106 protein-coding genes and 1 other RNA gene (2 of these 107 only partly in view) are annotated in these 113,271 nt (G+C 68.5%); 59 read left to right on the top strand and 48 right to left on the bottom strand.

The window, feature by feature from the left end; genetic code table 11:
• The 9 genes from FN976_RS05415 to rnpB form a co-directional block, all read left to right on the top strand.
• On the top strand, positions 1-669 hold the 3' portion of the coding sequence (locus FN976_RS05415) for an amino acid ABC transporter substrate-binding protein (RefSeq protein ID WP_145891777.1). It extends 231 nt beyond the left edge of the window; only the last 669 of its 900 coding nucleotides appear in the window; its start codon lies off the left edge, out of view; the stop codon is at positions 667-669.
• A gap of 106 nt (positions 670-775) precedes the next feature.
• Positions 776-1,531, top strand: a complete 756-nt coding sequence (locus FN976_RS05410) for an amino acid ABC transporter permease (protein ID WP_145891775.1) — start codon at positions 776-778, stop codon at positions 1,529-1,531.
• A 1-nt stretch (position 1,532) separates the two neighbouring features.
• Positions 1,533-2,204, top strand: coding sequence for an amino acid ABC transporter permease (locus FN976_RS05405; protein ID WP_145891773.1), 672 nt, complete (start codon positions 1,533-1,535; stop codon positions 2,202-2,204).
• 13 nt (positions 2,205-2,217) lie between these two features.
• Complete coding sequence (locus FN976_RS05400) at positions 2,218-2,955, top strand: amino acid ABC transporter ATP-binding protein (protein WP_145891771.1); 738 nt, start codon at positions 2,218-2,220, stop codon at positions 2,953-2,955.
• Positions 2,956-3,026: 71 nt separating this feature from the next.
• Positions 3,027-4,064, top strand: a complete 1,038-nt coding sequence (pyrC, locus tag FN976_RS05395) for a dihydroorotase (RefSeq protein WP_145891769.1) — start codon at positions 3,027-3,029, stop codon at positions 4,062-4,064.
• Entirely contained in the window at positions 4,061-4,816 is a 756-nt protein-coding gene (locus FN976_RS05390) for an NYN domain-containing protein (RefSeq protein WP_145891767.1), read from the top strand. Before pyrC ends, FN976_RS05390 begins: the two co-directional genes overlap by 4 nt.
• Before the next feature lie 9 nt (positions 4,817-4,825).
• The gene (locus FN976_RS05385; RefSeq protein ID WP_255440146.1) at positions 4,826-5,602 is read left to right on the top strand and encodes a DUF3025 domain-containing protein; all 777 of its coding nucleotides are present in this window, start codon (positions 4,826-4,828) and stop codon (positions 5,600-5,602) included.
• A 69-nt stretch (positions 5,603-5,671) separates the two neighbouring features.
• Complete coding sequence (gene htpX, locus FN976_RS05380) at positions 5,672-6,541, top strand: protease HtpX (RefSeq protein ID WP_145891765.1); 870 nt, start codon at positions 5,672-5,674, stop codon at positions 6,539-6,541.
• 10 nt (positions 6,542-6,551) lie between these two features.
• An RNA gene (gene rnpB, locus FN976_RS05375) (RNase P RNA component class A) lies at positions 6,552-6,940 on the top strand.
• Between the two features lie 11 nt (positions 6,941-6,951).
• Here rnpB and FN976_RS05370 read toward each other — a convergent pair.
• Genes FN976_RS05370 through FN976_RS05355 form a run of 4 tightly spaced genes read right to left on the bottom strand, consistent with a single transcriptional unit; the run spans position 6,952 to position 11,491 of the window.
• The gene (locus tag FN976_RS05370; RefSeq protein WP_145891763.1) at positions 6,952-8,037 is read right to left on the bottom strand and encodes a M48 family metallopeptidase; all 1,086 of its coding nucleotides are present in this window, start codon (positions 8,035-8,037) and stop codon (positions 6,952-6,954) included.
• A gap of 3 nt (positions 8,038-8,040) precedes the next feature.
• Positions 8,041-9,237 carry a YjgN family protein gene (locus tag FN976_RS05365; protein WP_145891761.1) on the bottom strand — a complete coding sequence of 399 codons (1,197 nt, stop codon included), beginning with the start codon at positions 9,235-9,237 and terminating at the stop codon, positions 8,041-8,043.
• A 46-nt stretch (positions 9,238-9,283) separates the two neighbouring features.
• Positions 9,284-10,918 (bottom strand): MBL fold metallo-hydrolase, encoded by a 1,635-nt coding sequence (locus FN976_RS05360; RefSeq protein WP_145891759.1) that lies wholly within the window; start codon positions 10,916-10,918, stop codon positions 9,284-9,286.
• A 30-nt stretch (positions 10,919-10,948) separates the two neighbouring features.
• Positions 10,949-11,491: a carboxymuconolactone decarboxylase family protein gene (locus tag FN976_RS05355; protein ID WP_145891756.1), complete on the bottom strand. Its 543-nt coding sequence runs from the start codon at positions 11,489-11,491 to the stop codon at positions 10,949-10,951.
• 100 nt (positions 11,492-11,591) lie between these two features.
• Between FN976_RS05355 and FN976_RS05350 the strand changes: the two genes are divergently transcribed.
• The gene (locus FN976_RS05350; RefSeq protein ID WP_255440143.1) at positions 11,592-12,602 is read left to right on the top strand and encodes a Bug family tripartite tricarboxylate transporter substrate binding protein; all 1,011 of its coding nucleotides are present in this window, start codon (positions 11,592-11,594) and stop codon (positions 12,600-12,602) included.
• Positions 12,603-12,605: 3 nt separating this feature from the next.
• Here the strand turns inward: FN976_RS05350 and FN976_RS05345 are convergent, their stop codons facing one another.
• The gene (locus tag FN976_RS05345; RefSeq protein WP_186510751.1) at positions 12,606-14,099 is read right to left on the bottom strand and encodes an NAD(P)-binding domain-containing protein; all 1,494 of its coding nucleotides are present in this window, start codon (positions 14,097-14,099) and stop codon (positions 12,606-12,608) included.
• Positions 14,100-14,113: 14 nt separating this feature from the next.
• On the opposite strand from FN976_RS05345, the gene FN976_RS05340 reads away from it, so the two are divergent.
• The 4 genes from FN976_RS05340 to FN976_RS05325 are packed head-to-tail and all read left to right on the top strand — an operon-like array spanning position 14,114 to position 17,260.
• A complete protein-coding gene (locus FN976_RS05340; RefSeq protein ID WP_145891752.1) occupies positions 14,114-14,740 on the top strand; it encodes a 2-hydroxychromene-2-carboxylate isomerase in 627 nt (208 codons plus the stop codon).
• Positions 14,741-14,748: 8 nt separating this feature from the next.
• On the top strand, positions 14,749-15,624 hold the full coding sequence (dapF, locus tag FN976_RS05335; RefSeq protein WP_145891750.1) for a diaminopimelate epimerase: 876 nt from the start codon (positions 14,749-14,751) through the stop codon (positions 15,622-15,624).
• 17 nt (positions 15,625-15,641) lie between these two features.
• Entirely contained in the window at positions 15,642-16,319 is a 678-nt protein-coding gene (locus FN976_RS05330) for a DUF484 family protein (RefSeq protein WP_255440142.1), read from the top strand.
• Between the two features lie 8 nt (positions 16,320-16,327).
• Positions 16,328-17,260: a tyrosine recombinase XerC gene (locus FN976_RS05325; protein ID WP_145891746.1), complete on the top strand. Its 933-nt coding sequence runs from the start codon at positions 16,328-16,330 to the stop codon at positions 17,258-17,260.
• Here FN976_RS05325 and FN976_RS05320 read toward each other — a convergent pair.
• On the bottom strand, positions 17,250-19,010 hold the full coding sequence (locus FN976_RS05320) for a sensor domain-containing diguanylate cyclase (RefSeq protein ID WP_145891744.1): 1,761 nt from the start codon (positions 19,008-19,010) through the stop codon (positions 17,250-17,252). The genes FN976_RS05325 and FN976_RS05320 overlap by 11 nt on opposite strands.
• Before the next feature lie 74 nt (positions 19,011-19,084).
• Between FN976_RS05320 and FN976_RS05315 the strand changes: the two genes are divergently transcribed.
• The 24 genes from FN976_RS05315 to FN976_RS05200 all read left to right on the top strand — a co-directional run bounded on the left by FN976_RS05315 (position 19,085) and on the right by FN976_RS05200 (position 45,588).
• Entirely contained in the window at positions 19,085-20,266 is a 1,182-nt protein-coding gene (locus FN976_RS05315) for a class I SAM-dependent rRNA methyltransferase (protein ID WP_145891742.1), read from the top strand.
• Between the two features lie 46 nt (positions 20,267-20,312).
• Positions 20,313-21,383 (top strand): CobW family GTP-binding protein, encoded by a 1,071-nt coding sequence (locus FN976_RS05310; RefSeq protein WP_145891740.1) that lies wholly within the window; start codon positions 20,313-20,315, stop codon positions 21,381-21,383.
• A 299-nt stretch (positions 21,384-21,682) separates the two neighbouring features.
• Positions 21,683-22,639, top strand: coding sequence for an RNA polymerase-binding protein DksA (gene dksA / locus FN976_RS05305; protein ID WP_255440141.1), 957 nt, complete (start codon positions 21,683-21,685; stop codon positions 22,637-22,639).
• Positions 22,640-22,661: 22 nt separating this feature from the next.
• Positions 22,662-24,539 carry an STAS domain-containing protein gene (locus FN976_RS05300; protein WP_145891735.1) on the top strand — a complete coding sequence of 626 codons (1,878 nt, stop codon included), beginning with the start codon at positions 22,662-22,664 and terminating at the stop codon, positions 24,537-24,539.
• Between the two features lie 172 nt (positions 24,540-24,711).
• Positions 24,712-25,263, top strand: coding sequence for an ATP-dependent protease subunit HslV (gene hslV, locus FN976_RS05295; protein WP_145891733.1), 552 nt, complete (start codon positions 24,712-24,714; stop codon positions 25,261-25,263).
• Positions 25,264-25,274: 11 nt separating this feature from the next.
• Positions 25,275-26,585 carry an ATP-dependent protease ATPase subunit HslU gene (gene hslU, locus FN976_RS05290; RefSeq protein ID WP_145892342.1) on the top strand — a complete coding sequence of 437 codons (1,311 nt, stop codon included), beginning with the start codon at positions 25,275-25,277 and terminating at the stop codon, positions 26,583-26,585.
• Positions 26,586-26,879: 294 nt separating this feature from the next.
• Positions 26,880-27,308 (top strand): division/cell wall cluster transcriptional repressor MraZ, encoded by a 429-nt coding sequence (gene mraZ, locus FN976_RS05285; protein ID WP_145891731.1) that lies wholly within the window; start codon positions 26,880-26,882, stop codon positions 27,306-27,308.
• A gap of 9 nt (positions 27,309-27,317) precedes the next feature.
• Entirely contained in the window at positions 27,318-28,235 is a 918-nt protein-coding gene (rsmH, locus tag FN976_RS05280) for a 16S rRNA (cytosine(1402)-N(4))-methyltransferase RsmH (protein WP_145891729.1), read from the top strand.
• Positions 28,232-28,519 carry a cell division protein FtsL gene (ftsL, locus tag FN976_RS05275; RefSeq protein ID WP_145891727.1) on the top strand — a complete coding sequence of 96 codons (288 nt, stop codon included), beginning with the start codon at positions 28,232-28,234 and terminating at the stop codon, positions 28,517-28,519. The genes rsmH and ftsL overlap by 4 nt, the downstream gene beginning before the upstream one ends.
• Positions 28,516-30,255, top strand: a complete 1,740-nt coding sequence (locus tag FN976_RS05270) for a peptidoglycan D,D-transpeptidase FtsI family protein (protein ID WP_145891725.1) — start codon at positions 28,516-28,518, stop codon at positions 30,253-30,255. Before ftsL ends, FN976_RS05270 begins: the two co-directional genes overlap by 4 nt.
• Positions 30,255-31,739 (top strand): UDP-N-acetylmuramoyl-L-alanyl-D-glutamate--2,6-diaminopimelate ligase, encoded by a 1,485-nt coding sequence (locus tag FN976_RS05265; RefSeq protein WP_145891723.1) that lies wholly within the window; start codon positions 30,255-30,257, stop codon positions 31,737-31,739. Before FN976_RS05270 ends, FN976_RS05265 begins: the two co-directional genes overlap by 1 nt.
• Before the next feature lie 5 nt (positions 31,740-31,744).
• A complete protein-coding gene (locus FN976_RS05260) occupies positions 31,745-33,121 on the top strand; it encodes a UDP-N-acetylmuramoyl-tripeptide--D-alanyl-D-alanine ligase (RefSeq protein ID WP_145892341.1) in 1,377 nt (458 codons plus the stop codon).
• On the top strand, positions 33,111-34,289 hold the full coding sequence (mraY, locus tag FN976_RS05255) for a phospho-N-acetylmuramoyl-pentapeptide-transferase (RefSeq protein WP_145891722.1): 1,179 nt from the start codon (positions 33,111-33,113) through the stop codon (positions 34,287-34,289). Before FN976_RS05260 ends, mraY begins: the two co-directional genes overlap by 11 nt.
• 2 nt (positions 34,290-34,291) lie before the next feature.
• A complete protein-coding gene (gene murD, locus FN976_RS05250) occupies positions 34,292-35,806 on the top strand; it encodes a UDP-N-acetylmuramoyl-L-alanine--D-glutamate ligase (RefSeq protein ID WP_145891720.1) in 1,515 nt (504 codons plus the stop codon).
• Positions 35,797-37,011 carry a putative lipid II flippase FtsW gene (gene ftsW, locus FN976_RS05245; protein WP_432417847.1) on the top strand — a complete coding sequence of 405 codons (1,215 nt, stop codon included), beginning with the start codon at positions 35,797-35,799 and terminating at the stop codon, positions 37,009-37,011. The genes murD and ftsW overlap by 10 nt, the downstream gene beginning before the upstream one ends.
• Positions 37,008-38,078 (top strand): undecaprenyldiphospho-muramoylpentapeptide beta-N-acetylglucosaminyltransferase, encoded by a 1,071-nt coding sequence (gene murG, locus FN976_RS05240; RefSeq protein WP_145891718.1) that lies wholly within the window; start codon positions 37,008-37,010, stop codon positions 38,076-38,078. The genes ftsW and murG overlap by 4 nt, the downstream gene beginning before the upstream one ends.
• Entirely contained in the window at positions 38,075-39,487 is a 1,413-nt protein-coding gene (gene murC / locus FN976_RS05235; RefSeq protein WP_145891716.1) for a UDP-N-acetylmuramate--L-alanine ligase, read from the top strand. The genes murG and murC overlap by 4 nt, the downstream gene beginning before the upstream one ends.
• A complete protein-coding gene (locus FN976_RS05230) occupies positions 39,484-40,458 on the top strand; it encodes a D-alanine--D-alanine ligase (protein ID WP_145891714.1) in 975 nt (324 codons plus the stop codon). Before murC ends, FN976_RS05230 begins: the two co-directional genes overlap by 4 nt.
• Complete coding sequence (locus FN976_RS05225) at positions 40,455-41,243, top strand: cell division protein FtsQ/DivIB (RefSeq protein ID WP_145891712.1); 789 nt, start codon at positions 40,455-40,457, stop codon at positions 41,241-41,243. The genes FN976_RS05230 and FN976_RS05225 overlap by 4 nt, the downstream gene beginning before the upstream one ends.
• Before the next feature lie 5 nt (positions 41,244-41,248).
• Entirely contained in the window at positions 41,249-42,478 is a 1,230-nt protein-coding gene (ftsA, locus tag FN976_RS05220) for a cell division protein FtsA (RefSeq protein ID WP_145891710.1), read from the top strand.
• 231 nt (positions 42,479-42,709) lie between these two features.
• The gene (gene ftsZ, locus FN976_RS05215) at positions 42,710-43,960 is read left to right on the top strand and encodes a cell division protein FtsZ (RefSeq protein ID WP_145891708.1); all 1,251 of its coding nucleotides are present in this window, start codon (positions 42,710-42,712) and stop codon (positions 43,958-43,960) included.
• Between the two features lie 142 nt (positions 43,961-44,102).
• Positions 44,103-45,026, top strand: coding sequence for a UDP-3-O-acyl-N-acetylglucosamine deacetylase (gene lpxC / locus FN976_RS05210; RefSeq protein ID WP_145891707.1), 924 nt, complete (start codon positions 44,103-44,105; stop codon positions 45,024-45,026).
• Positions 45,027-45,039: 13 nt separating this feature from the next.
• Positions 45,040-45,222, top strand: a complete 183-nt coding sequence (locus FN976_RS05205) for a hypothetical protein (RefSeq protein WP_145891704.1) — start codon at positions 45,040-45,042, stop codon at positions 45,220-45,222.
• A gap of 12 nt (positions 45,223-45,234) precedes the next feature.
• A complete protein-coding gene (locus FN976_RS05200) occupies positions 45,235-45,588 on the top strand; it encodes a DUF2304 domain-containing protein (protein ID WP_145891702.1) in 354 nt (117 codons plus the stop codon).
• Here FN976_RS05200 and FN976_RS05195 read toward each other — a convergent pair.
• The 26 genes from FN976_RS05195 to FN976_RS05070 all read right to left on the bottom strand — a co-directional run bounded on the left by FN976_RS05195 (position 45,581) and on the right by FN976_RS05070 (position 75,282).
• Complete coding sequence (locus FN976_RS05195) at positions 45,581-47,359, bottom strand: glycosyltransferase (RefSeq protein ID WP_145891698.1); 1,779 nt, start codon at positions 47,357-47,359, stop codon at positions 45,581-45,583. The genes FN976_RS05200 and FN976_RS05195 overlap by 8 nt on opposite strands.
• 129 nt (positions 47,360-47,488) lie before the next feature.
• A complete protein-coding gene (ruvC, locus tag FN976_RS05190; protein ID WP_145891696.1) occupies positions 47,489-48,037 on the bottom strand; it encodes a crossover junction endodeoxyribonuclease RuvC in 549 nt (182 codons plus the stop codon).
• A 19-nt stretch (positions 48,038-48,056) separates the two neighbouring features.
• Positions 48,057-49,049 carry a phosphatidate cytidylyltransferase gene (locus tag FN976_RS05185; RefSeq protein WP_145891694.1) on the bottom strand — a complete coding sequence of 331 codons (993 nt, stop codon included), beginning with the start codon at positions 49,047-49,049 and terminating at the stop codon, positions 48,057-48,059.
• A 9-nt stretch (positions 49,050-49,058) separates the two neighbouring features.
• Positions 49,059-49,670, bottom strand: a complete 612-nt coding sequence (locus FN976_RS05180) for a lysophospholipid acyltransferase family protein (RefSeq protein ID WP_145891692.1) — start codon at positions 49,668-49,670, stop codon at positions 49,059-49,061.
• A gap of 18 nt (positions 49,671-49,688) precedes the next feature.
• Positions 49,689-50,807 (bottom strand): glycosyltransferase family 4 protein, encoded by a 1,119-nt coding sequence (locus tag FN976_RS05175; RefSeq protein WP_145891690.1) that lies wholly within the window; start codon positions 50,805-50,807, stop codon positions 49,689-49,691.
• Positions 50,807-51,997, bottom strand: a complete 1,191-nt coding sequence (locus tag FN976_RS05170; RefSeq protein ID WP_145891688.1) for a glycosyltransferase — start codon at positions 51,995-51,997, stop codon at positions 50,807-50,809. The genes FN976_RS05175 and FN976_RS05170 overlap by 1 nt, the downstream gene beginning before the upstream one ends.
• Positions 51,990-53,138 carry a glycosyltransferase gene (locus FN976_RS05165; RefSeq protein ID WP_186510750.1) on the bottom strand — a complete coding sequence of 383 codons (1,149 nt, stop codon included), beginning with the start codon at positions 53,136-53,138 and terminating at the stop codon, positions 51,990-51,992. The genes FN976_RS05170 and FN976_RS05165 overlap by 8 nt, the downstream gene beginning before the upstream one ends.
• Complete coding sequence (locus FN976_RS05160) at positions 53,135-54,598, bottom strand: glycosyltransferase family 4 protein (RefSeq protein ID WP_145891683.1); 1,464 nt, start codon at positions 54,596-54,598, stop codon at positions 53,135-53,137. The genes FN976_RS05165 and FN976_RS05160 overlap by 4 nt, the downstream gene beginning before the upstream one ends.
• A 57-nt stretch (positions 54,599-54,655) precedes the next feature.
• Entirely contained in the window at positions 54,656-57,232 is a 2,577-nt protein-coding gene (locus FN976_RS05155) for an acyltransferase (RefSeq protein ID WP_145891681.1), read from the bottom strand.
• Positions 57,233-57,263: 31 nt separating this feature from the next.
• Positions 57,264-58,643 carry a polysaccharide deacetylase family protein gene (locus tag FN976_RS05150; RefSeq protein ID WP_145891679.1) on the bottom strand — a complete coding sequence of 460 codons (1,380 nt, stop codon included), beginning with the start codon at positions 58,641-58,643 and terminating at the stop codon, positions 57,264-57,266.
• Position 58,644: 1 nt separating this feature from the next.
• Complete coding sequence (locus FN976_RS05145; protein ID WP_145891678.1) at positions 58,645-59,886, bottom strand: class I SAM-dependent methyltransferase; 1,242 nt, start codon at positions 59,884-59,886, stop codon at positions 58,645-58,647.
• Positions 59,883-61,139 carry a class I SAM-dependent methyltransferase gene (locus FN976_RS05140; protein ID WP_145891676.1) on the bottom strand — a complete coding sequence of 419 codons (1,257 nt, stop codon included), beginning with the start codon at positions 61,137-61,139 and terminating at the stop codon, positions 59,883-59,885. The genes FN976_RS05145 and FN976_RS05140 overlap by 4 nt, the downstream gene beginning before the upstream one ends.
• Before the next feature lie 16 nt (positions 61,140-61,155).
• The gene (locus tag FN976_RS05135) at positions 61,156-62,691 is read right to left on the bottom strand and encodes a polysaccharide deacetylase family protein (protein ID WP_145891674.1); all 1,536 of its coding nucleotides are present in this window, start codon (positions 62,689-62,691) and stop codon (positions 61,156-61,158) included.
• A gap of 1 nt (position 62,692) precedes the next feature.
• On the bottom strand, positions 62,693-63,493 hold the full coding sequence (locus FN976_RS05130) for an ABC transporter ATP-binding protein (RefSeq protein ID WP_145891672.1): 801 nt from the start codon (positions 63,491-63,493) through the stop codon (positions 62,693-62,695).
• Between the two features lies 1 nt (position 63,494).
• Complete coding sequence (locus FN976_RS05125; protein WP_145891670.1) at positions 63,495-64,292, bottom strand: ABC transporter permease; 798 nt, start codon at positions 64,290-64,292, stop codon at positions 63,495-63,497.
• A complete protein-coding gene (locus FN976_RS05120) occupies positions 64,274-65,056 on the bottom strand; it encodes a class I SAM-dependent methyltransferase (protein ID WP_145891668.1) in 783 nt (260 codons plus the stop codon). Before FN976_RS05120 ends, FN976_RS05125 begins: the two co-directional genes overlap by 19 nt.
• Positions 65,053-66,150 carry a non-hydrolyzing UDP-N-acetylglucosamine 2-epimerase gene (wecB, locus tag FN976_RS05115; RefSeq protein ID WP_145891666.1) on the bottom strand — a complete coding sequence of 366 codons (1,098 nt, stop codon included), beginning with the start codon at positions 66,148-66,150 and terminating at the stop codon, positions 65,053-65,055. Before wecB ends, FN976_RS05120 begins: the two co-directional genes overlap by 4 nt.
• Entirely contained in the window at positions 66,147-67,247 is a 1,101-nt protein-coding gene (locus FN976_RS05110) for a DegT/DnrJ/EryC1/StrS family aminotransferase (RefSeq protein WP_145892339.1), read from the bottom strand. Before FN976_RS05110 ends, wecB begins: the two co-directional genes overlap by 4 nt.
• Positions 67,247-67,846 carry an acyltransferase gene (locus tag FN976_RS05105; protein ID WP_145891664.1) on the bottom strand — a complete coding sequence of 200 codons (600 nt, stop codon included), beginning with the start codon at positions 67,844-67,846 and terminating at the stop codon, positions 67,247-67,249. The genes FN976_RS05110 and FN976_RS05105 overlap by 1 nt, the downstream gene beginning before the upstream one ends.
• Positions 67,843-68,790 (bottom strand): Gfo/Idh/MocA family oxidoreductase, encoded by a 948-nt coding sequence (locus tag FN976_RS05100; protein WP_145891662.1) that lies wholly within the window; start codon positions 68,788-68,790, stop codon positions 67,843-67,845. Before FN976_RS05100 ends, FN976_RS05105 begins: the two co-directional genes overlap by 4 nt.
• Positions 68,791-68,806: 16 nt before the next feature.
• On the bottom strand, positions 68,807-70,099 hold the full coding sequence (locus FN976_RS05095; RefSeq protein WP_145891660.1) for a nucleotide sugar dehydrogenase: 1,293 nt from the start codon (positions 70,097-70,099) through the stop codon (positions 68,807-68,809).
• A 77-nt stretch (positions 70,100-70,176) separates the two neighbouring features.
• The gene (locus FN976_RS05090; RefSeq protein WP_145891659.1) at positions 70,177-70,932 is read right to left on the bottom strand and encodes a transglycosylase domain-containing protein; all 756 of its coding nucleotides are present in this window, start codon (positions 70,930-70,932) and stop codon (positions 70,177-70,179) included.
• Entirely contained in the window at positions 70,929-71,771 is an 843-nt protein-coding gene (aroE, locus tag FN976_RS05085; protein ID WP_145891658.1) for a shikimate dehydrogenase, read from the bottom strand. The genes FN976_RS05090 and aroE overlap by 4 nt, the downstream gene beginning before the upstream one ends.
• Positions 71,768-72,616 carry an energy transducer TonB gene (locus tag FN976_RS05080; RefSeq protein WP_145892338.1) on the bottom strand — a complete coding sequence of 283 codons (849 nt, stop codon included), beginning with the start codon at positions 72,614-72,616 and terminating at the stop codon, positions 71,768-71,770. The genes aroE and FN976_RS05080 overlap by 4 nt, the downstream gene beginning before the upstream one ends.
• 2 nt (positions 72,617-72,618) lie before the next feature.
• Positions 72,619-74,646: a ribonuclease catalytic domain-containing protein gene (locus FN976_RS05075; RefSeq protein ID WP_145891656.1), complete on the bottom strand. Its 2,028-nt coding sequence runs from the start codon at positions 74,644-74,646 to the stop codon at positions 72,619-72,621.
• 39 nt (positions 74,647-74,685) lie between these two features.
• The gene (locus tag FN976_RS05070; protein WP_145891654.1) at positions 74,686-75,282 is read right to left on the bottom strand and encodes a YqiA/YcfP family alpha/beta fold hydrolase; all 597 of its coding nucleotides are present in this window, start codon (positions 75,280-75,282) and stop codon (positions 74,686-74,688) included.
• Positions 75,283-75,319: 37 nt separating this feature from the next.
• Between FN976_RS05070 and rodA the strand changes: the two genes are divergently transcribed.
• From rodA to tldD, 6 genes are all read left to right on the top strand, one after another.
• Positions 75,320-76,474 carry a rod shape-determining protein RodA gene (gene rodA, locus FN976_RS05065; RefSeq protein ID WP_145891652.1) on the top strand — a complete coding sequence of 385 codons (1,155 nt, stop codon included), beginning with the start codon at positions 75,320-75,322 and terminating at the stop codon, positions 76,472-76,474.
• Positions 76,471-77,373: an NAD(P)-dependent oxidoreductase gene (locus tag FN976_RS05060; RefSeq protein WP_145891650.1), complete on the top strand. Its 903-nt coding sequence runs from the start codon at positions 76,471-76,473 to the stop codon at positions 77,371-77,373. Before rodA ends, FN976_RS05060 begins: the two co-directional genes overlap by 4 nt.
• 66 nt (positions 77,374-77,439) lie before the next feature.
• Complete coding sequence (locus FN976_RS05055; protein WP_145891648.1) at positions 77,440-79,014, top strand: ABC transporter substrate-binding protein; 1,575 nt, start codon at positions 77,440-77,442, stop codon at positions 79,012-79,014.
• Entirely contained in the window at positions 78,984-80,510 is a 1,527-nt protein-coding gene (locus FN976_RS05050) for a sensor histidine kinase (RefSeq protein ID WP_145891646.1), read from the top strand. Before FN976_RS05055 ends, FN976_RS05050 begins: the two co-directional genes overlap by 31 nt.
• Positions 80,507-82,591, top strand: a complete 2,085-nt coding sequence (locus tag FN976_RS05045) for a protein kinase domain-containing protein (protein WP_145891644.1) — start codon at positions 80,507-80,509, stop codon at positions 82,589-82,591. The genes FN976_RS05050 and FN976_RS05045 overlap by 4 nt, the downstream gene beginning before the upstream one ends.
• A gap of 46 nt (positions 82,592-82,637) precedes the next feature.
• Entirely contained in the window at positions 82,638-84,098 is a 1,461-nt protein-coding gene (gene tldD / locus FN976_RS05040; RefSeq protein WP_145891642.1) for a metalloprotease TldD, read from the top strand.
• Between the two features lie 277 nt (positions 84,099-84,375).
• Here the strand turns inward: tldD and FN976_RS05035 are convergent, their stop codons facing one another.
• The 6 genes from FN976_RS05035 to aroC form a co-directional block, all read right to left on the bottom strand.
• The gene (locus tag FN976_RS05035) at positions 84,376-85,032 is read right to left on the bottom strand and encodes a DsbA family oxidoreductase (RefSeq protein ID WP_145891640.1); all 657 of its coding nucleotides are present in this window, start codon (positions 85,030-85,032) and stop codon (positions 84,376-84,378) included.
• A gap of 35 nt (positions 85,033-85,067) precedes the next feature.
• Positions 85,068-86,069 (bottom strand): SDR family oxidoreductase, encoded by a 1,002-nt coding sequence (locus FN976_RS05030; RefSeq protein ID WP_145891638.1) that lies wholly within the window; start codon positions 86,067-86,069, stop codon positions 85,068-85,070.
• 87 nt (positions 86,070-86,156) lie between these two features.
• Positions 86,157-87,182, bottom strand: coding sequence for an aldo/keto reductase (locus FN976_RS05025; protein WP_145891636.1), 1,026 nt, complete (start codon positions 87,180-87,182; stop codon positions 86,157-86,159).
• Between the two features lie 4 nt (positions 87,183-87,186).
• Positions 87,187-87,633 (bottom strand): signal peptide prediction, encoded by a 447-nt coding sequence (locus FN976_RS05020; RefSeq protein ID WP_255440137.1) that lies wholly within the window; start codon positions 87,631-87,633, stop codon positions 87,187-87,189.
• A gap of 60 nt (positions 87,634-87,693) precedes the next feature.
• On the bottom strand, positions 87,694-88,893 hold the full coding sequence (locus FN976_RS05015; protein WP_145891634.1) for an MFS transporter: 1,200 nt from the start codon (positions 88,891-88,893) through the stop codon (positions 87,694-87,696).
• Between the two features lie 3 nt (positions 88,894-88,896).
• Positions 88,897-89,994 carry a chorismate synthase gene (gene aroC, locus FN976_RS05010; protein ID WP_145891632.1) on the bottom strand — a complete coding sequence of 366 codons (1,098 nt, stop codon included), beginning with the start codon at positions 89,992-89,994 and terminating at the stop codon, positions 88,897-88,899.
• 85 nt (positions 89,995-90,079) lie between these two features.
• Here aroC and FN976_RS05005 point away from each other — a divergent pair, with 85 nt between their 5' ends.
• Entirely contained in the window at positions 90,080-90,502 is a 423-nt protein-coding gene (locus FN976_RS05005; protein ID WP_145891630.1) for a cupin domain-containing protein, read from the top strand.
• A gap of 3 nt (positions 90,503-90,505) precedes the next feature.
• On the opposite strand, the gene FN976_RS05000 is transcribed toward FN976_RS05005, so the two are convergent.
• Positions 90,506-91,162 (bottom strand): glutathione S-transferase, encoded by a 657-nt coding sequence (locus FN976_RS05000; RefSeq protein WP_145891628.1) that lies wholly within the window; start codon positions 91,160-91,162, stop codon positions 90,506-90,508.
• A gap of 139 nt (positions 91,163-91,301) precedes the next feature.
• Here FN976_RS05000 and FN976_RS04995 point away from each other — a divergent pair, with 139 nt between their 5' ends.
• Positions 91,302-92,513 (top strand): polyhydroxyalkanoate depolymerase, encoded by a 1,212-nt coding sequence (locus FN976_RS04995; RefSeq protein ID WP_145891625.1) that lies wholly within the window; start codon positions 91,302-91,304, stop codon positions 92,511-92,513.
• Here FN976_RS04995 and FN976_RS04990 read toward each other — a convergent pair.
• From FN976_RS04990 to FN976_RS04975, 4 genes are all read right to left on the bottom strand, one after another.
• Positions 92,510-93,580 (bottom strand): hypothetical protein, encoded by a 1,071-nt coding sequence (locus FN976_RS04990; protein ID WP_145891623.1) that lies wholly within the window; start codon positions 93,578-93,580, stop codon positions 92,510-92,512. The two genes, FN976_RS04995 and FN976_RS04990, sit on opposite strands and share 4 nt — an antisense overlap.
• 82 nt (positions 93,581-93,662) lie before the next feature.
• Positions 93,663-94,148, bottom strand: a complete 486-nt coding sequence (locus tag FN976_RS04985; protein WP_145891621.1) for a glycine zipper domain-containing protein — start codon at positions 94,146-94,148, stop codon at positions 93,663-93,665.
• Positions 94,149-94,267: 119 nt separating this feature from the next.
• Positions 94,268-95,227 (bottom strand): Bug family tripartite tricarboxylate transporter substrate binding protein, encoded by a 960-nt coding sequence (locus FN976_RS04980; protein ID WP_186510749.1) that lies wholly within the window; start codon positions 95,225-95,227, stop codon positions 94,268-94,270.
• Between the two features lie 17 nt (positions 95,228-95,244).
• The gene (locus FN976_RS04975; RefSeq protein ID WP_145891617.1) at positions 95,245-95,709 is read right to left on the bottom strand and encodes a CBS domain-containing protein; all 465 of its coding nucleotides are present in this window, start codon (positions 95,707-95,709) and stop codon (positions 95,245-95,247) included.
• A gap of 103 nt (positions 95,710-95,812) precedes the next feature.
• Here FN976_RS04975 and FN976_RS04970 point away from each other — a divergent pair, with 103 nt between their 5' ends.
• The 6 genes from FN976_RS04970 to FN976_RS04945 all read left to right on the top strand — a co-directional run bounded on the left by FN976_RS04970 (position 95,813) and on the right by FN976_RS04945 (position 102,275).
• Complete coding sequence (locus tag FN976_RS04970; protein WP_145891615.1) at positions 95,813-97,114, top strand: O-acetylhomoserine aminocarboxypropyltransferase; 1,302 nt, start codon at positions 95,813-95,815, stop codon at positions 97,112-97,114.
• Between the two features lie 2 nt (positions 97,115-97,116).
• Complete coding sequence (locus FN976_RS04965; protein ID WP_145891613.1) at positions 97,117-97,920, top strand: alpha/beta fold hydrolase; 804 nt, start codon at positions 97,117-97,119, stop codon at positions 97,918-97,920.
• A 115-nt stretch (positions 97,921-98,035) separates the two neighbouring features.
• A complete protein-coding gene (locus tag FN976_RS04960) occupies positions 98,036-99,007 on the top strand; it encodes a DUF2157 domain-containing protein (RefSeq protein ID WP_145891611.1) in 972 nt (323 codons plus the stop codon).
• Between the two features lie 8 nt (positions 99,008-99,015).
• Positions 99,016-100,617, top strand: coding sequence for a GDYXXLXY domain-containing protein (locus FN976_RS04955; protein WP_255440134.1), 1,602 nt, complete (start codon positions 99,016-99,018; stop codon positions 100,615-100,617).
• Between the two features lie 23 nt (positions 100,618-100,640).
• Positions 100,641-101,915, top strand: a complete 1,275-nt coding sequence (locus FN976_RS04950; RefSeq protein WP_145891607.1) for a cytochrome P450 — start codon at positions 100,641-100,643, stop codon at positions 101,913-101,915.
• Positions 101,916-101,945: 30 nt separating this feature from the next.
• The gene (locus tag FN976_RS04945) at positions 101,946-102,275 is read left to right on the top strand and encodes an Mpo1-like protein (RefSeq protein ID WP_145891604.1); all 330 of its coding nucleotides are present in this window, start codon (positions 101,946-101,948) and stop codon (positions 102,273-102,275) included.
• Here FN976_RS04945 and FN976_RS04940 read toward each other — a convergent pair.
• Together FN976_RS04940 and FN976_RS04935 are read right to left on the bottom strand one after the other, a co-directional pair.
• Complete coding sequence (locus tag FN976_RS04940) at positions 102,272-103,702, bottom strand: class I adenylate-forming enzyme family protein (protein WP_145891602.1); 1,431 nt, start codon at positions 103,700-103,702, stop codon at positions 102,272-102,274. The two genes, FN976_RS04945 and FN976_RS04940, sit on opposite strands and share 4 nt — an antisense overlap.
• Entirely contained in the window at positions 103,699-104,901 is a 1,203-nt protein-coding gene (locus tag FN976_RS04935; protein ID WP_145891600.1) for a YihY family inner membrane protein, read from the bottom strand. Before FN976_RS04935 ends, FN976_RS04940 begins: the two co-directional genes overlap by 4 nt.
• 26 nt (positions 104,902-104,927) lie before the next feature.
• Between FN976_RS04935 and FN976_RS04930 the strand changes: the two genes are divergently transcribed.
• Genes FN976_RS04930 through xth form a run of 7 tightly spaced genes read left to right on the top strand, consistent with a single transcriptional unit; the run spans position 104,928 to position 110,533 of the window.
• Complete coding sequence (locus FN976_RS04930) at positions 104,928-105,308, top strand: DUF2069 domain-containing protein (protein WP_145891598.1); 381 nt, start codon at positions 104,928-104,930, stop codon at positions 105,306-105,308.
• Positions 105,305-106,723: an FAD-binding oxidoreductase gene (locus FN976_RS04925; protein WP_145891596.1), complete on the top strand. Its 1,419-nt coding sequence runs from the start codon at positions 105,305-105,307 to the stop codon at positions 106,721-106,723. The genes FN976_RS04930 and FN976_RS04925 overlap by 4 nt, the downstream gene beginning before the upstream one ends.
• Before the next feature lie 6 nt (positions 106,724-106,729).
• Positions 106,730-107,545, top strand: a complete 816-nt coding sequence (locus FN976_RS04920) for a thymidylate synthase (protein WP_145891594.1) — start codon at positions 106,730-106,732, stop codon at positions 107,543-107,545.
• Between the two features lie 19 nt (positions 107,546-107,564).
• A complete protein-coding gene (locus tag FN976_RS04915) occupies positions 107,565-108,653 on the top strand; it encodes an acyltransferase family protein (RefSeq protein WP_145891593.1) in 1,089 nt (362 codons plus the stop codon).
• Positions 108,650-109,150 (top strand): dihydrofolate reductase, encoded by a 501-nt coding sequence (locus tag FN976_RS04910; RefSeq protein ID WP_145891591.1) that lies wholly within the window; start codon positions 108,650-108,652, stop codon positions 109,148-109,150. The genes FN976_RS04915 and FN976_RS04910 overlap by 4 nt, the downstream gene beginning before the upstream one ends.
• Before the next feature lies 1 nt (position 109,151).
• Positions 109,152-109,760, top strand: coding sequence for a DUF4337 domain-containing protein (locus tag FN976_RS04905; protein ID WP_145891589.1), 609 nt, complete (start codon positions 109,152-109,154; stop codon positions 109,758-109,760).
• Positions 109,757-110,533 (top strand): exodeoxyribonuclease III, encoded by a 777-nt coding sequence (gene xth / locus FN976_RS04900; protein WP_145891587.1) that lies wholly within the window; start codon positions 109,757-109,759, stop codon positions 110,531-110,533. Before FN976_RS04905 ends, xth begins: the two co-directional genes overlap by 4 nt.
• Before the next feature lie 100 nt (positions 110,534-110,633).
• Here xth and ntrC read toward each other — a convergent pair whose 3' ends face one another.
• The 3 genes in view from ntrC to FN976_RS04885 are tightly spaced (at most 37 nt apart) and all read right to left on the bottom strand, a layout consistent with a single transcriptional unit that may run on beyond the window.
• Positions 110,634-112,130 (bottom strand): nitrogen regulation protein NR(I), encoded by a 1,497-nt coding sequence (gene ntrC, locus FN976_RS04895; RefSeq protein WP_145891584.1) that lies wholly within the window; start codon positions 112,128-112,130, stop codon positions 110,634-110,636.
• A 37-nt stretch (positions 112,131-112,167) separates the two neighbouring features.
• Positions 112,168-113,244 (bottom strand): nitrogen regulation protein NR(II), encoded by a 1,077-nt coding sequence (gene glnL / locus FN976_RS04890; RefSeq protein ID WP_145891582.1) that lies wholly within the window; start codon positions 113,242-113,244, stop codon positions 112,168-112,170.
• Between the two features lie 4 nt (positions 113,245-113,248).
• Positions 113,249-113,271 carry the 3' portion of a hypothetical protein gene (locus FN976_RS04885; protein ID WP_145891580.1) on the bottom strand. Its footprint extends 475 nt past the window's final position, so the window shows 23 of its 498 coding nt (coding positions 476-498); its start codon lies beyond the right edge, outside the window; the stop codon is at positions 113,249-113,251.

The following is a 113,271-nucleotide window of genomic DNA, read 5'->3' as shown; positions in this document are numbered from 1 at the left end:
CTGGAAGTCAAGTACCAGCCGGTCACCTCGCAGAACCGCATCCCGCTGGTGCAGAACGGCACCGTCGACATCGAGTGCGGCTCCACCACCAACAACGCCACCCGTGCCAAGGACGTCTCGTTCCTGAACACCACCTACGTGGAAGAAGTGCGCGTCGCGGTCAAGGCCAACTCCGGCATCACCACCATCGCCCAGCTGAACGGCAAGAACGTGGCCACCACCACGGGCACCACCTCCGTGCAGCACCTGCGCAAGCACGAGCGCGGCGCCGGCATCGACTTCAAGGAAGTCTTCGGCAAGGACCACGCCGACAGCTTCCTGCTGCTCGAAACCGGTCGCGCCGACGCCTTCGTGATGGACGGTTCGATCCTGGCCGGCAACATCGCCAACGCCAAGACCCCGGCCGACTTCCGCATCGTCGGCGAAGTGCTGTCGGTGGAACCCATCGCCATCATGATCCGCAAGGACGACAACGGCCTGAAGAAGGTCGGCAACGACGCCATCGCCTCGATGATCAAGAGCGGCGACATGGCCAAGCTGTGGGACAAGTGGTTCGTGGCCCCGATCCCGCCGAAGAACACCAAAGTGGGCCTGCCCCTGTCGGACAGCACCAAGGCCGCGTGGGCCAACCCGAACGACAAGCCGATGGAAGACTACGCCAAGAAGTGATCACCGCGTGATCCTTCGCAAGACCCCTTCCCGGGGCAACCCGGGCAGGGGTCTTGCTTTTACGGGCTGGGCCCTTCAAGATCGACGCAAGAACGAGGAGTGATTCATGGCTTGGGACTGGCAGGTTTTCTGCAAGGAAACCACCACGGGAGAGCAGATCGCCAGTTGTTTCGGCAAGACGGGCGATCAAACCTACCTGAACTGGATTCTGTCGGCCTGGGGCTGGACGCTCACGGTGGCGCTCTCGGCGCTCGTGGTGGCGCTCGTGTGCGGGCTGGTCGTCGGCACCTTCCGCACCTTGCCTTCCAGTCCGTGGCTCACGCGCCTGGCCAACGCCTGGGTCGAGCTGTTCCGCAACATCCCGCTGCTGGTGCAGTTGTTCCTCTGGTATTTCGTGATTCCCGGGATCTTCCCCGCGCTGCAGGCGGTGCCTTCGGTCGTGCTGGTGATCATGGCGCTGGGCCTCTTCACCTCGGCGCGGGTCGCCGAGCAGGTGCGCGCCGGCATCCAGGCGCTGCCCAAGGGCCAGCGCTACGCCGGCATGGCCATGGGTTTCTCGACCACCCAGACCTACCGCTACGTGCTGCTGCCGATGGCCCTGCGCATCGTCATCCCGCCGCTCACCAGCGAATCAATGAACATCATCAAGAATTCCTCGGTGGCCTTCGCCGTGTCGATCGCGGAACTGACGTTCTTCGCGCGGCAATCGGGTGAGGAGACCTCGCAGCCGGTGACCATGTACCTGGCTGTCACCGTGCTGTATGCCATTTCGGCCTTCGCGATCAACCGCATCATGTCGTTCATCGAGAAGAAGGCCCGCGTGCCCGGCTTCGTCGTGGCCGGCGGCATGGGAGGCCACTGAAATGCTCGGCAACCTCGACCTCTCGTTCTTCAGCTGGCAGGTGCTGGCGCCCTTCGTCATCAAGGGCTTCATCTTCTCCATCTGGCTCACCGTGGTGGCCACCATCGGCGGCATCGTGCTCGGCACCATCCTGGCGCTGATGCGCCTGTCGGGCAAGAAGGCGCTGGACATCCCCGCCGCCGCCTACGTGAACACGATGCGCTCCATCCCGCTGGTGATGGTGCTGCTCTGGTTCTTCCTGCTGATCCCTTTCGCGATCGGCCGGCCGATCGGTGCCGAGCTCTCCGCGATCATCACTTTCATCGCCTTCGAGGCCGCCTACTTCTCGGAGATCGTGCGGGCCGGCATCCAGTCCATCCCGCGCGGCCAGGTGAACGCGGGCTATGCGGTCGGCATGACGTACGGCCAAAACATGAAGCTGGTGATCCTGCCGCAGGCCTTCCGCAACATGCTGCCGGTGTTCCTGACGCAGACCATCATCCTGTTCCAGGACACGTCCCTGGTCTATGCCATCGGCGCCTACGACATGCTCAAGGGCTTCGAGACGGCGGGCAAGAACCTGGGCCGGCCGGTCGAGGCTTACCTGCTGGCCGCCGTCCTGTATTTCCTGATGTGCCTGTCGCTCTCGTGGGTGGTGCGGCGCATCCAGCTCAAGGTCCAGATCATTCGCTGAGGGTGCAAGAAACATGATCGAAATCAACAACGTCTCCAAGTGGTACGGGCCGGTGCAGGTCCTGCAGGACTGCTCGGTCAAGATCAACAAGGGCGACGTCGTCGTGGTCTGCGGGCCGTCCGGCTCGGGCAAGTCCACCCTCATCAAGACGGTGAATGCATTGGAGCCGGTGCAGAAGGGCACGATCACGGTGGACGGCATCGCGGTGACCGATCCGAAGACGGATCTGCCCAAGCTGCGCAGCCGCGTCGGCATGGTGTTCCAGCACTTCGAGCTGTTTCCGCACCTGTCGGTGACGGAAAACCTCACCATCGCGCAGATCAAGGTGCTGAACCGCTCCGAAGACGAAGCGCGCACCCGCGGCCTGAAGATGCTCGACCGCGTGGGCCTGATGGCGCACAAGGACAAATTCCCAGGTCAGCTTTCCGGCGGCCAGCAGCAGCGCGTGGCGATCGCCCGCGCGCTGTCGATGGACCCGATCGTGATGCTGTTCGACGAGCCCACGTCCGCGCTCGACCCCGAGATGGTGGGCGAAGTGCTGGACGTGATGGTGACGCTGGCCAAGGAAGGCATGACCATGATGGTGGTCACGCACGAGATGGGTTTCGCCCGCAAGGTGGCCAACCGCGTGATCTTCATCGACGTGGGCGGACGCATCCTGGAAGACTGCTCCAAGGAAGACTTCTTCGGCAATCCGGACGCCCGGCAGGCGCGGACGAAGGATTTCCTCAACAAGATCCTGGCCCACTGAAGGGTTTTGCTCCCTCTCCCTCTGGGAGAGGGCTGGGGTGAGGGCATCCGGCGGAGTGGGACAATCCCCCCATGTCCCCGCAGACCCTCACCATCACCCGCCCCGACGACTGGCACCTGCACGTCCGTGACGGGGCCGCCATGGCGTCCGTCGTGCCGCACTCGGCTGCGCAGTTCGCGCGCGCGCTGATCATGCCGAATCTGAAGCCGCCCGTCACCACGGCGGCGCAGGCGCAGGCCTATCGCGGCCGCATCCTCGAAGCCGTGCCCCAGGGGACGAAGTTCGAGCCCTTGATGTCGCTCTACCTCACCGACAACCTGCCGCCGGAGGAGATCACCAAAGCCAAGGCGGCCGGCGTGGTCGCGCTCAAGCTCTACCCCGCCGGCGCCACCACCAACAGCGATGCCGGGGTGACCGACCTGCGCAAGACCTACCGCACGCTGGAAGCCATGCAGCGCGAAGGGCTGCTGCTGCTGGTACACGGTGAAGTCACCGATCCCACCGTCGACATCTTCGACCGTGAAGCGGCCTTCCTCGAGCGGCAGCTCATTCCGCTGCGCAAGGATTTTCCCGAACTCAAGATCGTGGTGGAGCACATCACCACGAAAGACGCGGCGCACTACGTGCGCGACGCCGACCGATTCACTGGAGCCACCATCACCGCCCACCACCTGCTGTACAACCGCAACGCCATCTTCACCGGTGGCATCCGGCCGCACTACTACTGCCTTCCGGTGCTGAAGCGCGAGACGCATCGCGTCGCCCTGGTCGAGGCCGCCACCAGCGGCAACCCGCGTTTCTTCCTCGGGACGGACAGCGCGCCGCACCCCGCCGTGCTGAAGGAGCACGCCCTCGGTTGCGCGGGCTGCTACACCGCGCTGACGGCTGTCGAGTTGTATGCGGAAGCCTTCGACCAGGCCGGTGCGCTTGACAAGCTCGAAGGCTTCGCAAGCTTCCATGGCGCGGACTTCTACGGTCTCCCGCGCAACCAGGAAACGATCACCCTGCGTAAGGAAACCTGGACCCTGCCCGAGAAAGTGCCGTTCGGCGAGGCCGAACTGAAACCCTTGCGCGGCGGCGAGACCCTCTCCTGGAAGGTGGTTGCATGACCGAGTCCAAGCCCCGCGTCGCCTTGCTGATCGACGCCGACAACTCGCCCGCCGCCAAGATCGGCGTGATCCTGAACGAGCTGTCGACCTTCGGCGAATCCAACATCCGCCGGGCCTACGGCAACTGGAAGAAGAACGAGTTGCGCGGCTGGGAGGAACTCCTGCATGAACACGCCATCCGCCCGATGCAGCAGTTCGACTACACCAAGGGCAAGAACGCGAGCGACATGGCGATGGTGATCGATGCGCTGGACCTGCTCTACACCGATCGTCCGGACGCCTTCGGCATTGTTTCCTCCGACGCCGACTTCACGCCGCTCGTGATGCACCTGCGCGCCAAGGGAGCCGCGGTCTATGGATTCGGTGCGCGCAAGACGCCGGAACCCTTTGTCAACGCCTGTTCGCGTTTCCTGTTCCTCGACGACCTGCGTCCCGCGGCCGGTGAGCCCGAGGCGGACGCCGCGCCGGCGCAGCGCCTCAAGCTGACCCCCACGCAGCTGCGCCAGGACAAGAAGCTGGTGAACCTGCTGCTGAATGCCGTGGAAGCCGCGGAAGACGACGACGGCTGGGCACGCGTCAACCACGTGGGCAACCAGATTTCCAACCAGGCCTCCTTCGACTCACGCAACTACGGCTACTCGACGCTCACCAAGCTGCTGGCCGCGACCGGGCTGTTCGAGATGATCGACGAGGGCCGCTCGAGCGTGTCGGTGCGGGAGAAACTGCCGCCCAAGAGCGCGCCGCGCAGCTGATTTCTTGCCGTGCAGGAGGCGATCGATTGGGCGCAGCCGTGGTACGCCGCGTGGCGGGCGACCGGGGAAGCGGTTGCCGCGCGCACCGGCGCAGGCATGACCCTGCCTGATGCCTTGAACGTGCAGGGCGGGGCGCCCGTCCGGTTCGTGCCGCAGGGAGCGCTGCCCACCGGCAAGGCTTACGAGCAACATGTTTTCGAGAGCCGGTGCTGCCCGGTGCGTCCCGGCGCGCATGACTTCTTCAACGGCCTGGTCTGGCTGCATTTCCCGCGCACCAAGCTGGCCCTGAATCGCTTGCAAGCCGAGGCCATCGCGCAGGGTGGCGTGGCTGGTCGGCGCGGCCCGGTGCGCGATGCCGTGACGGTGTTCGACGAGAACGGGGCCTTGCTGCAGGCGCCGCAGCCGTTGTGGGAGGCGTTGCGCGCACGGGAATGGCGCCGCCTTTTCGTGGAGCTCCGGCCGCTCTGGACCGGTGCGCGCCTGCTCGTCTTCGGCCACGCCTTGCTGGAACAGCTGGCGTCGCCGCGCAAAGGCTTGACCGCCCATGTCTGGTGCGCGCAGGCGCCGCTCGAATCGCCGGAGGCGGCCGACGCCTGGCTGGCGGGGCGGTGCAGCGCGACAACGCTTGCCGCCAAGCCCTTCACCCCCTTGCCGGTGCTCGGCATCCCCGGCTGGCACCCTGAAAACGCGAACTTTTCCTTCTATGATGACTCCCACGTTTTCCGGCCAAGCAAGACGACACAACAACAGACAGGCACGGCGGCGACAGCATCCACGCGCTCTTGAAACGGCCTGAGAGCAACCACATCTGTGGCGCGGGGGTGCCATTCATCCACCCTTCGGAGCCTTGAATCCATGAAACGTGTCTTTCTGTTCGTCCTGACCAACCTCGCGGTGGTGGTGGTGCTCGGCATCGTCGCCAGCCTGCTGGGCGTCAACCGTTACCTGACGGCGAATGGGCTGAACCTGACTTCGCTGCTCATCTTCGCGGCCATCATGGGCTTCGGCGGCGCCATCATTTCGTTGCTGATCTCCAAGCCGCTCGCCAAGTGGAGCTCGGGCGTCCAGGTCATCACCGGCAACGAAGGCGCCGATGAAGCCTGGATCGTCAACACGGTGCGCAAATTCGCCGAGCAGGCCGGCATCGGCATGCCGGAAGTCGGCGTGTTCCAGGGCGAGCCCAATGCGTTCGCCACCGGCGCCTTCAAGAACAACGCGCTGGTCGCCGTTTCCACCGGGCTGCTGCAGGGCATGACCCGTGAGGAAGTGGAGGCCGTGATCGGCCATGAGGTGGCGCACATCGCCAACGGTGACATGGTCACGATGACCCTGATCCAGGGCGTGATGAACACCTTCGTCGTGTTCCTCTCGCGCGTGGTCGGCTACGTGATCGACGGCTGGCTGTCGCGCGGCGAGCAACGCTCCGGCCCCGGCATCGGCTACTACGTCACGACCATCGTGCTCGACATCCTGTTCGGCTTCGTGGCCGCGATCATCGTGGCGTGGTTCTCGCGGCAGCGCGAGTTCCGGGCCGACGCGGGCGCCGCGCAGCTGATGGGCCGCAAGCAGCCGATGATCAACGCGCTGGCCCGTCTGGGCGGCATGGTGCCCGGCGAGCTGCCGAAGGGCCTGCAGTCGATGGGCATCACCTCGGGCGTGGGCAAGCTGTTCTCCACGCACCCGCCGATCGAGGAGCGCATCGCCGCGCTGCAAAGCGCGGGATAATCCGGTTCGTGAAGTCGGCCAGACCGCCGCTGGTGCAATTGCCGAAAGGCAGCACTGGAGGAACGTCCGGACTGCACAGGGCAGCGTAGGAGGTAACACCTCTCCACCGCGAGGTGAGGATCAGAGCAACAGAGACGAGTCGGCGCGTGTCCCAGTAACGGCCCTTCGAAAGAAGGGCCGGGGCCGCGCCGGGTGAAACGGGCAATCTCTACGCGCAGCAATACCAAATAGGCCAGCACGCGGCGGCAACGCCGCACCCTGTGACCCGCAGGGCGCTGGCGGGTAGGTAGCACCGAGCCGGGTGGGCGACCCCCGGCCCAGAGGAATGGCGGTCACGCCCGGGCTTTCCTTCGGGAAGGCACGGGTGCACAAGATCCGGCGTACCGGCGGACTTCACACTTTTTTCGAGGTCACGCGCAGCCCTGCACGTGGCCCGCTTTCAGCTCCCGTGCCCGCTGCGGGGTTTCGGGGTGGCTGCTCAGCATGCTCCACCAGCTGTTGCCGGCGGCTTCGGGCGGGACGTCCTCGATCTTCAGCAGCAGGTCGGCCATCGGTTGCGCCGGCAGCCCGGCCTTGCGCATCAGGGCGAGCGCGAAGCAATCCGATTCGGTCTCGTGGCTGCGGCGGTAGGCCAGTCCCGTCAGCAGCGAACCGCCGAAGGAGACGAGGGTGGACACGTCGCCCATCGCCAGGCCGAAGCCGATGTTGAGCACGCCTTGCTCCACCACCATGCGCGTGGTGTGCCGGTGCAGCACATGGCCGATCTCGTGCGCCAGGACGCCGACGAGCGCATCGTCGGGCAACTTGTTCTTCTCCGCCACTTCCACCATGCCGTCGGTCATGACGACCATGCCGCCCGGCAGCGCGAACGCATTGGCGCCCATGCCGTCGCGGAACTGCAGCCGCACCGTTGGCCGGTAGGCAGGGTACCGGCGCAGGCCGGGATCGATCTGCGCCGCCAGTGCGTCGAAGCGTGCGCGCAGGGCCTCCTGGCGGGCCGCGGGCAGCTTGCTCGGTTTCAGCAGCCGCGCGTCGAGGTCTTGCAGGACCCTGTCGGAGAGGCTGGTCTCCCATTCCAGAGGCACCTGACGTGTGAGCTGCGTCGCGGCCCAGGGCGTGCCCCAGCGGTAGAAGGCGAACAGCGCCGCCACGGCGACCAGCAGCACGCCCAGGAACACGGGCCAGCGGGTCTGCATGCGCTCGGCCAGGCGTGGCCGCTCGCCGGCCGCGGCCAGGGCTGCCTGCCACGCTCCAACATCCGCGACCTCCAGGCTGCCGTGCTCGCGCAAGTCGACCGCGACCTTGCGCGGAGCGCGGCCGCTGCTCCAGCGTTCGGGCCAGCCAACCGCCCGGTGATCAAGCTCCAGCAGATCCGCGCCGGATCCCGCTTCCTTCAGCAGCAAGCTGGGCCCGCGCGGACCCGGAAGCAAGTGCACGGTGACGCCGCGCGCCTGGCTGGTGCGCCCGTCGAACCAGTGCGCGGCGAGCGGCTGCACGCCTCAGCCCACGAGGTCGAGGCCGACCGCGTCGGCCATGGCGTCGCCCAGCCCTTCCTCCTCGCGCGAGAGCTGTCCGGCGAGCTGGTCCAGGCCGCCCTTCACGTGCAACGTGACGGACTCGGTCTTCATGCGGTATTCGCTCACGAGCGCGAACGGCCGGAAGAACCCCATCGTGAGCAGTGTCAGAAGGAGATTGCGGATCCGCAGCCACACATACCGGCTCGCCCGCAGGTCGCACTTGAAACGTGCCACATTGCTCACGCCGATGTTGTTCCAGACCAGCTGGAAGATCCGCGCCTCGCGGTAGGCCCGTGCCGGCGCCGAAGCGAAGATGAGTCCGAAGAGGAAAAGCATGACGCCTGCCACGATGGCGAGAAACACCCCGAAGCCGCCCGTGGCCTGGGACTTCAAGGCGGCGATGGAGCCGCCGACCACCGCCGCCCCCAGTGCGCCCAGCAGCAACGCGGAACCGACGAACAGACCCAGGGTGGCCAGCCAGATGCGCACGAAGTCGCCGAACACGGGCTTCCAGCGTCCGGCCTGGCCGCCGATGCGCCCGCGTGCCACCAGCAGGCTCTTGGAATTGAATTCCAGCCGCACCACGCACAGCAGCGTGACGAGCAGTGCGCTGAGAAGCGCCACGATGATCACCGAGACGGCCAGCATGCTGGGCGGCGCCGGCTTCGCCTTGTCGGACTCGAACATGCCGATGACCGCCAGCGCCGCGATCCAGGCCAGTGCGATCACGAAGACCGGCCAGGCGGCGCGGTAGACCTCGCCCCAGGTGGCCACGAATTGCAGGCGCACGCCGCGCCAGCGGGTCGCATTCAGCCGGAAGCGCATGGCGCTGGCCCACAGGTAGGGCGCCAGCGCGGCCCCGGCCAGCATCATCACGGCGACCACCGTGTCCTGGCCGGTGTCCGAAGCGACGTTGAATGCGAGGTAGAGACCGACGAAGATCAGGAAGCCCAGCACCATCTTCTTCTGCTGCACGCTGAATTCGAGCGGGCTGTCGGCCACCAGGGTGTGGCTCCAGAAATACTGCGCGGTGCGGCGGCGCGCGAATGGCGTGTAGAAGCCGAACGTGACGATCGTCAGCAGGATGTTGACGATCCACACGCGGAAATATTCGCCGCCCGACCCGGAAAACTCCAGCGGGTACGCCTCGATGCCCCCCGGCTGCTGATTCATCGCCATGCCCGTCCTCCCTGACAGTGCACAACAGTTTAGCCGCGTGCATGTCCTAGCTGATGAGCTGGAGCGCCTCGATCCGCTGGACGTGCGCCAGCAGCGACCGCTTCGCCACCGGCCACATGCGCGGCGGGACATCGGCGTAGGCGAGCTCGACCCAGTCTTCCAGCGATCCGCCGGGCCGCTCGCGCATGGCGGCCACGATTCGGCTCTCGCGTTGCAGGCGATGCGCCTTCAGCATGGCAATGGCCTGGGGCGCGAAGCCCAGCACGTGGCCATGGGCCGGCAGGATGAATTCGATGCCGTGCTCCACGCACGCGGCGGCCAGGGCGTCCAGCGAGTCCAGGTAGGCGGTCATGTCGCCGTCCGGCGGATCCACCACGGTGGTGCTGCCGTTCAGGATGTGGTCCCCGGAGAGCAGCAGGCCGTCTTCCAGCAACACCAGGCAGAGGTGATTGGCCGCGTGCCCGGGTGTGTGAATGACCTTCAGGCTGTGCGTCTCGGGCCCGCCGCGCAGGACCAGGACTTCACCGTGCGCCAGCGCGCGGTCCGGCGTGAACTCGCTGGCGGGACGTGCGGTGGGTGCCGACGGCAGGCCGAGGATGGGCGGGCTGTTCCGGCACAGCGCCTGCAAGGGCTTCGCGCCCGGCGAATGGTCCGCGTGTGAATGCGTGCAGACGATCATGCGGATGTCACCGCCGGCGGCGCGCCAGATGCGTTGCTGGTGTTCCGGTTCGTCCGGGCCCGGATCGATGGCGATGTAGCCGGTGTCGGGGTCGCCGATCAGGTAGCTGTTGGTGCCTGGACCCGTCATCACGCCGGGATTGGGTGCGGTGACGCGCACGACGTTCTTCAGCAGCGGCACCGGCTGGTCGGTGCGCCAGTCGAGATGGTGTTGCAGCTGGCCGTCCGGGCAGACCAGCGCCAGTTCGCCATAGGCCATCTCGTGTTCCATGAAGCGCACTTCCGCGCCATGCTGCATGCCGCCGCGCGGGCAACTGGTCCACAGCGGCTGTTCGGTCGCGCAGGCCTGCAGGATCTCGTCGACCCGCTTGAACTTCTCCAGCCGTTCCAGCGTGCGGATGGTGGGAAAGATCATGAAGAACTGGCCGGCCTTGTGGCGGGCCAGCGCATCGCCGGGCCGCACCCAGACCGGCTCGAACTGCTCGGCTTCGTCGGCCACGGGCGACTGGCCTTCCGGCATGCGTGCGACCAGGAAGGGCACGTCGAAGCGGCGCGGCAAGTCGCGGTCGGTGATCCAGTGCGCGAGCACGAAGACCTGGTCGGCCGCGAGCGTGAGTCCGCGCGCGCGGCATTGCGCGGCGAACGGCGCGTGCCGGTCCAGGCCGGCGACGTCCTCCGCCGATGCCGGGCGGCCGTCCGCATGGCGCGCGAGGAGGATCCCCAGTTCCTCGAAGCTTTCGCGAATGGCGGCGATGGCCTGCGTGAGATGCAGGTCCTTCTGGGTCGGCCGGCGGGCGGCCAGGCCGTGCGCCTCGGCATCCGCGGCATCGATCCCGCCGCCCGGGAACACGTAAGCGCCCGGCGCGAAACTGGCGGTGGCCGAGCGGCGCGTCATCAGCACTTCGGCACCCTCAGTGCCGTCGCGCAGCAGCAGCACGGTGGCCGCGGGGCGGGGGACGGCGGGTTCGCGCTGCGCGTGCAGGAGCTGGTTGGGACGGACCATGGGGGAATTACAGCATGGTGGCCCGGGCCATCACTCCTCCGGGGTCACCCCGAGCGCCACCAGGAAGCGGGCGACCATGTTGTAGGTGGCGATGGCGGCGGTGATTTCGACCAGCTCGGTGGGATCGAAACGCTCGCGCAGCTGCGCGAACAAGGCGTCATCCACCGTCACGTCCAGTGTCATCTGCGTGGCGTAGCGCACCACCAGCGATTCATCGGAACCGAGCGCGTCCAGCGGCACCAGGGAACGCGGGGCGGTCGCGAACAGTTCCAGCGTGTCCAGCTCCGGCCGGGTGCCGCCGGCGGCAAGGAAGTCCGGCGCGTGGTGGTGGTATTCGTAGCTGGCGCCCGTGAGCAGCGCGACCGTGCAGATGCCCAGCTCGCGCAGCTTGCGGCTGGCCCCCAGGCCGGTTCGCACGTTCTTCAGGTAGACATTCCAGCCGCGCGCCAGGGGTTCGCTCCACAGCAGCGCACGGTCCAGGTTGAGCAGGGCGCCGCCGCGCCGCTCGAGGATGGCTTGCACCAGGTCGTGGGGCTGGGGCTTGCCCTCGGGCGTCCAGTCGGGAATGCGCATGGAAATCTCCTCGTTGCCGGTGGGCCAGCATAAGCTCATGGTGGCGCGCCGGCGCGGCGCTTGCCACAATGCACACAGTCACGTCAACGCCGGAGCCACCGTGTTCAACCTTCCGCAAATCCTCCCCAGCTTTCCTCGCCGCGCGCTGCTGGGCGCGTTGGCCGCCTTGTGCATCGCCCCAATCGCCCACGCGCAGGCGGACTGGCCCCAGCACCCCATCACCTTCATCATGACTTTCCCGGCGGGCTCCGGCGTGGACGTGGTCGCGCGGACCATCCAGGAGCCGCTCGGCAAGGTGCTGGGCCAGCCCATCGTCATCGACTACAAGGTCGGCGCGGCCGGCAACATCGCCAGCGACTTCGTGGCGCGGGCCAAGCCGGACGGCTACACCGTTGTTTTCGGCACCGCGGCCACGCACGGCAGCAATGCCGCTCTGTACAAGAAGCTGAGCTTCGACGTGGAAGCCGACTTCGTGCCGGTGGCGCCCATCCTCGACGTCTCCAACGTGCTCACCATCAATCCCGAGGTGATCAACGTCAAGACCCTCAAGGAGTTCGTCGACCTGGTGAAGGCGAATCCCGGCAAGTACAACTACGCGTCCACCGGCAACGGCACGGGCACGCACATGGCCTTCGCCGAGTTCAACGCCAAGGCCGGGCTGAACATGACCCATGTGCCCTACAAGGGCGGCCCGGAGGCCATGCAGGCGATCCTGAAGGGCGAGACCTGCTGCATCATGAACCAGGTGCAGACCGTGCTGACGCAGTACAAGGCGGGCAAGGTGCGGCTGCTCGGCGTGACCACGGCCAAGCGCGTGGCGGCCGTGCAGGAGGTGCCGACCATCGGCGAGAGCGGCATCCCGGGCACGCAGGGCTTCGACAGCTCCACCTGGTTCGCGCTGTTCGCGCCCAAGGGCACGGACCCGCGCATCGTCGCCAAGTTCAACGCCGGCGTCCGCACGGTGCTCGAAATGCCGGAGATCCGCGCCAAGCTGGAAGGTGCCGGCAACACCGTGCGCATCGAGAACCCCGAGCAGTTCCGGGCGACGGTCAGGGCGAACCGGCAGAAATGGGCCGACGTCGTCAAGGCCGCCAACATCACCATCGAATAGCCGTCAGCGGGATTCAGGCGGCACGTACCAGCGGGTCGCCAGCAGCTCGGGTTCCTGGTGCGCCTGCAAGCGCGCCCAATGCGCGTCGGCGTCTTCGGTGAACAGGTCGCTGCCGATGGCCTGCGCCAGCCGCGTGGCGCCGACGCCCAGGCCCGGAATGTCCCCGGCCAGCGCGCCGTGGCTCATGGTGCTGCCCCAGTTGAACAAGCGGATGCGGGCCAGCGCGCCGCCGTGCGCCGTGCCGGCCGGGCGCAATTCGAAGCCCGCACCCAGGTAGGGGAAGCGCGCCGGCTCCGGATTCGCTGCGGCCTGTTGCGGCGTGACGTGCCGCGCCCAGGTGTCGATGTGTGGCGTGTAGCGCGCGATCTCGGGGCGGTCGAGCAGATCGACGTCGAAGCCGGTGCCGAAGATGACGGCGTCGAAGCGCTCGTCGCCGGCCGGTGTGGTCACGGTCACGCCGCCCGTGTCCGGTTGCACGTCGAGCCAGGGCGCGCCCAGTCGCAGCGTGAACCCCGCGTGCGCATCGCAGCGCCGCACCGTCTCCCAGGGCGGCGGCACCTGCTCGTCGAAGATGTAGGTGTAGAAGCGCCACTTGCGCGCGTCATCGAGCGCTTCGTAGCCGCGGAAGAAGCCGGTGAACGCGGTCCACTTGCTCTTGTTCACCTGCGGCAGCAGGGGCCTGCGTGCGAACAGCGTGACCGCGGCGCCCGCCTCCAGCGCGCAGGCCGCGTTGTCGAAGGCGGAGGCGCCGGCGCCCAGCACGGCGACGCGCCGGCCCCGCCAGGCGTCGAAATCGATGGCGTCGGCGGAATGGAAGACGCGCGCGCGTGCCAAGGGGTCGTCCCGGCGCAGCGATGGAAAGACGGGCCAGCGCGCGGCGCCGCTGCCGTCGCGTCCCATGGCCAGCACGAGCTGGCGCGTCCAGACGGTTTGCTCGCCGTCCGCCGTGCCCAGCCTGGCCTTCAGCAGCCCGCCCTCGTCCTCGACCGCCAGCAGCCGCGTCCCGTTCTCGACCGGCAGCCCGACCGTGTCGCGCACCCACAGGAGGTAGTCGCGCCAGTCGATGCGGCCGACCTTGTGCAGGGCGGCCCATCCCGCCTCCCCGTGCTGGGCTTCGTACCAGGCGCGCAAGGTGAGGCTGGGCACGCCGAGGTCCGGCCCCGTGAGGTGCTTGGGGCTGCGCAGCGTCAGCATGCGCGCGTAGGTGCCCCAGGGACCTTCGGCGCCGCGCGCCGCGGCATCGATGACGCGGAGGTTGGCGACGCCTTCGCGCAGCAGGGCGTAGGCGGCGGTCTGGCCGCACATGCCGGCGCCCGCCACCAGCGCGTCGAGCACCGGCGCACCGCCGGGCGCCGTGCGCGGCAGCACCCAGTTGGGCGGCGGGAAGTTCAGCCGCGCGAGGTCCGCCCGGGCCTGCCTGGCCAGGCGGGCCAGGGCGGCTTCGTCACGCGGGCTGGCGATGGACTGCGCTGGGACAGGTGGGAGATCGGTGTTCACAAGATAATCCGCGGATGACGATCCAATTGGACTGCTTTTACAGCCTGTCATCGCCGTGGGCCTATTTTGCCGGGCCGCAGCTGCAGGACATCGTCCGGCGCCATCAGGTCCAGCTGGTGCTCAAGCCGTACGATTTCCAGGCGGTCGTTGCCAAGACCGGGGGCATCCCGATCCGCACCCGGCCGGAGCCGCGCCGCGCGTACCACGACGAGGAGCTGGCGCGCTGGGGCCAGTACCTCGGCATGCCGGTCACCGTGCAGCCCAAGCACTATCCCCGGTACAGCGTCGCCGACCCGGACTGGAACAAGTACGCCGGCTGGATGGTGATCGCGGCCCAGCAGCAGGGCCTCGACGCCTTCGTGCTGTCGCACGCCCTGCTACGCGCCCTGTGGGCCGAGGAGCGGGACACCTCGCAGCCGGACGTCCGCATCGCCATCGCCAACGACAACGGTTACGACGGCGCCGCGCTGCACGCGCTGGAGCGCGCGCCCGCCACGCTGAACCAGTACGCCGAATACAGCGCCGAGGCCGAGCGGCTCGGCGTGTTCGGCGCGCCGACCTTCGTGCTGGACGGGGTGCGCTACTGGGGGCAGGACCGCTTGGCATTCGTCGACCGCGCCCTGGAACGCCTGAGAACATAATCCCGCCCATGCGAGTCCGGTTCACCAAGATGCAGGGCGCGGGCAACGACTTCGTCGTGCTCGACGAGACCCGCGCGCGCCTGAACCTCTCGGCGGCGCAGTACCAGCAATTGGCGGACCGGCATTTCGGCGTTGGCGCTGACCAGATCCTGTCCGTGCGGCCATCGCCCGCCGCCGGCATCGACTTCGAATACGTGATCCACAACGCCGACGGCGGCGAGGTCGAGCAATGCGGCAACGGCGCGCGCTGCTTCGCGCGCTACGTGCTCGACAAGGGCCTCGCCTCCAGCCCCCGCATCAAGGTGCAGACGCTCTCGGGCCTGATCGAGCCGCGCGTCAACGAAGACGGCCGGGTCACGGTCGACATGGGGCCGCCGGTGTTCGAGCCGGCGCGCATCCCGTTCGACGACGCCGGCCTGGATCCGCAGCCCACGGGGGGCTGGCACCGCTGGCACCTGGCGCTGGGCACCTCGGCGGACTCGACTATCCTCCCGCTGGCGGTGCTCTCCATGGGCAATCCCCATGCCGTGCAGGAAGTCGAAGACGTGGACAGTGCGCCCGTGGCGACACAGGGCCCGAAGATCGAGCATCACCCGCGCTTCCCGAACCGCGTGAACGCCGGCTTCCTGCAGATCGTGGATCGCGCCCATGTTCGCTTGCGCGTCTGGGAGCGCGGTGCCGGGGAGACGCTGGCTTGCGGCACCGGTGCCTGCGCGGCCGTGGTCGCGGGCATCCGGCTCGGCCGCCTCGACAGCCGCGTCGACGTCGAGACGCGCGGCGGGCTGCTGACCATCGAATGGGCCGGCGGCGCGGCCCCGGTCCTCATGACCGGACCCGCCGTCACCGTTTTCGAAGGCGAGATCGAACTGCCGGACGCTTCCTGAACATGAACCATGACGCCATGAACCCCATCACCGAAGAAGACATCGCCAACTACCTGGCGAACAGCCCGGATTTCTTCGAGCGCAACGCGGAACTGCTCGCGGCCGTGCAGCTGACCAGCCCGCACGGCAACCGTGCGGTCAGCCTGCAGGAGCGGCAGGCCGAGATGCTGCGTGAAAAGATCAAGATGCTGGAGCACCGCATCATGGACATGGTGCGGCACGGCAACGAGAACATGATCATCTCCGACCGCATCCACCGCTGGGCGCGCGCGATGCTGCTGGTGCAATCCAGCCGGGCGTTGCCGGCGACGCTGGTGGCCGAGTTGCAGAACCAGTTCATGGTGCCGCAGGTCGCCCTGAAGATCTGGGATGTCGACGAGCGCTACGCGCAGGATCCGTTCGCGCAGGGGGTGAGCGAGGACGCCAAGACCTTCGCGTCCTCGCTGACGCAGCCGTATTGCGGCGTCCACTCGGGCTTCGAAGCGGTGAACTGGCTCGACGACCCCGCCACGGCGATGTCCGTGGCGTTGATCGCGCTCCGGCCCGGCGCGGTGAACAGCCCAGGGCCGGCCTTCGGCATGCTGGTGCTCTCGTCGCCCGATCCGCAGCGCTTCCAGGCCGGCCTGGCCACTGACTTCCTGGAGCGCATCGCCGAACTGGCGAGCGCCGCGCTCTCGCGGCTGCGCCCGCGTTAGGACGGCTCGTGACGGACGACGAACTCGGCCTCGTCGACAAATATCTCGAACACGTGCGCGTGCAGAAGCGCCTGGCCGACCGCACGGTGGAGCTCTACTCGCTGGATCTGCAGAAGCTCTGCGCGAACGCCGCCCACGCCGACGTCAGCCTGCTCAAGGTGCAGAACACCCACATCCGCCGCTGGGTCGCCCAGATGCACTCGGGCGGGCGCAGCGGCCGCGGCATCGCGCTCATCCTCTCCGGCTGGCGCGGGTTCTACACCTGGCTGGGACGCGAGGGCCTGGTGCCCAGCAACCCGGTGCAGGATGTGCGCGCCCCCAAGGCGGCCAAGCCGCTGCCCAAGGCCCTGAGCGTCGACGACGCGGTCCAGCTGGCCGAGTTCAGCGACGAAGAGGCCGACCCGTGGCTCGAGGCGCGCGACAACGCCATCGTCGAGCTGCTCTATGGATGCGGGTTGCGGGTGGGCGAGCTGGTCGGCCTCGACGCAAAGGCGAGCACGGCGGCCAAGGGCTGGATCGACGCGCAGGCCGGTGAGGCCCACGTGCTGGGCAAGGGCGGCAAGCGCCGCACGGTGCCCGTGGGCCGCAAGGCGCTGGAAGCCTTGCAGCGGTGGCTGGAGGCGCGCGCCTTGGCGCAAGGCGCGGGCGAGCCCGCGCTCTTCATCGTCCCGCAGGGCCGGCGCCTCAGTGCCAAGACCGTCTGGGCCCGCCTGAAGCGCCGCGGCCTGCAGGCCGGCGTGGCGACGCCGGTGCATCCGCACATGCTCCGGCACTCCTTCGCCAGCCACGTGCTGCAGTCGAGCAGCGACCTGCGCGCGGTGCAGGAGCTGCTGGGCCACGCGAACATCGCCACGACGCAGGTCTACACGCGGCTCGATTTCCAGCATCTCGCCAAGGCTTACGACGCCGCCCATCCGCGGGCGCACCGGCTCAAGAAGTAACCGGGGAAGTCGCGGGCACGAGGCCGGTGGGCAAGTGGGGGCGCGACAGCAGGAAGACCGCGCTCTTGCCGTCCATGGGCGCGCCGGCCAGCAGCGCCTCCAGCCGGGCGATGAGGTCAACGGCATCGGTGCCGTCCATGGGGATCAGCGCTTGCGCCACATGGACTTGCGCCGCCCAGTCGATGGGCCGGTTCTTGAACGGCAGCAGGCACTGGGCCACCACCCGCGGGGCCGCTTCGGCCACCTCGTCTGCCTTCAGGGGGCCTTCCAGCAGGATGCCGAAGCGGTGGTCCGAGAGCCGCGCGACGCTGTCGATCTCGCGCGAAGCCTTCAGCAAGCGCCCGGCGACGCGCAAGGGGAGCTCCTGCGCCGCCTCGCCGTCGTAGTCGCGGCGGATCTGCTCCAGGTTGACGATGTCCACCAGCAGGATGGCGCTGCGCAGCTTGAGGCGCACGGAGCGCGCGATCAGGCGCACCAATCTTTCGTGGAAGACATGGGCATTCAACACGCCGGTCGCGGGGTCGATCCGGTCGAGGCCCTGGACGCGGCGGCGTTGCTCGCGCCGGGCCTGGCTGCGCAGCATCAGCATGACCAGCAGCAACGGGAGTTCGACGGCGATGCCGATCTGCATGCCGTACATCGTGAGGAAGCTCACGGGGATGTATCCGGCGGTCCGGGCCAGCGGGAAGATGGCGCCGATGGCGACCGGCAGCGAGCCCGCCAGCAGCCACCACGCATAGCGGTCGCCCCGGCGCGCCGCCCAGATGACCGCCCCCAGGCCCACATGGCTCGCCACCACGATGTACGGCACCATCCATTTGATGCGCTGGGACGGTTCGACCCACAGGATCGCCAGCGCCACCGGAATGCTCAGCAGGCCGGTCGCGGTGACCAGCAGGTTCAGCCGCCGTGAACGATCCGCGAGCGAAACCACGGCGGCAAAGAACAGCTGCACCACGCCCACGCCGAGTACCGGCAACACGATGGGCGACACGTCGGCCCACCAGGGTGAACGCGGCCACAAGTGCAGGCCCGCCAGGCCCGTCATGGCGGCCTGGGTGAGCGCGAGCAGGGCGACGCTGCCGGCGTACAGCCAGTACGCGCGATCGCGCAGCGACGCGGCGCCCAGCACGGAGAGGACGAGCGCCAGCGCCGCCAGCCCGAAGTACATGCCCAGCACGAACGAGGTGCGTTGCTCGGTGCGGCCCAGGTAGCTTTCGCTCACGAAAGTGAGGGGCGCGCTGAAGCTGTGCGGGTTTTCCACCCGCAGCATGTAGTGGCGTGGATGCACGGCGGAAACCGCGAGCGGCAGCAGCGGGTGCCGGTGCGGGACCGGCCAGTCCGCCACGGGCAGGGTATCTCCGGCGTGTTGCGGCTGCCATCGGTCGAGCGGGTCGCGCGAGTACAGGGTCGCCCGGTTCACCGACGGGTAGGGCACCTCGAGGTACCAGCGTTCCCGGTCGGGCGCCGGTGGGACGGTGAATCGGATCCACAGCACCTTGCCGGTGGTGAGCGGGTAGATCGCGTCCTGCGCGGTCGGCTGCCATGGGATGGCAGGGTCGCTGGAGACGTGGTCGATCTGTGTTTCGCCAGTGGCGTCCAGCCACGCGTCGCCCCAGTCGGCCAGCGGGATGGGCTGGCGCGTGAGGTCGAGCTCGAGCACGGTCCGGCCGTGGGCCAGGCCCGCGGCGGCGAGCAACAGCGCCAGTGCCAGCGTCAGCACCCGGCGACTCCACGCCTGCAACCCCATTTGATTCAGGTCTCCTTGCCCGCATTGTCGGGGCGGCGCGCACCTCCGATTGGCGCCCGGTTGACAATACGGGGATGAAAGTGATCCGCCTGCGCGAAGGCCGCGAGCGTTCGTTGTTGCGGCGCCACCCCTGGATCTTCGATTCGGCGGTGGCCAAGGGCGGCGCCGACCCGGGCGAAACCGTCCGGGTGGAGGCGCTCGACGGCCGCTTCCTGGCCTGGGCCGCCTTCAGCCCGGCCTCGCGGATGCGGGCACGCGCCTGGAGCTTCGACGAAGCCGACCGCATCGACGCGGGCTTTTTCGCGGCGCGCTGCAGGGCCGCCATCGCGCTGCGCGCCCGGCTGGCGGTGGCCAGCGACGGCGTGCGCCTGGTCCATGGCGAGTCCGACGGCCTGCCGGGCCTGATCGTGGATCGCTATGGCGACACGCTGGTGGCCCAGTTCCTGTCGGCGGGAGCCGAGCGCTGGAAGCCCGTGCTGGCGGACGCATTGCTGCAGGCGACTGGGTTGCAGCGGCTGTACGAGCGTTCGGATGCCAGTTCGCGCGGCCTGGAAGGCCTGCCCGAGACCACCGGCTGGCTGCGCGGCGAGGGCGCGACCGAAATCACGCTGCAGGAGCACGGCTGGCGCTTCGGCATCGACATCGCCACCGGCCACAAGACGGGCTTCTACCTGGACCAGCGGGACAGCCGTGCGCGCTTCGCCGACTGGGTGCGGCGGCTGGGGGCCCGGCAGGTCCTCAACTGCTATTGCTACACGGGTGGCTTCACCGTGGCCGCCCTGGCTGGCGGCGCAGCCCATGTCACGTCCATCGACTCGTCGGGCCCGGCGCTGGAGCGGGCGCGGGCCAACGTGGCGCTCAACGGGTTCGACGCTGCCCGCACCGAATTCGTCGATGCCGACGTGAACGTGAGCCTGCGCCGCTTCGGCGAGGCCGGCCGGCAATTCGACGCCATCGTGCTCGACCCGCCCAAGCTCGCGCCGACGGTGGCGCATGCCGAGCGCGCCGCCCGGGCCTACAAGGACATCAACCGGCTGGCCCTGAAACTGCTGGCGCCCGGCGGGCTGCTGTTCACCTACTCGTGCTCCGGCGGCATCCCGGGCGACCTGTTCCACAAGATCGTGGCTTCCGCGGGCACGGATGCGGGCGTGGACGGCTACATCGCCGAGCGCCTGGGGGCCGCGCCGGACCACCCCATGACGCTGGCTTTTCCGGAAGGCGAGTACTTGAAGGGCCTCGTGATCGTGCGCAAGTAGGAAATCCGCCCGCGACTTAAACTCGCGGGTCCCCTGGAGTACCCCCATGAGCCTCATCCCCGCCACCATCCTCACCGGCTTCCTCGGCTCCGGCAAGACCACCCTGCTCAAGCGCGTGCTGAACGAGGCGCACGGCCAGAAGATCGCCATCATCGAGAACGAGTTCGGTGAAGAGAACATCGACAACGACATCCTGGTGACAGAGACCAAGGAGCAGATCGTCCAGATGAGCAATGGCTGCATCTGCTGCACCATCCGCGAGGACTTGCGCGAGACCCTGCAACTGCTGGCCGCCAAGAAGCGCAAGGGCCTGCTGGATTTCGACCGGGTGGTGATCGAGACGACTGGCCTGGCCGATCCCGGTCCGGTCGCCCAGACCTTCTTCATGGACGACGAGATCGCCGAAAGCTACCTGCTGGATTCCATCCTGACCCTGGTCGACGCCAAGCATGCCGACCAGCAACTCGACGACCGCCAGGAAGCGCGGCGCCAGGTGGGTTTCGCCGACCAGATCTTCATCAGCAAGACCGACCTGGTGGGCAAGGACGAGGTCGATGCGCTGATGCACCGCCTGAAGCACATGAACCCGCGCGCCCCCCAGCAGGCGGTGCATTTCGGGGAAGTGCCGATCAAGGACGTGTTCGACTTGCGCGGCTTCAACCTGAACGCCAAGCTCGAGATCGACCCGGACTTCCTGAAGGAGGACGGCCACGACCACGCCCATGCGCATGGCCACGATCACGACCATGACCATGGCCACGAGGGCCACGACCACGCGCCCGGCGAGCACTGCGACCACCCGCACCACCACGCCCACGACGACGACGTGAAGAGCTTCGTCTTCCGCTCGGAGCGGCCATTCGATGCGGCCAAGCTGGAAGACTTCCTCGGCGCCATCGTCAACATCTACGGCCCGCGGATGCTGCGCTACAAGGGCGTGCTCCACATGCAGGGGACCGAGCGCAAGGTCATCTTCCAGGGCGTCCACCAGTTGATGGGCAGCGACCTGGGGCCGGCCTGGGCCGAGGGCGAGCAGCGCCTCAGCAAGATGGTCTTCATCGGCATCGAGCTGCCGAAGGACATCCTGCTGCAGGGCCTGGAGCAGTGCCTGGTCTGACCTTGGGCGCGGCCGGAAGCGTGCTGACGGAACCGCCTGCGCGGTTCGGTTAGGCTAGCGCCCTTCGCCGCCACCTCCACCCCGCCGCTTCCATGTTTGTCTCGCTTCTGCAACTGATGGGCTTTCCCCTTGGGAGTGACAGGCCGGACCGCGGTCGCGAAAAGGGTGCGCCGGGCCGCGCGCTGCCCGACAATCAGGGTATAAATCGCGTTGATGATGGCGCTGCATCCCCCACAAGAGGCGGGCCGGCGGGCAACATGCCCGCGGCCGCCGGCGCCGACAACGCGAGGAGACGGGAATTGAAGGCTCAGCCCAAGGCCGCTGCCAAGGCCAAGAAACCCGCCGCAAAAGCCAAACCGGCCGCGAAGCCGGCGGCGAAGCCCGTGGCCAAGAAGCCGGCGGCCAAGGCCGCGAAGCCGGTCGCGAAAGCGCCGGCCAAGAAGGCGGCGCCCGTGAAGACAACGAAGCCGGCCGCGAAAGCGGCCGTCAAGGCCCCGGCACCACCGGCGGCCAGGAAGGCGGCGCCCGCGCCCGCCAAGACGGAAAAGCCGGCCGCCAAAGCGGTTCCGGCCCCCGTCAAGACCACCCCGCCCGCCAAGGCGAGCGATGCAGCCGTGAAGGCCGCGCCGCCCGCCAAGGCGTCTTCTCCCATCGCGCCTGCCGCCGCGCGCCCCGTTTCCGCGACCACGCGGCCGGGCCCCGCATCGGCTGCCACCGTCGCCGCGTTCGGCACGGTGAAGGCAACCTACACCCCCATGGCAAACCAATCCGTTTTGAACCCTCCGCCCGTCGTGGCGGTCAAGAAAGACCCGAAGCTGGCCAACAACTGGAAGACCAAGAGCGCGGAGGAACTCTCCGACGCCGAAGTGCTGGCCATGCCTGACACCGAATACATGAACGACAAGCAGATGTCGTTCTTCCGCATCAAGCTGCAGCAGCTGAAGACCGAAATCCTGAACAGCGCCGGCGAAACCACCGAGCACCTGCGCGAAGACACGGTGATCGTCCCCGATCCGGCCGATCGCGCCACCATCGAGGAAGAGCACGCGCTCGAGCTGCGCACCCGCGACCGCGAACGCAAGCTCCTGAAGAAGATCGAGCAGTCCATCGCCCGCATCGACGCCGGCGACTACGGCTACTGCGACGAAACCGGCGAGCCCATCGGCGTCGGCCGCCTGCTCGCGCGGCCCACGGCGACGCTGTCGCTGGAGGCGCAGCAACGCCGGGAGCTGAAACAGAAGATGTTCGGGGACTGATCCCCGCAGCGGACTGAACGCCATGGCAACCAAGGACGATACCTCTCCCGGATTGCTGTCCAAGGTCGTGCGGTTCGTGAAGAACCCCGCGACCAACTGGGGCGACCTCGAGCCGGAGGCCGAGCGGGAGAGCTCGTACTCCAAGCAGATGCTCAAGGAGATGATCGAGCGCAAGCGGCGCAACGACTTCGTGCGCAAGCGTGAGTTCGACATGCTGCGCAAGATGCGGCGCAGCGAGGTGCTGGCCGGGCAGGACCCGGCGGCGCGCCCCTCGTTCTTCCAGAGCTCCATGCCGTCCAAGCCGGACGACCGCGCGACCACGCTGAAGAAGATCGACGAGATCGAGGCGCAGATGTCCATGCAGTGGTGGAAGACCAAGCATGGCGACAACTCGTCGCGAATGGGCGCCAACAGCACCGGCAGCTTCATGGCGTCGTCGCACATCCCGCCCGAGGCCATGGCTTCGCGCGCCGCGGCGCCCGTGAGCGCCACCGCCTACACCCGCACGGAGCCGACGCCGCTGAAGGCGGAGCCGCCGACCATGGCCGCCGACCTGCGGCCGATGATGGAGGACGAGCCGGCGGTTGCGCCGCCGCCGGTCGAGGAACGCCGGCCGCTGGCATCGCGCAGTGTCAGCCCTGGCGCAAGCCCGGCGCAGCAGCCGCCCGCCGCGCCGGCCCGGCCGGCGCCGGCCCAGGAGCCCCCGGTTTCTCGAGGCGGGCCCTCGTCGGAGGGCAACAACGCCAGCGCCTTCACCGCCTCCAAGCTGTTCGCGATCGACGTCGACGAGTTCGCGCACGATCCCGAACTGGAAGAGGCCTCGATCCGGTTCGCCAACGGCGACGACGACGGCGCCGAGGCCGGACTGATGGAAGTGCTGGCCCCGGACGGCACCCGCGTGGACCACGACGAAACCTGGCTCACGCTGTTCGACTTGTACCGCGCGACCGGCCGGCAGGATCGCTACGAGACGGCGGCGATCGAATTCGCGAGCCGTTTCGGGCGTTCGGCTCCGCAGTGGTTTTCCCTGCCGGAGATCGTGGGCCGCATGAGCGCGCCCGCCACGCCGGCGGCCAGCGGCAACCAGCAGCTCGCCGACTGGTCCAGCCCCGCCATCTTCGGCACGCAGTCGCTCGCCGCCATGAACGCGGGGTTGGCGAAAGCCACGGCGCCCTGGCGGTTGAACTGGAGCAAGCTGGTTTCCATCGTCGAGTCCGCCGTCGAGCCCCTCACGAAAGCGTTCACCCAGTGGGCGGGCCAGACGGTGCAGCTGCGCTTCATCGGCGCCGACAACCTGGAGAAAGTGCTGAAGGAAGCCACGCCGTCGGGTGACCGCAGTGTCAACCCGGCCTGGTGGAAGCTGCGCATGGAAGTGCTGCGCGTGATGCACCGGCCCGATGAATTCGAACTGGTCGCGCTCGACTACTGCGTGACCTATGAAGTCTCCCCGCCTTCGTGGGACAGCGCCCGCTGCGAATACAAGCCGCTGCAGTCCGACGGGACCTATGCCGCCGGCCACACGATCATCGGTGAAGCCTTCCGCGACTCTCTGGCTTCGGGCCTGACCACCGGCTACGGCGACACGCAGCTGCCCTCGGTGATGAACTCGCAGATGTCCAACGTCTCCACGGTGGAGCTGGCCGGCCAGGTGCTCGGCGATGCGACGGAAGCGCTGGAATTGCTCGAAGCCAAGATGATGGGTGCCGACGTCATGGTCGTTTCCTGCGCGCGGCTCATGCGCATCGATTTCACCGCCGCGGGGACGCTGCTGAACTGGGTCACTGCGCGCCAGGCCGAAGGCCGGCAGGTGCAGTTCGTCGAAGTGCATCGCCTGGTTGCCGCGTTCTTCAACGTGATCGGCATCAGCGAGCATGCACGGGTCATCGCGCGTCACGACTGAGCTCTTCACTCGAAAAAGTGCTGCGCACTTTTTCGAGTGGTTCTGATCAGTGCGACGAGGACCGGCGAAGCCGGATCCTCGCCACCATGGAGACCGCGCTGCATGTTATTCCGCGCGGTCTGGTGCCGCTAGCGGTTGCAAAATCCCCGGCAGGCCTCAATCTTCTCTTTCTATGGAACAGTTTCACGGCACCACCATCGTCAGCGTGCGGCGCAAGAACGCGGCCGGCGCCTGGGAAGTGGCGATCGGCGGCGACGGGCAGGTGACCCTGGGCCACATCGTCGTCAAGGGCTCGGCCCGCAAGGTGCGCAAGCTGCATCACGACAAGGTCCTGGCGGGGTTCGCGGGCGCGACGGCCGACGCCTTCACGCTGTTCGAACGCTTCGAAGGCAAGCTCGAGAAGCACCAGGGTCACCTGGTGCGTGCGGCCATCGAACTCACCAAGGACTGGCGCACCGACCGTGTGCTGCGCAAGCTCGAAGCCATGCTGGCGGTGGCCGACAAGGACGCCTCGCTCATCATCACCGGCAATGGCGACGTGCTGGAGCCCGAGCACGGCATCATCGCCATCGGATCCGGCGGAGCCTACGCGCAGGCCTCGGCCAAGGCCTTGCTGGACAACACCGAGCTGAGTGCGCGCGACATCGTGAAGAAGTCGCTCGAGATCGCGGGCGAGCTGTGCATCTATACGAACATGCACCACACGATCGAGGTGCTCGAGTGACCGCAGGCAGCATGACCCCGCAGGAGATCGTCTCCGAACTCGACCGTCACATCGTCGGCCAGAAGGACGCCAAGCGCGCCGTGGCCATTGCGCTGCGCAACCGCTGGCGCCGGATGCAGGTCGACGAGAAGCTGCGGCCCGAGATCACGCCCAAGAACATCCTGATGATCGGCCCCACCGGCGTGGGCAAGACCGAGATCGCCCGGCGTCTCGCCAAACTGGCCGATGCACCCTTCATCAAGGTGGAGGCGACCAAGTTCACCGAGGTCGGCTATGTCGGCAAGGACGTCGACTCCATCATCCGGGACCTGGCCGAGATGGCCGTGAAGCAGACCCGCGTGGCCGAGATGCGCAAGGTGCGCACACGGGCCGAGGATGCGGCGGAAGAACGCATCCTGAACGCGTTGGTGCCGGCGGCGCGCGGCGACGAAGTCGCGGCGGACAGCACGGCGCGGCAGGTGTTCCGCAAGAAGCTGCGGGAAGGCTCGCTCAACGACAAGGACATCGAGATCGACCTGGCCGAACCCAAACCGTCCATGGAGATCATGACGCCGCCTGGCATGGAAGAGATGACCGAGCAGCTGCGCGGCATGTTCAGCCAGTTCGGCCAGGGCCGGCGCAAGGCACGCAAGCTGAAGATCGGCGAGGCGATGAAGCTGCTGGTCGAGGAGGAAGCCGCGGGCCTGGTGAACGAGGATGAGATCCGTGCGCAGGCCATCGCCAATGCCGAACAGAACGGCATCGTGTTCATCGATGAAATCGACAAGGTCGCGTCACGCGGCGATGGCGCCAGCGGCGCCGAAGTGTCGCGCCAGGGCGTGCAACGCGACTTGCTCCCGTTGGTGGAGGGCACGACGGTTTCGACGAAGTACGGCCCCATCAAGACCGATCACATCCTCTTCATCGCGAGCGGCGCCTTCCACCTTTCCAAGCCCAGTGACCTGATCCCTGAACTGCAGGGCCGTTTGCCGATCCGCGTGGAACTGCAATCGCTTACCGTGCAGGATTTCGAGGCCATCCTCACGCAGACCCATGCGTCGCTGGTGAAGCAGTACCAGGCTTTGCTGCAGACCGAGGGTGTGACCCTCGCGTTCCAGCCCGACGGCATCACCCGGCTGGCCCAGATCGCCTACGAGGTCAACGAGCGGACCGAAAACATCGGGGCACGCAGGCTGTCGACGGTGATGGAGCGGCTGCTAGACGAAGTCAGTTTCGATGCCGCCAAGCTCGACGGTCAGACCGTCACCATCGACGCCGCCATGGTCGATTCCCGCCTCGCCGAGCTCAGCCGCGACGAAGACCTGTCGCGCTACATCCTCTGAGCTCCAACTGCTGAGTGGCGCCCGCCCCGCAGGGCGAACAGCTCCTTACATCGCGCCTGAGTTTCACGCACTACTTTCAGAGCGCGGCGTAAGTGCTTGCTTTAGAACACCTTTTCCTTCGCATACTGTGTGAAAAAACAGCGCTAAGTTGTTGATTCCATTGTGAAAAGCTCCGCAGCTCCACGCTTGCGCGGCTGAGTTTTCCTGCTACAGTGCAAAAAAGTGCAATTAAGTGGCGGAAAGTGGGCTGGCTTTCCGCCTGTTGCCGATTCAACGTAGCAAGGGCTTACACAGGTGTTCCAGGGCGCATCATCGCTGAGTCTCGATGGGAAGGGGCGGCTCTCCATGCCGACCCGGCATCGTGACGTGCTGAGCGCCACGGCCGCCAACCTGCTGACCATCACGCGCCATCCCCATGGCTGCCTGATGATTTTTCCGCGGCCGGAGTGGGAAACATTTCGTCAACGGCTCTCCGAGCTCCCCATGGCCGCGCAGTGGTGGAAGAGAATCTTCCTGGGCAACGCGATGGACGTCGAACTCGACGGCACCGGACGCGTCCTGGTCTCACCGGAATTGCGGGCCGCCGCGGGCATCGAGCGCGACACGATGCTGCTGGGGATGGGCAACCACTTCGAGCTCTGGGACAAGGCGATGTACGAGGCCAAGGAGGCCGAGGCCTTGCGCGGGGACATGCCCGATGTCTTCAAGGAATTTTCTTTTTGAGAGCAGGCGGTGGAACCCACATGGCAACACACCACCGTCTTGTTGAACGAAGCAGTCACCGCTCTCCTCACCAAGCCGGATGCAACCTACGTCGACGCCACCTTCGGGCGCGGCGGGCACTCGCGCCTGATCCTCTCGCGCCTGGCGCCTGCGGGCCGCCTGATCGCCTTCGACAAGGACCTGGAAGCTGTCGCCGCGGCGGCGCAGATCGCCGATGCACGCTTCTCGATCCGGCACGCGGCCTTTCGCGACCTGGGCGAGCTGCCGCCGGCCAGCGCCGCGGGCGTGCTGATGGACATCGGGGTGAGCTCGCCGCAGATCGACAACCCGGCGCGCGGCTTCTCCTTTCGCAACGACGGACCGCTCGACATGCGCATGGACACCACGCGCGGCCAGAGCGCGGCGCAATGGCTGGCCACCGCCCCGGTGGAGCAAATGAGGGAGGTGATTCGTGACTATGGCGAAGAACGGTTTGCTCTTCAGATTGCAAAGGCGATTGATGCTCGCCGACAGGAACGGGGCCCTCTTGCATCCACCCGGGAACTGGCCGAACTCGTGGCTCGTACGGTCAAAACCCGCGAGCCGGGCCAGGACCCTGCAACGCGCACATTTCAGGCTCTTCGGATTTTCGTCAACGCCGAGCTTGAAGAGCTGCAAGAGGCGCTAGAGGCCAGCTTGGACGTGCTCGCACCCACCGGCCGGCTTGTCGTGATCAGCTTCCATTCGCTGGAAGACCGGATCGTCAAGCAATTCATCGCGAAGCACTCGCGCGATGAGGTGGACCGGCGCGCGCCGTTCGCGCCGCCGAAGCCGATGAGGCTGAAATCGCTGGGCCGTGTGAAGCCGTCCGACGATGAGGTGCGGGCCAACCCGCGGGCCCGCAGCGCGGTCATGCGGGTCGCCGAGCGGACGGAGGTGGCGGCATGACGCGCCTGAACCTCGTCCTTCTTGCAGCGGTCATCGCCAGCGCGCTCTACCTTGTCCGCGTGCAATACGAATCACGCCGCCTCTACACCGAGATCGAGAAGGTGCAGAACGAGGTCCGCAAGCTCGAGGTGGAACACGAGCGGTTGCAGGTGGAAAAGCGCGCGCAGGCCACGGCCGGCCGGGTGGAGAAGCTTGCGCGCGAGCAGCTGCACATGCGCGCCGCCACGCCGGCGATCACGCAGTACGTCACGCTCAAGGGCACGCCCGCCGGAGTGGCGCAATGAGGCACAACAAGGCACTGGCCTACGCGTCCAGCCCGTTGCTGGCCAGCCGCACGCCGGTCTGGCGCAGCAAGCTCATCGTCGCGGGCATCGCCCTCGCTTTCCTGGGGCTGGCTGGCCGCGCGGCCTGGGTCCAGGTGTTCGGCAACGACTTCTACCGCAAGCAGGGCGAGGTGCGCTTCGCCCGCACGCTGGAGCTGCCGGCCAACCGCGGCCGCATCTTCGACCGCAATGGGCTGCTGCTGGCCACCAGCGTGCCGGTGCCCAGCATCTGGGCCATTCCGGAAGACGTGGAGCGCGACAAGACCAAGCTGGCCGCGCTGGCCAAGCTGCTGCAGATGCCGCTGCCAGAGCTGATGAAGAAGCTGGAGGACGAGGACCGCAACTTCGTGTGGCTCAAGCGCCAGGTCGACGAATCGGTGGCGCGGCAGATCACATCGCTGGACATCAAGGGCGTCTACCAGCGCAAGGAATACCGGCGCCAGTATCCGGAAGGCGAGGCGGCCGCGCACGTCGTCGGCTTCACCAGCGTCGAGGACCACGGCCAGGAAGGCGTGGAGCTCGCGTTCGACAAGGACCTGGCGGGCCGCGCCGGCTCGCGCCGCGTCATCAAGGACCGTCTCGGCCGCATCGTCGAGGACGTGGGCGAGCAGGTGCCGCCGGTGGACGGCAAGGACCTGCAGCTGTCCATCGACAGCAAGGTGCAGTTCTTCGCGTACCAGAAGCTGCGCGATGCCGTGCTGGAGAACAAGGCCAAGGCGGGCAGTGTCGTCGTGCTGGACGTCCAGAGCGGCGAGGTGCTGGCGCTCGCCAACTACCCGAGCTACACGCCGGGCAACCGGCAGAACCTGAGCGGGGCGCAGCTGCGCAACCGCGCCCTGACGGACACCTTCGAGCCGGGCTCCACCATGAAGCCCTTCATCGCCGCGCTCGCGCTGGAAAAAGGCATGGTCCAGCCGCAGACGCCGATCCAGACCGCGCCCGGCCGCCTGACCATCGGCGGCTCCACCATCAGCGATGCGCATCCGCATGGCGTGCTCACGGTGGCGCAGATCATCCAGAAGTCCAGCAACGTCGGCACCGTCAAGCTGGCGATGCAGATGCAGCCGCGCGAGATGTGGGAGATGTACAGCCAGGTGGGCTTCGGCCAGCGGCCGCAGCTGCCCTTCCCCGGCACGGTCAGCGGCAAGCTGCGCGCGCACAAGACCTGGCGGCCGATCGAGCAGGCGACCATGAGTTATGGGTATGGCCTGTCGGCCAGCCTGTTCCAGCTGGCGCGGGCCTACAGCGTGTTCGCGCGCGACGGCGAACTGGTCCCGGTCACCTTGCTCAAATCGGACGGCCAGGCCGCCGGCTTGCGCGTCCTGCAGGCGGGCACCGCGCAGGAAGTCCGCCAGATGCTGCACATGGCCACGCAGTCGGGTGGGACGGCGCCCAAGGCGCAGACCATGGGCTACTCGGTGGGCGGCAAGACCGGCACGGCGCACAAGCAGGAAGGCAAGGGCTACGCCGACAAGAAGTACCGCGGCTTCTTCGTGGGCCTGGCGCCGGTCGAAAAGCCGCGCATCGTCGTCGCCGTGATGATCGATGAACCCAGCGCGGGCCGCTATTTCGGCGGGGACGTGGCCGCGCCGGTCTTCAGTGCAACGGTGCAGCAGAGCCTGCGCATGCTGGGCGTGCAGCCGGACATGAACGTGAAGCCGCAGATCGTCGTGCGGGCCGTGGAGGAATCGTTCTGATGCGCGCGCTCCACACGCCCGAGGAAGCGTCGCAATGGCTGCGCAGCCGGGTCACCGGCACGATCTCCTGCGACAGCCGCAAGGTGGGCGCGGGCGACGGCTTCATCGCCTGGCCGGGCGCGGCCACGGATGGCCGCAAGTTCGTGCAGGCCGCGCTTCAGCAGGGCGCCCAGGCCTGCCTGGTGGAGCAGTCCGGTGTGGAGGCTTTCGACTTCGACGGCGACGCCATCGCGACCTATGCCGGCCTCAAAGCCGCGACCGGCCCGATCGCCGCGCTGTACTTCGATCAGCCGACCACGCAGCTGGACGTGCTCGCCGCGACGGGGACCAACGGCAAGACCTCCACCGCCTGGTGGCTGGCGCAGGCGCTTTCGCAGTTGCCCGGCGCGCAGGCGATCCCCTGCGGGCTGATCGGCACGCTGGGCACGGGCCGGCCGCCGCACGTCGTCTCCACCGGGCTCACCACGCCGGACCCGGTCCTGCTGCAAGGCCAGTTCCGCCGCTTCGTCGACGAAGGCGTGAAGGCCTGCGCCATCGAGGCTTCGTCGGTCGGCATCGTCGAGCGGCGCATGGACGGCACCCAGGTGCACGTGGCCCTGTTCACCAACTTCACGCAGGACCACCTGGACTATCACGGTTCGATGGAAGCCTACTGGCAGGCGAAGGCGGAGCTGTTCCGCTGGCCCGGCCTGCGGGCGGCCGTGATCAACCTCGACGATGAGAAGGGGCGTGACCTGCAGGCGCAGCTGGAAGGCTCGCCGATCGCGCTGTGGACCTATTCCTGCGTGCGCGAGGCCCGGCTGGTCGCGCACGACATCGGCTACAGCGATGAAGGCCTGCGCTTCGAAGTGGTCGAAGGCGGCGAGCGCCATGTGCTGCAGACGCAGTTGATCGGCCAGTACAACGTCTCCAACCTGCTCGGCGTGCTGGGCGGGATGCGGGCCCTGGGCGTGGCGCTGGCCGATGCCGTCACGGCCTGCCGTGACCTGCTGCCGGTGCCCGGCCGCATGGAGCGCCTGAACGTGCCCGGCAAGCCGCTGGTGGCCGTCGACTACGCCCACACACCCGATGCGCTGGACAAGGGCTTGCAGGCGCTGCGTCCGCTCGCCCAGCAGCGGGGCGGCAAGCTCTGGTGCATCTTCGGCTGCGGCGGCGACCGGGATCCGATGAAGCGGCCACTGATGGCGGCCGTGGCCGAGAAGAACGCCGACCGTGTCGTGGTGACCAGCGACAACCCGCGCACCGAAAAGGCCGAGGCGATCATCAGCCAGGTGCTGCTCGGTCTCTCGCACGCGGAGTGCGTGGAAGTGCAGACCGACCGGGCCCGGGCGATCGCCGAGACGGTGGCCGTGGCCGATGCGCGGGACGTGGTGCTCATTGCGGGCAAGGGCCACGAGGACTACCAGGAGATCGCTGGGGTGAAGCACCCGTTCTCCGACCAGGCGCATGCCCTGGAAGCCTTGCAGCGGAGGGCCGCCGCATGAACAGCATGTTCACGCTGCACGAAGCCGCCGCCTGGCTGGGCGGGCGCCTCGTCGGCGATGGCGGTCTCGCCGTGCAACGCGTGCACTCCGACACACGCACCCTGGCGCCGGGCGATCTCTTCGTCGCGCTGAAGGGTGAGCGCTTCGACGCCAACGACTTCATCGCCGATGCGCAATCCAAAGGCGCCGCCGCGGCGCTCGCGCACCCGGGGCGCATCCCGGCCGGCTTCCACGGCATCGAGGTCGATGACAGCAAGGCCGCCCTCGGCCAGCTGGCGCACGCCTGGCGCCAGCAGTTCCAGCTGCCGCTGGTGGCCGTCACCGGCAGCAACGGCAAGACAACGGTGACGCAGATGGTCGCCGCGATCCTGCGCGCCTGGCAGCCAGACGCCCATCTCGCCACTGTCGGCAACCTGAACAACGACATCGGGCTGCCGCTCACGCTGCTGCGCCTGCGTGCGGCGCATCGTGTCGCGGTGCTCGAGCTGGGCATGAACCATCCGGGCGAGATCGGCTACCTCGCGGGCATCTCGCGGCCAACGGTGGCGCTCGTCAACAACGCGCAGCGCGAGCACCAGGAATTCATGGCCACCGTGGAAGCGGTGGCGCGCGAGAACGGCAGCGTGTTCGCGGCCCTGGGCCCGACGGGCGTAGCGGTGTTTCCCGCGAATGACGAATTCACGGGCTTGTGGACCGGCCTCGCCGGGGCCCGGCCCTGCATGACTTTCAGCGACGCGGCCCGGCCCGGCAGCGCCGACATCGTTCTGGCCGGGTCTGAATGGCGAGAGGGGCACTGGGACGTGCGGGCGGAAACGCCCGCCGGCGCAGTGGCTTTCCGACTCCATATCGCCGGCCGCCACAACGTGCGCAACGCGCTCGCCGCCACCGCCTGCGCGGTGGCCGCCGGCGCGCCGCTGGACGCGGTGGCGCGCGGCCTCGAGGCGTTCGAGCCGGTCAAGGGCCGGTCGCGCGCCCTGGCCGTCACGCTGGCCGGACGCACGCTGACGCTGGTCGACGACACCTACAACGCCAATCCCGACTCGGCTCGCGCCGCCATCGACGTGCTGGCCGAGCTGCCGGGGCCGCGCCTGCTGGTCCTGGGAGACATGGGCGAGGTCGGCGACCAGGGGCCGCAGTTCCACGCCGAGGTGGGCGACTACGCCCGCGAGCGCGGCATCGAACAGCTCTACACGCTGGGGGAGCAGGCGGCCGGGATGGGTGGCCGCCACTTCGCCGGCATCGACGAATTGAACGCCGCGGTGCTCGCGGCGCTGCCGGCCACGCACAGCGTGCTGGTGAAGGGATCGCGGTTCATGAAGATGGAAAGGGTGGTCGAGGCCATCACGTCGCACACGAAGCAGGGGGCCACGCATGCTGGTTAGCCTTGCCGCCTGGCTGCAGACACTTGGCCCCGAGTGGGGCTTCCTGCGCGTGGTGCAGTACCTCACGTTTCGCGCCGTCATGGCCGCGATGACCGCGCTCCTGATCGGCCTGCTGGCCGGGCCCTGGGTGATCCGGCGCCTGGCCGAACTCAAGATCGGCCAGCCGGTGCGCGGCTACGGCTTGCAGACGCACCTGAAGAAAAGCGGCACGCCCACCATGGGGGGCGTGCTCATCCTCCTGTCGATCGCCGCGGCGACCCTGCTGTGGTTCGACTGGAGCAACCGCTTTGTCTGGATCGTTCTCGTCGTGACCATCGGGTTCGGCGCCATCGGCTGGGTCGACGACTGGCGCAAGGTGGTCCGCAAGGACCCGGAAGGCATGCGCTCGCGCGAGAAGTACTTCTGGCAATCGGTGATCGGCCTGGTCGCCGCGCTCTACCTGGTGTTCAGCATCTCGGAGAGTTCCAACCTGCGCGTGCTGGACCTGTTCTTTCGATGGGCCATGTCCGGCTTCGACGTGAACCTGCCGCCCAAGGCGGGACTCTGGCTTCCCTTCTTCAAGGAAGTCGCGTACCCGGTCGGTGTGTTCGGCTTCGTCATCATGACCTACCTGGTCATCGTGGGCGCGAGCAATGCCGTGAACCTCACCGACGGCCTGGACGGCCTGGCCATCATGCCGGTGGTGATGGTGGGCTCGGCGCTGGGTGTGTTCGCCTATGTGACGGGCAGCGCCGTCTACTCCAAGTACCTGCTGTTCCCCTACATCCCGGGTGCCGGTGAACTGCTGATCTTCTGCGCCGCGATGGCCGGAGCCGGGCTGGCGTTCCTGTGGTTCAACACGCATCCGGCCCAGGTCTTCATGGGCGACGTCGGCGCGCTGGCGCTGGGCGGCGCGCTGGGGACCATCGCCGTGATCGTGCGCCAGGAGATCGTGCTGGCCATCATGGGCGGGATCTTCGTGGTGGAGGCGCTTTCCGTCATGGCGCAGGTCGTGTACTTCAAGTACACCAAGAAGAAGTACGGCGAGGGCCGGCGCATCCTGAAGATGGCGCCGCTGCACCACCACTTCGAAAAGTCCGGCTGGACCGAGACGCAGGTGGTGGTGCGCTTCTGGATCATCACCATGCTCTTGTGCCTGGTCGGTCTGTCTACCTTGAAGCTGCGGTGAGCATGGAATCACTGCACGATCAGAACGTCCTGGTGCTCGGCTGCGGCGCCTCGGGCCTGGCCATGGCGCGCTGGTGCGCGCGGCAGGGCGCGCGTGTCACCGTGGCGGATACGCGCGAGGAGCCGCCGCAGTTGGCGACCCTGCGGGAGCAGGTGCCTGAGGCGCGCTTCGTGGGAGGCGCGTTCGACGACGCCTTGCTGGAAGGCCAGCAACTGGTGTTGCGCAGCCCCGGCTTGTCCCCTGCACAAACGGCCGCGGTGGATGGCCCCGCGCGCGAACGAGGCATCCGTGTCGCCGCCGAGCTCGATCTGTTCTCGGCTGCGCTCGCTTCCCTGCGTGAAAGCCAGGCCTACCACCCCGCCGTGCTCGCCGTCACCGGCACCAACGGCAAGACCACCGTCACCGCGCTCACCGGCCAGCTGGTCGAGCGCAGCGGCAAGTCCGTGGCGGTGGCCGGCAACATCGGTCCCAGCCTGCTCGCCACGTTGATGGAGAAGATCGACGTCGAGGCGCTGCCGCAGGTGTGGGTGCTGGAGTTGTCCAGCTTCCAGCTGGAGGGCGTCACCGGCTTCGAACCGACGGCGGCGACCGTGCTGAACCTGACGCAGGATCACCTGGACTGGCACGGGACCATGGAGGCTTACGCGGCCGCCAAGGCGCGCGTGTTCGGCGAACGTGGCCTGATGGTGCTGAACCGGGACGACCCCTTGGTGATGAAGATGCTGCCGGAGCCGGTGCGCGTCAAGGGCGGCAAGTACGAGCAGCGCGACCACGTGACCTTCGGTGCCGAGCTGCCCAAGCGCCCGGGCGATTACGGCCTGGAAGTCACGCACGGCATGGCCTGGCTGGTCCGGGCGCACGATGCCGACGAGACCGAGCGCAAGCGCAAAGACGTCGAGGTGGAGATCACCTTGCAGCGCTTCATGCCGGCCGACGCGCTGCGCATCCGCGGCCGGCACAACGCGGTCAACGCGCTGGCGGCTTTGGCGCTGGCCACGGCCGCCGGTTGCCAGCTCGCGCCCATGCTCTACGGCCTGCGCGAATACCGTGGCGAACCGCACCGCGTCGAGCCCATCGGCATGGTGCATGACGTCGAATATTTCGACGACAGCAAGGGCACGAACGTGGGTGCGACGGTAGCCGCCCTGCACGGCCTGGGTGCCGAGCGCAAGCTGGTCGTCATCCTCGGCGGCGACGGCAAGGGCCAGGATTTCAGCCCGCTGGCCGACCCGGTGGCGCGGTTCGCGCGCGCCGTGGTGCTGATCGGGCGCGACGCGCCCGCCATTCGCGCCGTGCTGGAATCGTCTGGCGTGCCGCTGCTCGACGCCGCGACGATGGAAGAGGCGGTGCGCAGCGCCACCGCGCGTGCCCACGCTGGCGACGCCGTGCTGCTGTCGCCGGCCTGCGCCAGCTTCGACATGTTCCGCAACTATCCGCACCGCGCCGAAGTGTTCCGCGCGGCCGTGCAGGAAGTCGCCAACGAAGCCGGCGCCGTGCTGGAAGGGGATTGCCGGTGAACGCCTCCACCGCCTCCTTCGGCGGCTGGCTGCGGCGCCGCACCGGGGCCGGGCCGGGGCAGGTCACGCGTGTGCATGGATTCGACCAGGCGCTGATGTGGGTCATGGTCGGCCTGCTCGCCTGGGGCCTGGTCATGGTCTATTCGGCCTCGATCGCGCTGCCGGACAACCCCAAATTCGCCCGCTACGCGCACACGTTCTTCCTTCAGCGCCACGCGATGTTCCTGGTGCTCGCCTTCGTGGTGGGCCTGCTCACCTTCCAGGTGCCGGTGGCGGCCTGGGAGCGCTGGGCGCCCTGGCTGTTCGTGCTGGCCCTGCTGCTGCTGGTGGTCGTGCTGATCCCGCAGATCGGCAAGGGCGTGAACGGCGCGCGCCGCTGGATCGTCTTCGGGCCGTTGTCGTTCCAGCCGTCGGAGCTGGCCAAGTTCGCGGTGCTGCTCTACGCCGCGGACTACATGGTCCGCAAGATGGAGGTGAAGGAGAAGTTCTTCCGCGCCGTGCTGCCGATGGCCGTCGCGGTCGCGGTCGTGGGCCTCCTGCTGCTGGCCGAGCCGGACATGGGCGCCTTCCTGGTGATCGCCGTCATCGCCATGGGCATCCTGTTCCTGGGCGGCGTCAATGCGCGCATGTTCTTCCTGATCGCCGCGGTGATGACGGTGGCCTTCGTGCTGATGATCGCGTTGTCCGAATGGCGGCGCGAACGCATCTTTGCCTACCTGGACCCGTGGAGCGAGAAGCACGCCCTGGGCAAGGGCTATCAGTTGTCGCATTCGCTCATCGCCATCGGGCGCGGCGAGATCTTCGGCGTCGGCCTGGGCGGCAGTGTCGAGAAGCTGCACTGGCTGCCGGAGGCGCACACCGACTTCCTGCTGGCCGTGATCGGCGAGGAATTCGGCCTGGTCGGCGTCATCACCGTCATCGCGCTCTTTCTCTGGATGACGCGCCGCATCATGCACATCGGCCGCCAGGCGATCGCGCTGGACCGCGTGTTCGCGGGCTTGGTCGCGCAGGGCGTCGGCATCTGGATCGGCTTCCAGGCGTTCATCAACATGGGCGTCAACCTGGGCGCCCTGCCGACCAAAGGGCTCACGCTGCCGCTCATGAGTTACGGCGGCTCGGCGGTGCTGATGAACGTGGTCGCGATCGCGGTGGTCTTGCGTATCGACCACGAGAACCGCACTCTCATGAAGGGAGGCCGGGCATGAGTGCACGTTGCGCCCTCGTGATGGCTGGTGGTACTGGCGGCCATATCTTTCCGGGCCTCGCCATCGCGGAAGCCCTGCGCGGCCGCGGCTGGCGGGTGCACTGGCTGGGCGCGCCCGGGAGCATGGAGAGCCAACTGGTGCCGCCGCGTGGCTTCGCGCTGGAGACCATCGACTTCAGCGGTGTGCGCGGCAAGGGCGTCGTGACGCTGGCCTTGCTGCCGCTGCGCCTGTTGCGCGCTTTCTGGCAGAGCATCCAGGTGGTGCGGCGTGTGCGGCCGCAAGTGGTGGTCGGCCTGGGCGGCTACATCACGTTTCCCGGCGGGATGATGGGCGTGCTGCTCGGCAAGGCGCTGGTGCTGCATGAACAGAACTCCAAGGCCGGCATGGCCAACAAGGTCCTGGCGGGTGTGGCCGACAAGGTCTACACCGCGTTCCCGGATGTCCTGTCCAAGGGCGAGTGGGTCGGCAATCCGCTGCGCGAAGCCTTCCTGCATCAGCCGCCGCCGGAGCAGCGCTTCGCCGGACGCGCTGGACCGCTGAAGTTGCTGGTCGTCGGTGGCAGCCTCGGTGCCAAGGCGCTCAACGACATCGTGCCGCAAGCGGTGGCACTGCTGCCCGCTGCCGAACGCCCGCACGTCATCCACCAGAGCGGCGCCAAACAGATCGACGAGCTGCGCTCCAACTATGCGGCGGCTGATGTCGAGGCCGAACTCACGCCCTTCATTGACGACACCGCGACGGCGTTCGCCGAAGCCGACCTTGTGATCTGCCGCGCCGGTGCCAGCACCGTGACCGAGCTGGCGGCGATCGGCGTGCCCGCGGTCTTCGTGCCTTTCCCTTTCGCGGTGGACGACCACCAGACGACAAACGCGAAATTCCTGGTCGACGCCGGAGGCGGGTGGCTGGTGCAGCAACGGGAGCTCACGGCCGAGGGGTTGGCCGCGATGCTGAAGAACATGAACCGGCAGGACCTGCTCGCGCGGGCCATGGCGGCGAAGAAGATGGAAAAGACGCAGGCCACCGAGCAGATGGTGGCGGCCTGCGAAGCACTGGCGGGGACGCCATGAAACACGCGATCAAGCACATTCACTTCGTAGGCGTGGGCGGCGCCGGCATGTCCGGCATCGCCGAGATCCTGCGCAACCTCGGTTACCTGATCTCCGGCTCGGACCTCGCGGACACCGCGACGCTGCGCCGCTTGCAGTCGCTCGGCATCCAGACCTTCGTGGGCCACGCCGCGGCGAACGTCATTGGCGCCGATGCCGTCGTCACGTCGACCGCGGTGCAGCCGGACAACCCTGAAGTGCTGGCTGCGCGCAAACGCAAGATCCCGGTTGTGCCGCGCGCCATGATGCTGGCGGAGTTGATGCGCCTGAAGCAGGGCATCGCCATCGCCGGCACCCACGGCAAAACGACGACGACCAGCCTGGTCGCCAGCGTGCTGGCGGAGGGCGGCCTGGACCCGACCTTCGTGATCGGCGGCCGCCTGAACAGCGCCGGAGCCAATGCCAAGCTGGGCAGCGGCGACTACATCGTTGTGGAAGCCGACGAGTCGGATGCGTCCTTCCTGAACCTCATGCCGGTCATGGCCGTCGTCACCAACATCGACGCCGACCACATGGAGACCTACGGCCACGACTTCAACAAGCTGAAGGGGGCCTTCCTCGATTTCCTGCACCGCATGCCGTTCTACGGCACGGCCATCCTGTGCACCGACGATGCCGCGGTGCGAAGCATCGTGGCGGACGTGCAGTGCCCGGTCACCAGCTACGGCTTGAACGAGGAAGCCCAGGTCCGCGCGGTGAACGTGAAGGCGGTGGGCGCGCAGATGCACTTCACGGTGCAGCGGCGCAACGGCGTGACGCTGCCGGACCTGCATGTGAAGCTCAACCTGGCTGGCATGCACAACGTGCTGAACGCGCTGTCGGCCATCGCCATCGCGGTGGAGCTCAACATCCCCGACGACGCGGTGGCCAAGGCGCTGGAGGAGTTCAACGGCGTGGGCCGTCGCTTCCAGAGCTACGGCGATGTCGCGGTGCCGGCCGCCCAGGGTGGCGGCAAGTTCCGCGTGATCGAGGACTACGGCCACCATCCGGTGGAGGTGGCCGCGACACTGGCGGCCGCGCGCGGGGCGTTCCCCGGCCAGCGCCTGGTGCTGGCATTTCAGCCGCACCGCTACACCCGCACGCGGGACTGCTTCGAGGATTTCGTCAAGGTGCTGGGCCAGGCCGACACCGTGCTGCTCTCCGAGGTGTATTCGGCCGGCGAGGAACCCATCGTGGCGGCCGACGGCCGCTCGCTGGCGCGCGCGATGCGCGTGGCCGGCAAGGTCGAACCGCACTTCGTGGATGACATCGGCGCCATGCCGGGTGCCGTGCTCGACATCGTGCGCGATGGCGATGTCGTGATGTGCATGGGTGCCGGCTCCATCGGCGGCGTGCCGGCCAAGCTGGTGGAACTCGGAGGCGCAGCATGAACGCCGCCGTCGACGTGAAGAGCTTCGGCAAGACAGCCGTGCTCATGGGCGGCAAGTCCGCCGAGCGCGAGGTCTCGCTCATGTCCGGCGCCGGCGTGCTGAAGGCGCTGCAGTCCAAGGGCGTGGACGCGCATGCCTTCGATCCGGCCGAACGCGACCTGTCCGAACTCAAGAAGAAGGGCTTCAAGCGCTGCTTCATCGCGTTGCACGGCCGCTTCGGCGAGGACGGAACCGTGCAGGGTGCGCTGGAACTGCTGGGCATCCCGTACACCGGGTCCGGCGTGATGGCATCGGCGATCTCCATCGACAAGGTCATGACCAAGCGCGTCTGGCTCGCCGAGGGCATCCCGACGCCGCGCTTCTTGCTGCTGCGGCGCGGCGCCTACGAGCAGAAGCAGGTGATCGCGGTGCCCGACGACCTGGGCCTGCCCGTCATCGTCAAGCCAGCTCGCGAAGGCTCTTCCATCGGCGTCGCCAAGGTCAAGGGCTACTCGGAGATGAAGGAAGCCGTCGACGCCGCCGCGGCACTGGACGCCGATGTCCTGTGCGAGCAATTCATCGCGGGCGACGAAGTCACCTGCCCGGTCCTGGGCACGGGTGACCAGGCCCGCGCGCTGCCCGTGATCCGCATCGTCGCGCCCGAGGGCAACTACGACTACCAGAACAAGTACTTCACCGACGACACCAAGTACCTGGTGCCTTGCGGCCTGCCGGAAGGCGAGGAAGCCGCCATCCAGGAGATCGTGCTCAAGGCCTACCGGGTGCTCGGTTGCCGCGGCTGGGGCCGCATCGACGTGATGATCGATGGCACCACCCGCAAGCCGTCGCTCCTCGAGATCAACACCTCCCCGGGCATGACCGGCCACTCGCTGGTGCCGATGTCCGCACGGGCAGCCGGTATCGGGTACGAAGAGCTGTGCCTGCAGCTGCTGGCCTCGGCCAGCCTGGACCAGGAGACCGCGCGCCCATGAACGCCGCCCTGCCGCTGGATGTCAAGCTGATGAACGTGACCGCTTCACTGCTGTTCACGGTCTTCGGCTTGCTGCTGGCGGCGGCGCTGGGCTGGTGGGCGCTGCGGCACCCGCTGTTCGCCATCGGGGGCATCACGGTGCAGGGCGATGTCACGCACAACAGCGCGCCGACCCTGCGGGCCAACGTGGCGCCGCGGCTGGCGGGCAACTTCTTCACGGTGGACCTGCAGCGCGCCCGCGCGGCTTTCGAGGCCGTGCCCTGGGTCCGGCAGGCGGTCGTGCGGCGCGAATTCCCGAACCGCCTGCGCGTGGTCCTGCAGGAGCACCGGGCCGAAGCGCTGTGGGGCGCCGAAGCGGAATCCCGCCTGGTCAACAACTTCGGCGAGGTCTTCGAGGCCAATGCCGGCGACGCGGAGCAGGACGACCTGCCCCGGCTGGCCGGGCCGGACGGCGAATCGGCCCAGGTGCTGGCGATGTACCGGGCTCTTCATCCGTTGTTCACCCCGCTGGATCTGTCCGTGTCGCAGCTCACGCTCACCGGGCGGGGCAGCTGGGTCATGGTGCTGGACACCGGCGCCACGGTGGAACTGGGGCGCGGCTCGCAGGAAGAGGTGCTGGCGCGCAGCCAGCGCTTCGCGCAGACGCTGACCCAGGTGACGGCGAAATACAGCCGGCGGCCGGAGGCATTGCTCTCCGCCGACCTGCGGCACGGGGATGGCTACGCGGTGAAGTTGAGGGGCGTCGGCACGACGGACGTGCAGGCGCAGAAGGAACCGAGGAAATAACGAAGATGGCAAAGGACTACAAGGACCTGGTCGTCGGCCTCGACATCGGCACCGCCAAGGTGATGGTGGTGGTGGCCGAGGTCATGCCCGGCGGCGAACTCAAGCTCGCCGGGCTGGGGGTCGCGCCGTCCAACGGCCTGAAGCGCGGGGTGGTCGTGAACATCGACGCCACCGTGCAGAGCATCCAGCAGGCCCTGAAAGAGGCCGAGCTGATGGCCGACTGCAAGATCACGCGCGTCTACACCGGCATCACCGGCAGCCACATCCGCGGCATCAATTCCAGCGGCATGGTGGCGGTGAAGGACCGGGAGGTGACGCCGGCGGACGTGGCCCGCGTGGTGGAGACCGCTCGTGCCATCAACATCTCGACCGACCAGCGACTGCTGCTGGTCGAGCCGCAGGAATTCGTGATCGACGGCCAGGACGTGAAGGAGCCGATCGGCATGAGCGGCATCCGGCTCGAGGCCAAGGTGCACATCGTCACCGGCGCCCAGAGCGCGGCCGAGAACATCATCAAGTGCGTGCGCCGCTGCGGCCTGGAAGTGGAGCAGCTGATGCTGAACCCGCTGGCCTCCAGCCACGCCATCCTGACCGATGACGAGAAAGAGCTGGGCGTGGCAATGGTGGACATCGGCGCCGGCACCACCGACGTGGCGATCTTCACCGGCGGCGCCATCCGGCACACCGCCGTCATTCCAATCGCCGGCGACCTGATCACGAGTGACATCGCGATGGCGCTGCGCACGCCCACCAAGGACGCCGAGGACATCAAGGTGGAGTCGGGTTACGCCAAGCAGTTGCTGGCCGACCCCGAGCAGCAGGTGGAAGTGCCCGGCCTCGGCGATCGCGGCCCGCGCATGCTGAGCAAGCAGGCGCTGGCCGGCGTGATCGAGCCGCGGGTCGAGGAGATCTTCTCGCTGGTGCAGCAGGTCGTGCGCGAGTCGGGCTACGAGGAGGTGCTCTCTTCGGGCATCGTCATCACCGGCGGCAGCGCGATCATGCCGGGCATGGTGGAACTGGGCGAGGACATCTTCCTGAAGCCCGTGCGCCGCGGAGTGCCGCGCTACACCGGCGCCCTCTCCGACATGGTGGCGCAACCCCGGGCGGCGACTGTGATGGGGCTGCTCGAGGAAGCGCGCCTCGCCCGCATGCGCGGCATCAAGGTGGCGCAAAAGAATGGCTCGATGAAGACCGCCTTCGGACGATTCCGCGACTTCATCGTGGGGAACTTTTGACCCCCCCCGAAGCGTCCTTCGGCCGCCTCCCCCCCAGGGGGGCGCCACCCGCGGCCCGGCAAAGCCGGTTCCGCGGTGGCACTCGCATTGTCAGTCTGTGGCAAGCCCGCGCCTCGCCTCCGGGCGAGAGAAAGGAGCGATGTCGGTGCACCGATCCACCGCTCTCGCGTTGATGACACACAAAGAACAGCAAAGCATTTGGCAACTGCAAACGTATTTCAGGAGATTGCAATGAGCATCGAAATGATCGAAGTCGAGGAGTTTCACCAGGGCACCATGATCAAGGTGATCGGTGTCGGCGGTGGCGGCGGCAATGCCGTGGCGCACATGATCGAGCGCAACGTGCAGGGCGTGGAATTCGTCTGCGCCAACACCGACGCACAGGCGCTGGCACGCAGCTCCGCCCACAAGCACATCCAGCTGGGCCACAGCGGGCTGGGTGCCGGCAGCAAGCCGGACAAGGGCCGCGAGGCCGCCGAGGCGGCCGTCGAAAGCATCCGCGAGGCGATTGAAGGGGCGAACATGCTCTTCATCACCGCCGGCATGGGTGGCGGCACCGGCACCGGCGCCGCGCCGGTGATCGCGCGCGTGGCCAAGGAAATGGGCATCCTGACGGTCGGCGTGGTCACCAAGCCCTTCGACTGGGAAGGCGGGCGCCGCATGACCAACGCCGACAACGGCCTGGCCGAGCTCGAAGCCAACGTCGATTCGCTGATCGTGGTGCTGAACGAGAAGCTGCTCGAAGTGCTGGGCGACGACATCTCGCAGGACGAGGCGTTCGCGCACGCCAACGACGTGCTGAAGAACGCCGTCGGCGGCATCGCGGAGATCATCAACGTGCCCGGCCATGTGAACGTCGACTTCGAGGACGTGCGCACGGTGATGGGCGAGCCCGGCAAGGCGATGATGGGCACGGCCCTGGCCAACGGCCCGGACCGCGCGCGCATCGCCGCGGAACAGGCGGTGGCCTGCCCGCTGCTGGAAGGCATCGACCTGTCCGGCGCCAAGGGCGTGCTGGTGCTGATCACCGCGGCCAAGGGTTCGCTCAAGCTGAGCGAGTCGAAGCTGGCGATGAACACCATCCGCGCTTACGCCTCGCCGGACGCGCACGTGATCTACGGCACGGCCTACGACGACGAGCTGCTGGATCAGGTGCGCGTGACGGTGGTCGCCACCGGCCTGTCGCGCCAGGGCCAGGGCCAGCGCCGCACGGCTCCGCCGCTGCAGGTGCTGCGCACCGGCACCGACAACGTGCCGTTCAACGTGCCGACCATCCACAACGCCATCGGTGGCCCCGGTGCCATCCAGACGCGTGAAAGCCAGGCGGCCGCGGCGGCGACCCAGCCGGACTACAACGGCCTGGCCGTGCCCAGCGTGTGGCGCACCAACCGCACCCAGGCGGCAGCCAAAGTCGATGCCCTCTCCAGCGGCGGCATGGACGATTTCGAGATCCCGGCCTTCCTGCGCAAGCAGGCAGACTGAGCGGAAGCAGTAGAAGTTCTCCAGTTGGGAGGTTTGGGAGGTGGGCGCAGGCAGCCCACCTCTTTTTTCTTTCTGGAGCCCGCATCGGGGCCATCGCGCCGCTTTACCGCGCCTTTGCGGCCCGCGGCCTAGAATCGCGCCCATGCTGCGCCAACGCACCCTCAAGTCGCTGACCAAGGCCGTCGGCGTGGGCCTGCACGGCGGGCAGCGGGTGGAACTGACGCTGCGCCCCGCCCAACCGGACACCGGCATCGTGTTCCGCCGGGTTGATCTGCCGGTGCCGGTCGACATCCCGGTGTCGGCCCAGGCCGTGACGGACACCCGCCTGGCTTCGACCATCTCCAGCGGCGGCGCCAAGGTGCACACCGTCGAACACCTGATGTCCGCCTGCGCGGGCCTGGGGCTCGACAACCTGGTGGTGGACATCACGAGCGAGGAAGTGCCCATCCTCGATGGCTCTTCGGCCTCGTTCGTCTTCCTGCTGCAAAGCGCCGGCATCGAACAGCAGAACGCGCCGCGCCGCTTCATCCGCGTGCTGCGGACGGTGGAGGTCCGCGAAGGCGAGGGTGCCAACCTCAAGTGGGCGCGACTCGACCCGTACCACGGCTACAAGCTGAGTTTCGAGATCGAGTTCGCGCATCGCGTCGTCAATTCGACCGGCCAGCGCTACGAATTCGACCTGAGCTCGGGCCACTATTCGCGCGACATCGCGCGGGCCCGCACCTTCGGCTTCACCAAGGACGTCGAGATGATGCGTGCCAACGGGCTGAGCCTGGGCGGCGGGCTGGACAACGCCATCGTCATGGACGACTACCGCGTCCTCAACTCCGAGGGCTTGCGCTACGACGACGAGATCGTGAAACACAAGATCCTGGACGCGATGGGTGACCTGTACCTGGTGGGCAAGCCCTTGCTGGCCGCCTACAGCGCTTTCCGTTCGGGCCATGCGCTGAACAACAAGCTGCTGCGCGCCCTGCTGGCGGACCAGGACGCCTTCGAAGTCGTGAGCTTCGCTGACGAGCGCGAGGCGCCCGCGGGCTTCGCGGTGCCGGCGCGGGCCTGGTAGCTTCGTTCCTCCGATGCTGTTGTTCCGCTGGATCGTCATGCTGCTGCTGCTGGCCGCGGGCGTCAGCTTCGCGTTCTATGCGGGGACGGGGCAGCCGAAGTACAAGAAGTTCGGGCTGATCGTCCTGAAGTGGACGCTGATCGCGGCGTTCGGCTTCCTGCTGGTGCTGTTTGTCGAGCGCCTGGCCACCACTTAGTAAAATTCGGCCATGGCCAGCCTCCAACTCACAACTACCCTCCTGGGCGTCGGCCTGTCCGCGGCCATCGTGGTCCTGCTGAGGCGCGATCACCTGCACCCGCTCTACGGTGTTTTCTGGCTGTCCGTGGCCGGGGTCGCGGCATTGCTGGGCCTGTGGCCGGGATCCATCGACTTCATCGCCAGGACCGCGGGGATCGCCTATTCACCGGCGCTGCTGCTCCTGCTGGCCGTGATCGTGCTGCTGATCAAGTCACTGCACGGCGACATCGTCAACACGCGCATCGAACGGCAGGTCCGGCGGCTGAACCAGCGGGTGGCCCTGTTCGAGCTCGAGCACAACCGCGCGGCCGGTCCGCTCAGTTGACGCGGTTCGCGCTGCGGACCTTCCACTGCGACATGCACAGGAGTGTCGTGACGGCCATGTAGCGGCCGACGCTGAACCAGGAATGGAAGATGCGTGACTTTCCGGCGGTTCGCAGTTTCATCGAGACCGGAACCTCCACCAGGCGCATGCCGGCCTCCCGCAGCAGCAGCAGCGTGCCCACGTCCTGGTAGTCCAGCAGGGTGGCCTCCTCCGCCGCCAGCAGCCGCATGGCGGCGCGGTTGTAGTAGCGGAAGCCGGAGGTCAGGTCCTCGAGCCCCAGGCCCGTCAGGCGCTGGAACCAGTTCCAGGCGAATCGCCGCAGCGAGCTGGCGCGCTCCGGGAACGCGCCGATGACGACATCCGCCGCGCGGGCCGCCTCCACGAGCCTGACGATCTCGCCGGCTTCGTGCTGCCCGTCGGCATCCATGGTGACGACCGCGGCATAGCCTTTGGCGAGCCCATAGCGGATGCCAGCCTGCATCGCGCCCCAGGCCCCCAAGGGCAGCACGGGCCGCACGACCGTGGCGCCGGCTTCCCGCGCCACGTCCCCGGACCCGTCGCTGCTGTGGTCATCGACCACGAGCACATCGCGCCAGCCGGCCTCGATCAGCCGGGCGACCACGGAAGGCAGCGTGGTCGCCTCGTTCCGTGCGGGAATCACCACCAGGGTGCCAACCCCCCCGGTCCGGCCTTCGCCGACCAGGCGGGCGTAGTACCCGACGATCTCCGCCGTGCAGGCCTCGATGGAAAAGCGGGCCCGCAGGCTGGCATGCCCGGCGGCGCCGAGGCGCGCCCTTTCCGCGGGCTGCGCCGCCAGGCGGGCGATCGCGGCGCTCCAGGCCGGGGCGTTCCCTGGAGGGACGACTTCACCGCACCCGGCGCTGCGGACCAGCCAGGGCAGACCGGATCCAGCCAGGTCCGAAACCAGGCAGGGCTTCGCATGCAGCATCGCTTCCAGCACGACCACCCCGAAGGCCTCCGTGCGCTCGAGCGAGGCGAGGCAGAACAGGTCGCACGTCGCCAGCAAGCCATGCTTCACGTCCTCATCGACCTCCCCGAGCAGGCGAACGCGCGGCAGCTCGCCCGGCGGGGTCAGGGCCCGGATGCGGGCGTCCAGCCGGGCATGCAACTCGCCCGCGCCCGCGATCAGCAATTCGACGTCCGGCATGGCGGCGACCGCCTCCACCAGCGTCTCGAACCCCTTGTAGTACGTGAGCCGGCCCACCGAGAGGAGGCGCAGGACCCCCGGGCGCCATGTGGATGCTTCGCCAGCGACCCGGGGGGCGGGCGTGACGGCCAGCCCCAGGGGCACGACGACGCAGCGGTCGTGCCAGCGGGCGAGCGGCTCGCTGGCGTCCAGGTAGGGTGGCGACGTCACCAGGACGCGTTCCGCGTGCTCCAGCACCGCCTGCTCGAACGGGCGGTAGAGGCGGTAGGCCGCGCCCAGGTGGCCGCGGATCGCCGACGGCACGACATCCGAATGCCAGTGGACCATCCACGGGATGGCGCGCGCCGATTCCAGCGTCAGGCACCACAGAGCGCTGTTGTTCGGCAGGTGCAGGTGCAGCATCTGCGGCCGGAATCGCTCGATGGCCCGGGCGACCGCTGCCCGGAAGCCGAGTGCGAATGGTGCATAGCCGAGGTGGAACTGGACGGGGACGCGCACCAGCCAGGCCGGGTCGCCCGGCCGCGGCTCGCCATGCACCACGGCGAACGCTTCGACGCCGGCCGCGCGCTGCGCCGTGACCAGATCCGAAAGGAAGGTTTCCATGCCCCCGCGATGCGGAGGGAAGAACTTGCCGATGTGAAGTACTCGCAGCGTCACCGCAGGACCATGTTCCGCGGCACCACCGGCCCCGCCCAGAGCCCTCCATCATACTTTGGCCGGCATCCGGCCCGCTCAGTACGTCCGGCCCGCCTTGTACATGGCTGAAGTCCGCCTGGAGGTGGCCGCGGCCTGGTTCAGGCGTGCCAGGGTGGCGCCGGCATGCGCATGCGTGATCGCGATGCCCAGCGCGTCGGCGGCGTCCTTGCCCGGCAAGCCCGGCAACTGGAGCAGCCGCTTCACCATTTCCTGCACCTCCGCCTTGCCCGCCTTGCCGTAGCCCGCCACCGCCTGCTTCATCTGCAGCGCGGTGTATTCCGCGACCTCCAGCTGGCCCACCACCAGCGCGGTGACGCAGGCACCGCGCGCCTGGCCCAGCAGGAGCGTCGCCTGCGGGTTGACGTTGACGAAGACGATCTCGACGGCGGCGATGTCGGGCTGGTAGCGGGTGCGAACCTCCTCGATGCCTTCGTACAGCACTTTCAGCCGGGCCGGCAAATTGCCGCGGTCCAGGTGCGTGGTGGTGATGGTGCCGCTGGCGACGTAGCGCAACCCGCCGCCGTCGGATTCGATCACGCCGAAGCCGGTCGTCTGCAGGCCGGGATCGATGCCGAGGATGCGCATGGGGCGATGGTAAGCGGCTTCAGACGCCGAAGTACCAGCGCACGGAATGAAAAAAGATCGGCGCGGCGAAACAGAGCGCGTCCACCCGGTCCAGCAAGCCATTGGCGCCGGTGACCGCGACCCCGCGCTGCCCCCAGGCGGGCACGCCGCGGTCGCGCTTGAGCGCCTTCATCACGAGGTGCCCCATCGACCCGGCGACGCAGGCGATGAACGCCATGGCCAACGCTTGGCCCGGTTTGAACGGCGTGATGAAGGAGAGCACGCCGCCGGCAAAACAGCCCACCGACAGGCCGATGCTCCAGCTGTACCAGTTGAAGCTCTTGCTCACCTCCGGCAGGCTCGGCGGGCGCTTCAGCTTGCGCGTGACCAGGTGCTGCACCAGCATGCAGGTCTGCACCACGGAGACCAGGAAGAACACGAGGAACGCTTCCTTGCCCTCGTAGTTGCGGCCCGGAAACTCCAGCAGCAGCAGCGCCGGCACGTGGCTCATGCCGTAGATGCAGACCATGATGCCCCACTGCAGCTTGGCGTTGCGCTCCAGGAAGCGCTGCGAGTCGCCCGAAATGGCGCTGGCCACCGGGATCAGCAGGAACACATAGACCGGGATGAAGACGGTGAACAGGTCGAAGTGCCGCGTGCCGACCAGGACGAACTGGATGGGGAGCACCACGAAGAAGGCCAGGACCAGGCTGCGGTGGTCGCCGCGCCGCGTCGGCGACAAGGTGATGAACTCGCGCAGCGCGAAGAAGGCGATCAGCGAGAACAGGATCGTCGCCATCGTGTCGCCGGTGGCCCAGGCCAGCCAGAACGCCACCACCATGAACCAGGAGGTCGCCAGCAGCGAGCGGAAGTTGCGCAGCTCCTCGTGCCAGGCATCGTCATGCGGGTTGCGCTGTTCGCGCAGCGTCAGCAGGAATGCGGTCACGCTGGCGATCACCAGGATGCCGAACACGATGAGGAACAGCGCCGCCACCTGCTGGGTGGGCGTGAGGCTGCGCAGGAACTGGTTCATGGTGCCGGCTCAGACATCGCGCAGGGCGATCACCGCCAGCCGTGCGCGGTCCAGGAACGCGCGCCGTTCTTCGTCGGCGCCCAGCACGATGGGCGCGCCGAAGGTCACGGAGCAGAGGATCGGGACCGGCACCACTTCGCCCTTGGGCATCACACGCTGGATGTTGTCGATCCAGGCCGGCACCAGGACCACCTGGGGAAATTTCCGGGCCAGGCTGTAGAGGCCTGATTTGAAGGGCTGCGGCTCTTCGGCGTGGCCGCGTGTCCCTTCCGGAAAGATGATGATGGAGTCGCCGCTGGTCAGCGCGTCGACCAGGGGCTGCAACGGATCTTCATCGCCCTTGCGCTCGCGGTCCACATAGACCGCGTTGAAGACCGACGTGGTGATCCACTGCTTGAACGGCGTCTTGGTCCAGTAGTCCCTGGCCGCGATCGGGCGGGTGATGCTGCGCAGTTCCTCCGGCAGGGCCGCCCAGATCATCACCAGGTCCGCATGGCTCTGGTGGTTGGCGAAATAGATGCGCTGTTCGGCCTTGGGCGGGCAGCCGTACCAGCGCGCCTGGGCCCCTGTCAGCGCGCGGATCAGTCCCAGCAGGAACAGGCTCATGAGCTTCGCGAGCATGGGCGCGATGATACGGGCTCAGGACCGGGCGGCGCGTGCCTGGCGGGCCTGCGCGAAGACCTCGAGGGTGTCGCGCGCCGCCTGTTCCCAGCGGAACCGGCCCGCCTGCGCCTGCGCGTGCGCGGCGAGTCCGTCCCGGTACCCAGGTTCGCCGGCCAGCTTGCGCAGCCCCTGGGCAATCGAAGCGACGGACAGCGGATCGACGTAGTGGCCGGCCGGCCCGGCGACCTCGGGCATCGACGAGGTGTCCGAAGCAAGGACGGGTGTACCGAAGGACATGGCCTCCAGCAGCGGCAGGCCGAACCCTTCGTAGAGCGACGGCATGGCGAGGCACAACGCGTGCCGGTACAGGGTGGCCAGCGTGGCGTCGGAGACGCGGCCGAGGACGACCACCTGGTCCGCGCCGTGGCGGTGCGCCGATTCCGCGATGTCGGCGCCCCAGCCGGCGGCACCCACGACCGCCAGTTGCAGCGGCGCTGTGCTGCTCCCCCGCACCGCGCCGAACGCCTCGATCAGCCGCTGCAGGTTCTTGCGCGGCTCGATCGTCCCGACGAACAGGACGTACGGTAGCCGCAGCCCCAGGGCCGCCAGGGCATCGGCGCCGGCCGGCTCAGGCAGGGGAGACAGTCCTTCGTGGACCACCACCGTCCGCGCCGCCGCGGCGGGAAACCCCGCCGCGATGTCTCTCGCCGTGGATTGCGAGACCGCGAGGATCCGGTCGGCCCGCGCGATGCTGCGCGGCATGAAGAGGGCGTCGAGGGCCCGGCTGGAGCGCCGCATGGTTTCCGGCGCGCGCTGCCAGCAAAGGTCGTGCACGGTCAGGACACCCGCGCAATCCCGCGGCAGCCACAGTGGCAGGCGATGGGCCGGCGCCCAGAACACGTCGGGCCGGTCGCGGGCCGTCCACAGCGGCAGGCTGGCCGCCAGCGCCAGGATCCGGCCAGGCGCATCGGGCAGGCCGTCCTGCCGTCCGCCCACCCGCGAGCTCCCCGTCGCCAGCGCAGGGACGCGGCGTCCGTAGAGCAGCCATTCGTGCCCGTCGTCCAGCGCCAGCATGGCTTCGAGGAGGCTGCGCAGGTAGCGCGAGATGCCCGCGCCATCCGCTGCCAGCATGCTGGCGTCGACGGCGATGCGCATCACGCGCGCTCCCGCCGCGACACAGGCCCGCGCTCGCGCCGCAGCAATGCTTCCACCCGGGCATGCGCCTGGTCCACGATGCTTTCCCACGAATGCTGGGCGAGGAAGGCCTCGATCACGTCGCGGCCGCGGGCGGCACCTGCCGCCCGCGCTTCCATGACGGCCGCCGCAAATGCGGCAGGAGAACTGCCATAGCTGGCGAATGCGCCCATCCCGAGGCGCAGGCCGCCGATGTCGGTGCTGGCGATCCCCAGGCCCGCCGCCACGTATTCGTAGAACTTCAGCGGGCGTTCGATGTGCCGTGTGAGATCTCCGGTTTCACGGAACGGGATCAGGCCGACTTCGCAGCCCGCCAGCATCCCGGGGATGGCCTCGGGCGCCAGCGCACCGTGAAACCGGACGTTGGGCGCACCGCCGCCGGGGAGCGGCCGGCTGACCGGCCCGTGGATGTCGAACGTCCACTCCGGCAACAACCGCGCGGCCGCATGGAGCAGCTCCACGTCCACCCATTCGCTGACGGAGCCCAGGAAAACCGCGCTGTTCGGGCGGCGCGCGACCGGATGACGCTGGCGGAACGGCCCGGCCTCGACACCGTTCGGCAGCAGGACCGCGGGACTCGGGCCGAGCGACATCGCATGGTCCCGCAGGGACGCGGACACCGCCCACACCTCGTCGTAGTCGCCCTCCCTCAGCCCGTGCTCCAGCTGGCGGATCAGCACCGGATGCAGGTCATGCGAGAAGCCGGCGGGCAGGTCGCTCAGGCGGAAGATCGAAGTGCGCGCGCGCACCCAGGGCCGGTAGATCACGTTCGGCGAGGTCTCGTGCATGCACAACGCATAGTCGCGCTCCCGCACCCAGGCCGGCAGCAGCCAGGCGAAGCTGGGCAACTGCCACTCGCCCCGCAGGAACAGCTTGTGCGCCGGGATCAGCGCCTTGAAAGCGTACTCGTCGAGGCCGGGTGCGATGGGCGTGCCCCGCCGGTCCTGCCCGCCGCCCCACACGCGCTTCAAGCGTGGACGGCGCTGCGCGCCCCAGAGATCGAAGACCGAGGAAGCGGTGGCGACGTAGTCGACTTGCCAGCCGCGTGCGGCGAACCCTTCGGCCAGGTGCTGGATCCCGACCTTCAGGCCACCATCCACGAACGAGTGGGTGCCGAGAAAGAGCGCGCGGCGTGGCCGGTCTTCAGCCACCGAGCAATTCCTCGACGATGGCGCGCAGGCGCTGCTGGTTGCGGTCCGCGGAAAGTTCGGGCGCCGCGCGGTCGGCGTTGCGTTTGAAGGCGCGCAGTTCGTCCGCCGTGATCGCGTTGAGCTGCGCGGCGAGACCGCCCACCGAGAAGTCGGAGCCGACGAGACCGAGGTCGTGCCGCTGCACGATGCGCGCCATCTCGGGCGAGGGCCAGATCGCGATGGCCAGGCGTGCCTGCACGAATTCGAACAGCTTGTTCGGCAGTGCCATGCGGCAATTGAAGGTGTCCGGTGCCAGCAGGTACAGGCCGATGTCGTAGCCGCTCAAGGCCGGGACGATGTCGGCGAGCGGGACCGGGTCGCGGAAGCGGACGTTCGGCAGTCCGGCCGCCAGGCGCTTCAACCGGCGCAGGTAGCGTGCGTTGTCCGGCATGAGCATCAGGTCGAGGCTGAAGCGCCGGTCGAGGCCGCGCATCAGGTCCAGCATGGCCTCGAGCTTGCGCGACGGGCTGCTGCTGCCGTGGTGGACCATGCGGATGCGCTGCGGGTCCACCGGCCCGGGCGCGACGAGCGCATGCGGCGCGGCGTTGGTCATCACCTCGGGCATGACGCCGAAGCGGCTGGCGTATTGCTGCGCGATGCCGTCGCTCACCGTGAGCATGCGGTCGGCCTGCGGGAGGTATTCGCGCGCCACGTGGACCCAGAAATCGCGGAAGAAGGTGTTGAAGTACCAGCTGTCCTCGTGCTGGCCGGGTTCGTACTCGTGCGCATCCAGCAGCAGTTTGCAGCCGCTCTGGCGCGCGAGGCGCAGTCCCAGCGGCAGGCTGAGCAGGTCATTGGCCAGGATCAGGTCGTACCTGGGCCCTTCGAGGGCCCGCAGTGCGTGGCGAATGTGGGCGGATCCCCAGTAGTAGGCTTCGAATTGTCCCCGCTTCAGGCGCAGCGCCTGCATCGCCTGGTGCAGCACATTGGCGGCCGGCCGGCGCAACGGCACGTGGCCCTCGGCCTCCGGATGCGGAGGGGTGAAGCCCGCCGTGGTGAGCTGGAAGCCGCCTTGCAGCGCCGCCAGCTGCCGCTGGACGCGCGGGTCCCGGTGCAATGGCGAGAAGGAGACGACGAGGACCCGCCGCCCAGGATGGCTCACGGCTTCGGGATTGCCGAAAGAGGGGTCGCCGGAACCGGCACCTCCGTGCCGGCGGGAACCGCACGCCGGGCCGCCAGGTCCTGGTAAAGCCGCACCAGGCGCGCTTCGTAAACCTGCCAGTTGTCCTGTGCGATGTAGGTGGCGCAGGCGGCCCGCGCGGCGGACAGTTCGGCCTCCGTCAGCGCGTTGATCGTCCGGGCGATCAGGCGCGGCGTGGCGGGCTCGGGCAGCAGCCAGCCCACGCCGTGCCGCGCGATCACGAGCGACATCTCCGTGAGCGGGCTGCACAGGATGGGCACCCCCGCCGCGGGGTACTCCCACAGCTTGTTGGGCGTGCAGAACAGGTGGTTCAGCCCGGCGCGTTCGTAAGGAATGAGTCCGACGCGCGCCCCCGCCGTCCAGAGCGCAAGCTCGGCATGCGGCGCGGGGGGAAGGAAGCAGATGGCCGGCTGCTGGCGCCCCACCGTGCGCCCCAGCACACCCTGCGCGATCTCGCGCAGCTGCGGCTCCAGGTTGCCCCACCCCATCATGACGAGCGTCCAGTCCGGATCCAGGAATTCGGCAGCGGCGACGAGGTCGCGCAGGCCGCGCTTCTCGGCGAAACCTCCCTGGTACAGCACGATCTTCTGGGTTTCCGGCAGCTGGGCCGCCCGCCGCATGCGGCCGTCGTCCTCGACGGACCCGAGCGGAAGCGTCGCGTTCTTGACGATCACGGAGGGCGGCAACGCAGGATAGCGCCCGGCGTAGAACCCGGCGATGCTGTCATTGATGGTGATGAAAGCATCGACCCGGCCATGCAGGCGCTTCAGGAGCCGGCCGTAATACAGCTGCTGCTGCGGCGTGGCCTGGGCGATCTCCTCATAGATCTCATGGGCGTCCCAGACGAGCTGCGCACCCATGGCGGCGGCCGCGGCCGCGCCAGCTGGCAGCGTGTACATGTCGTGGCAGTGCACGATGTCGGCCCCGGATGCGTTCGCGGCATTCTCCAGCAGGCGGATCCTGGCGCTGTGCGTGGAACGCACCATGATGTCCTGCATCCAGCCGACCGGAAACCACTTCGGCGAACGCGCCAGGACGCCGGCGATGATGCCCTTCAGGAACGGGAAGACGAGGTGCACCTTGAGCTTCGGGAATCCCAGCGCGATCACGGCCCCGCTGGCCGCGAGCAGGACGTAGGGCAGCAGCGGAAAGTGAGCGAACAGGTCGACATACCATGCCGTGCCGAGTGCGAGACCGCCTGCCACGGGCACGATCAACTTGCGCGATTTAGAGGGGGGCTGTTTCGGCGGCACCAGCAGCGTGACTCTGGCGCCGCTGGGGCGAAGGTGGGTGCCCTGGTGCTTCCGGTCCGCCAGGCCGTGCACGTGCACGTCGTGTCCCGCCTGCGCGAGGCTGTCGGCCTCCTTGAGGATGCGGGCATCGCTCAGGACGCTGTTGAAGGCTAGGACGCAGACTCGCATTGGTTCGACAAACTCCCTGGTCGGGCTCCGTGCCGGTCGGCAGGACCCGCCAGGATTCTAGGCGGATGAGCTGGCGAGAAGACGGGGCTGGCCCGGAACCAGTTGCACGACGTGCAGCTCGCAAGAGGCAGCGCCCGGCATCCAGATTTCGACAGCGACATCCGCCAGGTGGCTGCGCGACAAAAGGCCGATGCCGCCACCGGAAGCAACCATCCGGATATTGCCTTCCTGCAGCACGGCGGCGCAGCGCGCGACGGCCTGCCCGACCGTCGCGAACCACGTGTCGCCCAGGTCTTCGCGCGCCAGCAGCCGGCGGAGCAAGGCGGCGTCGACGTCCGGATGGCTGGCGACGATGGCATGGCCACCGGCGTCGAGCGCCGCCCGGAATTCCGCCCGCAGGCGGTCGAAATAATCGAGTCCGGTGTCGCGAACGCTGCCTTCGAGCGGGAAATGCAGCGGCACCAGCCAGAGGCCGCTCAGGCGGGCACCATCTCGGGCATCGGGGATCCAGGCCGGCCGCGGCGTGTGCAGCCGGTTCGCCAGGAACTCCCCATAGCCGGCCCCGCTCGCCGCCAGGGCCCGCGTACTGGCGTCCCCGAGCCAGTAATCGGCGAGCGGCGACGAGTGATGCGTCACGCCTGCGCCCGTGACTTCCTCGTCGTGCAACGCGACGTGAAGGCCCTGTTCCTGCCAGTGCCGGTCGAGCTGGCGCCGCTGCCGGGCGCGGTCCGGATCCGCCGCGAAATAGTACCAACTCGCGCATGGGGCGTTGGCCAGCAGAGCTTGCGTCTGCGCGATCCTGGAGATGACCGCCGCGGTCACCGGCCGGTCCACGTCGAATCGCACACTGAGTGCCGAGCGGTAAGGTGCCGGCCAGGGCCGCAGCCGCAGCAGGGGCCGCCCAGCCGCTGCCTGCATCCGGCGGAACACGCCGACCCAGGCGGCTTCCAGCCCCGCCGTCGATGTGCTGTGGTTTTCCGGACTGAGGGTGAACCTTCCCGGCGGCAGCACGCCGGTCGAGTGCAACGTGGTCCAGTGGTCCAGCAGCGAACGCGCGCCGGCGCGCCGGCTGTCATCGGCCCATTCACCATTGGACAGCAGGGACCAGGCGAGCGGACCGCCGGCGTCGCGCGGTGCTGCCAGGTCATCCTCGAGCGGGTCGGTGTTGCCGCGCGCGCGTGCCTCCAGCGCCAGCCAGGCCAGGACGAGGGGCGACTGGCAAAGCCGTTCGCTGTCGGCGAGGACCCGGGGGAAGGCGACGCCCGGCATGCGCCAGGCGGGCTGAGCCAGCGTCTCGCGGACCTCGGCTGCGCATGCGGCATTGCCGGTCCGATGGGCGGCGATCCCAAAACAGACCAGCCGTGCCCCCGTGGGCGCCGCGGCCAGCATCTTCCTCGCCATCGGCTCGACCTCCGCCGCGCCCAACGTTCCATCCAGCACCGCCCGCAAGAGCAGTTCGGGGTCGATCAGGGCCTCTTTCAGTGTCGGTGCGGGCTTCACGGTGCGACGTTGCCGCCGGCGCTCGAACCAGGTCAGGCCGACCTCGTCGGCGCTGCGCGCCTGCCGCTCCAGCCAGGTCCCGAACCCTTGCGCGTCGGAGGGCGCCGGCGGGACGCCGCGCAGTTCCGGCGGAGCGCGCCGCGCCAGCGCACCGGCGAGCCGCTCTCGCATCCGGTCGGGCCGGCCCGGCGGCAACTCCAGGATGCGCAGCGCGGTCAGCCATTCCCGGAAGTCGCGCATCGAAATCGCATCGCTGCCCTTTTCGAGCCGGTTCAGCAACCAGTAAGCCACCTGGGCGATGCCGCCATCCGCCGGTTCGGCCTGGAAGCGCCCGGCGTTGGCGACGGGCAGGGGGCGATGCGTCGGCAGGCCGGGGGGTGCGGCTGCGGCGGCTTCACCCTGTTCCAGTGTCCACCACGTCACCGCGGCCGGTTGTGGAGGTGACCAGCCGGACGGGCCGACTGCCAGGGCCGTATGCACCGTCGCCGGCAGGTCGGCGCCGCTCACGAACACCCCCACTTGCGGCAGCCCAAGCGGCAGGAGCAGGTGCGTCGCCATGTCACGCCACGGGCCCTCGACCGGGACGACCAGAGCGAGTTCGACCGCAGCTTCGGGCAATTCCGGAGCCGGGGCCGACACAGCCCGGGCCGGCAGGCCGCTGAGGCGGCTGCCCTCGGCGTAGTCGCCCCGCGGAACCACCGCGCCGGCGGCGACGAACGTGCCGGGGCCGAGCCGAGCTCCCGGCAGGATGCTGACGTTGGCAGACACCAGGCACAGGTCGGCGATCACCACGCGTTCTTCCTGGTAGCCGCGCTCGAAAAACGCGAGGGGCGAGGGAACGAGGTCGTGGTTGGCGGAATGGATGAAGCAGCGCGGGCCGATGCGCGCGTGGCGGCCGATCCACACGCCGCCCGAGCCGTACACGAGCGCCCCGATGTTCAACCTCGCATCGTCGTCGAGGACGATGCGGTCCGGATGGTAGAAGCGGCAGCCTTCCTCGATGTGGACGTCGCGGCCCATGCGCAGGAAGAAGGGCGCGTATTCCTTGCGCCGCCGCGCGGCGCCAGCCTCGCCGGGCAGGTCGCCGAGGCGGGCCTGCAGGGCCTGGAAGGACTCGGCGTCGTCGGAACTCATGCGCGCTCCGCGGCCTGGGCGCGGCCTTTCGTCATCCGGTGAAGAGGTTCTGCAGGAGCCACTCGTTGGCGTCGCGGAGGGTGGCCGTCCAGACGCGGTGCAAGTCTAATCCCTGCATCAAGGCCCGCATTTCCGGCCAGTGGATGTCCGGGTGGTTCATCACCGTCACGTAGCCGCCCTCGGCCAGGGCCCGAGGCACTTCCTCGCGCAGGCGTTCGAGCTGGTGGCCGTCGGGCTTGGTGGTGAGGTCGAGGCTGTGGTGGCAATTCTGGAGCATCAGCGGCAGCATCGCCGGGATGTCCGGCCGCGGCGTGACCAAGGGGTGCGAAACGCCCCGGCAGCGGCCGATCATCTCGCCGTACCGCATCCCGACGCCGTGGGCCCACAGGTTGTGCGTGAGCGCCAGGTGGCCGCTGCTGCCGATGCCGCCATGGCAGGTGAAGCCCGCCGCGCTCGTGCCCGTGAGCTCGCGGAACCGCAGGGCCTCCTCGATGAATTCGTCCAGCGTGTTGGCGATGCTGTGCAGCGCGACTTCATGGCCCAGGGCCAGCATCGACTCGATCTGCTGGCGCGGAGGCGGCTTGCCCACGATCAGGAACCAGGTGGCGCGCAGGCCCAGGCCGGCGTAGCACCGCAGCATGTCCGCCAGGTGGGCGTCGCTGATCGGCCGGTCGTAATCGTGGCGGATGCTGAGCGCGCTGGTCATGCCCAGCGGCCAGACGCCGCCGGGCGCCCCCGCGGGACCGGCGTGCGCGGCCAGTTCGCGCACCAGCCACTTCTCGAACGGGTACAGGTAGCTGGTCTTCAGGGTCTTGAAGAAACCTTCGGTGAGCGCCGGCATCGCGTGCATGTGGCCGAGGATGTCGAAGACCGGCGCGCCGCAGACGATGCGGCGGCCGTCCGACACCATGACAGCAGCCTTCCCGCTGCCCGTCTCGGCCTGGCAGACGACGCGCCAGCCCGCGGGCAGCACGGGGAATGTCTGGAAGGCGACCGGCCGGCTGCGCCAGCGCGGATCCGGGTCGATCCATTCGTGCGGCTCGGTCACCTCCTGCCGGCTGGCGGGGATGCGTTTCACGAGGAAGCGGCTGTACACCAGCTGGCCCAGCGGAACGCCGTCCGCGTCAGAAAGGGCCACCTCCTCCGCGCTGGCGGTGACCGCCGCCAGACCGAGTTCGCGCAGCCACGCTTCAGGCAGCGGCCCCTCGATGAACCCGCGGTCCGGCAATGGGCCCTCGACCCCCCGCAGGACCAGCGGGAAGGCGCTGTCCGCCTGCGCGGCGCCCTCGGCCGCCACGCGCAAGCCGTGCTTGCGCAGGATCATGCCCGCGCTCGCGCTCCAGTAGAAAGCGGTCGCGGTTTCCTGGAGCTGGGCGACGGCGGCGCGCGAGGGAGCCTGGACCTGGAACATCCTAGCGGCGCTTCTGCAGGACACGGAACACGGTCAGGTCCTTCGTGTCCTGCTTCTTCATGGGCTGCAGGTCGCTCGAGCGGAAGTACGCGATTTCGCCGTACGGGCGGAGGTAGCCTTCGAGTTCATCCGCTTCGAACACGGAGGCGTAGTAGCTCTTCGACTCGAACAGCGGCCGCCGGATGTTCTCGTGCACCAGCAGCAGGCCGCCCGGCAGCAGGGCGTTCCACATCCGGTCGAGCGTGGCCGGCAGCTGCTCCCGCGGCACGTACAGCAGCGAGGCGAAGTCGTAGATCACGTGCACCGGCTCGGCGAACGCGAAGTCCTGCGCCGTCGCGACGGTCACGTTGTACCGGCCGGCCAGCCGCTCGCGGTAGTGCCCGAACAGCAGCGAGGTGAGTGGGAGGTTGCCCGCCACCGGTTCGCAGTTGAGCACATGGGCGACCGCGGGGCAGGTGAGGAGCACTTCCATGTCGACGAAGCCGATGCCGCCGCCGATGTCGATCGCACGCAGGCCGCTCTTGCCCGGCAGGTACATGTCGATGAAGCGGCGGACCGCTTCGGCCTTGTACGAAGTTCCCGTCACGCTGTAGGTGATGTAGGCATAGAACTGCTCCAGGCCCTGGGCGAGGTCCGGGACCGCCGCCTCGGCGGCGCGCAAGCCCGCGGCGGGGCCCGCGGCGGCAGCCACGAGTTCCGGATAGGCCGCGGGGTCGACGGCCGCGCCGCTCTGCAGGCGCGCGAGGTGCGACTGCGCGAGCCGGGGCGCGTTCTCGAAGAACGCGCTGAGCACGGAGACCGGTGCCGGCAGGGCAGCGGGGCCGCGCGTGAACACCGCCAGGCCATCGTCCGTCACGCGGGTCTCCTTACCCAGCACGTCGCGCAGCCAGGCGAGGTCCCAGAACCCGGTGCGCTTGGCGATGGCCGGTGCATGGAAGGGCACTACCATCGCGCCTCCGGGACGGATGGCGTCATGGACGCGGCCGAGCAGCGCCCGGCTGTAGGCATCGCGGAACTGGCGCACCGGCGGCACCAGCATCGCGCCCTCCAGCCCGCCCGCAGGGAGGACGGTGAGCAATGAGATCTCAGGGTGATCCTGGTCGGGCTGCCCGGTGAAATTGACCGCCGGGGACGCCACGAAAGTGTCGGCGCCGGGCGCGTTGCAGAGCGCCTGCGCCCGGGCACGCGCGGCCGCCAGCTGCTCCGGGTTCTGGGCGACGCTGGTGAAGTAGAGGCCGATCATGCGCCCGCCTTGCGGCCCGCCAGGCCGATGCGTTGCAACAGCCCCGGGCGCTCGGCGGGCGGGTGCGCCACGCCGCCCGGCTTGCGCACGATGGCGAAAGCCGTCCACAGCTTGAGGTATTCCTGCAGGCTGCGCTGGATGCCCAGGTGATCGAAGTAGAGGGGGGCCTCGCCCAGTTCCCGGATGGCGTCGTGCATTTCCTGCGGAGCAAAGCGTGCGTTCATGAGATTGCCGGGAGCCGCATTCGCCTCCAGCGCGAGGTTTTCCCGGATGACCAGCACGCCACCCGGCTTGAGCAGGCGCATCGCGGTTTCGAGCACCAGCGGGACATCCTTGCGTTCGATGCACAGCAGGCTGCCCATGAAGGCGATGTAGTCGTAGCTCGCATCCTGCCCGGTCAGCGTTTCCATCCGCGCCGCGAGGCCCGACACCCGGTCGGCCACGCCGCATTGCTGCGCCAGCCACGGCAGGATGTGCTCGATCTTCCACGCATCCAGCTCGAGGTCCGTCACCCGGTGCCCCTGCATCGCCAGCTCGCACGCGAGAAAGCCATGGCTGCCTCCGACATCCATGCCGACAAGGGGCCCCCCGCCACTTGCGCCCCGGACCTGCGCGTCGAAAACGGCGCGTGTGTGCAATGCCCAATGCATCGAGTAGGTGAATGCGTTCTCGACCGAGCCGCCATGGTCCTGCAGCGGATCGGCGCAGGGAAAGCCGGCGCGCCGCAGCTGTTCGCCGAACGCCGGCAGGCGGTCCAGCAGGATGGGATAGGTGCTTCGCAGCGCGGCCAGATCCTCCGCGACCGCCGGCGCCCAGCCCAGCCGCAACCAGCCTCGGCGGCCGCCGGGCGCCTTTTCGAGCGTGGCCCCGGGCAACCATTGCGCGAGCTGCGCGGCATCGACCCACCCTTCGGCCGGGACCAGCGAACGCCCCAGCTCCAGCAAGATTTCGCTGCCTTCGCCCATGCGGACCAGCATGGTCGCGAGGACCGCGGCCAGCGCAGGCGAGGGCGGCAGCGGAATGGCGTTGCGCAGGATGATGCAGCGCCCATAACGGGCGTCCAGCGGCGCCAGGTAATGCGCGCAGGGCTTGTAGGCCGGCGTTCCGTCCAGCAGGGGCCCCCAGGAGGAGAAATAGCGCAGCCGCTCCGGCGCGGGCGGTCCGCCCAGCGCCTCGGCGCAGGCCTTCAGCGTGCGCTCCTGCTCGAACTGGTGGATGTAGCAGACGGCTACGAGTCGGTGGTCATCAGCCATGTCGGCCCTTGGTTTGTCAGGAGAGCTGCACGGAGGTCTGGCCCCGGACAAGCGTCAACGCGCGCTGGCCGCCGGGCTCGCGCAGCACGATGGAAAAGTCATGCGGCAGCGGCTGCGGAATGTCCAGGCGCCAATGCCCGCCATTGTGGCTGACCCGCGCCGCGCCGCGCGTCCCGGCGTACCAGGCCGCGACGTCCGAAAGGGTCGCGTGCCAGATGCCATTGCTTCCGGCGCGCAGGATGAGCTTCCTCAACTCGCGCAGGTGGACGTCGGGGTGGTTCATGATCACCACGTGCTCGCGGTCGGCGCGGGCGCCGTCCAGGCCGGCCGCCACCGCATCGAAGTGATGTTCGGCCGCGCGCGTCCCGGCGTCGAGGCTGTAGTGCACGCCCGGCACGACCAGAGCCCGCGTCTCGGGCAGGCCGTCGACCACGCGGTTGACCGCATGCGGCTGCCGCGACGCGCGGCCCAGCATCTCGGCGTACCGGAAGCCCGCCTGCTCCGCCCATTCGTAAAGGCGGTCGCCGAGGAAACCGGCGCTGCCCCGCCCGCCATGCGAATGGAAGCCGGTCACGCGCGTGCCGGCCCGCCGCTCCAGGTGCTCCCGCTCCCGCCCGAGCGCGGCGGCGCTGGCGGCTTCGGAATGGAGATTGATCTCGTGGCCTTCGCGCAGGATCAGCCAGGCCTGCAGCCGCGGAACGCGGCCGCGCAGGATGCCGAAACTGGCCCGCACACCGCGGTGCCGGTAGAAGCGCAGCAGCCGCCAGAGCCGCAACAGCCCGACACGGCGGTCACAGTCGTGCCGCACGGTCAAGGCGATGTCGGCTCCGTCCGGCCAAGGCGCGGCTTCGACGACCGTGCGGCCGTGGGCCAGCGCCAGCTGCCGCACGAGGTCGGCGGCATGCCGCTCGACCGCCGTCGCGGGGGGGGTCGCGGCCATCTGGTAATAGCCGGCCGCGAGCGGCTCGAAGGCGCAGCCGGCGGCCAGCAGGTCGAACAGCGGGATGCCCAGCGCCACCACGCTGCCGCGCTGGATGCCGACCGCGCGCCACTCGCCTTCGATGCGTGCTTCCAGCAGCACCGACCAGGCCGCATCGGGATCGAAGGACTGGATGGCCACAGCGCTCGCCGACCAGCGCGCGTCGTCAGGCCGGTTCAGCTCCGGCGCGGGGGCGGGTCCGCCTCCCGCAGGGATTCGCCGCGTCAGCACGGAGGCGTAGCGCGCCTCGCCGAGGTGCGTGCCGTCACCGGTGCGCAGTTCCACCGCATCGATGCGCCAGGGCGTGCCGCGCAGGCCGAGTGCCTCCAGCACGGCCGGCGCGAGGGGGCCTTCGTACAGCGCCACGGCAGGCGCGCTGGCGGGGACCGTCTGCCGGGCCACGAGGGCCATGCTCGTGCCTGGGTCCGGCGCGTCCGCGCGATCCGTGACCACGTTGACGATGCCCTGGCGGCGCAGCACGCTTTCCGCGCACGCGCTCCAGAAGAAGCGCATCTCGGCCTGCTGCAAGGCGCGAATGGCTTCGGCCGGGGGAACCAGGACACGGATCTGCATGTCAGCCGGCCGAGATTTCCTTGATGCCCTGCAGCGACGTCTTCTCCGACACCGAAGTCTCTAGCAGTTCCGAATAGCGGTCCAGCACGTCGCGCGGAGTGCCGTCGGCGACGATGCGGCCCGCCTCGACCAGGATCGCGCGGGTGCAGAGCGTCTCGATGGTCGCGAGATCGTGGCTCACGATCATCTGGCAGCTGGCCTTGCGCAGCAGGTCGCGCATGGCCGCCTTGGACTTGGCCTGGAAGCCGACATCGCCGACCGACAGCGTCTCGTCGATCAGCAGGATGTCCGGCTCGATCGACAGCACCATGGCGAAGCTCAGGCGGCTCATCATGCCGGAGGAGTAATAGCGCATGGGCACGTCGATGAAGCGGCCGAGTTCGGCGAAGTCCGCGATCATGTCCATGCGGTCCTCGATCTGCTGGCGCGAGAGCCCCAGGGTCAAGCCGCCCAGGATGATGTTGTCGCGCCCGTTGAGGGTGACATTGAAACCCGTGCCCAGCTGCAGCAGCGCCGATACGCGGCCCCGGACGTCCACCCGTCCCGCGTCGGGGTGGTAGATGCCGGAAATGGTCCGCAGCAGGGTGGACTTGCCCGAGCCGTTGCGGCCGATCACGCCGACGATCTCGCCCGTGCGCACGGCGATGCTCACATCGTTGAGCGCCGTGAAAAATTCGGGCTGCCAGCTGCGCGCCAATTGGGCCCCCCACTGCGACAGCATCTTCGGCAGCGTGTCGACCTTGTGGTACGACATGCGGAAGCGGATGCTCACGCCGTCGAGCCGGATGCGTTCGTCATCCACGTCAGAGCACCTTGGTCATGCCGGGCCGGGCCCGGCGGTAAAAGGCGTGGCCGAACCATCCGCCCACCAGGACCCACGCCACGACGATGGCCAGCGGCAGCGCCGGTGAGACGCCATGGCCGAGCAGGCACCACTGAAGCAGCGCGAACGCCGAGGCCACCGGGTTGAGCAGGAAGAAATCGCGATAGGCCGAGGGGAACATCTCGAAGGTGTAGATGACCGGGCTCAGGTACATCACCACTTGCAGGAGGATCGGCGACAGGCGTTCCAGGTCCCGCAGGTAGACCGCCGCCGTGGCGAGCCACAGGCCGATCACCCAGCACAGGGCGAGCCAGAGTGCCAGGACCAACGGGTAGGCCAGCAGGCGCCAGCTCACCGGGCCCCCGAGGACCACGAAGAACACGAAGAACAGGGCGATGCCGAACCCGGAGACCTTCAGCGTGCGCAGGAACCCGGCGGCGACCAGCACGACCGGCTCCAGCTTGATCTGCAGCAGGAGGCTGGCCTCGTTGTAGATCGACGGCTGCACGTACGAGCTGACGTTGTTCAGCACCATGTAGTGCATCACGCCCATGCAGATCAGCAGGAAGGCGGCGGCCGGACTCGCCCCGGAGGAGAAGATCACCACCACCAGAAAATAGAAGATGGCGATCTGCGACAGCGGCACCAGCGCGAACCACAGGTTGCCGAGGGCCGTGCGATGGATCGAGGCCTGCTGCTGGCTTCGCACCAGGTGGCGCACCAGGTCGCGCCGCCGCCAGATTTCCGCGTAAAGGCCCATCAGCGTTTGCGGAACCACGCAGTCATGTGCGTGCCGGCGACGCGCTGGACGGCCAGCGGCGGATAGACCGACTCCAGCACGACGCCGTGGGGCTCCAGCGCGCGCCTGATCTCGCCGAGTGAAGGATTGCGGACATCGAGCATGCCCGACCGCTTGCCCAGCTTGCGCACGATGCGGTCCTGCCACGCCGGCGGCAGGAAGTGCAGCAGGGGCAGGCGCGTGAACGGCTCGAAGAACGACCAGAAGTGGGGCGTGTAGACGACGACCCGGCCACCGCTGCGGCAGGCCGTCGCGAGCCGGCCGAGCGCGTCCTGCAGCTGCTCGGGCGAGGTCATGAAGTTCAGCATGTTGCAGCTCATGACCAGATCGAATTCACCCTGCTGGTCGATGGCGCCGATGTCCCGGGTCTCGAACCGGATGTTGTCGAGGCCGAGTTCCTCGGCGGCGCCCGCGCCGCAGGCGTAGTAGTAATCCGTGCGGTCGGTGGCAAGCACACGGCTCTGGCGCCAGTGCCAGGCCAGGTAGACCGGGATGCTCGCGAAACCACAGCCGACGTCCAGCACGGCCGCCGGCGGGGAGGCATGCAGCTCCTGCTCCCAGGGCCCGAACAGGATGGACGTGCGCCGCTCGGTCTCGCTGGCGTAGAACTCGATCATGCGGGCGTGCGGCGAGGCGTCGCCGTAGGCGCGCTGGTACCAGCCCGTCACGTGGCGCCTCAGGGCACCGTAGAGCGAGGTCTTGTCCGCGGTATCGGACTGGATGGTGGAGACGGGCATGTTCATGCGCTTCCCCCGTCGAGCAGATGCGCGACGATGCGGCCGGCGGCATTGCCTTCACCGTATGGCTTGAAGGCCGTGGCGGGTCTTTCCCGCAGGAAACCACGCGCAGCGGCGAGGATCGCCTGCGGGTCGGCTCCGCACAGCCGGTTCATTCCGGCCTCCACGGTCTCCACCCATTCGGTCTCGTCGCGCAACGTGACGCACGGCACCCCAAAGAAGAAAGCTTCCTTCTGCACGCCGCCCGAATCGGTGAGGACCAGCCGCGCCTCCTGCTCCAGCAGGATCATGTCGAGGAAAGGCAGCGGATCCACCACCTGGACCGCGCCGAGTGCGCCGGCCAGGTCCTGCGCCGCCAGCACCTTGCGCGTGCGCGGGTGCAATGGGAGCACGACCGGCAGTTCCCGGGCGAGTTCGGCCAGCGCCGCGACGATGCCCGCGAGCCGCGCGGGGTCGTCGGTGTTCTCGGCGCGATGGCAGGTCACCAGCGCGAAGGTGCCGGGCTGCAGGCCGAGGCGCCGCAGCGCGTCGCTGGACGCACGGGCGACATCACGATAGTGCAGCGCCACGTCGTACATCACGTCCCCGACGAGGTGCACGCCTTCGGAAACGCCTTCCGCGCGCAGGTGCGCCACGGCCGCCGTGGTGGGGCAGTGGAGCTGCTGCGAGAGGCGGTCGGTCAGGACCCGGTTGATTTCCTCGGGCATGCGGCGATTGAAGGAACGCAGCCCGGCCTCGACGTGCGCCACCGGCAGGTGCAGCTTGGCGGCCGCCAGCGCGCCCGCCAGGGTCGAGTTGGTGTCGCCGTAAACCAGCACCCAGTCCGGCCGCTCCTGCAGCATCACCTGTTCGAGCCCCTCGAGCATGCGGCCCGTCATCGCCCCATGCGTCCCGCCGCCGATCTGCAGGTTGTGCTGCGGCTGGGGAATGCCGAGTTCCTCGAAGAAGACGGCGGACATGTTGTCGTCGTAGTGCTGGCCGGTATGGACCAGGACTTCGGACGCCGCGTCCGGGCCCGCGGCCCGAAAGGCGCGCGACACGGCAGCGGCCTTGATGAACTGGGGCCGCGCGCCGACCACGGTGACGACCTTCAACGTCATGCCGTGGCCTTCGCTTTCAGGGCGGACACGACCTGCTCCATCGCCTGCTCCGTCAGGTCCGCGCTGAACGGCAGGCTCAGCACGCGCTGGGCCACCGCGGCGGCGACCGGCGCGCCCGCCGCCGATGCGTACTGGCGGTAGACAGGCTGCTCGGTGAGGGGAATCGGGTAGTGCACGGCATTCGGGATGCCGGCTTCCTGCAGCAGCTGCTGCAGCCCCGCCCGGTCGTGCGCGAGCACGGTGAACTGGCCCCACACGCAGTCGCGGTCCGGCCGGACGGCCAGCAGGTCCACGGGCGCCCCGGCCGCCTGCAGGCGTTGCCGGAATTGATCCCCCAGGATCTTGCGGCGCGCGATTTCCCAGTCGAACCGTTCCAGCTTGGCGAGCACGATGGCGCACTGCAGGGTGTCCATGCGGCCGGCGATCCCGAGCCGGGTGTGCGTGTAGCGCTTGCTCTGGCCATGCACCCGGATCTCGCGGGCGGCCTGCGCCAGGGCGTCGTCGTCGGTGAAGAGCGCGCCGCCGTCGCCGTAGCAGCCCAGCGGCTTGCTGGGGAAGAAGCTCGTGCAGCCGAAGGTGCTGAGCCCGCAGCTCGGCCGGCCCTGGAAGCTGGCCCCGAAACTCTGCGCGGCATCCTCGATGACGGCCAGGCCGTGGCGCGCCGCGATCGCGTTCAATTCCTCCATGTCGGCGACCTGCCCGTAGAGGCTCACCGGCATGATGCACTTCGTTCGCGGCGTGATGAGCCGCTCGACCTGCTTCGCGTCGATGTTGCAGGTATCGGGCTCGACATCGGCGAAGACCGGGGTCGCGCCGGCAATGACGATCATCTCGGCGGTCGCGGCGAAGGTGAAAGGCGTGGTGATGACCTCGTCTCCGGGCCCGACGCCCAGCGCCATGAGAGCGATCAGCAGCGCGTCGGTGCCGCTCCCGACGGTGACGCAGTGCCGCACGCCGACCCGGACGCGCAATGCTTCCTCCAGTTCCGCCACCTCGGGGCCGAGGATGTACTGGCCGTGCTCCAGCACGCGGTCCATGCGCGCGTGGATCCCGGCACGCAACGCTTCGTACTGCGTGCGCAGGTCGGTGAAAGGCATCACTGGGGCGGGCATTCGATTTCTCCGTCTTTCATCACATAGCGCTGCCCGGTGGCCGGGCAGGAGGCCTCGCCATTCCCGGTGAGCGGCAAGGCGAGGCGTTCGCCGTGCCGGCTCATCCAGCCCACCTGGCGCGCCGGAACGCCCACCATGAGCGCATAGGGACGCACGTCCTTCAGCACGGTCGCCCCCGCCGCGATGAAGGCGTACTCGCCGACCGTCACGCCGCAGACGATCGTGCTGTTGGCTCCGAGGGTGGCCCCGCGCCGCACGAGCGTGGGGCGGTATTCATCCTTGCGGCTGACGGCCGACCGGGGGTTGTAGACGTTGGTGAAGACGGCGCTGGGCCCGCAGAAGACGTCGTCCTCCAGCGTCACCCCGTCGTAGACGCTCACGTTGTTCTGGATCCTGACGTTGTCGCCGATCCGGACGTCGTTGCCGACGAAGACGTTCTGCCCCAGCGAGCAGCGGCTGCCGATGCTCGCGCCGCCGCACACGTGCACCCAGTGCCAGACCCGGGTTCCAGCGCCGATACGGGCACCGGCATCCACGATGGCCGTCGGGTGCACCACCGCTTCGCCCGCGACGGGATTTGTCATTTGGCCTGCTTGCGCACCAAAGGATGCGCGTCGACGGTGATGCTGCCGGGCTGGCTAGTACGGATCGCGGAGACGGTCTCGATGCAGTGCCTGACGTCGGCGATGCCGAATCCCTCTCCGGCCAGAATGGCGCGGTAGCTTTCAGTGTGCAGTTCCGTGAACCCTTCGGAGAACTCGAATGCCTTGCCGCCGATGTCGATCTGCCTGAACGTCGACTTCTGGCCCCGTACATCGGCGGGCAAGTCACTGCTGTCGATGGAGAGAAACCAGCGAACACGGGCGCGCTCATACTCGAGGAAACCAGCAGCCTTGTTGGCTTCGTTGAGGTGGATTTCCGAATGCTGCATCTTGCCGAAGACGAAATGGAGCATGTCGAAGAAATGGACGCCAATGTTGGTGGCCACGCCCAGCGACTTGCGCGGATCGCCTTTCCAACTCTCGAAGTACCATTTGCCCCGGGACGTGATGTAGGTCAGTTCGACATCGTGCTTCGTCGCTGACGTCGCGTCGCCGACCTGCTGCCTCAGACGCGTGATTGCGGGATGGTGCCGCAGTTGAAGGATGTTGTAGACGCGCTTGCCGGTTTCACGCTCCACCTGTTCAAGGTCGTCCAGCAACTCGGGTGTGGGAACGAGGGGCTTTTCGCAGATGACGTCGCAACCCATTCGCAACGACGATGTGATGTGCGAATGATGCAGATGGTTGGGCGAGCAGATGGATACCCAGTCGAGCGCCGCCCCGGGTTGCCGGCGCCGGCTGTTGGCGTGGTCCTGGAAGCGCTCGAACTGCGTGAAGAAGTCGGCGTCGGGCGCGATGCTGTCGATGATGCCGACCGAGTCGTTGATGTCATACGCCACCGCCAACCGGTTGCCCGTGTCCTTGATGGCGCGCATGTGGCGAGGCGCGATATAGCCGGCGGCGCCAATGAGGGCGAAGTTCTTCATGGTCTGGATGGTTGATTCAGAGGCGGAACACGGTGAACCCGGCCGCTGCCAGTTCCGCCCGCTCGTAAAGGCTCTTGAGGTCGCCGATGACCGGACGCCCGGGCTTGCACAGAGCCATGAGCTGCGCGGCGGACAGGTGGCGGTAAGCGCTGTGCCCGACCGCGACGACCAGCGCATCGACCGGCGCCTCAGGACCGACGGTTCCAAGCTGCAGCCCATACTCGCGTGCGAGTTCACCGGCATCCGCCATCGGATCGACGACCTCGACCTGGACTCCCCAGTCCTGCAACTCGCGCACCAGGTCGACCACCTTGCTGTTGCGGATGTCGGGGCAGTTCTCCTTGAAGGTGATGCCCAGCACACCGACCTTGCTCTTGGAAACGTCGATGCCATTGCGGGACATCAGCTTGACGACGTTGCGCGCCGCGTAGCGCGCCATGTTGTCGTTGATCCGTCGGCCGGCGAGGATGACCTGGGGGTTGTAGCCCACTTCCTCGGCCTTGTGCGTCAGGTAATACGGGTCCACGCCGATGCAGTGCCCGCCGACCATGCCGGGGCGGAAGGGCAGGAAGTTCCACTTGCTGCCCGCCGCCTCCAGCACGTCGAGCGTGTCGATCCCCAGCCGCGCGAAGATGACGGACAGCTCGTTCACCAGGGCGATGTTGAGGTCGCGCTGGGTGTTCTCGATCACTTTGGCAGCCTCGGCGACCTTCAGGCTCGCCGCCGGATAGGTGCCGGCGCCGATGATGCTGCGGTACAGGGCGTCCACCGCCAAGGCGACCTCCGGCGTGGATCCGCTGGTGATCTTGCGGATCTTGGTCAGGGTGTTGACCTTGTCTCCGGGATTGATGCGCTCGGGGCTGTAGCCACAGAAGAAGTCGCGGTTGAAGACAAGACCGGAGGCCTCCTCCAGGACCGGGACACAGACCTCCTCGGTGCAGCCCGGAAAAACCGTGGATTCGTAGATCACGACCGCGCCCGGTGCCAATGCGGCGCCCACCATGCGTGAAGCGCTGACCAGGGGAGTGAGGTCCGGGCGCTTGGCCTCGTCGATCGGCGTCGGCACGGTCACGATGAAGACGCCGCAATCGCGCAGGTCGCCGGGTGCGCTGGAGAACGACAGGCTCGAAGCCTGCCGGAGCTCCTCGGTCGTCACTTCCTGCGTGCGGTCGATCCCATCGCGCAACTGCGCGATGCGTGCCCCATCGATGTCGAAGCCGAGCACCGCCCTTTGCTTGCCGAATTCAACGGCGAGCGGCAGGCCGACGTAGCCCAGGCCGATGATGGCGATCTTTGCATTCGGAAACATGGAGGACGGCCAGGGCGGACGGGCGAGTGGAAAGCAGGAACCCAGCGGTTGTGGAGCAACCCGGGATTATCGCCGACTTAAGGCAGCTCCGCGTCCCGCATCCGCGCCGAGATCGTCGAGGCCCGCCCCGCGAGATACCCCGAATTCGGCCGCTGCTCGAACAGCTTGGGGCTGGGCAGCATGACGGCGAGCCGGGCGGCCTCGTAAGGTGACAGGCGCTCGGCCGGCTTGCGGTAGTAGTGCTGCGCGGCGGCTTCCGCGCCGAACACGCCTTCGCCCCATTCGACGCTGTTCAGATAGATCTCCAGGATGCGCTCCTTGGACAGCATTTTCTCCAGCGCGAAGGTCAGCACGATCTCCTGGCCCTTGCGCAGCAGCGTGCGCTCGCCGGACAGCAGCAGGTTCTTCGCCAGCTGCTGCGTGATGGTGGAGCCGCCCACGACCTTGGGAGGTCGCGCCGGCCTGGCCGTCGCAGCTGCCGCCTTCGCTGCCGGCCGGTTGCTGCGCCGCGCGGCTTCCTGCTCCGCCTTCGCATTGCGCTCCCAGGCTTTCTCCAGCGCATTCCAGTCGACGCCTTCGTGGCTGGCAAAGGTGCCGTCCTCCGACGCGATCACCGCGCGCTTGAGATGGTCCGAAATCCGCGCATACGGCACCCATTGCTGGCGCCAGCGCAGCTTGTCCTTGTCACGCGCGATGCGCCAGGCTTCGGAACGCTGGAACGTGGTGGATTCGGGGGCGACGGTGGCCATGAGCGCGATGCGCAGCAGGAAGAACAGCTGGAGCGCCAGCCCCGCCGCCACCACCAGCGCCACCCACCGCAGCGCGCCCTTCATGCGGCCATTTCCGCGCGCAGCTCCGCCAGCACCTGCGCCGAGGGAGGCCGGACGCCGCGGAAGACATGGAAGGCCTCCGCCGCCTGCTCCACCAGCATGCCCAGGCCATCGCGCGCGACCGCGCCGTGGGCGCCGGCCCAGGCCAGGAAATCCCGCGCGGCCGGGCCGTACATCATGTCGTAGGCCAGCCCACCCGGCTTGAGCACCGTGGCGGCGACGGGAATGCCGCCACCGTTCAGGCTGCTGGCGGTGGCATTGACCACCACGTCGAACGCACCGCCCACGTCCTCGAGGCCGGCGCAGGAGAGTGCCACGCCGCTCGCCTCGGCCAGGGCCGTGTGCGAGACCACGAGCTTGCGTGCCTTTTCGGGCGTCCGGTTGACGATCGTCACCTGGCGCGGGCGCGCGTCGATGATCGGACCCAGGACGCCAGCCGCGGCCCCGCCGGCGCCGACCAGCAGCACGTCGGTGCCCGCCAGCGCCACCCCGGCGTTGCGCTGGATGTCGGCCACCAGGCCGACGCCATCGGTGTTGTCGCCGACGACGAAGCCGCCGTCGAAGCGCAGGGTGTTGCAGGCGCCCGCGAGAGCCGCCCGGGCGCTGCGCCGGCTCAACATCGTCGCCGCCTCGAACTTGAAAGGCACGGTGATGTTGCAGCCCTTGCCGCCTTCCGCCTGGAAGGCCTGCAGGGCCGCGACGAAGCCGTCCATCGGGATCAGCCGGCGGCCGTATTCGATGTGCTGTCCTGTCAGAGCGGCGAAGCGCGCGTGGATCCACGGCGACTTGCTGTGCGCGACCGGGTTGCCCATCACGCAGTACTGGTCCGCATCCTGACTCATCGCGTGGTCAATTTCGTTTCGAGCGTGTCGTCACGCGTGAACTTGAAGCGCGAGACCACGACGATCTGGTCGGCCCGCTGGCGCATGGCGTCGTTGAAGCGGCCGAACGGGCCGGCGGCCTTGGCGATGCTCATGGCGCGGCGGTCCAGCGTGAGGTTGCCCGAGGTCTCGACGATCTCCGTCTCGAGCACGCGGCCGTCGAAGTTGACGGTCACGATCATGGTCAGCTCGCCGTACATCTTCTTGCCGGCGGCCTCGGGGAAGTTCTGGGTGCCGCGGTCCTCGATGCGGCGGCGCAACTGGTCGTAGTAGATGGCGTAGACCTCTTCGCGCGTCGACGGGCTGATGTAGCGCTTCTTCGGCCGCGCGTTCTCTTCGTTGATGCGCCGCTCGATCTCGGCCAGCAGCTTGGTCAGGTGGCGGCGTTTTTCCTCGCGCGACGATGCTTCCGGCGTGGTCTGCACCTGCTTCGGATCGGCCGGCGGCAATGACGCCAGCGCCTGCTTCAGCTGCGCGAGCATCAGCATCTGCTGCTCCTGCATCGCGTCGATCTTGCGCTGGGCGTCCTCGGCGGCGTCGCCGATGCTCGTCAGCGCGGAGGGCGGCAGCGGCGAGGTCGCGCGGCCCTTTTCGGCTTCACCGCCGCCGGCCAGGCTGGATTGCGCGATCGCTTGCGCGCGGTCCGGCTTTTCGTTGGTGCGCGCGTTGACCAGCACCACTTCGAGCGGGGTGTCCTGGAAGACGCGGTTGAACGCCTCGGGGTCGACGAAGCGCACGGTGAGGAGGACGGCGTGGACGGCGACCGACACGCCCAGCGCGATCTGCAGGGGGCTCAGGGACTTCAGGCTCACGACGGTTCAGTGTCGGTGACATCCACGGCAATGGCAATCGGGCCGGCCACGGGCTCCTCGTCGCTGTCGTCTTCTTCCGACGTCACCGCCGGCACGGTATCGAGGCGCTGCAGCACGGTGCCGGCGACGTCGAGGGTGATCAGGTCGATGTCGCCCAGCTTCAGGCGCACGCGCGCGCCGCGCGGCAGGTCGGCCGTCCCCAGCACCGGCAGCACCAGCGGCAGCGTGTCGGCGCGCGCCAGGCCCTCCTTGAAGACGGTGGCGTCGAGTTCCCGCACGCCCTCCTGCTGGAGGTACTTCAGCGTCCAGTAGCGCTCCATGCCGGCCTGGTGGCCGTTGTAGGCGCTGTACGCGGCGTCGAAGCCGGAGATGATCGAAAAGAGTTCGGCGTCCTTGGGCTTGAAGGGCGCCGCGAGTGCCGCCGTGCGTCCATGCTTCGCGGCCGCGATGATCTGCCACTGGTTCACCAGGTCGGTGTAACGGCGCAGCGGCGAAGTGCTCCAGGCGTAGCTTTTCACGCCGATGCCGGCGTGCGGCAACGCCTTGGTGCCCATGCGGACCTTGACGCCGGGCGCCAGGCTGGCCTGGCTGCGGTAGATGGCGGGCACGCCGAGCTCCGACAGCCAGTTCCCCCAGGTGCTGTTGGCCAGGATCATCGCCTCGGCCACGATCAGGTCCAGCGGGGCACCGCGCCGCCGCACCGTGATCTCCACCGGCTCGGCGCCTTGCGGCTCGCCGGTGTCGTCGCGCCGGAGGCGGAAGTTGTAGTCGGGGCGGTTGAAGTTCTCGGGCTTGCCGCGCACGACTTCGCGCTGCGCCTTCAGCTGCCTGGCCAGGCGGAACAGGAACGACAGCTCCGGCCGGAAGCGGGCCGCGGCCGGGGGCACGCCACCATCCGGCGATGCGGCGTCGTCGAGCCAGGCTTCGGTGAGATGTTCATCGAGCTGGTCATGCCGCAGGTTGGCGGCGATGGGGACCTGCTCCAGCCGCGTTTCACTGCCGGTGGGCAGCAGACTCGCCTCGTCGTAAGTCACGTAGAGCGACAAGGCGGGGCAGGCCCGGCCCTCCTGCAAGGTGTAAGCCTGCACCACGTCGTCCGGCAGCATCGTGATCTTGTAGCCAGGCATGTAGACGGTGGAGAGCCGTTGCCGCGCCACCTGGTCGAGCGGCGTACCCGGCTGCACGGCGAGCCCGGGCGCCGCGATGTGCACGCCCACCGTCACGGTGCCGCTGCCCAGCCCCTGCACCGACAGCGCATCGTCGATCTCGGTGGTGCTGGAGTCGTCGACCGAGAAGGCCTGCACCGCGGCCAGCGGCAGGTCGTCCTTGACGGCAGGCGCGGCGAGCGGCGGGAAGCCGGTGCCCTTGGGGAAGTATTCCAGCAGGAAGCGCTTCCAGTGGAACTGGTAGGGCGAGTCGATCGCGCCGGCCTTCTGCAGCAGGTCGAGCGGCGCCGTGTGGCTGTTGCGGGACGCCTCGACCACCGCCTTGTATTCGGGGGCGTTCTTGTCCGGCTTGAAGAGGATCTTGTAAAGCTGCTCGCGGATCGCAGGCGGGCAGCTGCCGGCCACGAGCTCGGCGGCCCAGGCCTCGATCTGCGCCTGCACCTGCTTCTTCTTCTCGATGGCGGCCAGCGCCTGTTGCAGCACGTCGGCCGGGGCTTTGCGGAAGCGGCCCTTGCCGGCGCGCCGGAAGTAGTGGGGCGCCTCGAACAGGCGCAACAGTGCGCCAGCCTGCTGGGCCAGGGTGGCCTTGTCGCTGAAGTAGTCCCTGGCGAGGTCGGCGAACCCGAACTCTTCATCGGGCGCGAACTCCCAGGCGAGGTCCAGCTCGATGCCGGCGGCCACGGCCTCGGCTTCGAGCAGCAATTCAGCAGGTTGGGGCTTGTCGAACTTCAGCAGGACGTTGGCGGCCTTGACCTTCACGCGCTTGCCGCTCGCCAGCTCCACCTGCGCGGAAGCATCCGCCTCCGACAACACGCGGCCGGCCAGGAACTTGCCGGCTTCTTCGAACAACACAAACATGACTGGATTGTCACACGCGGCCCGGCGGCGCCCTCCCGCTCAGGCGAGCCGCAGGAAGTCGAGGACTGAGTCCAGGTGGTCGTCGAAATCGGACAGCGCATGGTCGCCGCCTTCCAGCAACTTGATCCGCGCGCCGGGGTAGCGGCCCGTCATCTCGCGCCAGTCAAGCACCTCGTCGCCCTTGGCGATGATGGCGAAGTAGCGCGCCGGGTCGGCGACGGGCCCGGCTTCGAGCGCGCGCAACTCGTCCACGAAATGCGGCTCGAAGGTGAAATGCTGCGCGGGGTCGTGGTACGCCGTCTGCTCGCCGACGTACCGGGCCAGGTCGCGCGCGGCATGCACGGCGGGGTTGAGCAGCACCGCCCGGCAAGCGTGCCGTTCGGCGAACCAGGTCGCGTAGTAGCCGCCGAGCGAGGAGCCGACCACCGCCATCCGGCCGGCCGGCCAGGCGGCGGTGCCACGCAGCATCAGGTCGGCCGCCTCCCGCGGCGAGGGCGGCAGCTGCGGGCACCACCAGGTGACGCCTGGATGCTCGGCGCGGACGCGCGCTTCCATGCGGCGCGCCTTGAAGGATTGCGGCGACGACCGGAAGCCGTGGAGGTAAAGAAGATGCGTGACGGTCGAGCTGGCGTCCATTCCCCGATCTTGCCACCAGGGATAATTGGCGCCTCCCATGTCCGCAGTCTTCGACAAACCCTCGCTTCGCCACCGGATGGCGCCCATGGTGCATGGGTTCGACGGGCCGCTCGCCTTTGCGGTCTTCCTGCTCGCCTGCGCGGGCATGCTGACGATGTATTCGTCCGGCTTCGACCATGGCACGCGCTTCATGGATCATGGCCGCAACATGCTGCTGGCAGGCTTCATCATGTTCGTGGTGGCCCAGGTTCCGCCGCAGCGGCTGATGAGCTTCGCGGTGCCGCTTTACGTTCTCGGCGTCGGCCTGCTGATCGCCGTGGCGATCTTCGGCATCACCAAGAAGGGCGCCAGGCGCTGGATCAACCTCGGCATCGTCATCCAGCCCAGCGAGATCCTCAAGATCGCCATGCCGCTGATGCTGGCCTGGTGGTTCCAGAAGCGCGAAGGCCAGTTGCGGCCGCTCGACTTCATCGTCGCCGGGCTGCTGCTGGCGGTACCGGTCGGCCTGATCATGAAACAGCCCGACCTGGGCACCTCGCTGCTGGTGATGGCGGCGGGCTTGTCCGTGATCTTTTTCGCCGGCTTGCCCTGGAAGCTGATCCTGCCGCCCTTCGCGCTGGGCCTGGTCGGGATCGGGCTGCTGGTGTTCTTCGAATCCACCCTGTGCGCGCAGGGCTTCCGCTGGCCCATCCTGCACGACTACCAGCAGCAGCGCATCTGCACCCTGCTGGACCCGAGCAAGGACCCGCTGGGCAAGGGCTTCCACATCATCCAGGGGATGATCGCCATCGGCTCGGGCGGCCTGTTCGGCAAGGGCTTCATGCAGGGCACGCAGACCCACCTGGAGTTCATCCCCGAGCGCACCACGGACTTCATCTTCGCCGCCTTCTCCGAGGAGTTCGGGCTGGTGGGCAATCTCTGCCTGATCGCAGCCTTCCTGTTCCTGGTGCTGCGCGGGCTGGCCATCGCGCTGGAAGCGTCCACCCTGTTCTCCCGCCTGCTGGCGGGCGCGGTCACCATGATCTTCTTCACCTATGCCTTCGTGAACATGGGCATGGTGAGCGGCATCCTGCCGGTGGTGGGGGTGCCCTTGCCCTTCATCAGCTACGGCGGCACGGCGATGGTGACGCTCGGCATGGCGCTGGGGATCCTGATGTCGATTTCCAAGGCCAAGCGGCTGGTGCAATCGTGAGCGCCGCAGGCACCGTGGGCATCGTCGGTGCCGGCAACATGGGGGGCGGGATGGCGGGCCGCTTGCTGGAGCAAGGCTGGACCGTGCGGGTCTGCGACCTCGTGCCCCAGAAGGTGCGCGAGCTGGTGACGCAAGGCGCGCAGGCCGCGGCGACACCCGCGGCGGCGGCCGGCGGCAGCGACGCGCTCATCGTCTGCGTGATCGATGCGGACCAGACGCAGGAAGTCCTTTTCGGCACGGATGGCGCGGCCGCGGCCCTGCGTCCGGGCCAGGCCGTGCTGCTGTGCCCCACCATCGCGCCGGGCGACGTCGAGCGCATCGCCGGGCAGTTGGCCGAACGCGGGTTGTCCACGATCGACGCGCCGATGTCGGGCGGTCCGGCGCGCGCCCGCGACGGCACCATGAGCCTGATGGTGGCCTGCCCGGACGCCGTGTTCGAGCAGCATCGCACCTTGCTGCACACGCTCAGCGCCAAGCTGTTCCGCATCAGCGAGCGTCCGGGGGACGGCGCCCGCACCAAGCTGGTCAACAACCTGCTGGCCGGCATCAACCTGGCAGGCGCGGCCGAAGCCCTGGCGCTGGCGCGCCAGCTCGGACTGGACCTGGGACGGACGCTGGACGTGATCGAGCAATCCAGCGGCCAGAGCTGGATCGGCTCCGACCGTTTGCGCCGCGCCATCGCCGGCGACTACACGCCGCGCGCGCACCTGACGCTGTTGCACAAAGACACAAGGCTGGCGCTCGAAGCGGCGCGCACCGCCGGCTTCAGCGGGCCGCTGGGCCCGGCCGCGCACGGCGTGTTCGACCACGCGGTGCGGCAAGGCCTGGCCGGCCAGGACGACGCGGCGCTCTTCGCCCTGCTGGCGGGGTTGCACATTCCGCCCACCCCGTCAAGCTGATTTGCGCGCGGTGGCGCGGCGCCCGCCGTTCCCACAATGGCTCCCACCCAACCTTCGGGAGCCGCCATGACCCTTCGTTTCGCCGCCATCCTGTTCCTGGCCGGCCTTGCCGCCGCCGCGAACGCCCAGACGCTGCGCTGGTCCAGCCAGGGCGATGCCCAGACCCTGGACCCGCATTCGCAGAACGAACTGCTCACCAACTCGATCAACGGCCAGGTCTACGACACCCTGGTGGCGCGCGACAAGCAGCTGAACATCGTGCCCAGCCTGGCGACCGAATGGTCGCAGGTGAACCCGACGCTTTGGCGCATGAAGCTGCGCGGCGGCGTCAAGTTCCACGACGGGGCACCGTTCGGCGCGGACGACGTGGTCTTCTCGATCGTGCGCGCGCAGCACGCAGCCTCGCCGTTCCGGGCCTACGCCATGGCCATGGGCGCGCCGCGCAAGGTGGATGACCTCACCGTCGAATTCGTCCTCCAGCAGTTCAACCCGATCTTCCTGCAGCATGCGTCGCTCGTGTTCATCATGAACAAGGCATGGACCGAGAAGAACAACGCCGCCGCCCCGCAGGATTTCAAGAACCGGGAGGACAAGTACACGGTGCTCAACGCCAACGGCACGGGGCCGTTCGTGCTGGTCTCGCGCCGGCCGGACCAGCGCACGGTGTTCAAGCGCAACCCGGCGTATTGGGGGCGAATCGAAGGCAACCTGCAGGAGGTGGTGTACACGCCCGTGGGGAGCGACGCGACGCGCACCGCGGCCCTGATCTCCGGCGAGCTCGATTTCGTGCTCGATCCCTCGCCGCAGGACGTGCCCAAGTTGCGCGCCACCCAGGGGGTGAAGGTGGTCGACGGCGTCGAGAACCGCGCCATCTTCATCGGCATGGACCAGGCCCGCGACGAGCTCCTGTACAGCAGCGTCAAGGGCAAGAACCCGTTCAAGGACGTCCGGGTGCGCCGCGCGCTGTACCACGCCGTGGACATCGAGGCGATGCGCTCGCGCCTGATGCGCGGCCAGGCGTTGCCCACGGGCTCGATCACGCCGTCGCCCCTCGGCGGCTACAACGACCCGGACATCGAGAAGCGCCTGCCGTTCGACCTGGCGCGCGCCCGCGCCCTGATGGCCGAGGCGGGCTATCCCCAGGGCTTCGAAGTGCAGCTGGATTGCCCCAACAACCGCTACATCAACGACGAGGAGATCTGCGTGGCGCTGGCCGGGATGTGGTCGCAGATCGGCGTCAAGGTGAAGGTGGTGGCGCAGCCCCGGGCCAACTACTTCCCGAAGGCGGAGAAGCTCGACGTGTCGATGTACATGCTGGGCTGGGGTGGCGCCATCACCGACGCCGAAACCACGCTCACGCCCATCATGCGGTCGCGCGGCGAAGGCGGCGTGGGCTACTACAACTGGGGCAACCACAAGAACCCCAAGCTCGACGAGCTCGCGGTTGCTTCCGGCAAGGAGCCCGATGCGGGGAAGCGCGAGCAGTTGATCAAGGCGGCCCTGCGCGAGCACAATGAACAGGTGCACCACCTCCCCCTGCACCGGCAGGTGATCCCCTGGGCCGCGCGCAGCAACGTGAACGTCGTGCACCGCGCGGACAATTGGCTCGAATGGCAGTGGATCACCGTGGCACCTCGTTAGGCACCGTGCCCGACGTGCAGGCCGGCTCGCTGGAGCTGGCGGCGGACCTGCGCCGCTACCGGACGATGGTCGAGCACGCGGTCGAGGGCATCGCGGTCGGCCAGGGCGGCGCCATCCGTTTTGCCAACCAGCAATGCCTGGCCCTGCTGGGCGTGACCGCCGAACAGGCCGGCGGCCGCCCGATGATCGAATACGTGCACCCCGACGACCGGGCGATGGTGGCCCGGCTGCGCGACCGCCGTACCGTCGGTGAAGCGGTGCCGGCGTACGAGGCGCGCTTCCTGCGCGACGACGGGGGTGTGCGCTGGGTCGAGATCAACGGCGTCGTGATCGAATGGGAAGGCGCGCCCGCCAACCTGTTCTTCCTGAAGGACACCACCGAGCGGCATGCGCTGGACGAAGCGCTCAAGAAGGCCCTGGCCGAGCGCGAGGCGATCCTGCAGACCGCGACCGTCGGCGTCTGCTTCCTGGTCGAACGCCGCCACCAATGGCTCAACCGCACCCTGGCAGCCATGCTGGGCTATGAGCCCGCCGAACTCCTCGGCCAGGAAACCAGGATCCACTATGCCAGCGACGCGGACTTCGAGCGCGTCGGCGCCGAGGCCTACCGGCGCATCGCCGCGACCGGCCGCTACAGCGGCGAAGTGCGCATGCGCCGCAAGGACGCGAGCCTGTTGTGGGTGCAGATCGATGGCACCGCGGTGACCCAGGATGGGGTGGAGGGCACGGTCTGGACTTATGTGGACGTGACCGGGCGCATCCAGGCCGCCCAGGAAAAGGACAAGGCGCTGGCCCGTGAGCGCGAACTGGGCGAGATCAAGACCAAGCTGCTGTCCATGGCCTCGCACGAGTTCCGCACGCCGCTGGCCGCCATCCTCTCGTCGGCCGAACTGATCGAGCACTACGGCGACAAGATCGGCGCGGACGAACAGCGCGGGATCATGGGCGACCTGGTCGCCGCGGCGAAGCGGATGCAACTGATGCTGGAAGACATGCTGACGCTGGGCAAGGCGGAGGCCGGGCGCCTGACCTTCCAGCCCCGGCCGACCGACCTGGAGAGCCTGTGCCGGCAGGCCGTGGCCGAGGTCCGGTCGGCGCAGCCGCGGCATTTGCTGGTGCTGCGGGCCGGCGCGGCGGGGGTGCGCGCAGTCGATGCCCGGCTGGTCCAGTACATCCTGGCCAACCTGCTGTCCAACGGGTGCAAGTACTCACCTGAGGGAACGGAAGTGGCCCTGGCCATGGAATGCGGAGAGACCTCACTCAAGCTGCAGGTGAGTGACTCCGGCATCGGGATCGCCGAGGAGGACCTGCCCCATCTGTTCGAAAGTTTCCGGCGCGGCGCGAACGTCGGTCACCGGCCTGGATCCGGCCTGGGGCTTGCCATCGTGAAGCGCTGCGTCGAACTCCATGGCGGGGAAATCCGGGTCATCAGTAAACTAGGGGCAGGCAGCATGTTCAGCGTCACCTTGCCGCTACCGCCTGTTGAGCGCCCATGACCACCATCCTGATCGTCGAGGACGACGACGCGATCCGCAACAACATCGCCCGGCTGCTGAAGCTCGAGGGCTATGAAATCGCGACCGCCATCAATGGGCGCGAGGGGCTGGAACGCGTCCGGCAGCTGCATCCGGACCTGGTCATCTCCGACATCAGCATGCCCGAGATGGACGGCTTCGCGTTGCTGGAGGCCGTGCGCGCCGACGCCCTGATCGCGAACACCTGCGTGATGCTGCTCACCGCCCTGGACGACCGGGCCAGCATGCGGCGCGGCATGACGGCGGGGGCCGACGACTACCTGGCCAAGCCTTTCACGCGGGTCGAGCTGCTGGAAGCCCTGGAGGGCCTGCTGAAGAAGCGCGGACGCATCGCCGACTCCATCCAGTACGCCGTGCAGGTGCGGGAAGACCACCTGCGCCAGGCCTTCACCGAAAGCCTGGGCGGCAACCGGGTGCCGGACAAGTTCGGCCTGGAAGCGCCCGAAGGCGCCATCACCGACCAGGTGATCGAGGCGACGGTGCTGTTCTCGGACATCCGCAACTTCACCTCGCTCGCCGAGAAGCTGGAGTCCAGCGAAGTGGCCGAACTCCTGACGCAGTATTTCGAGCGGACGGCCGAGCCGGTGCTGACCAACGGCGGCCGCCACCTGAAGTTCATCGGCGACGGGCTGATGGCGGTGTTCGCGGACACCGCGGGCGGCTCGCCGATTCCAGCGGCACGCCGGGCGGTCTCGGCGGCCCTCGCGATGGCCCTGGCCACCCATGAATTCCGCAGCTGGCTCGACCAGCGTTTCGGCGAGCGCGGCCTCCCGCCCTTCGCCATCGGGGTGGGGCTGCATTCCGGCGAGGTCACCATCTGCCGGCTGGGCACGATCCAGAACAAGGAAACCACCCCGATCGGCGACACGGTGAACACGGCGGCGCGGCTCGAGGCGGCCAGCAAGGAGCTGGGCTGGACGGTGGTGGCGAGCAACGCCACCCTCACGCGCGCTGGCGATGGCGTGCAGACCAGCGGAATGACGTCGCTGGCGGTGCGCGGTCGGCACGGCTACGTGGACGTCGCGGAAATCGTCGGCCTGGTCACCAACCTGGAAGACAAGCAGCACGGCATGGCCACGCTGACCGAGCGCGCGGCGGAGATCCGGGCGGCGGTGCAGGTCAACTCCGAGATCACGGCGCGCGCGGTGAAGGGGGCGCTCAAGAGCAAGCTGACCTCGCTGATGGACGCGCAGTTCCAGCCGGGTGAGGCGCCGCTCAGGCTCAAGGGCTACCGCCTGAGCCGCAAGATCGGCTCCGGGGGCATGACCGAGGTCTACCTGGCCATCCGGGAAGACGACGGCCTGCCGGTGGTGCTGAAGGTGCTGGATGCGGCGGGCAAGGCCACCAGCGAGCACCTGTCGCGCTTCATCCAGGAATACACGCTGCTGTCGCGCATCGTCGATCCGCACGTGATCCGCATCTACGACCAAGGCTTCACCGACGACCACGCCTACATCGCCATGGAGTATTTCGAGCGTGGCGACCTGCGTTCGGAACTCAACGCGGGCATGAACCAGAAACGGGTGCTGGCCGTCATCAGCCAGGTGGCGATGGCGCTCGACGCGATCCACGAGCGCGGCATCATCCACCGCGACCTGAAACCCGAGAACATCATGCTGCGGCCCGACGGCTCCGTGGCGCTGGCCGACTTCGGCGTGGCCAAGTCGATGCTGGCCGCCGAGAACATGGCACTCACGCAGACCCGCCACGGCGACGTCGTGGGCACGCCGTACTACCTGAGCCCCGAACAGGTGGCCGGCCATGCCATCACCCCGGCGACCGACATGTACAGCCTGGGCGTGATGATGTACGAGATGCTGGCCGGCGAACGGCCTTTCCGGGCCGATTCGCTGGACCTGCTGCTGGCGCGGCACTTGAGCGCGCCGACGCCCATGCTGCCGCTGGAGCACGAGGGCCTGCAGCCGGTCGTCGAGAAGCTCATGGCCAAGAACCCGGCCGACCGCTATCCGACCGCGCGGTCGCTGCTGGACGACCTGGCGCAGCGCCCACTGCTGAGAACCGTGGCCGGCCCCGCCGCCTGAACCCCTGCTTACCCGCCGAGAACGGGCCCCGGCCTAGAATCAGGCCATGATCTCCCGCGAACCCACCATCGAACGCCTGGCCACGGCCCGCGCGCTGCTGCTCGAACCCTTCGGCCTCGACGAAACGCACCTCGTGCGGGCGCTGGCGGAGATCCGCGCGCACAAGGTGGATGACGCGGACCTGTATTTCCAGTACACGCGCAGCGAGGGCTGGAGCCTGGAAGAGGGCATCGTCAAGACCGGCAGCTTCAGCATCGACCAGGGCGTCGGCGTGCGCGCGGTGAGCGGCGAAAAGACGGCTTTCGCGTATTCCGACGACATCTCCGAGGCCTCGCTGCTGGACGCGGCGCGGACCGTGCGCACCATCGCGGCGGCGGCCAAGGGTGCCCGGGTCAAGGTGCCTTCGCCCCGGGTCGCGGGCAGCCGATCGCTTTACAACGGGGTGGATCCCATCGCCTCGCTGGACAGCACGGCCAAGGTCAAGCTGCTGGAGAAGGTCGAACAACTCGCGCGCAAGAAGGACCCGCGAGTGGTGCAAGTCATGGCCGGCCTGGCCAGCGAATACGACGTGGTGCTGGTGGCGCGCGCCGACGGCACCATGGCCGCGGACGTGCGGCCCCTCGTGCGCCTGTCGGTCACGGTGATCGCCGAGCAGAACGGCCGCCGCGAGATGGGTTCCGGCGGCGGGGGCGGCCGGTTCGGCCTGGCCTACTTCGACGACGAGCACCTGGAAGGCTACGTCAAGGATGCCGTGCATGCGGCGCTGACCAACCTGGAATCGCGCCCGGCCCCCGCCGGCGAGATGACCGTGGTCCTCGGCCCGGGCTGGCCCGGCATCCTGCTGCACGAGGCCGTGGGCCACGGGCTGGAGGGCGATTTCAACCGCAAGGGCTCCAGCGCCTTTGCCGGCCGCATCGGCCAACGCGTCGCCGCCAAAGGCGTGACCGTGCTGGACGACGGCACGATCGCCGACCGCCGCGGCTCGCTGAACGTGGACGACGAGGGCAACACCAGCCAGCGCAACGTGCTGATCGAGGATGGCATCCTGCGCGGCTACATCCAGGACTCGCTGAACGCCCGGCTCATGGGCGTGGCGCCCACCGGCAACGGCCGTCGCGAGAGCTACGCGCACATCCCCATGCCGCGGATGACCAACACGTACATGCTGGGCGGCGATCGCGACCCGGCCGAGATCGTGGCCAGCATCGAGAAGGGCCTGTTCGCCAGCAACTTCGGCGGCGGACAGGTGGACATCACCTCCGGCAAGTTCGTCTTCTCCGCCAGCGAGGCCTATTGGGTCGAAAAGGGCAAGATCCAGTACCCGGTGAAGGGCGCCACCATCGTCGGCAACGGGCCGGATGCGCTCACCCGCGTCACCATGATCGGCAACGACATGAAGCTGGATACCGGCGTGGGCACCTGCGGCAAGGAAGGCCAGAGCGTGCCGGTCGGCGTGGGGCAGCCGACGTTGCGGATCGACGGGTTGACCGTGGGCGGCACGGCCTAGGAGCCTGGGCGGCAGAGAAACGGGCCTGCGCCGGCACCTGAATCAGCGCCAGGCTAGGCGCGGCCGACGCCGTGTGCTTTCGCACTCAAGGAGGCCGTAACGACGCATGGCGCTGATTCAGGTACCGGCCCGAAGGGTTGGGCCGAGAACAGGGCTCATGCGTCGTTCCGGTCACGGGTCAAGACGGCCAGTCTTGACCCGCGACCGCGCCTAGCCTGAGCCCTGTTCTCGGCCCAACGCAGGCCCGTTTCTCTGCCGCCCAGGCTCCTAGCGCTGGCTATTCGCCTTGCGCCGCGAGCTGGCGCAGCGCCTGCTCGAACATCTCGGGCGGCTGCCCGCCCTGGATCAGGTGCCGGTCGTTGATGATCACGGAGGGCACGGCCCGGATGCCGAGCGACTGGAAGTGCTGTTCGGTGGCCCGCACTTCCTGGGCGTAGCGCCCCTCCTTCAGCACGGTCTCGCCTTCCGCGCGGTCCAACCCGGCTTGCGTCACCGCATCCAGCAGGACGGCCTGGTCTTCCATGCTGCGGCCCTGGCCGTGATAGGCCTCCAGCAGCGCCATCTTCAGCTTGCGCTGGACATCCGCGCCCTGCAACCCGGCCCAGTGCAGCAGCCGATGCGCATCGAAGGTGTTGTAGACGCGGCCGCGGCCCTCCTTGCGGAAGCTGAAGCCGACCTCCTCGCCGCGCTTGCGGATCCCTTCGCGCGCCACCGCCTGCTGCTCGGCCGTCGACCCGTACTTCTGCGTGAGGTGCTCGGTCACGTCCTGGCCGCCGGGCGGCATGTCCGGGTTCAGCTCGAACGGCTGGAAGTGCATCTCGACGGCGACCTCGCCGTCGAGCTTGCGCAGCGCGGTCTCCAGCGAGGCCAGGCCGACGGCGCACCAGGGGCACGCGACGTCGGAGACGAAATCGATCTTGAGGGTCTGGGGCATCCCCGGATGCTAGCCGCCGCGGAAAGTCCCTGCTCTCAGCTCCCCACTTTGCCGGTCACCGGCAGGACGATGCCCGTGATGTAGCTGGCGCAGCTCGGCGCGGCCAGGAACACGTAGGCGGGCGACAGCTCCTCGGGCTGGGCGGGCCGCTTGAAATCGGTCTGCTTGCCGAACTCGGTGATCTCCTCGGCGCTGCGGTCGGCGGGGTTGAGCGGCGTCCACACCGGGCCGGGCGCCACCGCATTCACGCGGATGCCCTTCTCGATCAGGCTGGAGGCGAGCGACATGGTGAAGGCGTGGATGGCGCCCTTGGTCGCCGAATAGTCCAGCAGCTCCTTGCTGCCCTTCAAGCCCACCACCGAGCCGGTGTTGATGATGCAGGCGCCCTGCTTCAGGTGCGGCAAGGCGGCGCGCGCCATGTAGAAGTAGCCGTAGATGTTGGTCTTGAAGGTTTCGTCGAGCCGCTCGTCGGTGATGTCTTCCAGGGCATGCGCATGCAGCTGGAAGGCGGCGTTGTTCACCAGGATGTCGAGGCGGTCGAACTCTTCCACGGTTTTCTCGACCGACTGCTTGCAGAACGCCGGATCCTTCACGTCACCGGCGATCAGCAGGCACTGGCGGCCTTCCTGTTCCACGTACCTTTTGGTCTCTTCCGCATCCTCGTGCGAGCTGAGGTAGACGATGGCGACGTCCGCGCCCTCGCGCGCGTACAGCACGGCCACCGAGCGGCCGATGCCGGAGTCGCCGCCGGTGATGAGCGCGACCATACCTTTGAGCTTGCCGCTGCCGCGGTAGTCGGGTGCCAGGAAGCGCGGCTTGAGGTCCATGTCGGCTTCGAGGCCGGGCTTCTGCAGGTGTTGCGCGGGGAGTTCGTCCGGCTGCTTGCGTGCGCTGGTCTGCACGGCGGGCTTTTCCTTGGCACCGCCGGATTCTCCTTGCGCGGGTTCCTTGCGGTCCTGCTCGCGCTGCAACTCGCGTTGCTTCTCGACCGTGTCCTTCGCGTCCTTGTTGTCCTTGGCTTTGGGCTTGTCTTGCATTCTGCGGCTCCTGGTTAGCCGCCCATGCTCGGTCCCCCTCAGGACACCGCGTCGCCGACAAATGCGAACACCCGCGTCGGACGATGCCTACACGTGACCCAGAATCGGGTGCGGCCGGTACGGGGCTTCGAGCGCGCGGACTTCGTCGTCGGTGAGCGTCACGTCGAGGGCCGCCACGGCCTGGTCGAGCTGGTAGGTCTTGCTCGCCCCGACGATCGGCGCCGTCACGCCCTTGCGCAGCAGCCAGGCATAGGCGAGCGTCGCGTTGCTCACCCCCTTGGCCTGTGCCGCCGCCGTCAGCGCCTCCACCACCTGGAAATCGCTGTCGCGGTAGTAGTAGTTCTGCGCGATGTCGTCGGTCTTGGCGCGCGCGGTTGCGCCCGCGTCCTTGTCCTGCGCCTTGCGGTTGCCGGCCAGGAAGCCGCGGGCGAGCGGGCTCCAGGGGATCAACGCCACGCCCTGGTCGCGGCACAACGGGATCATCTCGCGCTCTTCCTCGCGGTACGCCAGGTTGTAGTGGTTCTGCATGCTGGCGAAGGCGGTGAAGCCGCGCTCCTTCGCGATCTGCTGCATCTTCGCGAACTGCCAGGCGTACATGCTGGAAGCGCCGATGTAGCGCACCTTGCCGGCCTTCACCACGTCGTGCAGCGCCTCCATGATCTCGTCCATCGACGTGTCGGGGTCGAGCCGGTGGATCTGGTAGAGGTCGATGTAGTCGGTGCCGAGCCGCTGCAGGCTCTGGTCGACCGCGTGGAAGATCCGCTTGCGCGACAGGCCGTCCATGTTGGGCCGGCGGTCGGGCTTGGCGGCCGCCGAGGCGCCGCCCTTGAAGCCGAGGTCGACCGGGTAGTAGACCTTGGTGGCGATGACGACTTCTTCCCGCTGGCAGAACTCGCGGATGAACTTGCCGGTGAGCACCTCGCTCTCGCCGCCCGAGTACATGTCGGCGGTGTCGAAGAAGTTGATGCCGAGCTCCACCGCGTGGCGCACCACCGGCCGCGCGGCCTCCTCGGTCATCACCCAGGGCCGCCAGGCCGGCGTGCCATAAGTCATCATGCCCAGGCAGATGCGCGAGACTTTCAGGCCGGTGCGGCCGAGACGGGTGGTTTGCATGGGGTTAGCCTTGGCGGTCGGCCGCGCGCGCGCGCGCCTCGCGCTCGAAGTGGTTCTCGATGTAGGGGTTGCGGCCGCGCAGCAACTGCACGAGGCTGGATGCGAAATACGCCGGCAGGAACAGCGGCCCCCAGCGCTCGTACTGGCGCACGTGCACCTGCTCGTGCTGCCGCAGTTCCGCCAATGCCATCCGGTCGACGGCCAGGATGACGTGCCCCAGCGTCATCGCCGAAAAGGCCAAGGGCGGCGGCAGTCGCGACAGGACCGCCCCGAACCGCCCGCCGGCGAATTCCAGCGTGCCGGCCCGGCGTTGCCAATGGGCCCCGCCCAACAACGCGAGCGCGCCCAGCAGCAGGCCGAGCGCCGAGTAGGGGGCGGCCCAGGCGTACTTGGCAAGGTGCAGCACGGTCTTCACAACCGTGATGATGACGCAGGCGGAAAAATCCTGCACTGCTCCCTCTCCCCGCCTGCGGGAGAGGGTTGGGGTGAGGGTCTTGGCGCGCCTCCACCCTCACCCCGGCCCTCTCCCGCCGGCGGGAGAGGGAGAAACAGCCTCAAGCCGGTTCACCCGCATCGCGCATGCCGTCCCCAGGGCGGCCAGCACCGTGGCGATGCCGAACATCGCCTCGAAGCCCCAGCGTGACGCGATGGCGCCGCCCGCCAGCACACCCAGCACGCCGCCGAACCCATACCCGACGACGGTGAACACCGCCTGGCCGCGTGCCCGCAGGCGTCCGGGGAAGTGCTTCGTCACCATGGCGATGCAGGCCGTGTGGTGGGCCGCGAAGGTCCAGGCGTGCAGCAGCTGGGCCAGGAACAAGGCGAAGAGCCAATCGCCCAGACCCGCGGTCATCGCCATCCGCAGCACCGCGGCGGCACCGCAGATGGCCAGCCAGCCCTCCATGGAGAAGCGGCCGATCAGGCGGCCCTGGGCGTAGAACCAGGCGATCTCGACCACCACGGAGACGGCCCAGAGCGCCCCGATGGTCGCCTTGCTGTAGCCCAGGGAATCGAGGTACAGGGAGTAGAAGCCGTAGATGGCGAAGTGCGCCATCACGTGGAAGAACAACGCGGCGAAAAACCAGCGCACCACCGGACGGCGCAGCACCGGGCCGACCGGCTCGCGCGCTTCGTGTGCGTGGCGCGGCTCGCGGGCGCTCGGCAGCCAGAGCGTGCACAGCAGCACGCCAGCCAGCGTCATCGCCGTCCAGGCCGGGAAGCTGGCCATGCCGTGCTGCTCGAACCAGGCACCGGCGGCGAACACGGTCACCATGAACCCGGCCGAGCCCCAGAGGCGTACCTTGCCGTAGCGGCCCCAGTCGCCGGCCACCAGGTTGGCCATGGCGGCCTCGGTCAGCGACATCATCGAGCTGGTGTTGGTGAACAGCAGGAGCAGCACCAGCGCGATCCACCAGGCACCACCGTCCACCCAGAGCCCCGCGGAGGCCGCCAGCGCCAGGACGGCGCTGATGCGCAGCAGCTTGACGCGCTCGCCGGTGTGGTCGCTGAGCGCGCCCCAGGCATACGGCGCGAACACGCGGGTGAACGACTGCACCGAGGCCAGCAGGCTGATGACGACGATGGGCAGGCCCTGCGCCTTCAGCCACAGCGGCAGATAGGGGTTGAAGAAGCCGATGTGCGCGAAGTAGGTCGCGGACAGCGCCGCGAACGGCACGAGCTGGCGGAGGCCCGCCGCCGCCGGCTGCGTCATGCGCTAGAGGAAGGAAGATCCGATGGGTTCGAGCGGCGCGCGCACATCGCCGCATTGCGCACGCTGCCGCAGCGCATGCTCGATCACCACCAGCGCCAGCAGCGCCTCGGCGATGGGCGTCGCGCGGATGCCGACGCAGGGGTCATGCCGGCCCTTGGTGACGATCTGCGTGGCCTGCCCCTGCATGTCGATAGTGTCGCGCGGCGTGATGATCGAGCTGGTGGGCTTGATCGCGATCGACACTTCCAGGTCCTGCCCGGTGCTGATGCCGCCCAGCGTGCCGCCGGCGTTGTTGCTGGCGAAGCCCTGCGGCGTGAGCGAGTCGCCATGCGTGGAACCGCGCTGGGTGACGCTGGCGAAGCCGGCGCCGATCTCCACGCCCTTCACCGCGTTCAGGCCCATCATGGCGTAGGCGATGTCGGCATCGAGCTTGTCGTACAGCGGCTCGCCCAGGCCCACCGGCACGCCGCTGGCCGTGACGCGGATGCGGGCGCCGCAGGAGTCGCCGGCCTTGCGCAGGCGGTCCATGTAGGCCTCGAGCTCCGACACATCGGCCACGGGGGCAAAGAACGGGTTGTTGGGCACGTGGTCCCAGCTCTCGAAACCGATCGCGACGTCGCCCACCTGCTGCATGCAGCCGCGGAAGACGGTGCCGTATTGCTGCTGCAGCCACTTTCTGGCGACCGCGCCGGCCGCGACCGTGGGGGCCGTCAGGCGCGCCGAGGAGCGGCCGCCGCCGCGCGGGTCGCGCAGGCCGTACTTCTGCAGGTAGGCGTAGTCGGCGTGCCCGGGCCGGAACTTCTGCCCGATCTCCGAATAGTCCTTGCTGCGCTGGTCGGTGTTGCGGATCAACAGGCAGATGGGCGTGCCCGTCGTCTTGCCTTCGTAGGTGCCCGAGAGGATCTCGACCTTGTCCTCTTCCTGCCGCTGTGTGACATGGCGGCTGGTGCCGGGGCGGCGCCGGTCGAGGTCGGGCTGGATGTCCGCCTCCGACAGTTCCATGCCGGGCGGGCAGCCGTCGATCACGCAGCCGATGGCGGGCCCATGCGATTCGCCGAAGTTGGTGACCGCGAACAGGGTGCCGAAGGTGTTGCCGCTCATGAGGGGGGATTATCCCAGAGGGCCGGGAACGGTTGATGCATGCGCACGGATGCGGTGCCGACCCGGCGCCGGATCAGGAGAAAGCATGCTGGATCGCACCAAGACCACGTTCTCTCACGTGAAGCCGACCGACACCGACTACGTGTCCGGCGGCCTCCGGGATTTCTTCCTCTACCGCGACCTCGGCGTCGCGGAGGCCACGCATGGCAAGGTCATCGCGCACCTCGTCAAGGCCAACATGGCACCGGAGAAGGGCACGGGCTGGCACCGCCATGAGGCGGAGTTCCAGATCGTGATCATGCTCAAGGGCTGGGCGAAGTTCATGTACGAGGACCAGGAGACGCTGGTTTCGGCCGGAGACTGCGTGCACCAGCGGCCCGGCATCCGGCACTTCCTGTTCGACTATTCGCCGGACATGGAATACTTGGAGATCGTCTCGCCGGCGGACTTCAAGACGGTCGATGTCGAGCCGGTTTGCGCGATCCCCGACCCGACGCCCTGGAAGTAGGGCTCAAAACTCGGCGTCCAACTCGTCGATTTCGTCCGGCTCCTTCTGCGCGGCGCTGACCCATTCCTGCATCGCGGGCAGTTCCATGACGCGCTTGCAATAGGCCGCGCAAGCCTTGTCCAGCGCCACGTCGTAGGTGAGGAACCGCGTCACCACCGGCGCGTACATCGCATCCGCGATGCAGGGCTGCTTGCCGAACAGGAAAGGGCCGCCGTACTTGCCGAAGCAGTCCTTCCAGATCGCCAGCACCCGGTCGATGTCGGCCTGGGCGCGTGACCAGATCTTGAAGTTGGGAAAGCGGGCCTTGATGTTCATCGGCAAGGCCCCGCGCATGGAGGCGAAGCCCGAATGCATCTCGCCGCAGATCGAGCGGCAGTGCGCCCGCGCCTTGGGGTCGGCCGGCATCAGGCCCGCCTTCGGCTTGATCTCGTTCAGGTATTCGCCGATGGCCATCGAGTCCCAGACCTCGATGCCGTTGTGCTTCAGCGCCGGCACCAGCACCGACGAAGAGAGCAGCAGCATTTCGGCCTTCATCGCCGGGTCATCCGGGGAAATCACCTTCTCGGTGAAATCCAGGCCGGCCAGCCGGGCCATGAGCCAGCCCCGCAGGGCCCAGGCGCCGTAGTTCTTGCTGCTGATCGTCAGGACGGCCTTGGCCATGGGTGCGAGCTCCAATGCGGGGCCGTGTCGTCCCCTTGGCAGGGCATCACGCAAGCGTTGTGCCAGTCCGGTGCGCCCTGGTCTGAACCCTGGCCCGCAACTTGCCTGCCTTGGTGCATTCACCGGCGGAAGGCCACGCATGCTCTATCACGCCTACCAGGCCCAGACGGACCTGCTCTCACCGCTGCGACTGTTCGCGCAGCACCAGAGCGCGCTGTTCTGGTTCGGCAACACGGAGGGCTGGCCGCTGCGCAAGATCTCCGCGGCGCTCGACGTGTTCTCACGCATGCGCCTCACCCACAGCCGGCCGGCGTACGGCATCCACACCGTCCGCTCCGGCGAGCAGGACATCCCGGTGGTCGAGGAACAGGCGCTCACCCTGCCCTTCGGCACGCTGCTGCGGTTCCGCAAGACCGGCGTCACCGGCCAGCCGCCGGTACTGCTGGTGGCCCCGCTCTCCGGCCACTTCTCGACCCTGCTGCGCGAAACAGCGCGCACCCTGCTGCAGCACCACGACGTCTACATCACCGACTGGCACAACGCGCGCGACGTCGCCCTGCGCGAAGGCGGCTTCGGCCTCGATGACTACGTCGACTACATGATGCGGTACCTGCGGCACATCGGGCCCGGCGCGCATGTGGTGGCAGTCTGCCAGCCTTGCGTCGCGGCACTCGCGGCGACAGCGCTGCTCGCCGAAGACGGCGACCCCGCCCAGCCCGCCAGCCTGACGCTGATGGCCGGCCCGGTGGATTGCCGTGTGAACCCGACGGGCGTGAACCAGTTGGCCACCAGCAAGCCGATCGGGTGGTTCGAGAAGAACCTGATCTCCCACGTCCCGCCGCCGCACAGGGGTCACCTGCGGCGCGTCTATCCCGGCTTCGTGCAGCTCAGTGCCTTCATGAGCATGAACCTCGAGCGGCACCAGCAGCAGTTCCGCAACCTGTACCAGCACCTGGTGGACGGCGAGGTCGACAAGGCCGACGTGATCCGCGTGTTCTACGACGAGTACTTCGCCGTGAACGATCTGCCGGCGGAGTTCTATCTCGAGACGGTGGAAAAGGTGTTCCAGACCTACGATCTCGCCGCCGGCAAACTCACCTGGCGCGGACGGCCCGTGCGGCCGGAGGCGATCCGCCGGACCTGGCTGTTCACGGTGGAAGGCGAGCGGGACGACATCTGCGCGGTGGGCCAGACCGTGGCCGCGCAGGACCTGTGCACGGGCATCCGCCCCTACATGAAGGTGCATCACATCCAGACGGGCGTGGGGCACTACGGGGTGTTCAGCGGACGCAAGTGGAACGGGCAGATCTATCCGCGGCTGCGGGAGGTGATCCACAACGCGCTCGGTTAGCGCGACGACGTGTCGCCCGCGTAGCGCAGCCCTCGAAGTTCGAGCTTCGGCCAGGTGGTCTTGCCATTCAACGTCGTCCCGGCCACCGACAGCCGCAGCAGCATGGCACCCGCGATGTCGTCGCAGCGGAAAGGCGCGCCGCCGATCTTCGCGAACACCTGCCGGACCGCCAGCGAGGGAATGTCGCAAGTGACGCCGCGACCCACCGCCTCCGAATGCAGGCGAACCGCGTTGCGGCCTTGGGCACGCCCGGTGAATTCGGCCTCCAGGCCCGGCATGGCGAGCGCCCCGTCGCCCAGCCGCACCTCGCCTTCGATCGCGGTCCGGTCCAGGATCTGGCGCGCCTGCGCGGTCAGGCCCAGGCCGGGTCCGTGGAGCGCCTGGCTCATCGTCGCCTCCGCGAACGCCTGCAGCAGGAGGGCCCCGCGGTCCGAGACCGCGCCCAGCAGCGCGCCGCGCTCCTCGAACTCCACCCCGGTCAGCGGTGTCACCGGGAACTGGTACAGGTAGCTGCGGCCGTTCGGCGCGTCGACGTAGATCCCGAGCCGGCTCACGCCCATGCGGGAGTCCGGGCCCACATGCTCGACGGTAGCGTCCTTGAAATCGATCCGGCCGTGCCGGACCGGCACCGTCACGTCGGCGTCGAACAGGAGGTGCGCGTCGATGATCTCGGCTCGGACGGTGCCATTCGCTTCGGCGAGTGGGCCGAGCTTCCAGGGGCCGGCACCGGCTGGCGCCGAAAAGCTGAGCGGCCCCTGCAGCGCCAGATCCGTCAGCTCGGCGCTGGCAGCCTCCAGCGCGATCAGTTCAGGTTTGGCTCCGTCCAGGCGCAGCTGACCCACGAGCCCCTGCACGACCAGGCGGCCCAGCGCCATGGTGTGCGGCCCGGAGGCCAGCTGGATCGAAGCGATCTCCAGGGTTCGCAGCCGCAATTCGTGCCTTCCGTCCGCCATGGCCCGCCAGGTCAAGCCTTCGAGTGCCATGCGGTTGGCGGCCTCCTGGCCGGCCGGCGGCAATTCCACCCCGCGCAGGAGCTTGGCGATCCAGGCAGCGACGGCGGCGTCCATGCAGCATCTTGGCAGATCCGGCCACGGCCGCACTGGTCAGGTGCGGGACCACTCCGGCCCGGGGCGGCCCCGGCTCACCGCGTCAGCGGCCGTCCTTGTCCGAGTCGCCGGGGATGGCACGCTCGGCCGCATTGCTCACCCGCTCCCAGGCGTCGCGCGCCGCCGGCCGGGCATGCTCCCACTCCAGCGACGAGCTGCCGCGCGCACGGCTCCAGTCGCGGCCCAGTTCCGGCTCGATCTCGTCGAACGTGCGGCTCGGGTTGCGGTTGTAGGATTCGACACCGGCCCGGTACGCGGGCTGGTAGTGGTCGAAGCCGACGTCCTTGCTGGCGTACGGCCGGGTCTGGTGGTTCTCGCGCCAGTAGCTGTCTTCGATGGCGGGGTCCGCCTTCCGCGCCATGACGGCACCGGCGACGGCGCCGACGGCCGCGCCGATCGCGGCGCCCACCGGCCCGGTCACACCGCCCGCCAGGGCGCCGGCGGTTGCCCCGCCCACCACGCCACCGGCCGCCGCCCCGCCCACGGCGCCCGCTGCCTTGCCTGCCGTCTTCTTCTCGGGATCGTTCATTTCAATTCCTTTCGTTGCGAAGGACTCACCATAGTCGCCACGCCGCGGCCGGGTCATGGCATCGCTGCCGACATGAACGTCAGCCGAAGCAGACCCAGCCATTCACCGCCTGGTTCTTCTCAATCGATGCGAATGCCCGCGCTTTCGACGAGCTTCCCCATCTCCTGCATTTCCTTGCGCACCAGGCGCTCGAAAGCCTCGGGCGAGGAGCCGACAGCCACCAGTTGCCGCGCGGCGAGCTGCCGCTGGAGCTCGGGCGTCTGCAAAGCCTGGGCGATGTCCAGTGAGATCCGCCCGGCCAGCGCCTTGTCCATGCCACCCGGCCCGATGACCCCGAAGTAGCTGCCCATGCTGTAGCCAGGTACGGACTCGCCGATCGCCGGCACATCAGGGAAGCCGGCCAGGCGCTTGTCGCCGGTGACGGCGACCAGGCGCAGCCTGCCCGCCTTCACCTGCTCCACCTCGGAGGAGACCGCGGCAAACATCAGCGACACGCGGCCGGCAAGCAGATCCAGTTCCGCCGAAGCCGCATTCTTGTAGGGCACGTGGAGCAGTTGCGTCCCGGTCTTGTGCGCCAGCAATTCACCGGCGAGGTGGGATCCGGTGCCGACGCCAGGCGTGGCGTAGGTCATGCTGCCCGGCTGCGCCTTGGCGAGTGCGATCAGCTCCGGCACGGTCTTCGCCGGCAATGAGGCATGGGCGAACAATCCCAGCGGAACGTCGACCATCACGCCGAGCATCGTGAGGTCCTTGAGCGTGTCGTACGGCAGCTTCTTTTTCATCAGCGCCGGGTTGATGCCGATGGCCGCAGTCACCAGCGCGATAGTGCACCCGTCCGGGGACGCCGCCGCCACGAGCTGGTTCGCCGCGACTCCGCCGGCCCCGGGCCGGTTGTCCACGATCACATTCTTGCCCCAGGCCTCGCCCAGCTTCGCCGCCACGGCACGCGCGATGCCGTCGGCGGAGGAGCCGGAGCCGGGAAAAGGAACGATGAATCTGACGGTACTGCCCGGGCACAAGGCCTGGGCCGAAGCCGCGAAGGGCACCAGCCCGGCCGCGGCCCCAACGGCAGCCGCCAACAGGCGGAACAGCCCGCTCAGAGCTGCGCCGAAGGCTGCTGGTCTTCGGCGGCCGGCCAGTCGCGGATGTACGCCTTGAGCATGCGGTTCTCGAAGTTCTGGCTGTCCACCACGGTCTTGGCGACGTCGTAGAAGCTGATCACGCCCATCAGCACGCGCTTGTCCATCACGGGCATGTAGCGCGCGTGCCGGTCCAGCATCATGCGGCGGACCTCGTCGAGCTCGGTTTCCAGCGTGCAGGTGAGCGGGTGGTCGTCCATCGCCGAGCGCACCGTGGCGTTGCCGACGACGTGCTTGTTGGCGACGATGCACTGGATCACTTCGCGGAAGGTCAGCATGCCCACCAGGTCGCCATGCTCCATGACCACCAGCGAGCCGATGTCCTTCTCGGCCATGGCGTCGATGGCGCGGGTCAACGGCTCGTCGGGGGACACCGTGAAAAGCGTGCCGCCCTTGACGCGCAGGATGTCGCTGACCTTCATGGGATTCTCCTGGGGCCCGGTCTCAATGCGCCGGCCGTTGAAAAGAATATAGCCCACAATGCCGGGCAGTTCCATAGAGGACAGCCACAGGAGATTTCCCCCCATGCCCGGCTATTCCGACCCCGGCTTCGACACGCTCGCGCTCCACGCGGGCGCCGCGCCGGACCCGACGACCGGCGCCCGCGCCGTCCCCATCCACCTGAGCACTTCCTTTGTGTTCGAGTCCAGTGACCACGCGGCCGCGTTGTTCAACCTGGAGCGTTCCGGGCACGTCTACTCGCGCATCAGCAACCCCACCAACGCGGTGCTGGAGCAGCGGGTGGCGGCGCTGGAAGGCGGCATCGGCGCGATCGCCACCGCCAGCGGGCAGGCGGCGCTGCACCTGGCGATCGCCACCCTCATGGGCGCGGGTTCGCACATTGTCGCCAGCACCGCGCTGTATGGCGGCTCCCAGAACCTGCTGCACTACACGATGCGGCGTTTCGGCATCTCGACCACCTTCGTCAAGCCGGGCGACATCGACGGCTGGAGGGCGGCCATCCGGCCCGAGACCAAGCTGCTGTTCGGCGAGACCGTGGGCAACCCGGGGTTGGACGTGCTCGACATCCCGACCGTCTCGCAGGTGGCGCATGACGCGGGGTTGCCCTTGCTGGTGGACTCGACGTTTACCACCCCTTACCTGATGAAGCCCTTCGAGCTGGGCGCGGACCTCGTCTACCACTCCGCCACCAAGTTCCTGTCGGGCCATGGCACGGTGATCGGCGGGGTGGTGGTCGACGGCGGCAGCTTCGACTGGGAGGCCTCGGGGAAATTCGCCGAGCTGACGGCCCCCTACGACGGCTTCCACAACATGGTCTTCAGCGAGGAGTCCACCGTCGGCGCCTTCCTGCTGCGCGCGCGCCGCGAAGGCCTGCGGGATTTCGGCGCCTGCATGAGCCCGCACACGGCCTGGGTGATCCTGCAGGGCATCGAGACGCTGCCGCTGCGCATGGAAAAGCACATGAGCAACACCCGCAAGGTGGTGGAGTTCCTCGCGGCGCACGATTTCGTCGCGCGGGTCGGCCATCCCTTGCTGGAATCGCATCCCAGCCACGCGTTGGCGAAGCAACTGCTGCCCAAGGGCGTGTCCTCCGTGTTCAGCTTCGACATGAAGGGCAACCGCGAACAGGGCAAGAAGTTCATCGAGGCGCTCAAGCTGTTCAGCCACCTGGCGAACGTGGGCGACTGCCGCTCCCTGGTGATCCACCCGGCCAGCACCACGCACTTCCGCATGAGCAGCGAAGCGCTCGCCGGCGCGGGCATCACCGAAGGCACGATCCGCCTGTCGATCGGCCTGGAAGACCCGGACGACATCATCGACGACCTAAAGCGCGCGTTGAAGTCGGCCGAAAAGGCGGGGAGCTGAGCATGGAACTCACCGTCCGCGGGCACCAGACCTTCTGCTACACGGGCGGCAAGCCGTTCGATGCCGCCAAGCCCACCGTGGTGTTCGTGCACGGTGTGCTGAACGACCACAGCGTGTGGATCCTGCAGACACGCTACTTCGCCCATCACGGCTGGAACGTGCTGGCGCCCGACCTGCCGGGGCACTGCAGGAGCCGCGGTGAGCCGCCGCGCTCGGTGGAGGAGGCGGCCGACTTCGTGGTGGCACTGCTGGACGCCGCCGGCCTTCAGAAGGCCGCGCTGGTCGGGCACAGCTTCGGCTCGCTCACCGCCATGGAAGCCGCGGCCCGCGCGCCGGAGAAGGTCTCGCAGCTGGCCATGGTGGGTACCGCCTATCCGATGCGGGTCTCGGCCGCGCTGCTGGAGAACTCGCTGAACGACCCCATGAAGGCCATCGAGATGGACAACGTGTTCTCGCACTCCATGCTGGCGCCGCCGCCCTCGGCGCTGGGGCCGGGCACCTGGATCTACGGCGCGTCGCGGGCCCTGAAGAAGCGCGTGCTGGCCAGCAACAAGGAAGTGAACGTGTTCCACCGCGGCTTCGTCGCCTGCGACAGCTACCGCGGCGGCGAGGAGGCGATGGCGCGCGTGCAGTGCCCCGTGCTGTTCGTGCTGGGCGCGCGCGACGCGATGACGCCGCCCAAGGCCGCGGCGTCGCTGCAGGCGAAGGCGCGCGACGGCCGCACGGTCGTCGTGCAGGGGGGCCACCAGATGATGAACGAGGCGCCCGACGAGGTGCTGTTCGCGTTGAAGGATTTCCTGCGCTGAGGCGCGCGCCGGTATCGCCGGATGCGCCCGAAGCGGGCGCCGGGCGCCACTTCCGCCTCCGCCCAGGGGCACATCGGCCGTGGCAGGGCAAGATCCCGGCCCAGGAGGTGATCCCATGAACCTGCGCCTGGCCTTGTACCAACTGGCCGATCGCCATGCACTCGATGCCGGCGCCACGCGAAACCTTTTCGCGCTGGCCGGCCTGGCGGACGAGCCCCCGGCGGTACGCCGCTGGCTCTGGCCCGCGGTGGCCGTCACGGGCGCGGCGCTCGGCGGCCTGGGCCTGATCCTCTGGCTGGCCGCCAACTGGGACACCCTGGGGCGCGCAGGCCGGTTCGGCCTGCTGCAGGCGCTGGTGCTCGCCTTCGGCGTCGGTGCGGCGCTGCGGCCGCGGCTGGCGCCCCCGCTCGGCCTGATGGCCTTGCTGGCCACCGGCGGCCTGTTCGCGTACTTCGGCCAGACTTACCAGACCGGCGCCGACCCGTGGCAGCTGTTCGCCGTCTGGGCGCTTTTGACCCTCCCCCTGTGCCTGGGCGTTCGCAGCGATGTGGTCTGGGCGCCCTGGGCCCTGGTCGCGGTGACCGGCATCTCGCTCTGGGTCCAGGCGCACACGGGCCACCGGTGGCGGATGGAGCGGCAGGACCTGGGGGTCTATGCCGCTGCCTGGGCCGCCATGGGCATCGTGGTGGCCGCGCTCGGTCCCTGGGCGCGGCGCTTCACCGGCGCGGGCCCCTGGGCCCTGCGAACGGCCGGCACGCTGGCCGTGGTCGGAATCACGATGACGTCCATCGGGGGGCTGTTCCTGCGCGACGTGGGAGGCATGTACGCACTGGGCGTGCTCGCCTTCTGCGCCGCCGCGGCGGCACTCGCGCTGCGCGGCGCCTTCGACATCTTCCTGCTCAGCGCGGTCGCGTTGGGTCTCGACACCCTGCTGGTCGCCGGCATGGGCCGGGCCATGTTCGACATAGGCGGCGGTGACTGGGTGGGCCGGTTGCTGCTGCTCGGCCTCGCTGCCGCGGGGCTGCTGGCCGCTTCGGTCAGCCTCATCCTGCGGCTGGCGCGCGCCCGTGGGGAGCATGTGGAATGAACACGAACATGGACGAGCTTCTTCAGGCCGCCGCCGACCGTGGTGTGCTGCCGGCAGGCGCCGCCCTGCCACCGCAAGAATCCCGGCCCTGGCCGGTCGTGCTGCTGATTGCCCTGGGGGCCTGGCTGGCGGCCGTGCCGCTGCTCGGCGTCGCCGGCCTGCTGCTGGGCGGGCTGATCGCCAACAGCGCCGGGGCCTACTTCGTCGGTGTGCTGCTGCTCGCGGCGGCCGTCGTGCTGCTGCGGGCACGCGAGTTGCCGACCTTCGTCGAGCAGTTGGCGATGCCGGCGCTGGTGGTGGGCGGCGGCTGCCTGGCCATGGCCTTCTTCCGCGACCTGCCGGATGCGCCGGCAGCCGGCTTGCTCTGCGCCGTGGCACTCGGCCTGTGCGCGCTGCTGGACCGGCCGTGGCTGCGGGTGCTGCTCGGGGCGGCCGCCGCTGCCGCGTTCATGGGCGTGATCGTGCCGTTCGAGCACGTCGGCCGGGGCGGCGAGCTGGACAGCTTCTGGCTGGCATTGCACGGCACGCTGGCCGCCTGGGCGGCGGCGCTGTGGCTGCAGCAGCGTGTGCTGGCATCCGGCGAGCGGGCGCGGCAAGCCGCCCTGGTGGAATCCGTCGCGGCGGGATGGTTGCTGCCGGTGCTCGCCGGGCTGGCTGTGCAATCCGGCATCACGATGTTCGTGGCGGGCAACCTCGGCGGATTCCGCGGCATCGCGGACGGCAGCGGCTGGTCGGCCATGGGCGCGGCCATGCAGGCGATCTCGTTCTCGCTCGCGGCCGCCGCGGTGGTGCTGGCGGGCCGGCGCTGGGCGACGCTGCGGCGGCCGGCCGCGGCGCTGGCGGGAATCGTCCTCGCGGTGCTCGCCTTCTTCCTGCCGGCCCTGGGCGCCGTGCTGCTCGCGCTGGTGCTGACCGCGACCTCGCAGCGCTGGCGCCTGGCCGGTGCCGCGGCGCTCGCGGCCGCGTGGATCGTCGGCGCGTTCTACTACCAGCTCGCCTGGCCGCTCGCGCTCAAGGCGATCGTGCTGGCCGCAGCCGGCGCCGCGCTGGCCGCAGCCGCCTGGTGGGCGGGCCGTGGGCCGCGCGCGACGGGTGCCGCGCCTGCGCCGCAGCTGCGCCGCGGGCCGGTTCTCGTTCTCGTGACCGCCGTGCTGGTGCTGGCGGCGGCCAACCTCTCCATCTGGCAGAAGGAACGCCTGATCGCGCAAGGTGACAAGGTCTACGTCGCGCTCGCGCCGGTGGACCCGCGCTCCCTGATGCAGGGCGACTTCATGCGCCTGGCGTTCAACGTGCCGGGTGCGGCCGCCGGCGAGTTGCCCCCGCTGGCGGGCGGCCGCCGGCCCCACGCCGTGGCCAGCCGCGATGCCCGCGGCGTGGCGCAGCTCTCGCGCATCGCCCGGCCCGGTGAAGCGCTGGCTGCCGGCGAATTCCGGATCGAGCTCACGCCCAAGGACGGGCGCTGGATCCTGGTCACCGACGCCTGGTTCTTCCGTGAAGGCGAGGCCGCGCGCTTCGAACGCGCGCGCTTCGGCGAATTCCGCGTCCTGCCCGACGGCCGGGCCCTGCTGGTCGGGCTGGCCGACGACCAGCTGCGACCGCTCCAGCCCTGAGCGCGGCGCGGCACAATCCCGCCATGCCGTCCATCACGCCCGCCATGACGCCCGAGCGCGCGCGCGAAATTGCCGCCGGGCTCGACCTGCGCGCCCTGCCCGCCGACTTCTACGCCAACCCCTATCCCGTGTACGCGGCGCTGCGCGAGACGCAGCCGGTGCGGCAGATGCCGGACGGCTCGTACTTCCTCACGCGCCATGCGGACCTGGTCGCGGTCTACCGCGACGCGCAGGCCTTCAGCTCCGACAAGAAGGTCGAGTTCACGCCCAAGTATGGAGCCGCCTCCGCGCTGCTGGAGCACCACACCACCAGCCTGGTGTTCAACGACCCGCCGCTGCACACGCGCGTGCGCAAGCTGATCATGGGCGCACTCACCCGCCGCGCCATCTCCGCGATGGAGCCGGGCCTGATCATGCTCGTCGAAGGCCTGCTGGACGGCATCGAAGCGAAAGGCGGCGGCGACCTGATCGAGGACTTCGCCTCCGCCATCCCGGTGGAAGTCATCGGCAACCTGCTGGGGGTGCCGCATGCCGACCGCGAACCGCTGCGCGCCTGGTCGCTGGCCATCCTGGGCGCGCTGGAACCGAAGCTGACACCCGAGCAGGAAGCGCTGGGCAACCGCAGCGTCACCGAGTTCCTCGGCTATTTGAGAGGCCTGGTCGCCGAGCGCCGCCAGGTGCCGCTGGATCCCGAGCACGACGTGCTCACGCGCCTGATCGAGGGCGAGAACGGCGAGCAGCTGAGCGAAGTGGAACTGCTGCAGAACTGCATCTTCATCCTCAATGCAGGTCACGAAACCACCACCAACCTCATCGGCAATGCGCTGGTCGCCCTGGAAGAATGGCCGGCGCAAAAGGCGTGGCTGCTGGAGCGTCTCGGCCCCCGGCCGGACTGGGACGCGCTGGAGCCCCTGCTCACGGTGGCCGTCGATGAGTTCCTGCGCTTCGAGTCGTCCAACCAGCTCGGCAACCGCCGGGCAGTCCGCGCTTGCGAGGTCGGCGGCGTGGCACTGCCGGAAGGCGCGCTGGTCACGCTGTGCATCGCGGCGGCCAACCGGGACCCGGCGCAGTTCTCCACGCCCGACGTGCTGGATCTGGCGCGGGTGAACAACCGCCATCTTGCCTTCGGCTTCGGCATCCACCAATGCGCGGGCCTGAGCCTGGCGCGGCTGGAAGGCCGGGTGGCCATCGGGCGATTTCTCGCGCGCTTCCCGCGTTACCGTCTCACCGAAGCGCCGACGCGCGGCGGCCGCGCGCGGTTCCGCGGGTTCTTGAAGGCGCCCTTCTCAGTGGCCTAAACTTCGCCCACAGGCACCAGGAGACATTCGATGAGCAGCACCGCCACCGAGATCGATCCCCGGTCTTTCCAGACCTTCGCGGACTTCTACCCGTTCTACCTGCGCGAGCACAGCAACCGCACCTGCCGGCGGCTGCACTTCGTGGGCTGCAGCCTGTCGCTGGCCTGCCTGGTGACCATGGTGGTCACGGCCAACGCCTGGTGGCTGCTGGCCGGGCTGTTGTTCGGCTATGGCTTCGCCTGGGCCGGCCACTTCGGCTTCGAGAAGAACAAGCCCGCCAGCTTCAAGCGGCCGCTCTACAGCTTCATGGGCGACTGGGCGATGTACAAGGACATCTGGACGGGCAAGATCCCGTTCTAGGCAAACAGCCGCAGCAGCGCCATGCGGTCCGGCTTGCCGTTGGGCAGGCGGGGCAGGCCGGAAACGAACAGCACGCGAACCGACGCTGGCTGCACCGGCTGCAAGACCTCGGCGATGCGCCGCACGGCTTCAGCCTGGGTCACGCCGGGCGTCAACACGACCGCCACGCCGACCGCCGCGGCGGACGCGCTCGAGCCGTTCACGGCCAGCACCGTGCACTCACCGAGCGCCAGCCGCCGCAAGTCCTCCTCCACGCGCGAGGCGGGCAGCTTGATGCCGGCGACATTGATCAGGTCGTCCTGGCGTCCCAGCAAGTGCAGCCGCCGCGGCCCCACGACGGCCCCGACATCGGCACTGTGGAACCAGCCACCACGGAATGCCTGGTTCACCTCCTCCGGCTGGCCCAGGTAACCGTCGGCCATCGAGGGGGTGCGCAGCGCGATGGCGCCATAGCCGCCGGGCGCAACCTCGGCGCCCTCGGCGTCCAGGATGCGCACTTCGACTGCGGGACTCAGCCAGCCCACGCCCTGAGCGTCCATCTCGTAGCACACCGAGCCGGCCTCGTTGCTGCCGTAGCGATTGACCACCAGGGCGCCGAAAGCCTGCTCGATCCGCACCCGCAAGTCGGCGCGCAGCGCGCCTCCCACGGTCGTGACCGACACGGGATGGGGCGCCCTGTAGCCCGCCGGCGCTTCATCCAGCAGGCGCTCCAGGTGCAGCGGCAGGCCCCAGACGTCGGTTGGCGCCAGGGTGGGCAATTCGGCACCTCCGCCCACCATCACCAGGCCTCCGGCGCGCAGGCAGCGGCTGCTGCGTGCCAGGGCCGCATTCATGACGAGCGGGCCGCACACGAGCAGGCGCGAGGACGGGACGAAATGGGACAGATCAAGCGTGCCGGCCACCCAACCTTCCTGGGCCTGGCGCGATATCGCGATGAATTTCGACTTGCCACTGGAGCCGGAAGTGCGCGCGATGCGCTGCAGTTCATGCAACGCGAGCTCGGTGCGGATGCGGCTGGCCGGCGGAACCTGGGTGAAAAACGGCTGCAGGAACGCGTCGTCGATCAGCACGAAGCGTGAGCCCGGCACGGCCTGCGGTACGCCAGCCACCACCCAGTCGACCAGCGCGAACAGCTCGGGCGCGTCCGGGTCGCCCTCCCCGAGGAACGAAGCGGTGGCGGCGCCGAGCGCCTCGCATGCGAGCACCACGATGAGTTGCCGCGCGAAGCCCGGGCCGCCCACCGCCACCCGGTGGCCGCGGCGGATGCCGAGCCGATGCAACTCGGTCGCGCAGTTGCGCAGCGCCCGGTCCAAGCCGGCGAAATCCAGGTGCAAGGAGCCTTCATGCAACGCCGGCGCGGCCGGCTGCCGCAGGGCATGCGCCTCGATCACCTCCAGGGTGGAGGGCAAGGCCGGCAACGCGATCACAGCACGTCCTTCAGGTACACCGACGAAAGCCGCCCACTGGTCCAGAGTTTCTCGGTGGCGGGTGACGATGGCAGCAACAGGTGCCGCAGCAAGGGCTCGAGCGCCGTCGACTCCGCGTCAGCCAACAGCACGAAACGGGTGCCCTCCTGGTCGTCGACCTCGTTGAGGCGTCCGATCCAGTCCAGCTGCACCAGCGTCTGCAGCACCGGTTCGAGCTGCAGCGGGTCCACCTCCAGGGCATCGGCCAGCTCGGTCGCGCTCATGCCGCGGCGCGCGCCGACGCGCGCCCGTTCCAGGTGCTGCAGCACCTCGAGCGCGAGCTGGAAGGGCCAGCCCGGGCCACCGCCGTGCCGCCGCGCGCCAGCCAGCAGGCTGGGCAGGTAAGCCGCGATCACGGCGCCCAGCAGCACGATCGCCCAGGCCATGTAGATCCACACCAGCAGGATGGGCAGCGTCGCGAAGGCGCCATACACCATCGAATACGTCGGCACCAGGCTCAGGTACCAGGCGAGCAGGCGCTTGGCGATTTCCATGCCCAGCGCGCCGAACACCCCGCCGGCCAAGGCGTGCGCCCAGCGCACCGGCGTGTTCGGCACGAACCGGTAGAGCGCGCTCAGCGCCGCCGCGACCATGACGAACTCGAACAGGTCCAGCAGCAGCGTGAGGCCGCCCGGGAGCGCACCCACCAGTCCGCGCGAGGCCGACAGCACGTACGACGTGGTGCTCAGGCTGGCGGCCAGCAACAGGGGGCCCAGCGTGATGGCGGCCCAGTAGATCAGCACGCGCTGGGGCAGCGGGCGCACCCGGCGGACGCGCCAGATGCCGTTCAGGGTGCGGTCGATCGTCAGCACGAGCGCCAGCGCGGTGACCAGCAGGACCGCCAGGCCGACGCTGCCCAGGCGGCTGGCCTTGCCGGCGAACTGCGTCAGGTAACCCAGCACCTGGCGCGAGATCGCGTCGGGCACCAGGCTTTGCACCAGCCAGGCTTGCACGCCCGCCTGCAGCTTGCCGAACATGGGGAACGCAGTGAACACGGCCAGCACCACCGTGAAGAACGGCACCAGCGCGATGGTGGTGGTGAAGGTCAGGCTGCTCGCGGACATGCCGAGCCGGTCCTCGCGAAAGCGTTCGCGCAGGGTGAGGAGCGTCGTCCACCAGGGGAAGCGCCCCAGGACGGCAAGCAGTCGGCCCATGTTCATGTGGCCGCTATGATGCCATTCGATCTATGCCCTCCTCCGAAGTTGCCGTCGCGGCCTCACCCGCCGTGGAAGCCACCCGCTGGCTCGCCGTCGGCAGCGTGCTGGGTCTGATCGCCCTGGGCGTGGCCTGGGAGCTCTGGTTGGCGCCGCTGCGGCCGGGCGGTACCTGGCTCGCGATCAAGGTGCTGCCCCTGTGCATTCCGCTCGGCGGGCTGCTGCGCATGCGCCTCTACACCTACCGCTGGATGAGCCTGCTGGTGTGGATCTATTTCATCGAAGGCGCGGTCCGCGCGACGAGCGACCGAGGCACGAGTGCCGTGCTCGCGATCGTCGAAGTCGTGCTGTGCCTCGTCCTGTTCACGGCGTGCGTGCTGCACGTGCGCCAACGATTGCGGAAAACACCATGACTGATCTGATTGCGCGGCTGCGCGCCGCCGTGGGTGACGCCCACGTTCTCACCGAGGGCGACCTCGCGGCCTACGAGCAGGACTGGCGCAAGCGGATGCGCGGCAAGGCGCTGGCCGTGGTGCGGCCAGCCTCCACGCAGGAGGTGGCCGCTGTCGTGCGGGCCTGCGCCGAAGCCGGCGCGCCCATCGTCCCGCAGGGCGGCAATACCGGCATGGTCGTGGGCAGCACGCCCGACGCCTCCGGACGGGAAGTCGTGCTGAGCCTGAAGCGGATGAACCAGGTCCGCCACATCGATCCCGCCAACATGACCGTGACGGCGGACGCCGGCTGCGTGCTGCAGAACCTGCAGGAGGTCACGGAGGCGGCGGGCCACCTGTTTCCCCTCAGCCTGGCGGCCGAGGGCAGCTGCACCATCGGCGGCAACCTCGCCACCAACGCGGGCGGCACGCAGGTGCTGCGCTACGGCAACACGCGCGACCTCTGCCTGGGGCTGGAAGTGGTCACGGCGCAGGGCGAAATCTGGGACGGCCTCTCCGGGCTGCGCAAGGACAACACCGGCTACGACCTGCGCGACCTGTTCATCGGCAGCGAAGGCACGCTTGGCGTGATCACCGGCGCGACGATGAAGCTCTACCCCCTGCCCGCGGCGACGCTCACGGCCTGGGCGGCGGTGCCGTCGCTGGAGGCCGCGGTCAGCCTGCTGGGTCTCGCGCAGCAGACCCTGGGTGCCTCCCTCACCGGTTTCGAGGTGATGGGGCAGTTCGCACTGTCGCTGGTGGCGAAGCACTATCCGCAGCAGCGCGTGCCCTTCCTTCAGGAGACGCCGTTCTGCGTGCTGCTGGAAAACGCCGACCAGGAATCGGAAGCGCATGCCCGCGCGCAGTTCGAGCGCCTGCTGGAAACCGCGCTGGAGCAAGGCCTGGTCACCGATGCCGTGGTGGCCGAGAACATCGCGCAGGCACGCCAGCTCTGGCACGTGCGCGAGTCCATTCCCCTGGCGCAGGCCGACGAAGGCCTGAACATCAAGCACGACATCTCGATTCCCGTGTCGCGCATTCCGCAGTTCTGTTCCGAAACAGGGGCGCTGCTGACCAGCCACATCCCGGGGGTGCGCCTGGTGAACTTCGGCCACCTCGGTGACGGCAACCTGCACTACAACGTCCAGGCGCCGGAAGGCGGGGATGCGGCGGCCTTCCTGAGCGAGCGCGAGATCGAAGTGAACACGCTGGTCTATGACCAGGTGCAGAAGTTCGACGGCTCGATTTCCGCCGAACACGGCATCGGCCTGTTGAAGGCCGAGAAGCTTCCGCACCACAAGTCGCCGGTGGCGCTGGGGATGATGCGGGCCATCAAGCTGGCGCTGGACCCGGGGAATCTGCTCAACCCCGGCCGCGTGCTGGGCTCGTTGCGATAATCCGGCATGGCCACCGACCGCCCCGTCCGCACTCAATACGAAGACTTCATGCGCCATGTCTACGCGCATGGCACGCCCAAGACCGACCGCACCGGCACCGGCACGCGCAGCGTGTTCGGCCACCAGATGCGGTTCGACCTGAACGAGGGCTTCCCGCTGGTGACCACCAAGAAGGTCCACCTCAAGTCCATCATCGTCGAGCTGCTCTGGTTCCTGCAGGGCTCCAGCGACAACAACTGGCTGCGCGAGCGCGGCGTGACGATCTGGGACGAATGGGCCCGTGAGGACGGCGACCTGGGCCCGGTCTACGGTGTGCAATGGCGCAGCTGGCCGACGCCGGACGGCGGGCACATCGACCAGATCGCACAGGCGATCCACACCATCAAGACCAACCCCGATTCGCGGCGCATCATCGTGAGCGCCTGGAACGTGGCGGACCTCCCCAAGATGGCATTGGCGCCCTGCCACGCCTTCTTCCAGTTCTACGTGGCGGACGGCAAGCTCTCCTGCCAGCTGTACCAGCGCAGCGCCGACATCTTCCTGGGCGTGCCCTTCAACATCGCCAGCTATGCCTTGCTCACGCACATGATCGCGCAGCAGTGCGAGCTGGCGGTGGGCGACTTCGTCTGGACCGGCGGCGACTGCCACATCTACAGCAACCACCACGAGCAGGTGGAACTGCAGTTGAGCCGCGCGCCCTACCCCTACCCGACGCTGAACATCAAGCGCAAGCCGGCCTCCATCCTCGACTACCAGTACGAGGACTTCGAGGTGCTGGACTACCAGTGCCACGGGGCGATCAAGGCGCCGGTCGCGGTCTGACGCGCGGCTCGCCGCCCGCATGGTCCAGAACATCCAGATCCTGCGCTTCGCCGCGGCGCTGTGGGTCGTCCTGTTCCACATGCTGCAGCCGATCGTGGTGCCGCCGGAATACCAGCCGGAATGGCCTTCATGGCTGCGCGGCACCTTCCTGCTGGGATTCGCCGGGGTCGATCTCTTCTTCGTGATCAGCGGGGCGGTGATCGCGGAGAACACCCGCGGGTTCGTTGCCGGGGCCGCCGCCGTCAAGCGTTTCATCGCCGTGCGCCTGTGCCGCATCTACGTGGGCTGGTGGCCGATCTTCTTCGCCTACCTCGCCGCCTTCCACTGGTGGGACTGGCCACTCGCCGACAAGAACGTGCTGGGTTCGTTCCTGCTGTTGCCGCTCACCGATGTGGTGAGCTACGTCCTGCCGATCCTGTGGACGCTGAGCATGGAGATCTACTTCTACCTGGTGATCGGCCTGCTCCTGTGGCTGCCCCGCCCGGCGCTGCGCAAGGCACTGGCCGCGTGGGCGTTGCTCGTGCTGGCGACGATGGCCTACGAAGCCTCGATGGGACGGTACAGCGTTCCGCGCTACCAGGACCTGAACGTTTTCCAGCTCTACGTCGCGTCGCCCTTCGTGCTGGAATTCATCGCGGGCTTCCTGCTGTGCGACCTGGTGCGTGCCCGCCCGCGCCTCGCGCTCTGGCCCTGGCCCGTGGCCGCGGCGGTGTTCGCGGGCCTGGCGGCAGCGGCCCACTTCGGGGCCGAGCTGTACCAGCATGGCCTGGCCGAATTCGTCCACGCGCCGTTGCGGGTCCTGCTGTTCGGCGGCATGTCGGCGGCCCTGGTCGTGAGCGCGCTGCTGGCGCCGCCGCCCGTGCGCACGTTTCCGCTGGCGCTGGCCCGGCTGGGCGACGCGTCGTATGCGCTGTACCTCGGCCACATCCTGCTGCTGGTGCTGCTGTATTTCATCCCTCGCGCGCTCGGCTGGCCCGGTCACTTCGCCTGGGCGCTCTGGGCGGCCAGCCTGGCCCTGGTGACGCTGGCTGCCTGGCTGCACTACCGCACCATCGAACATCCCCTTTACCGGGCCACCCGCCGGCGGGTGGAGAATGCGCTCGCATGAAACTGAACCTGATCTTCGGCCGCGCGGCCAACGGCGTCATCGGCAAGGACAACACCATCCCCTGGCGGGTGCCCGAAGACATGGCGTACCTGCGGCAGGTCACCATGGGCCACCACGTCATCATGGGCCGCAAGACCTGGGATTCGCTGCCGGAGAAATTCCGGCCTCTGCCCGGCCGCACGAATATCGTGGTCACCCGGCAGGCTGGCTGGCGGGCCGAGGGTGCCTTGCCCGCGGCGTCGCTCGAGGAAGCGGTGCGCCTGTGCGCGGGCGTGCCGGAGGCCTGGGTGCTGGGCGGCGCGGAGATCTACCGGCAGGCCCTGCCGCTGGCTGACAGCGCGTTGGTGACCGAGATCGAAGCCGATTTCGAAGGCGACGCCTTCGCACCCGAGCTGGGTCCGGAGTGGCAGGAGACCGCGCGCGAACGCCACACCTCGCGCAATGGCCTGGCCTTCAGTTTCGTGACCTACACCAACACTTCAAAAAAGAGGCAATGACATGTCAGGCGGAGCCTTCCACGTGCACGGACCCCATGACCACGAACTGGAGCATGCGCGCGAGCATGCGGCGCAAGGCGACAAGTCGCACCACGGCATCGCCGGCGGCAGCATGACCAACCAGATCGCGCTGTTCACCGCGGTGATCGCCACGGTGGGCGCCATCTTCGCCTACATGGGCGGTGCGACCCAGGCGAACGCCGGCCTCTACAAGAACAACGCGGCCATCAAGAAGACCGAGGCCTCCAACCAGTGGAACTACTTCCAGGCGAAGAGCACGAAGCAGTCGCTGGCCGAAGTCTCGCGTGATCTCGCCCCGGTGGCGGCCGACAAGGAGAAATACCAGGCCAAGATCGACCGCTACGAGGGCGAGAAGGAGATCCAGGCCCAGGCCGAGAAGGTGGAGGCCGAGGCGAAGGACTGGGACAAGCGCAGCGACGACCAGATGCACCTGCACCACCGCTGGGCCCAGGCGACGACGGCGCTGCAAGTGTCGATTGCCCTGGCCGCCATCGCGCTGCTGACACGCAAGAAGTGGCTGGAATACGGCATGTTCGCGCTGGGCGCCATCGGCCTGGGCATCGGCGCCCTGGCGGTCGTGCACGTATGAAGATCACGACCTGGAACGTCAACTCGCTCACGGCCCGGCTGCAGCACGTGCTGGACTGGACGGCGGCCAACCCGGTCGACGTGCTGTGCCTGCAGGAGTTGAAGCTCACCGACGACAAGTTCCCGCTCGACGCCATCCGCGCCGCCGGGTACGAACACTGTGCCGTGTTCGGCCAGAAGACGTACAACGGTGTCGCGGTGATGAGCCGGATGCCGGTCCGCGACGTGGTGAAAAACATCGTCGGCTTCGAGGACGACAGCTCGCGGGTGCTCTCGGTGACGCTGGACACGCCGCAGGGCGAAATCCGGCTGGTCAACGGCTACTTCGTCAACGGCCAGTCGCCGGGCACCGACAAGTTCGCCTACAAGATGAACTGGCTGCGGGGGCTGCAGTCCTACCTTCAGGCGGAACTGGCTCGGCACCCGAACCTGGTGCTGCTGGGCGACTTCAACATCACGCCAGAGGATCGCGACTCCTACGACCCCGAAGGCCTGCGCGAGACCATCCACCACACGACCGAGGAGCGCGACCACTTCCGGCAGCTGCTCGCCCTCGGGCTGGCCGATGCGTTCCGCCTGTTCGAGCAGCCGGAGAAAAGCTTCAGCTGGTGGGACTACCGCATGTTGGGCTACCAGAAGAACCGGGGCCTGCGCATCGACCACATCCTGGTGAGCGAACCACTGAAGCCGCTGGTGAAGTCATGTTCGATCGACCGGGTGCCGCGCAAGTGGAAGCAGCCGAGCGATCACGCGCCGGTGACGGTGGAGATCTAGGTATGGCTCCTTCCCCCTCCGGGGGAAGGTTGGGATGGGGGCGCACCGGTGGCACGCGGCGCCCCCACCCCGGCCCTCCCCCGGAGGGGGAGGGAGAAATTCATTCCAGGCCGAGCTCCTGGATCTTCCTGGTGATGGTGTTCCGCCCGATCCCCAGCTTCTGCGCGGCCTCGATGCGGCGCCCGCGCGTGTTCGACAGCGCGGTCAGGATCAGCTTCGATTCGAAGCGCTTCGTCAGCTGGTCCCACACGTCGTGGTGGCCGCTCACCAGCAGCTGCATCGCCTCGGCCTCCAGGCCGGATTCCCAGCTCGCAGGACCCGCGGAAGCCGCCAAGGTGATGGTGGACGGGGCCGCCGCGGCCGCTTCGCCATCCGCCACTTTGAGGGCTTCGGCCGGCGCGGCTTGCGCACGCGGCACGGCGGACTCGCCGGCCCCGCTGCCCACTTCGGGCGGCAGGTCCTTGGGCTCGATCAGCTGCGCGGGCGCCATGACGGTCAGCCAGTGGCAGATGTTCTCCAATTGGCGGACGTTGCCCGGGAAGGCGAACGTGGTCAGCCGCGTGAGCGCGGCATCCGAAATACGCTTGGGCTCCACGCCCAGCTGCTTGGCGCTTTGCTGCAGGAAATGCCGCGCGAGCATCGGGATGTCCTCCAGCCGTTCGCGCAAGGCGGGCAGCCGCAGGCGGATCACGTTCAGCCGATGGAACAGGTCTTCGCGGAAGTTGCCTTCCTTGACGCGCTGCTCCAGGTCCTGGTGCGTGGCGGCGATCACGCGCACGTTGGCCTTGATCCCGTTGTGGCCACCCACCCGGTAGAAGTGGCCGTCCGACAGCACGCGCAGCAGCCGCGTCTGCAGGTCGAAGGGCATGTCGCCGATCTCGTCCAGGAACAGCGTGCCGCCTTCGGCCTGCTCGAAGCGGCCGCGCCGCATCGTCTGCGCGCCGGTGAAAGCACCGCGTTCGTGGCCGAACAGCTCGGACTCGAGCAGGTCCTTCGGGATGGCCGCCGTGTTGATGGCGACGAAAGGTCCGTTGGCGCGCGGTGAATGCTTGTGCAGGGCGCGCGCCACGAGTTCCTTGCCGGAGCCCGACTCGCCAGTGATCATCACGGTCACGTTGCTTTGCGAGAGCCGGCCGATGGCGCGGAAGACGTCCTGCATGGCCGGCGCCTGGCCCAGCATCTCGGGGGCGGCCGCCATGCGTTCCTCGGCCACCTCCTCGCGCTGGCTTTCCTCCACCGCGCGCCGGATCAGTTCGATCGCCTTGGGCAGGTCGAAAGGTTTCGGCAGGTATTCGAAGGCGCCGCCCTGGAAGGCGGAGACGGCGCTGTCCAGGTCGGAGAAGGCCGTCATGATGATGACGGGCAGGCCGGGGTGCTTTTCCTTGACCTTGGTCAGCAGGTCCAGCCCGGAGCCGCCCGGCATGCGGATGTCGCTCACGAGGATCTGCGGGCCATCCTCGTCGTTCGCCGCATCGAGCGCCAGCATCACCTCGCGCGCGTTCGTGAAGCTGCGCGTGGGCAGGTCCTCGCGCATCAGCGCTTTTTCGAGCACGAAGCGGATGGATTGGTCATCGTCAACGATCCAGATCGGCTTCATGGGTCCCTTGTCGCCTCGGTTCTAAAAGTACAGTTCTCTAGGGCAGCGGGATCAGGATCTTGAAGTCGGTCCTGCCCGGCACGCTGTCGCACTCGATCAGGCCATGGTGCTGCTGCACGAACGTCTGTGCCAGCGTCAGCCCCAGGCCGGAGCCGCCTTCCCGCCCCGACACCAGCGGATAGAAGATGCGGTCCTTGATCGAGTCCGGTACACCGGGCCCGTTGTCGATGACATGCAATTCCAGTGCCAGTCGATAGCGCTGCTTGCCGAATGTCACCTGCCGGTTGATCCGGCTGCGGAAATTCAGCAGCGCGTCCCCGGCCGCGATGCGATCGGCCAGCGCCTGGCACGCGTTGTGGGCGATGTTCAGCACAGCCTGGATCAGCTGCTCGCGGTCACCCCGGAACTCGGGGATGGACGTGTCGTAGTCGCGCACGACCTTCAATCCTCGCGGGAACTCGGCCAGGATGAGCGAGCGGACCCGCTCGAACACTTCGTGGATGTTGACGTCCCCCACCACGTGCGGCCGCCGGTGCGGCGCCAGCAGGCGATCGACGAGCGTCTGCAGCCGGTCGGCCTCATGGATGATGACCTTGGTGTATTCCTTCAGGTCGCGCGACTCGATCTCCATCTCCAGCAGCTGCGCCGCGCCCCGGATGCCGCCCAGGGGGTTCTTGATCTCGTGCGCCAGGTTCCGGATCAGCTCCTTGTTGGCCTGGGCCTGGTCCATGAGGCGTTCTTCCCGATCCTGCCGGGCCTGGGCCTCGAGGGGCAACAGTTCGATGACGAACTCGTCGGGCGATTCGGTCTGCGCCAGCACCACGTGCACCGGCATCGGGTCGGCGTTCTGGCGGACCAGCCAGGCGTCGTAGCGCAGCGCGGCATATTCGTTGCCCCGCGCGCCGTCGAGCGCCGTGCGCAGCAGGTTGGGTTCGGTGAAGAAGGGAGGGAAGTTCGCGCCTTCGATGGTCCGGCGGGAGGAACCCAGCGCGTCTTCGAGAGCGGCGTTGGCGAAGAGCACGATCCCGTCGCCGCGCACCACGGCCACGAGCGTGGCCAGCAGGTCAAACGACTGGAAGCGGTCGAAGTGGACGGAAGCGGCGGGCTTGTTCAAGCCCTCATTTTGCGCGGCCGAGCTCGC

The organism is Caenimonas sedimenti, assembly GCF_007833165.1.
GTDB classification, from domain to species: domain Bacteria; phylum Pseudomonadota; class Gammaproteobacteria; order Burkholderiales; family Burkholderiaceae_C; genus Ramlibacter; species Ramlibacter sedimenti.
Note: the sequence above shows the minus strand (reverse complement) of the source record. Positions and strands in the feature narration are given on the sequence as shown.

What these genes read in the sequence shown, in the direction of transcription:
- FN976_RS04905 (WP_145891589.1), top strand. Translation starts at nt 109,152, where the DNA reads ATGTCAGGCGGAGCCTTCCACGTGCACGGACCCCATGACCACGAACTG.
- FN976_RS04950 (WP_145891607.1), top strand. Translation starts at nt 100,641, where the DNA reads ATGCCGTCCATCACGCCCGCCATGACGCCCGAGCGCGCGCGCGAAATT.
- FN976_RS05205 (WP_145891704.1), top strand. Translation starts at nt 45,040, where the DNA reads ATGCTGTTGTTCCGCTGGATCGTCATGCTGCTGCTGCTGGCCGCGGGC.
- pyrC (WP_145891769.1), top strand. Translation starts at nt 3,027, where the DNA reads ATGTCCCCGCAGACCCTCACCATCACCCGCCCCGACGACTGGCACCTG.
- ntrC (WP_145891584.1), bottom strand. Translation starts at nt 112,130, where the DNA reads ATGAAGCCGATCTGGATCGTTGACGATGACCAATCCATCCGCTTCGTG.
- FN976_RS05315 (WP_145891742.1), top strand. Translation starts at nt 19,085, where the DNA reads ATGAAAGTGATCCGCCTGCGCGAAGGCCGCGAGCGTTCGTTGTTGCGG.
- FN976_RS05400 (WP_145891771.1), top strand. Translation starts at nt 2,218, where the DNA reads ATGATCGAAATCAACAACGTCTCCAAGTGGTACGGGCCGGTGCAGGTC.
- FN976_RS05340 (WP_145891752.1), top strand. Translation starts at nt 14,114, where the DNA reads ATGACGATCCAATTGGACTGCTTTTACAGCCTGTCATCGCCGTGGGCC.
- FN976_RS05045 (WP_145891644.1), top strand. Translation starts at nt 80,507, where the DNA reads ATGACCACCATCCTGATCGTCGAGGACGACGACGCGATCCGCAACAAC.
- FN976_RS05025 (WP_145891636.1), bottom strand. Translation starts at nt 87,182, where the DNA reads ATGCAAACCACCCGTCTCGGCCGCACCGGCCTGAAAGTCTCGCGCATC.
- FN976_RS05145 (WP_145891678.1), bottom strand. Translation starts at nt 59,886, where the DNA reads ATGATCGGCCTCTACTTCACCAGCGTCGCCCAGAACCCGGAGCAGCTG.
- FN976_RS04915 (WP_145891593.1), top strand. Translation starts at nt 107,565, where the DNA reads ATGGTCCAGAACATCCAGATCCTGCGCTTCGCCGCGGCGCTGTGGGTC.
- FN976_RS05070 (WP_145891654.1), bottom strand. Translation starts at nt 75,282, where the DNA reads ATGGACGCCAGCTCGACCGTCACGCATCTTCTTTACCTCCACGGCTTC.
- FN976_RS05105 (WP_145891664.1), bottom strand. Translation starts at nt 67,846, where the DNA reads ATGACAAATCCCGTCGCGGGCGAAGCGGTGGTGCACCCGACGGCCATC.
- FN976_RS04920 (WP_145891594.1), top strand. Translation starts at nt 106,730, where the DNA reads ATGGCCACCGACCGCCCCGTCCGCACTCAATACGAAGACTTCATGCGC.
- murD (WP_145891720.1), top strand. Translation starts at nt 34,292, where the DNA reads ATGGAATCACTGCACGATCAGAACGTCCTGGTGCTCGGCTGCGGCGCC.
- FN976_RS05135 (WP_145891674.1), bottom strand. Translation starts at nt 62,691, where the DNA reads ATGCAGATCCGTGTCCTGGTTCCCCCGGCCGAAGCCATTCGCGCCTTG.
- FN976_RS05195 (WP_145891698.1), bottom strand. Translation starts at nt 47,359, where the DNA reads ATGGAAACCTTCCTTTCGGATCTGGTCACGGCGCAGCGCGCGGCCGGC.
- FN976_RS05360 (WP_145891759.1), bottom strand. Translation starts at nt 10,918, where the DNA reads ATGGTCCGTCCCAACCAGCTCCTGCACGCGCAGCGCGAACCCGCCGTC.
- FN976_RS05185 (WP_145891694.1), bottom strand. Translation starts at nt 49,049, where the DNA reads ATGAACCAGTTCCTGCGCAGCCTCACGCCCACCCAGCAGGTGGCGGCG.
- FN976_RS05015 (WP_145891634.1), bottom strand. Translation starts at nt 88,893, where the DNA reads ATGACGCAGCCGGCGGCGGCGGGCCTCCGCCAGCTCGTGCCGTTCGCG.
- FN976_RS05270 (WP_145891725.1), top strand. Translation starts at nt 28,516, where the DNA reads ATGAGGCACAACAAGGCACTGGCCTACGCGTCCAGCCCGTTGCTGGCC.
- aroC (WP_145891632.1), bottom strand. Translation starts at nt 89,994, where the DNA reads ATGAGCGGCAACACCTTCGGCACCCTGTTCGCGGTCACCAACTTCGGC.
- FN976_RS05110 (WP_145892339.1), bottom strand. Translation starts at nt 67,247, where the DNA reads ATGCCTTTCACCGACCTGCGCACGCAGTACGAAGCGTTGCGTGCCGGG.
- FN976_RS05075 (WP_145891656.1), bottom strand. Translation starts at nt 74,646, where the DNA reads ATGTTTGTGTTGTTCGAAGAAGCCGGCAAGTTCCTGGCCGGCCGCGTG.
- FN976_RS04970 (WP_145891615.1), top strand. Translation starts at nt 95,813, where the DNA reads ATGCCCGGCTATTCCGACCCCGGCTTCGACACGCTCGCGCTCCACGCG.
- FN976_RS05200 (WP_145891702.1), top strand. Translation starts at nt 45,235, where the DNA reads ATGGCCAGCCTCCAACTCACAACTACCCTCCTGGGCGTCGGCCTGTCC.
- FN976_RS04945 (WP_145891604.1), top strand. Translation starts at nt 101,946, where the DNA reads ATGAGCAGCACCGCCACCGAGATCGATCCCCGGTCTTTCCAGACCTTC.
- FN976_RS04925 (WP_145891596.1), top strand. Translation starts at nt 105,305, where the DNA reads ATGACTGATCTGATTGCGCGGCTGCGCGCCGCCGTGGGTGACGCCCAC.
- FN976_RS05265 (WP_145891723.1), top strand. Translation starts at nt 30,255, where the DNA reads ATGCGCGCGCTCCACACGCCCGAGGAAGCGTCGCAATGGCTGCGCAGC.
- FN976_RS04935 (WP_145891600.1), bottom strand. Translation starts at nt 104,901, where the DNA reads ATGAACATGGGCCGACTGCTTGCCGTCCTGGGGCGCTTCCCCTGGTGG.
- FN976_RS05410 (WP_145891775.1), top strand. Translation starts at nt 776, where the DNA reads ATGGCTTGGGACTGGCAGGTTTTCTGCAAGGAAACCACCACGGGAGAG.
- murG (WP_145891718.1), top strand. Translation starts at nt 37,008, where the DNA reads ATGAGTGCACGTTGCGCCCTCGTGATGGCTGGTGGTACTGGCGGCCAT.
- wecB (WP_145891666.1), bottom strand. Translation starts at nt 66,150, where the DNA reads ATGACGTTGAAGGTCGTCACCGTGGTCGGCGCGCGGCCCCAGTTCATC.
- ftsZ (WP_145891708.1), top strand. Translation starts at nt 42,710, where the DNA reads ATGAGCATCGAAATGATCGAAGTCGAGGAGTTTCACCAGGGCACCATG.
- FN976_RS05000 (WP_145891628.1), bottom strand. Translation starts at nt 91,162, where the DNA reads ATGGCCAAGGCCGTCCTGACGATCAGCAGCAAGAACTACGGCGCCTGG.
- FN976_RS05050 (WP_145891646.1), top strand. Translation starts at nt 78,984, where the DNA reads ATGGCAGTGGATCACCGTGGCACCTCGTTAGGCACCGTGCCCGACGTG.
- FN976_RS05365 (WP_145891761.1), bottom strand. Translation starts at nt 9,237, where the DNA reads ATGGCGATGAATCAGCAGCCGGGGGGCATCGAGGCGTACCCGCTGGAG.
- FN976_RS05140 (WP_145891676.1), bottom strand. Translation starts at nt 61,139, where the DNA reads ATGGCTGATGACCACCGACTCGTAGCCGTCTGCTACATCCACCAGTTC.
- FN976_RS04930 (WP_145891598.1), top strand. Translation starts at nt 104,928, where the DNA reads ATGCCCTCCTCCGAAGTTGCCGTCGCGGCCTCACCCGCCGTGGAAGCC.
- FN976_RS05300 (WP_145891735.1), top strand. Translation starts at nt 22,662, where the DNA reads ATGGCAACCAAGGACGATACCTCTCCCGGATTGCTGTCCAAGGTCGTG.
- FN976_RS05155 (WP_145891681.1), bottom strand. Translation starts at nt 57,232, where the DNA reads ATGAGTTCCGACGACGCCGAGTCCTTCCAGGCCCTGCAGGCCCGCCTC.
- FN976_RS04910 (WP_145891591.1), top strand. Translation starts at nt 108,650, where the DNA reads ATGAAACTGAACCTGATCTTCGGCCGCGCGGCCAACGGCGTCATCGGC.
- FN976_RS04960 (WP_145891611.1), top strand. Translation starts at nt 98,036, where the DNA reads ATGAACCTGCGCCTGGCCTTGTACCAACTGGCCGATCGCCATGCACTC.
- FN976_RS05120 (WP_145891668.1), bottom strand. Translation starts at nt 65,056, where the DNA reads ATGAACATGCCCGTCTCCACCATCCAGTCCGATACCGCGGACAAGACC.
- FN976_RS04955 (WP_255440134.1), top strand. Translation starts at nt 99,016, where the DNA reads ATGGACGAGCTTCTTCAGGCCGCCGCCGACCGTGGTGTGCTGCCGGCA.
- FN976_RS05320 (WP_145891744.1), bottom strand. Translation starts at nt 19,010, where the DNA reads ATGGGGTTGCAGGCGTGGAGTCGCCGGGTGCTGACGCTGGCACTGGCG.
- FN976_RS05160 (WP_145891683.1), bottom strand. Translation starts at nt 54,598, where the DNA reads ATGCGAGTCTGCGTCCTAGCCTTCAACAGCGTCCTGAGCGATGCCCGC.
- FN976_RS05095 (WP_145891660.1), bottom strand. Translation starts at nt 70,099, where the DNA reads ATGTTTCCGAATGCAAAGATCGCCATCATCGGCCTGGGCTACGTCGGC.
- FN976_RS05030 (WP_145891638.1), bottom strand. Translation starts at nt 86,069, where the DNA reads ATGCAAGACAAGCCCAAAGCCAAGGACAACAAGGACGCGAAGGACACG.
- htpX (WP_145891765.1), top strand. Translation starts at nt 5,672, where the DNA reads ATGAAACGTGTCTTTCTGTTCGTCCTGACCAACCTCGCGGTGGTGGTG.
- hslU (WP_145892342.1), top strand. Translation starts at nt 25,275, where the DNA reads ATGACCCCGCAGGAGATCGTCTCCGAACTCGACCGTCACATCGTCGGC.
- FN976_RS05035 (WP_145891640.1), bottom strand. Translation starts at nt 85,032, where the DNA reads ATGCCCCAGACCCTCAAGATCGATTTCGTCTCCGACGTCGCGTGCCCC.
- FN976_RS04965 (WP_145891613.1), top strand. Translation starts at nt 97,117, where the DNA reads ATGGAACTCACCGTCCGCGGGCACCAGACCTTCTGCTACACGGGCGGC.
- ftsA (WP_145891710.1), top strand. Translation starts at nt 41,249, where the DNA reads ATGGCAAAGGACTACAAGGACCTGGTCGTCGGCCTCGACATCGGCACC.
- xth (WP_145891587.1), top strand. Translation starts at nt 109,757, where the DNA reads ATGAAGATCACGACCTGGAACGTCAACTCGCTCACGGCCCGGCTGCAG.
- rodA (WP_145891652.1), top strand. Translation starts at nt 75,320, where the DNA reads ATGTCCGCAGTCTTCGACAAACCCTCGCTTCGCCACCGGATGGCGCCC.
- FN976_RS04995 (WP_145891625.1), top strand. Translation starts at nt 91,302, where the DNA reads ATGCTCTATCACGCCTACCAGGCCCAGACGGACCTGCTCTCACCGCTG.
- tldD (WP_145891642.1), top strand. Translation starts at nt 82,638, where the DNA reads ATGATCTCCCGCGAACCCACCATCGAACGCCTGGCCACGGCCCGCGCG.
- FN976_RS05225 (WP_145891712.1), top strand. Translation starts at nt 40,455, where the DNA reads ATGAACGCCGCCCTGCCGCTGGATGTCAAGCTGATGAACGTGACCGCT.
- FN976_RS05310 (WP_145891740.1), top strand. Translation starts at nt 20,313, where the DNA reads ATGAGCCTCATCCCCGCCACCATCCTCACCGGCTTCCTCGGCTCCGGC.
- aroE (WP_145891658.1), bottom strand. Translation starts at nt 71,771, where the DNA reads ATGAGTCAGGATGCGGACCAGTACTGCGTGATGGGCAACCCGGTCGCG.
- lpxC (WP_145891707.1), top strand. Translation starts at nt 44,103, where the DNA reads ATGCTGCGCCAACGCACCCTCAAGTCGCTGACCAAGGCCGTCGGCGTG.
- FN976_RS05355 (WP_145891756.1), bottom strand. Translation starts at nt 11,491, where the DNA reads ATGCGCATTCCCGACTGGACGCCCGAGGGCAAGCCCCAGCCCCACGAC.
- ruvC (WP_145891696.1), bottom strand. Translation starts at nt 48,037, where the DNA reads ATGCGCATCCTCGGCATCGATCCCGGCCTGCAGACGACCGGCTTCGGC.
- dapF (WP_145891750.1), top strand. Translation starts at nt 14,749, where the DNA reads ATGCGAGTCCGGTTCACCAAGATGCAGGGCGCGGGCAACGACTTCGTC.
- FN976_RS05090 (WP_145891659.1), bottom strand. Translation starts at nt 70,932, where the DNA reads ATGAAGGGCGCGCTGCGGTGGGTGGCGCTGGTGGTGGCGGCGGGGCTG.
- FN976_RS05005 (WP_145891630.1), top strand. Translation starts at nt 90,080, where the DNA reads ATGCTGGATCGCACCAAGACCACGTTCTCTCACGTGAAGCCGACCGAC.
- FN976_RS04985 (WP_145891621.1), bottom strand. Translation starts at nt 94,148, where the DNA reads ATGAACGATCCCGAGAAGAAGACGGCAGGCAAGGCAGCGGGCGCCGTG.
- mraY (WP_145891722.1), top strand. Translation starts at nt 33,111, where the DNA reads ATGCTGGTTAGCCTTGCCGCCTGGCTGCAGACACTTGGCCCCGAGTGG.
- FN976_RS05330 (WP_255440142.1), top strand. Translation starts at nt 15,642, where the DNA reads ATGAACCCCATCACCGAAGAAGACATCGCCAACTACCTGGCGAACAGC.
- FN976_RS05260 (WP_145892341.1), top strand. Translation starts at nt 31,745, where the DNA reads ATGTTCACGCTGCACGAAGCCGCCGCCTGGCTGGGCGGGCGCCTCGTC.
- FN976_RS05055 (WP_145891648.1), top strand. Translation starts at nt 77,440, where the DNA reads ATGACCCTTCGTTTCGCCGCCATCCTGTTCCTGGCCGGCCTTGCCGCC.
- FN976_RS04975 (WP_145891617.1), bottom strand. Translation starts at nt 95,709, where the DNA reads ATGAAGGTCAGCGACATCCTGCGCGTCAAGGGCGGCACGCTTTTCACG.
- hslV (WP_145891733.1), top strand. Translation starts at nt 24,712, where the DNA reads ATGGAACAGTTTCACGGCACCACCATCGTCAGCGTGCGGCGCAAGAAC.
- FN976_RS05100 (WP_145891662.1), bottom strand. Translation starts at nt 68,790, where the DNA reads ATGAAGAACTTCGCCCTCATTGGCGCCGCCGGCTATATCGCGCCTCGC.
- ftsL (WP_145891727.1), top strand. Translation starts at nt 28,232, where the DNA reads ATGACGCGCCTGAACCTCGTCCTTCTTGCAGCGGTCATCGCCAGCGCG.
- FN976_RS05390 (WP_145891767.1), top strand. Translation starts at nt 4,061, where the DNA reads ATGACCGAGTCCAAGCCCCGCGTCGCCTTGCTGATCGACGCCGACAAC.
- FN976_RS05230 (WP_145891714.1), top strand. Translation starts at nt 39,484, where the DNA reads ATGAACGCCGCCGTCGACGTGAAGAGCTTCGGCAAGACAGCCGTGCTC.
- FN976_RS05405 (WP_145891773.1), top strand. Translation starts at nt 1,533, where the DNA reads ATGCTCGGCAACCTCGACCTCTCGTTCTTCAGCTGGCAGGTGCTGGCG.
- FN976_RS05175 (WP_145891690.1), bottom strand. Translation starts at nt 50,807, where the DNA reads ATGCGCATCGCCGTCGACGCCAGCATGCTGGCAGCGGATGGCGCGGGC.
- FN976_RS05150 (WP_145891679.1), bottom strand. Translation starts at nt 58,643, where the DNA reads ATGTTCCAGGTCCAGGCTCCCTCGCGCGCCGCCGTCGCCCAGCTCCAG.
- FN976_RS05180 (WP_145891692.1), bottom strand. Translation starts at nt 49,670, where the DNA reads ATGCTCGCGAAGCTCATGAGCCTGTTCCTGCTGGGACTGATCCGCGCG.
- FN976_RS04990 (WP_145891623.1), bottom strand. Translation starts at nt 93,580, where the DNA reads ATGGACGCCGCCGTCGCTGCCTGGATCGCCAAGCTCCTGCGCGGGGTG.
- murC (WP_145891716.1), top strand. Translation starts at nt 38,075, where the DNA reads ATGAAACACGCGATCAAGCACATTCACTTCGTAGGCGTGGGCGGCGCC.